The organism is Streptomyces sp. NBC_00080, from assembly GCF_045041255.1.
Lineage (GTDB): Bacteria > Actinomycetota > Actinomycetes > Streptomycetales > Streptomycetaceae > Streptomyces > Streptomyces coriariae.
Genome location: NZ_CP108235.1, coordinates 573,029 through 688,371, shown reverse-complemented (window position 1 = coordinate 688,371; position 115,343 = coordinate 573,029). Strand labels below are relative to the sequence as shown.

At 71.3% G+C, this 115,343-nt stretch carries 92 protein-coding genes, 2 tRNA genes and 2 pseudogenes (2 of these 96 running past the window's edge); 57 read left to right on the top strand and 39 right to left on the bottom strand.

Annotated features, from left to right (window positions below):
* The 3 genes in view from OHU34_RS03010 to OHU34_RS03000 are tightly spaced (at most 55 nt apart) and all read left to right on the top strand, a layout consistent with a single transcriptional unit that may run on beyond the window.
* Nucleotides 1-98, top strand: partial view of an alpha-galactosidase D gene (locus tag OHU34_RS03010; RefSeq protein WP_405764471.1) — the final stretch only. Its footprint begins 1,705 nt before the window's first position; the window shows 98 of its 1,803 coding nt (coding positions 1,706-1,803); the start codon falls outside the window, past its left edge; its stop codon occupies nt 96-98.
* 55 nt (nt 99-153) lie between these two features.
* Complete coding sequence (locus tag OHU34_RS03005) at nt 154-2,520, top strand: glycosyl hydrolase family 95 catalytic domain-containing protein (protein WP_405764468.1); 2,367 nt, start codon at nt 154-156, stop codon at nt 2,518-2,520.
* Nucleotides 2,517-3,725: an SGNH/GDSL hydrolase family protein gene (locus tag OHU34_RS03000; RefSeq protein ID WP_142270324.1), complete on the top strand. Its 1,209-nt coding sequence runs from the start codon at nt 2,517-2,519 to the stop codon at nt 3,723-3,725. Before OHU34_RS03005 ends, OHU34_RS03000 begins: the two co-directional genes overlap by 4 nt.
* 21 nt (nt 3,726-3,746) lie before the next feature.
* Here the strand turns inward: OHU34_RS03000 and OHU34_RS02995 are convergent, their stop codons facing one another.
* Nucleotides 3,747-4,220, bottom strand: coding sequence for an MSMEG_6728 family protein (locus OHU34_RS02995; protein ID WP_142270325.1), 474 nt, complete (start codon nt 4,218-4,220; stop codon nt 3,747-3,749).
* Between the two features lie 85 nt (nt 4,221-4,305).
* The gene (locus tag OHU34_RS02990) at nt 4,306-4,476 is read right to left on the bottom strand and encodes a hypothetical protein (RefSeq protein WP_160160073.1); all 171 of its coding nucleotides are present in this window, start codon (nt 4,474-4,476) and stop codon (nt 4,306-4,308) included.
* Nucleotides 4,477-4,739: 263 nt separating this feature from the next.
* Between OHU34_RS02990 and ppk2 the strand changes: the two genes are divergently transcribed.
* Nucleotides 4,740-5,705 (top strand): polyphosphate kinase 2, encoded by a 966-nt coding sequence (gene ppk2 / locus OHU34_RS02985; protein ID WP_142270326.1) that lies wholly within the window; start codon nt 4,740-4,742, stop codon nt 5,703-5,705.
* A 69-nt stretch (nt 5,706-5,774) separates the two neighbouring features.
* Here ppk2 and OHU34_RS02980 read toward each other — a convergent pair whose 3' ends face one another.
* A complete protein-coding gene (locus OHU34_RS02980) occupies nt 5,775-6,221 on the bottom strand; it encodes an excalibur calcium-binding protein (protein WP_142270327.1) in 447 nt (148 codons plus the stop codon).
* A 232-nt stretch (nt 6,222-6,453) separates the two neighbouring features.
* On the opposite strand from OHU34_RS02980, the gene mscL reads away from it, so the two are divergent.
* The 6 genes from mscL (at nt 6,454) to OHU34_RS02950 (ending at nt 9,676) form a co-directional block, all read left to right on the top strand.
* A complete protein-coding gene (gene mscL / locus OHU34_RS02975) occupies nt 6,454-6,897 on the top strand; it encodes a large conductance mechanosensitive channel protein MscL (RefSeq protein ID WP_142270584.1) in 444 nt (147 codons plus the stop codon).
* A gap of 91 nt (nt 6,898-6,988) precedes the next feature.
* Nucleotides 6,989-7,429: a phage holin family protein gene (locus OHU34_RS02970; RefSeq protein WP_230193874.1), complete on the top strand. Its 441-nt coding sequence runs from the start codon at nt 6,989-6,991 to the stop codon at nt 7,427-7,429.
* Nucleotides 7,426-7,854, top strand: coding sequence for a DUF3618 domain-containing protein (locus OHU34_RS02965; protein WP_142270328.1), 429 nt, complete (start codon nt 7,426-7,428; stop codon nt 7,852-7,854). The genes OHU34_RS02970 and OHU34_RS02965 overlap by 4 nt, the downstream gene beginning before the upstream one ends.
* Nucleotides 7,855-8,030: 176 nt before the next feature.
* Nucleotides 8,031-8,222 (top strand): hypothetical protein, encoded by a 192-nt coding sequence (locus tag OHU34_RS02960; protein WP_142270329.1) that lies wholly within the window; start codon nt 8,031-8,033, stop codon nt 8,220-8,222.
* Nucleotides 8,219-9,076, top strand: coding sequence for a DMT family transporter (locus OHU34_RS02955; protein WP_142270586.1), 858 nt, complete (start codon nt 8,219-8,221; stop codon nt 9,074-9,076). Before OHU34_RS02960 ends, OHU34_RS02955 begins: the two co-directional genes overlap by 4 nt.
* Nucleotides 9,077-9,193: 117 nt before the next feature.
* Entirely contained in the window at nt 9,194-9,676 is a 483-nt protein-coding gene (locus tag OHU34_RS02950; protein WP_142270330.1) for a hypothetical protein, read from the top strand.
* A 41-nt stretch (nt 9,677-9,717) separates the two neighbouring features.
* On the opposite strand, the gene OHU34_RS02945 is transcribed toward OHU34_RS02950, so the two are convergent.
* On the bottom strand, nt 9,718-10,947 hold the full coding sequence (locus tag OHU34_RS02945) for a PP2C family protein-serine/threonine phosphatase (RefSeq protein ID WP_142270331.1): 1,230 nt from the start codon (nt 10,945-10,947) through the stop codon (nt 9,718-9,720).
* A 502-nt stretch (nt 10,948-11,449) separates the two neighbouring features.
* Entirely contained in the window at nt 11,450-12,649 is a 1,200-nt protein-coding gene (locus OHU34_RS02940; RefSeq protein ID WP_372481673.1) for a CdaR family transcriptional regulator, read from the bottom strand.
* A 150-nt stretch (nt 12,650-12,799) separates the two neighbouring features.
* On the opposite strand from OHU34_RS02940, the gene OHU34_RS02935 reads away from it, so the two are divergent.
* The 6 genes from OHU34_RS02935 (at nt 12,800) to OHU34_RS02910 (ending at nt 18,180) form a co-directional block, all read left to right on the top strand.
* On the top strand, nt 12,800-14,299 hold the full coding sequence (locus OHU34_RS02935) for a long-chain-fatty-acid--CoA ligase (RefSeq protein WP_405764463.1): 1,500 nt from the start codon (nt 12,800-12,802) through the stop codon (nt 14,297-14,299).
* A gap of 565 nt (nt 14,300-14,864) precedes the next feature.
* Nucleotides 14,865-15,539 carry a maltokinase N-terminal cap-like domain-containing protein gene (locus OHU34_RS02930; protein ID WP_142270333.1) on the top strand — a complete coding sequence of 225 codons (675 nt, stop codon included), beginning with the start codon at nt 14,865-14,867 and terminating at the stop codon, nt 15,537-15,539.
* A gap of 32 nt (nt 15,540-15,571) precedes the next feature.
* A complete protein-coding gene (locus OHU34_RS02925; RefSeq protein ID WP_054237840.1) occupies nt 15,572-15,865 on the top strand; it encodes a hypothetical protein in 294 nt (97 codons plus the stop codon).
* Nucleotides 15,866-16,013: 148 nt separating this feature from the next.
* A tRNA-Met gene (locus tag OHU34_RS02920) sits at nt 16,014-16,087 on the top strand.
* 190 nt (nt 16,088-16,277) lie between these two features.
* A complete protein-coding gene (locus OHU34_RS02915) occupies nt 16,278-17,480 on the top strand; it encodes a lactonase family protein (RefSeq protein WP_405764459.1) in 1,203 nt (400 codons plus the stop codon).
* Between the two features lie 241 nt (nt 17,481-17,721).
* Entirely contained in the window at nt 17,722-18,180 is a 459-nt protein-coding gene (locus OHU34_RS02910; protein ID WP_142270334.1) for an SRPBCC family protein, read from the top strand.
* A 49-nt stretch (nt 18,181-18,229) separates the two neighbouring features.
* Here the strand turns inward: OHU34_RS02910 and OHU34_RS02905 are convergent, their stop codons facing one another.
* The 3 genes from OHU34_RS02905 to OHU34_RS02895 all read right to left on the bottom strand — a co-directional run bounded on the left by OHU34_RS02905 (nt 18,230) and on the right by OHU34_RS02895 (nt 19,258).
* The gene (locus tag OHU34_RS02905) at nt 18,230-18,403 is read right to left on the bottom strand and encodes a hypothetical protein (protein ID WP_200840119.1); all 174 of its coding nucleotides are present in this window, start codon (nt 18,401-18,403) and stop codon (nt 18,230-18,232) included.
* Nucleotides 18,404-18,428: 25 nt separating this feature from the next.
* Nucleotides 18,429-18,785, bottom strand: a complete 357-nt coding sequence (locus tag OHU34_RS02900) for a PRC-barrel domain-containing protein (RefSeq protein ID WP_142270335.1) — start codon at nt 18,783-18,785, stop codon at nt 18,429-18,431.
* A gap of 242 nt (nt 18,786-19,027) precedes the next feature.
* Nucleotides 19,028-19,258, bottom strand: coding sequence for a hypothetical protein (locus tag OHU34_RS02895; protein ID WP_142270336.1), 231 nt, complete (start codon nt 19,256-19,258; stop codon nt 19,028-19,030).
* A gap of 215 nt (nt 19,259-19,473) precedes the next feature.
* On the opposite strand from OHU34_RS02895, the gene OHU34_RS02890 reads away from it, so the two are divergent.
* The gene (locus OHU34_RS02890; RefSeq protein ID WP_142270337.1) at nt 19,474-20,145 is read left to right on the top strand and encodes a beta-glucanase; all 672 of its coding nucleotides are present in this window, start codon (nt 19,474-19,476) and stop codon (nt 20,143-20,145) included.
* Nucleotides 20,146-20,275: 130 nt separating this feature from the next.
* Complete coding sequence (locus OHU34_RS02885) at nt 20,276-20,704, top strand: DUF6003 family protein (RefSeq protein ID WP_142270338.1); 429 nt, start codon at nt 20,276-20,278, stop codon at nt 20,702-20,704.
* Between the two features lie 77 nt (nt 20,705-20,781).
* Here the strand turns inward: OHU34_RS02885 and OHU34_RS02880 are convergent, their stop codons facing one another.
* Nucleotides 20,782-21,747, bottom strand: a complete 966-nt coding sequence (locus tag OHU34_RS02880; RefSeq protein ID WP_142270339.1) for a YihY/virulence factor BrkB family protein — start codon at nt 21,745-21,747, stop codon at nt 20,782-20,784.
* Nucleotides 21,748-21,897: 150 nt separating this feature from the next.
* Here OHU34_RS02880 and OHU34_RS02875 point away from each other — a divergent pair, with 150 nt between their 5' ends.
* Both OHU34_RS02875 and OHU34_RS02870 read left to right on the top strand, forming a co-directional pair.
* A complete protein-coding gene (locus tag OHU34_RS02875) occupies nt 21,898-22,506 on the top strand; it encodes a TetR/AcrR family transcriptional regulator (RefSeq protein ID WP_405764452.1) in 609 nt (202 codons plus the stop codon).
* A complete protein-coding gene (locus tag OHU34_RS02870) occupies nt 22,503-23,597 on the top strand; it encodes a DMT family transporter (RefSeq protein WP_142270341.1) in 1,095 nt (364 codons plus the stop codon). Before OHU34_RS02875 ends, OHU34_RS02870 begins: the two co-directional genes overlap by 4 nt.
* 15 nt (nt 23,598-23,612) lie before the next feature.
* Here the strand turns inward: OHU34_RS02870 and OHU34_RS02865 are convergent, their stop codons facing one another.
* The gene (locus OHU34_RS02865) at nt 23,613-24,950 is read right to left on the bottom strand and encodes an L-fuconate dehydratase (protein WP_405764450.1); all 1,338 of its coding nucleotides are present in this window, start codon (nt 24,948-24,950) and stop codon (nt 23,613-23,615) included.
* 11 nt (nt 24,951-24,961) lie between these two features.
* Nucleotides 24,962-25,813 carry a fumarylacetoacetate hydrolase family protein gene (locus OHU34_RS02860; protein WP_142270343.1) on the bottom strand — a complete coding sequence of 284 codons (852 nt, stop codon included), beginning with the start codon at nt 25,811-25,813 and terminating at the stop codon, nt 24,962-24,964.
* Nucleotides 25,814-26,674: 861 nt separating this feature from the next.
* Between OHU34_RS02860 and OHU34_RS02855 the strand changes: the two genes are divergently transcribed.
* From OHU34_RS02855 to OHU34_RS02830, 6 genes are all read left to right on the top strand, one after another.
* Nucleotides 26,675-27,727 carry a sugar ABC transporter substrate-binding protein gene (locus OHU34_RS02855; protein WP_405764448.1) on the top strand — a complete coding sequence of 351 codons (1,053 nt, stop codon included), beginning with the start codon at nt 26,675-26,677 and terminating at the stop codon, nt 27,725-27,727.
* 105 nt (nt 27,728-27,832) lie between these two features.
* On the top strand, nt 27,833-29,407 hold the full coding sequence (locus tag OHU34_RS02850) for a sugar ABC transporter ATP-binding protein (RefSeq protein ID WP_405764446.1): 1,575 nt from the start codon (nt 27,833-27,835) through the stop codon (nt 29,405-29,407).
* 2 nt (nt 29,408-29,409) lie between these two features.
* Nucleotides 29,410-30,450, top strand: coding sequence for an ABC transporter permease (locus OHU34_RS02845; protein WP_020126569.1), 1,041 nt, complete (start codon nt 29,410-29,412; stop codon nt 30,448-30,450).
* Nucleotides 30,451-30,535: 85 nt separating this feature from the next.
* Nucleotides 30,536-31,237, top strand: a complete 702-nt coding sequence (locus tag OHU34_RS02840) for a FadR/GntR family transcriptional regulator (RefSeq protein ID WP_142270589.1) — start codon at nt 30,536-30,538, stop codon at nt 31,235-31,237.
* A gap of 128 nt (nt 31,238-31,365) precedes the next feature.
* The gene (locus OHU34_RS02835) at nt 31,366-34,572 is read left to right on the top strand and encodes a glycosyl hydrolase family 95 catalytic domain-containing protein (protein ID WP_405764444.1); all 3,207 of its coding nucleotides are present in this window, start codon (nt 31,366-31,368) and stop codon (nt 34,570-34,572) included.
* Nucleotides 34,573-34,779: 207 nt separating this feature from the next.
* Nucleotides 34,780-35,715 carry an amidohydrolase family protein gene (locus tag OHU34_RS02830; protein WP_405764441.1) on the top strand — a complete coding sequence of 312 codons (936 nt, stop codon included), beginning with the start codon at nt 34,780-34,782 and terminating at the stop codon, nt 35,713-35,715.
* A 197-nt stretch (nt 35,716-35,912) separates the two neighbouring features.
* Here OHU34_RS02830 and OHU34_RS02825 read toward each other — a convergent pair whose 3' ends face one another.
* The gene (locus OHU34_RS02825) at nt 35,913-36,821 is read right to left on the bottom strand and encodes an SMP-30/gluconolactonase/LRE family protein (RefSeq protein WP_405764439.1); all 909 of its coding nucleotides are present in this window, start codon (nt 36,819-36,821) and stop codon (nt 35,913-35,915) included.
* A gap of 86 nt (nt 36,822-36,907) precedes the next feature.
* On the opposite strand from OHU34_RS02825, the gene OHU34_RS02820 reads away from it, so the two are divergent.
* Both OHU34_RS02820 and OHU34_RS02815 read left to right on the top strand, forming a co-directional pair.
* Nucleotides 36,908-37,345, top strand: a complete 438-nt coding sequence (locus OHU34_RS02820) for an Lrp/AsnC family transcriptional regulator (RefSeq protein WP_142270591.1) — start codon at nt 36,908-36,910, stop codon at nt 37,343-37,345.
* Between the two features lie 170 nt (nt 37,346-37,515).
* Nucleotides 37,516-38,181, top strand: a complete 666-nt coding sequence (locus tag OHU34_RS02815; RefSeq protein WP_405764436.1) for a class I SAM-dependent methyltransferase — start codon at nt 37,516-37,518, stop codon at nt 38,179-38,181.
* Nucleotides 38,182-38,446: 265 nt separating this feature from the next.
* On the opposite strand, the gene OHU34_RS02810 is transcribed toward OHU34_RS02815, so the two are convergent.
* On the bottom strand, nt 38,447-39,196 hold the full coding sequence (locus tag OHU34_RS02810) for a triacylglycerol lipase (protein WP_230193865.1): 750 nt from the start codon (nt 39,194-39,196) through the stop codon (nt 38,447-38,449).
* A gap of 290 nt (nt 39,197-39,486) precedes the next feature.
* Entirely contained in the window at nt 39,487-39,675 is a 189-nt protein-coding gene (locus tag OHU34_RS02805) for a DUF3237 family protein (protein ID WP_230193914.1), read from the bottom strand.
* A 185-nt stretch (nt 39,676-39,860) separates the two neighbouring features.
* Here OHU34_RS02805 and OHU34_RS02800 point away from each other — a divergent pair, with 185 nt between their 5' ends.
* Nucleotides 39,861-40,532 carry a hypothetical protein gene (locus tag OHU34_RS02800; RefSeq protein ID WP_405764433.1) on the top strand — a complete coding sequence of 224 codons (672 nt, stop codon included), beginning with the start codon at nt 39,861-39,863 and terminating at the stop codon, nt 40,530-40,532.
* Nucleotides 40,533-40,593: 61 nt separating this feature from the next.
* Entirely contained in the window at nt 40,594-41,067 is a 474-nt protein-coding gene (locus tag OHU34_RS02795) for a GNAT family N-acetyltransferase (protein ID WP_142270592.1), read from the top strand.
* 1 nt (nt 41,068) lies between these two features.
* On the opposite strand, the gene OHU34_RS02790 is transcribed toward OHU34_RS02795, so the two are convergent.
* On the bottom strand, nt 41,069-41,896 hold the full coding sequence (locus tag OHU34_RS02790) for an alpha/beta fold hydrolase (protein WP_142270350.1): 828 nt from the start codon (nt 41,894-41,896) through the stop codon (nt 41,069-41,071).
* 581 nt (nt 41,897-42,477) lie between these two features.
* On the opposite strand from OHU34_RS02790, the gene OHU34_RS02785 reads away from it, so the two are divergent.
* From OHU34_RS02785 to OHU34_RS02760, 6 genes are all read left to right on the top strand, one after another.
* Nucleotides 42,478-43,512 carry a LacI family DNA-binding transcriptional regulator gene (locus OHU34_RS02785; RefSeq protein WP_142270351.1) on the top strand — a complete coding sequence of 345 codons (1,035 nt, stop codon included), beginning with the start codon at nt 42,478-42,480 and terminating at the stop codon, nt 43,510-43,512.
* A 575-nt stretch (nt 43,513-44,087) separates the two neighbouring features.
* Nucleotides 44,088-45,182, top strand: a complete 1,095-nt coding sequence (locus OHU34_RS02780) for an ABC transporter substrate-binding protein (RefSeq protein WP_405764429.1) — start codon at nt 44,088-44,090, stop codon at nt 45,180-45,182.
* A gap of 131 nt (nt 45,183-45,313) precedes the next feature.
* A complete protein-coding gene (locus tag OHU34_RS02775; RefSeq protein ID WP_230193863.1) occupies nt 45,314-46,876 on the top strand; it encodes a sugar ABC transporter ATP-binding protein in 1,563 nt (520 codons plus the stop codon).
* On the top strand, nt 46,869-47,831 hold the full coding sequence (locus OHU34_RS02770; protein ID WP_230193862.1) for an ABC transporter permease: 963 nt from the start codon (nt 46,869-46,871) through the stop codon (nt 47,829-47,831). Before OHU34_RS02775 ends, OHU34_RS02770 begins: the two co-directional genes overlap by 8 nt.
* Complete coding sequence (locus OHU34_RS02765) at nt 47,828-48,862, top strand: ABC transporter permease (protein WP_405764425.1); 1,035 nt, start codon at nt 47,828-47,830, stop codon at nt 48,860-48,862. The genes OHU34_RS02770 and OHU34_RS02765 overlap by 4 nt, the downstream gene beginning before the upstream one ends.
* Before the next feature lie 131 nt (nt 48,863-48,993).
* Nucleotides 48,994-51,357, top strand: a complete 2,364-nt coding sequence (locus tag OHU34_RS02760) for an AbfB domain-containing protein (RefSeq protein ID WP_405764423.1) — start codon at nt 48,994-48,996, stop codon at nt 51,355-51,357.
* Nucleotides 51,358-51,456: 99 nt separating this feature from the next.
* Here OHU34_RS02760 and OHU34_RS02755 read toward each other — a convergent pair whose 3' ends face one another.
* Nucleotides 51,457-51,627, bottom strand: coding sequence for a hypothetical protein (locus OHU34_RS02755; protein ID WP_160160074.1), 171 nt, complete (start codon nt 51,625-51,627; stop codon nt 51,457-51,459).
* 115 nt (nt 51,628-51,742) lie between these two features.
* Entirely contained in the window at nt 51,743-55,018 is a 3,276-nt protein-coding gene (locus tag OHU34_RS02750) for a LamG-like jellyroll fold domain-containing protein (RefSeq protein ID WP_142270356.1), read from the bottom strand.
* A 745-nt stretch (nt 55,019-55,763) separates the two neighbouring features.
* Here OHU34_RS02750 and OHU34_RS02745 point away from each other — a divergent pair.
* On the top strand, nt 55,764-58,922 hold the full coding sequence (locus OHU34_RS02745; protein WP_405764420.1) for an AfsR/SARP family transcriptional regulator: 3,159 nt from the start codon (nt 55,764-55,766) through the stop codon (nt 58,920-58,922).
* Nucleotides 58,923-59,148: 226 nt separating this feature from the next.
* The gene (locus OHU34_RS02740; protein ID WP_142270357.1) at nt 59,149-59,982 is read left to right on the top strand and encodes a class I SAM-dependent methyltransferase; all 834 of its coding nucleotides are present in this window, start codon (nt 59,149-59,151) and stop codon (nt 59,980-59,982) included.
* Nucleotides 59,983-60,136: 154 nt separating this feature from the next.
* Here OHU34_RS02740 and OHU34_RS02735 read toward each other — a convergent pair whose 3' ends face one another.
* The gene (locus tag OHU34_RS02735; protein ID WP_142270358.1) at nt 60,137-63,565 is read right to left on the bottom strand and encodes a CARDB domain-containing protein; all 3,429 of its coding nucleotides are present in this window, start codon (nt 63,563-63,565) and stop codon (nt 60,137-60,139) included.
* 539 nt (nt 63,566-64,104) lie between these two features.
* On the opposite strand from OHU34_RS02735, the gene OHU34_RS02730 reads away from it, so the two are divergent.
* From OHU34_RS02730 to OHU34_RS02700, 7 genes are all read left to right on the top strand, one after another.
* The gene (locus OHU34_RS02730; RefSeq protein WP_405764417.1) at nt 64,105-68,388 is read left to right on the top strand and encodes a discoidin domain-containing protein; all 4,284 of its coding nucleotides are present in this window, start codon (nt 64,105-64,107) and stop codon (nt 68,386-68,388) included.
* Nucleotides 68,389-68,487: 99 nt separating this feature from the next.
* Nucleotides 68,488-69,498 carry a LacI family DNA-binding transcriptional regulator gene (locus OHU34_RS02725; RefSeq protein ID WP_142270360.1) on the top strand — a complete coding sequence of 337 codons (1,011 nt, stop codon included), beginning with the start codon at nt 68,488-68,490 and terminating at the stop codon, nt 69,496-69,498.
* Between the two features lie 338 nt (nt 69,499-69,836).
* Entirely contained in the window at nt 69,837-71,252 is a 1,416-nt protein-coding gene (locus OHU34_RS02720) for an ABC transporter substrate-binding protein (RefSeq protein ID WP_405764413.1), read from the top strand.
* Nucleotides 71,253-71,399: 147 nt separating this feature from the next.
* Nucleotides 71,400-72,362, top strand: a complete 963-nt coding sequence (locus OHU34_RS02715; RefSeq protein WP_230193857.1) for a carbohydrate ABC transporter permease — start codon at nt 71,400-71,402, stop codon at nt 72,360-72,362.
* Nucleotides 72,363-72,381: 19 nt separating this feature from the next.
* Nucleotides 72,382-73,257 carry a carbohydrate ABC transporter permease gene (locus OHU34_RS02710; protein WP_142270363.1) on the top strand — a complete coding sequence of 292 codons (876 nt, stop codon included), beginning with the start codon at nt 72,382-72,384 and terminating at the stop codon, nt 73,255-73,257.
* 173 nt (nt 73,258-73,430) lie between these two features.
* Nucleotides 73,431-75,047, top strand: a complete 1,617-nt coding sequence (locus OHU34_RS02705; RefSeq protein ID WP_230193856.1) for a glycoside hydrolase family 13 protein — start codon at nt 73,431-73,433, stop codon at nt 75,045-75,047.
* A gap of 106 nt (nt 75,048-75,153) precedes the next feature.
* Nucleotides 75,154-75,654 (top strand): nucleotidyltransferase domain-containing protein, encoded by a 501-nt coding sequence (locus OHU34_RS02700; RefSeq protein WP_405764409.1) that lies wholly within the window; start codon nt 75,154-75,156, stop codon nt 75,652-75,654.
* A 397-nt stretch (nt 75,655-76,051) separates the two neighbouring features.
* Here OHU34_RS02700 and OHU34_RS02695 read toward each other — a convergent pair whose 3' ends face one another.
* Both OHU34_RS02695 and OHU34_RS02690 read right to left on the bottom strand, forming a co-directional pair.
* The gene (locus OHU34_RS02695) at nt 76,052-77,560 is read right to left on the bottom strand and encodes an MFS transporter (protein WP_142270365.1); all 1,509 of its coding nucleotides are present in this window, start codon (nt 77,558-77,560) and stop codon (nt 76,052-76,054) included.
* A 243-nt stretch (nt 77,561-77,803) separates the two neighbouring features.
* Nucleotides 77,804-78,556 carry a TetR/AcrR family transcriptional regulator gene (locus tag OHU34_RS02690; RefSeq protein WP_405764406.1) on the bottom strand — a complete coding sequence of 251 codons (753 nt, stop codon included), beginning with the start codon at nt 78,554-78,556 and terminating at the stop codon, nt 77,804-77,806.
* Between the two features lie 103 nt (nt 78,557-78,659).
* Here OHU34_RS02690 and OHU34_RS02685 point away from each other — a divergent pair.
* A tRNA-Ser gene (locus OHU34_RS02685) sits at nt 78,660-78,728 on the top strand.
* A 184-nt stretch (nt 78,729-78,912) separates the two neighbouring features.
* On the opposite strand, the gene OHU34_RS02680 is transcribed toward OHU34_RS02685, so the two are convergent.
* From OHU34_RS02680 to OHU34_RS02670, 3 genes are all read right to left on the bottom strand, one after another.
* Nucleotides 78,913-80,547, bottom strand: coding sequence for an alpha/beta hydrolase (locus OHU34_RS02680; RefSeq protein WP_142270367.1), 1,635 nt, complete (start codon nt 80,545-80,547; stop codon nt 78,913-78,915).
* 201 nt (nt 80,548-80,748) lie between these two features.
* On the bottom strand, nt 80,749-81,096 hold the full coding sequence (locus OHU34_RS02675) for a VOC family protein (RefSeq protein WP_142270368.1): 348 nt from the start codon (nt 81,094-81,096) through the stop codon (nt 80,749-80,751).
* A gap of 228 nt (nt 81,097-81,324) precedes the next feature.
* Nucleotides 81,325-82,746: a lamin tail domain-containing protein gene (locus tag OHU34_RS02670; RefSeq protein WP_142270369.1), complete on the bottom strand. Its 1,422-nt coding sequence runs from the start codon at nt 82,744-82,746 to the stop codon at nt 81,325-81,327.
* Between the two features lie 681 nt (nt 82,747-83,427).
* Here OHU34_RS02670 and OHU34_RS02665 point away from each other — a divergent pair.
* Nucleotides 83,428-85,218, top strand: a complete 1,791-nt coding sequence (locus tag OHU34_RS02665) for a DEDDh family exonuclease (RefSeq protein ID WP_142270370.1) — start codon at nt 83,428-83,430, stop codon at nt 85,216-85,218.
* Between the two features lie 471 nt (nt 85,219-85,689).
* Here the strand turns inward: OHU34_RS02665 and OHU34_RS02660 are convergent, their stop codons facing one another.
* The 6 genes from OHU34_RS02660 to OHU34_RS02635 form a co-directional block, all read right to left on the bottom strand.
* Complete coding sequence (locus OHU34_RS02660; RefSeq protein ID WP_142270371.1) at nt 85,690-86,178, bottom strand: ATP-binding protein; 489 nt, start codon at nt 86,176-86,178, stop codon at nt 85,690-85,692.
* 191 nt (nt 86,179-86,369) lie between these two features.
* Entirely contained in the window at nt 86,370-87,041 is a 672-nt protein-coding gene (locus OHU34_RS02655) for a DNA alkylation repair protein (protein ID WP_200840122.1), read from the bottom strand.
* Between the two features lie 82 nt (nt 87,042-87,123).
* The gene (locus OHU34_RS02650) at nt 87,124-88,404 is read right to left on the bottom strand and encodes a DUF3533 domain-containing protein (protein ID WP_142270373.1); all 1,281 of its coding nucleotides are present in this window, start codon (nt 88,402-88,404) and stop codon (nt 87,124-87,126) included.
* A 282-nt stretch (nt 88,405-88,686) separates the two neighbouring features.
* Nucleotides 88,687-89,472 carry an MBL fold metallo-hydrolase gene (locus OHU34_RS02645; protein ID WP_142270374.1) on the bottom strand — a complete coding sequence of 262 codons (786 nt, stop codon included), beginning with the start codon at nt 89,470-89,472 and terminating at the stop codon, nt 88,687-88,689.
* 288 nt (nt 89,473-89,760) lie between these two features.
* Nucleotides 89,761-92,073 carry a beta-L-arabinofuranosidase domain-containing protein gene (locus OHU34_RS02640; protein ID WP_405764399.1) on the bottom strand — a complete coding sequence of 771 codons (2,313 nt, stop codon included), beginning with the start codon at nt 92,071-92,073 and terminating at the stop codon, nt 89,761-89,763.
* 802 nt (nt 92,074-92,875) lie between these two features.
* A complete protein-coding gene (locus OHU34_RS02635) occupies nt 92,876-93,538 on the bottom strand; it encodes a tetratricopeptide repeat protein (RefSeq protein WP_405764396.1) in 663 nt (220 codons plus the stop codon).
* Nucleotides 93,539-93,755: 217 nt separating this feature from the next.
* Between OHU34_RS02635 and OHU34_RS02630 the strand changes: the two genes are divergently transcribed.
* Entirely contained in the window at nt 93,756-94,859 is a 1,104-nt protein-coding gene (locus OHU34_RS02630) for a pentapeptide repeat-containing protein (protein WP_405764394.1), read from the top strand.
* A gap of 48 nt (nt 94,860-94,907) precedes the next feature.
* On the opposite strand, the gene OHU34_RS02625 is transcribed toward OHU34_RS02630, so the two are convergent.
* Nucleotides 94,908-95,765: an AfsR/SARP family transcriptional regulator gene (locus OHU34_RS02625; protein ID WP_142270378.1), complete on the bottom strand. Its 858-nt coding sequence runs from the start codon at nt 95,763-95,765 to the stop codon at nt 94,908-94,910.
* A gap of 953 nt (nt 95,766-96,718) precedes the next feature.
* Here OHU34_RS02625 and OHU34_RS02620 point away from each other — a divergent pair.
* The 7 genes and pseudogenes from OHU34_RS02620 to OHU34_RS02590 all read left to right on the top strand — a co-directional run bounded on the left by OHU34_RS02620 (nt 96,719) and on the right by OHU34_RS02590 (nt 104,209).
* The gene (locus OHU34_RS02620; RefSeq protein WP_235034817.1) at nt 96,719-97,801 is read left to right on the top strand and encodes an inositol-3-phosphate synthase; all 1,083 of its coding nucleotides are present in this window, start codon (nt 96,719-96,721) and stop codon (nt 97,799-97,801) included.
* Nucleotides 97,798-98,835: an SCO3242 family prenyltransferase gene (locus tag OHU34_RS02615; RefSeq protein WP_405764390.1), complete on the top strand. Its 1,038-nt coding sequence runs from the start codon at nt 97,798-97,800 to the stop codon at nt 98,833-98,835. Before OHU34_RS02620 ends, OHU34_RS02615 begins: the two co-directional genes overlap by 4 nt.
* A pseudogene (locus OHU34_RS02610) lies at nt 98,832-99,656 on the top strand (sugar phosphate isomerase/epimerase family protein); the annotation flags it as partial. The gene OHU34_RS02615 and the pseudogene OHU34_RS02610, both read left to right, overlap by 4 nt.
* Nucleotides 99,657-100,113: 457 nt before the next feature.
* Nucleotides 100,114-100,809, top strand: coding sequence for an EboA domain-containing protein (locus OHU34_RS02605; RefSeq protein WP_405764388.1), 696 nt, complete (start codon nt 100,114-100,116; stop codon nt 100,807-100,809).
* A complete protein-coding gene (locus OHU34_RS02600; RefSeq protein WP_405764385.1) occupies nt 100,809-101,657 on the top strand; it encodes a TatD family hydrolase in 849 nt (282 codons plus the stop codon). Before OHU34_RS02605 ends, OHU34_RS02600 begins: the two co-directional genes overlap by 1 nt.
* A 3-nt stretch (nt 101,658-101,660) precedes the next feature.
* Nucleotides 101,661-102,830 (top strand): metabolite traffic protein EboE, encoded by a 1,170-nt coding sequence (gene eboE, locus OHU34_RS02595; RefSeq protein ID WP_142270384.1) that lies wholly within the window; start codon nt 101,661-101,663, stop codon nt 102,828-102,830.
* Nucleotides 102,827-104,209 carry a nucleotide pyrophosphatase/phosphodiesterase family protein gene (locus tag OHU34_RS02590; protein ID WP_142270385.1) on the top strand — a complete coding sequence of 461 codons (1,383 nt, stop codon included), beginning with the start codon at nt 102,827-102,829 and terminating at the stop codon, nt 104,207-104,209. Before eboE ends, OHU34_RS02590 begins: the two co-directional genes overlap by 4 nt.
* Nucleotides 104,210-104,261: 52 nt before the next feature.
* Here the strand turns inward: OHU34_RS02590 and OHU34_RS02585 are convergent, their stop codons facing one another.
* From OHU34_RS02585 to OHU34_RS02565, 5 genes and pseudogenes are all read right to left on the bottom strand, one after another.
* Complete coding sequence (locus OHU34_RS02585) at nt 104,262-104,486, bottom strand: hypothetical protein (RefSeq protein ID WP_405764381.1); 225 nt, start codon at nt 104,484-104,486, stop codon at nt 104,262-104,264.
* A gap of 12 nt (nt 104,487-104,498) precedes the next feature.
* Nucleotides 104,499-105,113: a hypothetical protein gene (locus OHU34_RS02580; RefSeq protein ID WP_405764378.1), complete on the bottom strand. Its 615-nt coding sequence runs from the start codon at nt 105,111-105,113 to the stop codon at nt 104,499-104,501.
* 122 nt (nt 105,114-105,235) lie between these two features.
* On the bottom strand, nt 105,236-106,753 hold the full coding sequence (glpK, locus tag OHU34_RS02575) for a glycerol kinase GlpK (RefSeq protein ID WP_142270386.1): 1,518 nt from the start codon (nt 106,751-106,753) through the stop codon (nt 105,236-105,238).
* Nucleotides 106,754-106,777: 24 nt separating this feature from the next.
* The gene (locus OHU34_RS02570; RefSeq protein WP_142270387.1) at nt 106,778-107,623 is read right to left on the bottom strand and encodes an MIP/aquaporin family protein; all 846 of its coding nucleotides are present in this window, start codon (nt 107,621-107,623) and stop codon (nt 106,778-106,780) included.
* 450 nt (nt 107,624-108,073) lie between these two features.
* Nucleotides 108,074-108,379 (bottom strand): annotated as a pseudogene (locus OHU34_RS02565) (UTRA domain-containing protein); the annotation flags it as partial.
* Nucleotides 108,380-108,605: 226 nt separating this feature from the next.
* On the opposite strand from OHU34_RS02565, the gene OHU34_RS02560 reads away from it, so the two are divergent.
* Nucleotides 108,606-108,896, top strand: coding sequence for a hypothetical protein (locus OHU34_RS02560; RefSeq protein ID WP_230195061.1), 291 nt, complete (start codon nt 108,606-108,608; stop codon nt 108,894-108,896).
* 94 nt (nt 108,897-108,990) lie between these two features.
* On the opposite strand, the gene OHU34_RS02555 is transcribed toward OHU34_RS02560, so the two are convergent.
* Nucleotides 108,991-109,740, bottom strand: coding sequence for a hypothetical protein (locus OHU34_RS02555; protein ID WP_230195062.1), 750 nt, complete (start codon nt 109,738-109,740; stop codon nt 108,991-108,993).
* A gap of 374 nt (nt 109,741-110,114) precedes the next feature.
* On the opposite strand from OHU34_RS02555, the gene OHU34_RS02550 reads away from it, so the two are divergent.
* The gene (locus tag OHU34_RS02550) at nt 110,115-110,240 is read left to right on the top strand and encodes a hypothetical protein (protein WP_268267477.1); all 126 of its coding nucleotides are present in this window, start codon (nt 110,115-110,117) and stop codon (nt 110,238-110,240) included.
* A 109-nt stretch (nt 110,241-110,349) separates the two neighbouring features.
* On the opposite strand, the gene OHU34_RS02545 is transcribed toward OHU34_RS02550, so the two are convergent.
* The 3 genes from OHU34_RS02545 to OHU34_RS02535 all read right to left on the bottom strand — a co-directional run.
* Nucleotides 110,350-113,745, bottom strand: coding sequence for a hypothetical protein (locus OHU34_RS02545; RefSeq protein WP_405764373.1), 3,396 nt, complete (start codon nt 113,743-113,745; stop codon nt 110,350-110,352).
* Nucleotides 113,746-113,828: 83 nt separating this feature from the next.
* Complete coding sequence (locus OHU34_RS02540; RefSeq protein WP_230195064.1) at nt 113,829-114,980, bottom strand: PP2C family protein-serine/threonine phosphatase; 1,152 nt, start codon at nt 114,978-114,980, stop codon at nt 113,829-113,831.
* A 174-nt stretch (nt 114,981-115,154) separates the two neighbouring features.
* A protein-coding gene (locus OHU34_RS02535; RefSeq protein ID WP_230195065.1) for a chlorophyllase/cutinase-like alpha/beta fold protein crosses the window boundary here: on the bottom strand, nt 115,155-115,343 show its end. 747 nt of this gene lie beyond the right edge of the window; only the last 189 of its 936 coding nucleotides appear in the window; the start codon falls outside the window, past its right edge — the gene reads right to left on this strand; the stop codon is at nt 115,155-115,157.

Sequence of the window (115,343 nt, the reverse complement as noted above, 5' to 3'; positions counted from 1 at the left end):
CGGTGACGCTGAAGGCGGGCGTCAACACGATCACCTTCGACAGCGGTTCGGGCTACGCGCCGGACATCGACCGGATCGACGTACCGAAGACCTCCTGACAACACCCGGGGGTCCGGTACCGCACCCGGGCCCCCGCCGACCTCCGGAGCCGCCATGACCCCCCGCCCGACGGACCCCGACAGACGCACCCTCATCGCCGCCGGTCTCACCGCCGCGGCCCTGGCCGGCCTGCCCGCCTTCACCGCTTCCGCCGCGCCCCGGCGCCCCCTCGACGCGCCGCGGCCCACCGAGGACTCCCGGCACCTGCTCTGGTGGCAGGCCCCCGCCGACGACCACTCCATGATCGAACAGGGCCTGCCGGTCGGCAACGGCCGCCTCGGGGCGCTCGCGGGCAACGACCCCGGCCGGGAACTCCTGCTGATCACCGACGCCACCCTGTGGACCGGCGGCCTCAACGACGAACTGGACGACGACGGCCAATTCCCCTACGGACGGGCCGACTTCGGCTCCTTCACCCTGCTCGCCCGGCTCACCGTGGACCTCCCCGACCACGACCTGTCCGCCGTCAACGGCTACCGCCGCAGCCTCGACCTCTCCCAGGCCCTGCTCACGACGACCTACGTCCGCGCCGGGGTGACGTACCGGCGGCATATCTTCGCCAGCCGCCCGGACGACGTGATCGTCCTGCACTTCACCCAGAGCGGCGGCGGCCGGTACACCGGGTCCGTGACCCTGGAGGGCATGCACGGCGAGACGGGCGGCGGAGCGGAGTCCTTCGGCGCGTCCTTCCCCGGCGGTCTGCGCTACGGCGCGGCCGTCACGGCGCACGGAACCGGCGGCCGGGTCCGGGTGAACGGAGCCCGGATCGACTTCTCCGGCTGCAGCGACCTCACGGTGGTCGTCAGCGGCGGCACCAACTACGCCCCCGACGCCCGCGCCAGGTACCGCGACCCGTCCCTCGACCCCGAGAAGCTGGCCCGTACGAAGGTCCGCGCGGCCGCCGCCCACCCGGCCGGCACGCTGCTGCGCACCCATGTCGCCGACTACCGTGCCCTCTACGGCCGACTCGACCTCTCGCTCGGCACGTCGACCCCCGGACAGCGCGCGCTCGACACCTGGGAACGCCTCATCGCACGCGCCCGCGACAGGACCCCGGATCCCGAACTCGAAGCCGCGTACCTCCAGTTCGGCCGCTACCTGATGATCTCCGGATCCCGAGGCAGCCTCCCCCTCAACCTCCAAGGGCTGTGGCTCGACGGCAACGACCCGGACTGGATGGGCGATTACCACACCGACATCAACCTCCAGATGAACTACTGGATGGCCGACCGCACGGGCCTGTCCCCGTGCTTCGACGCCCTCACCGACTACTGCCTCGCCCAGCTGCCCTCCTGGACCGCCCTCACCCGGTCCCTGTTCAACGACCCGCGCAACCGCTACCGCAACTCCACCGGAAAGAACGCCGGCTGGACCGTCGCGATCTCCACCAACCCGCACGGCGGGATGGGCTGGTGGTGGCATCCCGCGGGCAACGCCTGGCTCGCCAACACCCTCTGGGAGCACTACGAGTTCACCGGCTCCCGCACCCACCTGGAGAAGATCTACCCGCTGCTCAAGGGCGCCTGCGAGTTCTGGGAGGCGCGGCTGCTGCCCACGACCCTGCCCGGCAGCGAGCGGAAGGTCCTCGTCGCCGACAGCGACTGGTCCCCCGAGCACGGCCCGCTGGACGCCCGGGGCATCACCTACGCCCAGGAGCTGGTGTGGGAGCTGTTCGGCCACTACCGGACCGCGGCCGGGGAACTGGGCAAGGACGCCGCCTACGCGGACACCGTCGCCGCCCTGCGTGAACGGCTGTACCTGCCGCAGGTGAGCCCGAAGACCGGGTGGCTCGAGGAGTGGATGTCACCCGACAACCTCGGCGAGGGAACCCACCGGCACCTCTCGCCGCTCGTCGGCCTGTTCCCCGGCGACCGCATCCGCCCCGACGGCTCCACCCCCCGGGAGACCGTCGACGGAGCCACCGCCCTCCTCACCGCGCGCGGCATGGACAGCTTCGGCTGGGCGAACGCCTGGCGCGCCCTGTGCTGGGCCCGCCTCAAGCACGCGGAGAAGGCGTACGAGCTGGTCATGACCAACCTGCGCCCGTCGACCGGCGGTGGCAACGGCACCGCCTTCAACCTGTTCGACATCTACGAGGTCGAACAGGGCCGGGGCATCTTCCAGATCGACGCCAACTTCGGCACCCCGGCGGCGATGACGGAGATGCTCCTGTACTCCCGCCCCGGGCACCTCGAACTCCTGCCCGCCCTCCCCGCCGCCTGGGCCGCCTCCGGGCATGTCACCGGCCTGCCCGCGCGCGGCGGGTTCGTCGTCGATCTGCGGTGGCGCGAGGGCACGCCCACCTCGGTACGGGTGCGCAGCATCGGCGGCCGGACCACGACGGTGACGTACCGGGGGGCGTCCCGGACGGTGGACCTGCGGCCGGGGCGGTCCGTCACGCTGAAGGGCTTCACCCGATGACGGCCCGCCGCACGCCGGTCCGCGTCCTCCTCGCCGTCCTCACCTTCCTGCTCGCCGCCGCCCTGCCGCAGGCCTTCCCGGCGGTCGCCCGCGCGGCGGAGACCGGCCACGACGTCGTCACCTGGGCGGCGTCCGCGGACCGGCTGGGGGAGGGCGTCGCCGATCGTGGCTACCGGCTCGTCGTCCGCACCAGCGTCGGCGGCGCCGACCTGAGGATCCGGCTCACGAATGCCTTCGGCGACCGGCCGGTGACCTTCGACAGCGTCTACGCGGGAGTCCAGCTGGAGGGCGCGACCCTGGTCCGGGGCAGCAACCGGCGGCTGAGCTTCGGCGGCGCGCACTCCGTCACGATCCCCGCCGGCGGCACCGCGCTGAGCGACGCGCTGCCCGGCCGGCTCCCGGCCGCCACCGACCTGGTGGTCAGCCTGCACTCGCCGGACGCGGGGGGCCCGGCGAGCGGTCACGGAATGGCCCTGCAGACCTCGTACCTCACCCAGGGCGACCACACCGCGCAGGAGAGCGGCGACCGCTGGAGCGGGACGACCGGCTCCTGGTTCTACCTCGACTCCGTGTCCGTCCGCGCGAACGCGTCGACGGGTGCGGTGGTCGCGCTCGGCGACTCCATCACGGACGGCTGGCAGTCCACCGTCGACCTCGACCGCCGCTGGCCCGACTACCTCGCCCGCCGACTCCAGCGGGCGGACACCCAGGTCAAGGGCGTGGCCAACGAAGGGATCTCCGGCAACAAGGTTCTGGCGGACGGAGCCGGCCAGAGCGCGCTGAACCGACTCCAGCGCGACGTGCTGTCGCAGCCGGGAGTGCGCACCGTGTTCCTCTTCGAGGGCGTCAACGACATCAAGGCGCACACCGGGGTGACCGCCCAGGACATGATCGCCGGATACCGGGAGATCGTCCGCCGTGCGCACGCGGCCGGGAAGTGCGTCGTCGGCGCCACCGTGGCCCCCTTCGAAGGCTGGTCGGAGTGGGACCCGGCCGCCGAGTCCGTACGCCAGGAGGTCAACGCGTTCCTCCGGAGCGGCGCGGAGTTCGACGCCGTCACCGACTTCGACCGCATCCTGCGCAGCCCCTACGACTCCGAGCGGATCCTGCCCTTCTTCGACGGGGGAGACCATCTCCACCCCAACGACAAGGGGATGCAGGCGATGGCCGACGCGGTGGACCTCACGGAGCTCGACTGCACCTGACGACGGGCCGTGGCGAGGGGGTCACCCGACGCGGGGCGCGGTCCGGTCGGACGTCGGCCAGACGTACGGAAGGTCGTCGGGCACGCCGGGGAACAGCGCCGCGTAGAACTCGGGATCCTTGCGCACGAGCGCCGACCGGTGGCTGCGGTGGAACGCGGGATCGCCGAGCCACGGCGGCAGTTCCCCCGCCCCGGCGAGCCGCTCCTGGGTGCGGATGGCGGCCGGCCGTCTCCCGAAGCCGGTCACCAGCGAGGCGGCGCAGGTGTCCGCGCGTCCGGTCGCGGTCCACAGACCGCAGACCTCGAGGCCGTAGCGCACCAGCGCCTCCTCGTACCCGGTCCACATGCGCACCGCCGGATGGTGGCGCCATCCGTAGCCGGGAACCGTCAGACCCCGCAGCACCTGGAGCGCCTCGACCCGCTGCTTGCCCAGCCGGCGAGGGTCCAGGGCGGCGGCCGACGCGGTGAAGTCCGGGTACGGCAGAAAGGTCTGCACGGTCCAACCCCCGTATGCGGGAAGCGTTTCCACCATGCGGCCGGGGCGGCGCGCCGATCGACGGCTGTCGCCCCGACCGGACTGCTCAGGCCGCGGTGCGCCTGTCCCGCGCGCGGTGCCCGCCCGTCAGGGGGACGAGCTGTTCCAGGGCGGCCGTACCGATGTCACCGACCAGCACACCCGGCGCCCCGCCGTCGCCCAGGAGGCCGTCGGTGATCTTCTGGGCCGGCCGCTGGAGGGGGTCGGTCTCACTCATGGGATGACAGTCATCCGATATATACCCGAAAATGTATGAAAAACGACATTTGACGTGTCACGCTCTCATGGCCCGGAGGGCCGCGCACCCGGCGCGCACCGATGGGGTGAACCCTGAGTCGTCGGGGTCCGGTCGAACCCGTCGGAGTTCCCGGGCCGGGCCGGACCGAACGGCTTTCCGGCAGGTCAACGCGTTTGGGGTGGCCATCGGTAAGGAACCCAGCGGCAGACGTGAGCGACGCATTTCGAGGAGGCGCGGAACCGATGGATCGTGAAGAGGTAGAGGCCCGGTTGCTCGACGGGCTGACGGTGGACGACCGCAGACCGGAACAGCCGGTGCTGCTCGACGGCGCGCGTCAGCCGATCACGACGTGGCGGGAGAACCACCCCTACGACCGCAAGGTGAGCCGCCGCCAGTACGAGCGCACCAAGCGCGTCCTCCAGATCGAGATGCTCAAGCTCCAGCGCTGGGTCAATGACACCGGCGCCCGTCTGGTCGTGGTCTGCGAGGGGCGGGACGCGGCGGGCAAGGGCGGCACCATCCAGCGATTCACCGAACGCCTCAATCCCCGTGGCGCGAAGATCGTGGCACTGGGCAAGCCCACGGAACGGGAGAAGGGCCAGTGGTACTTCCAGCGGTACGTCGACCATCTTCCCGGGCCGGGTGAGGTCGTCTTCTTCGACCGCTCCTGGTACAACCGGGCGGGCGTGGAACGGGTGATGGGCTTCTGCACGCAGCAGGAGTACGCACTGTTCCTCAAGCAGTGCCCGCTCTTCGAGGAGATGCTCGTCGAGGACGGCGTCATCCTCGTGAAGTTCTGGTTCTCCGTCTCCCGGACCGAGCAGCGGACGCGGTTCGCGATCCGGCAGGTCGACCCGGTACGCCAGTGGAAGCTCTCACCCACCGACCTCGCCTCCCTCGACCGCTGGGACGAGTACACCACCGCCAAGGTCGAGATGTTCCGCGTCACCGACACCGCGCACGCCCCCTGGACGGTCGTCAAGAGCAACGACAAGCGCCGGGGCCGCCTCGAAGCGATGCGCAGTCTGCTGCACCGCATCGACTACGCGGCCAAGGACGCCGAAGCGGTCGGCAGCCCGGACCCCCTGGTCGTCGGGGCCGCGGCCACCCTCCTGGAGCCGGGCGAAGAGGACACCGTCCTGTCGCCGACTCCACTGACCAACCGGACCGAGGGCCCCGGACGGCACCCCGGCGACACGGGCTCCTGAAGCGCGGTGCGGGTCCGTCCGCACGAGGTGCCCGCACGGCGCTTGTGGCGCGGCCCTGGCCGGGGCCGGTCAGACGCGGCGTCGGCGCCGCCTCACGCCAGCGGCTCCGGCCAGCAGGCCCGCCGCCGCCAGGCCGGCGCCGATGCCGATGTCGCGGCCGGACGGTCCCGTGGTCACGGCGCCGCCGACGCCGCCGCGCACACCGAGGCTGGGCAGTGCCGCGGGGCTGATCGTCACCGGGGCGGAGCCGGTCGGGACCGGCGCGGGAATGCTCGTGGCGGGTACGAGGGTGGGCAGCGGCCGGTGAGGGAGGACCTCGCAGGCGATGCCGTCGTTCGTTCCCCGGTCCTCGTCGAGGCGGTTGGGGTCGCTGATGTCCCGGTCGAACTCGGCCTGGGCGTCCTCCTGGAAGGTGAAGTCGCGGCAGTCGAGGTCCTGGGCGTGGGCGACTCCGGACAGCGGAGCGAAAGTCATGATCGTCGCGGCTATGCCCGCGACGACGGTGCGATGGGGCATGGGTGTCTCCTCCCGGCCGGGGGCCGTCGCTTCGACGCTAGGCAACGACCGGCGCCGTCGCGCGAGACGGGCGGCCATCCGGGTGGAGCCGCCCAGAACCGCGGGCCGCCGGGCGTGGTGTGACCGGCGTCGACGCGGCAAGACGCACTCCGACCGCCGCGAACCCCGCGGCCGGACGAAGCGGCGAACGGCCGGGCGAGGCCGAGAGGAATCGGAGGGGACCGTGAGGGATCTGCTGGGAGGGTTCCGCAGTTTCATACTGCGCGGGAACGTGGTCGACCTGGCCGTGGGCATCGTGATCGGCGCGGCCTTCACCGCACTCGTCAACGGCTTCGTGAAAGCGTTCCTGACCCCGATCGTGGGCTTCGCGACCGGCGCGACGGGCGACTACAGCCGCAGGACCTTCACCCTCGGCGGGACGGTCTTCCCGTACGGCAGCTTCGTGAACGCGGGCATCGGGTTTCTGCTGATCGCCTGCGTCCTGTACTTCCTCGTCGTGCTGCCGATCAACAAGCTGCACGAACGTTTCGCCCCGCACCAGGACATCCAGGCGGACAAGCGGGACTGCCCCGAGTGCCTCAACCCCGTGCCCGCCCAGGCGCGCCGCTGCGGATTCTGCACCAGCGACCTGGTGCCCCTTCCCGACACGGTCGGCGCGGGGGAGACGCGGGCGTAGGACCGACCCGTCCCGTTCTTCCGCTGTGGGGATGTCTTTCCCGCCGGTCATCGGGTACCCGGTGCGGCACCGAGAGGAAGGGGTGAAGGCGATGGCTGAAGCGGGACGGTACGGCACGGACGGTGAACGCGGCGCGCGGGCCGCCGACGGCGGTGAGCCGGTCGGCGACCTGGTGCAACGCGCTTCGCAGCAGCTGACCGAGCTGGTGCGCGGCGAAATGCAGCTCGCACGGGCGGAGATGGTCGAGAAGGGCAAACGCTACGGCAAGGGCGGTGGTCTGTTCGGCGGGGCCGGACTCTTCGGCTTCCTCACCCTTCAGGCGCTGGTCGCCACCGCGATCGCCGCGATCGCGGTGCCGCTCCCGGTGTGGGCCGCGGCCCTGATCGTCACGGCCGTACTGGCGGTGATCACCGCAGTGCTGGCGCTGACCGGCAAGAAGCAGGTCGGCGCGGCCGCCCCACCGATGCCCGAGCGGACCGTCGACAGCGTCAAAGCCGATGTGTCGGAGATCAAGGAGAGTGCACGACGATGACCCAGCCACCCCACGACGAGCCCACCGCCGACAGCCCCGAGGAACTGCGCCGACAGGTCGAGCAGACCCGCCACGAACTCGGCGAGACCGTCGAGGCGCTGGCCGCGAAGACCGACGTCAAGGCCCGCGCCCAGGAGAAGGCGACCGCGTTGAAGGAACAGGCCGGCACCACGGCTGCACAGCTGTCCGAGCAGGCCAGGACGAAGGCGGCCGGGGCGGCCCACCTGCTGGAGGAGAAGGTCCCGGCGCCGGTCAAGGACACGGCCGCCGCGGCCGCCGTCCAGGTCAGGGCCAAGGCCGGGCAGGCCGAGCAGCTGTGGCAGGACAAGGCACCCCGACAGGTGCGCGACCACCGCGGCGCCCTCGTCGGCGCCGCCGCGGCGCTGACCCTCGCCTACCTGCTGCTGCGCCGCCGCAGGAAGTAGCCGACGACGGGACGGGCGCCGCCGGCCCCACCGGCGGGCGGCGCCCTTCGCCGACCTGCGGATCACGCCCCCGGATGTGAGACTGCGGCCAAAGCGACCGGTCCCTTCCGGTCCCTTCCGGTGCATCCGGTCAACGGGTGCGTCCGGCGGCGAGCAGCCCACCAGGTGGTGACGACGTGACGGCCGAGGTGAACGACAAGCAGGTCATGGGCTTCCTCGCCGACCCCGCCCACCGCACGCTGGAGCTGTCCACGCCGGTGGCCCGCTGCACCGAGGCACTCGGCCGCCGGCACGCCGTGGCCGGCCGTCCCCAGGACGATGCGGCGGTCCCGCTGCTCGAGTGGAATCCGCCCGCACCGGAGTCATGATGGTGCTCGCCGTCGTCTTCGCCGTCCTCGGCGCCGTCAGCAACGCGGTGGGCACGGCGTTCCAGCGCAAGGCCGCCTCCACGGTGGACCGGGGCGGCGGAGTACGGCTGCTGCTCGCCCTCGCGCGGCGGCCCGCCTGGTCGATCGGCATCGCGGGCGTCGTGGGCGCCGCCGTGTTCCAGGCGCTCGCCCTCATCAACGGCCCCATGGCGCTGGTCCAGCCCCTGTTCATCCTCGAACTCCCCTTCGCACTGCTGTTGGCGGTGCCGCTCATGCACCGCCGGCTGTCGGCCGAGGGCTGGTGGGCGGTCGGGACAGTGGTGGCCGGACTCGCCGTGCTCCTGGCGTCGGCAGCCCCTTCCGGCAGCCGGGACCAGGCCTCCATGGCGCGCTGGATCCCGGTCCTGACGCTCACTCTGGGCGCGATGGCCGCGGCGGTCCTCCTCGCGCGCTCCGCCTCCTCGCCGTTGCTGCGCGCCGCGGCGCTGGCCTCGGCCGCGGCGGTCGGCAACGCCCTGACCGCCGCCCTGCTGAAGTCGGCCACGGGACGCCTCGCCGACGCGGGACTGCCGGCGTTCCTCACCGCCTGGCAGACCTACGGATTCGCGCTCACCGGGGTCCTGGCCCTCCTGCTGCTGGAGAACGCCCTGCAAGCCGGCCCCCTGGCCGCTTCACAGCCCGCGCTGACCATCGGTGACGCGGCGGTGAGCCTCCTGCTGGGCGTGGCGCTGTTCGACGAGAGCATCCGTACCGGCTGGTGGCTGCTGCCCGAGGCGATCGGCGCACTGCTCATCCTCTGGGCCGTGGTGCGGCTCACGCGGGTGGTGCCCCACCTCGTCGACATCGTGCGCTGAGAACGGCCCGATCGGGTTCGGCGATGGTGCATCCGGACGGCACGGACGGTGCCGTCGCCCGTGCCGTGCTGTGCTGGACCGGACAGGTCGGGAGTCCCTGGCGAAGGAAGTGGCGAGATGGCTGACCTCCACGGTCCGGACCACGAGCACCGGCGTCCCCCGGGCGTCGGCGACGACACGGTGGAAGCGCTCGGCTCCCTGTCCAAGGCGCTGGAGACGGTCGAACGGGCCCGTGGGCACCTCTACTCGTTCCACCAGCTCACCGGCACCGCGGACCTGGAACTGGACCGCACGGTCGAACTGCTGCGCAGGGCGGGCCACGCGACCTGGGCCGAACGCGTGGAGACGGAGATCCTGGGGCGCAACGTCATCCCCGGACACTGGACCTTCCAGATCGTCGAGGCCTACGACGGGACGTACTACCGGGTGTTCAAGGACCTGGAGCACGAGGCGGTGCACCAGCTCGCCGAAGGACGCGACCACCTCTACGAGGCGGAGCTGAAGGAAGCCCGCCGCACCCGCGGCCACCCCGACCACACCGCCCGGCCCGACATCCCCGAGACCCACTCCGGACCCGACCCAACGGGTCCCGCCGACTGACGGCAGGGAACGGGGCCGTGGGCGCCGCCGGTCCCCGGCGGTCACAGACGCAGGACGATCAGGGCCGCGTCGTCGGTGGTGCCGGTGGTGGGGAGGAGGTCGGCGAGGAGGGCGTCGGCCAGGGGTTCGGGGGCCGAGTGTCTGTGATGGGTGAGGGAGGCGGCCAGCCGGCCCAGGCCCGTGTAGATGTCCTCGTCGCGGCGCTCGATCAGGCCGTCGGTGTACAGGACGAGGGTGGCGCCCTCGGTGAAGCCGGCGTGTGCCTGGGGGCGGGGGAGGTGTTCCGGGCGGGCGGCGAGCGGGGGATCGGTGGCCCGGTCGAGAAAGGTGACGGTCCCGTCCCCGTGCACGAGGGCGGGCGGCGGGTGGCCGGCGCAGCTGTAGGTGATGGTGTGGCTGTCCCAGTCGATGAAGGTCGTCACGACGGTGGTCGCCTCGGCACCCTCGACGAAGCGGGCGTACAGGCCGAGGGCCTCCAGGGCCTGGGCGGGGCCGTCGGCCACCCGGCAGGCGGCGCTCAGGGCGCTGCGCAGCTGCCCCATGGTGCAGGCCGCCGCGAGGCCGTGCCCGACGACGTCGCCGACGGCGACCGCGAGGTTGTCGCCGGGCAGGTCGACCAGGTCGTACCAGTCGCCGCACACGTTCAGTGCGCCGATCGCGGGCCGGTAGCGCACGGCAGCGGCGTGCGGCCCGGTCGGGCCGGGCGCGGGCAGCATCGCCGCCTGGAGGGCCAGAGCGACCTCCCGCTCATGGGCGTGCGCCTGGCGGAGCCGTTCGTTGACCTCCTGCAGCTCGCGGGCCCGGGTGTACAGCTCGGCCTCCAGCACACGGGCTCGGGCCCCGCCGTTCGGGCCCCCGCGCGCGTGGATGAGCTCGGTGACCTCCTCGACCCGGTGCACGACGAGTGCCACCTGCCCGTCGGGGCCGTGGACGGGCGCGTTCACCGGGCTCCAGTAGTGCTCGCGCCACACACCGGGCCGACGGGGATCCTCGATGTCGTAGCGCAGCAGGGCCATCGTGTCGCGCTCGCCGGTGGCGACCACCCGCAGCATCGACTCCCGGGTCTCGCGCATGCCGGCTGCCGCCGGGTCGTTCGGGTTCTCCGGGAAGACGTCGAAGATGTAGCGGCCGAGCAGCTGCTCGCGGGTGCGCCCGGCCAGCCGCAGGAAGTCGTCGTTGGCGTCGGCGTAGATCAGTTCCGGGGTGAGGAGGGCCACCATGCCGGGCAGGGCTCGGAAGACCGCCACATAGTCGATCAGTGGTTTCCGCATGTCCTGCCGCCTGTCTCGGTGCCGAGCGTCACTGTGCCGTTCCACGATAGAAGGGAGATCGCGACGGGGCCTGGAAACCGTGTCTCCCGGAGCCGACGCGTTCCCCGATCGTGGACGGCGCAATCAGCCGTGGCGGAGGGCTGCAAGCCTGGTCGGAGAGGCGGTCTCACCTCCCTCCACGGGGCTCCCCGCCGTGCCGGTGGGCCCGGCGGCCGCGCAGGTGACGTGACGGTGACCAGGCGGGGACCGGGCCACGCACGGTGCGTCACGTGTCACCGGCACAGGTCCTACGGGGGTCGTCGGTGGAGTGACGAGCAGCGCGCGGGGAGGTCGTCGCGGACGGTGGTGGGCGCTCCCGGGGCCGGTATCAGAAGGCGCGGGAGCGATGTCGTGGGTGAAGGGGCCAGCAGCGGATGGCGCGCGCAGCCGGAAGCCGTAGCGGTGCGGGTCGATCACGCCGTCGAGGACCACGTGGTGCCACGCTCGTCCGTGCGCGGCCGTGTCAGTCCGATGCGGGCGGCGGCTGCTCGCCCGCGCCGACGCCGGCGTTGCGAACGGCCAGGAGTGCCGCACCGATGTCGGCCACCGCGCGCGGATCGGAAAGGGAACGGCCCGTCAACTCCTCGACACGGCGCAGTCGGTAACGCACGGTGTTGGGGTGGACGAAGAGGCCCCGGGCCGCTTCGGTGGCCGAGCCGGCGGCGGCGAACCAGTGCTCCAGGGTCTCCAACAGACGAGCACGTTCCGCGACCGGCAGGTCGACCAGGGGCTGGAGAACCACTCCCACGAGATGAGCCGCCTCCGCCGGAGCCGCGGCCACCACCATGGCGAGCGGGTTGTCGTCGAACCGCGCGACGCCGGGACCGGTGCCCCGCAGCCCGGCCAGGGCCAGGCGAGCGAAGTGCAGCGCCTGCGGAGTGTCCCGCAGGGAGGGGAAGCACGGGCTGACCCCCACGCGGGCCCGGGCGCGACGCAGGACGCGCAGACAGGCGCTCTCCGCCGTCGGCGTGGGCAGGGCGATCACCCCGATCTGATGGTCGGGCAACAGCCGCCAGGCCGAAGCGAGTTGGGCCTGACGCAGCTCGGCTTCGATGCCCGCCAGCGGCTCCTGGCCGGGAGCGCCGGCCGCCGCCGCGACCACCGCGTAGGGGCCGTGCTCGGGCAGGCCCAGCTCACGGGCGGCCTCCCACAGCGTGGTCCGGTCGGCGATGACACCGGTGAACAGGGCCTCCACCAGTGCCGAGCGCCGGGCGTGCCGCTGCGAGGTCAACTCCGCGGAGGTCTCCCGGTAGGCCGCCGCCACCGCCTCCGCATACAGCCCGAACAACGCCCAGATCTCCGCGGACTGGGACACCAACTGGTCGTCGGAGACCTCGGGATGTGTCCGCGACTCCAGGAGGATCTCCGTCCACAGCAGTTCGAAGCCGACCCGGTACGCGTGCAGGGTGTCCGCCAGCGGCACGCCCTGTTCGGCACGCACCCGGCCGGTCTCGCGGGCCGGGCTCGGGTCCGGGGCATCCGCGTGACCGAGGTGGCTCAGGACCAGGTCCGCGTTGGCGGTGCACGAGCGGCGCAGCGAGTCGAAGGGGATCAGCGACTCCTCGTCGTAGGCGTCGACGTCCGAGCGGATACGCTGCGCGATCCGCTCACCCAGTTCCGGAAGTCTGGAATGAAGCGCCGCCGCCACGCCCGAGATATCCATTCCCGCAGCTTAACGCCATCGTTTTGTTCCCCGAACCAATCCGGGAGGGGAGGCGCTGTCCTGCCGTCCATAGTCCGCCGCCGTGCGTGGCAGCACGATGTCGCGCAGGTGAACAGCGGATTTCAACGGTGACGTTCGTGGAGGCGGGTCATGGCCAATCTGGCGCAGTTCCTGGTGGAGACGGCACAGCGGCAGCCGGGACGCCCCGCGCTGCGCCTGGGCGAGCAGGTCACCTGCTACGCGGAACTGGACGAGCGCAGTGCCCGCGCCGCCGCGCTGCTGCGGGCCGAGGGCGTGCGGCCGGGGGACCGGGTCGCGCTGATGCTGCCCAACGTTCCCGAGTTCGTCGTCCTGTACTACGGGGTGCTCCGCGCCGGGGGGATCGTCGTACCGATGAACCCGCTGCTGAAGACGCGGGAGACCGAGTACCACCTCGACGACTCCGGGGCGGTGCTGCTGTTCGAATGGCACCAGGCGCCGGGGGAGGGCGCGCAGGGCGCGGCCGCCGCCGGTGTGCGGCACCTGGCCGTCGAACCCGCGGCCTTCGGCGCGCTGCTGGCCGCGCACGAGCCGCTGACCGAGGTGGCCGAGACCGGCGTCGACGACGTGGCCGTGCTTCTGTACACCTCCGGCACCACCGGTCGCCCCAAGGGCGCCACGCTCACGCACGGCGGGCTGCGGCACAACACCGAGGTCAACACGGTCCACGTCCAGCGCATGACACCTCAGGACGTGGTGGTGGGCTGTCTGCCGCTGTTCCACATCTTCGGCCAGATCTGCACGATGAGCGTGGCCGTCCGCGCCGGCGCCTCCCTGACGCTGATCCCCCGCTTCGAACCGCAGACCGTGCTGGACGCCGTCGCCCGCGACCGGGCCACGGTCTTCGAGGGCGTTCCCACGATGTACGCGGCGCTGCTCCAGCACCCGTCCGAGGTGGACGTGTCGACGCTGCGGATGTGCATATCCGGCGGGGCCTCGCTGCCGGTGGAGGTCCTGCACGGCTTCGAGCGGCGCTTCGGCTGCGCGGTGCTGGAGGGCTTCGGCATGTCCGAGACCAGCCCGGTGGTCACTTTCAACCACCCCGACCGGCCGCGCAAGGCCGGCTCCATCGGCACGCCGATCCGTGATGTGCAGGTGCGGCTGCTCGACGACAAGGGTCAGGACGTCGCCCCGGGTGAGGTGGGCGAACTGGCCGTGCGCGGCCCGAACGTGATGAAGGGCTACTGGAACCGCCCCGAGGAGACCGCTACCGCCATGCCGGACGGCTGGCTGCGCTCCGGCGACCTCGCGCGGCAGGACGAGGACGGCTACCTGTACATCGTGGACCGCAAGAAGGACATGATCATCCGTGGCGGCTACAACGTCTATCCGCGGGAGATGGAGGAGGTCCTGCACGAGCACCCGGCCGTCGCCCTGGCCGCCGTGGTGGGCGTGCCGCACACCCACCTGGGCGAGGAGATCGCAGCCGCGGTCGTCCTGCGCCCGGGCGCCCATGCCACCCCCGACGAGCTGAGGGAGTTCGTCAAGAGCCGGGTGGCGGCATACAAGTACCCGCGTGAGGTGTGGCTCGTGGACACCCTGCCGACCGGCCCCAGCGGCAAGATCCTCAAGCGCGAGATCACCGCGCCGGTCGGACCGGTCCGGGGCTGAGACCGGCCGAGCCGGTGGACGCTTCCGGGGACCGGGCCGCCGTGCGGGACAGGATCGGCAGTCGGCGGCCCGCCGACTACCGACGGCTCGTGGAGACCTACGGCTGGGGGAGTTCTGCGGCTTCCTCCACCTCCGCACGCCGTTCGGCACGAGCAGGCACAACGGCATCCGGGGCACGACGATGGACGCCGACCGGTTGTGCCGGCTCACCGGTCGGGCTCCCGACGAGTGGCCGGTCGTGGTGTGGAGCAGCGAGGGCCGGCACGAGACGCATCACAGGGGCGCGGCCGAGTTCCTCGCCGGACGGGTCGGCGGCACGTCGACACCGACTGGCATCTCACCTGCGACGCGACCGCCCCCACCGGATCCGGCTCGCCTTTCCGCCCGAAGACGGCGAACGGGTCCGGCAGCGTTCCTTCGCCGCCGCTGCGCGCATGGGGTGCGAGGTGCTTCAGGTGACGGCCGCAGCGGGAACGCCCCTGGCGGCCTGGAACGCACCCACAGACGAGGACCGGTCCGCCTGACCTGTCCCGGCACATCCGCCCCACGAAAAAGGAACCTCGGCATGGCCGTCATCCACCGCACTGTCCTCAAGCCGACCAAATTGGAACTGCTCACCTCCTGGCTGCCCACCCGGCCGTGGTATGCGGGCGGCACGGGCGCACCAGAACTGGCCAAGGCCGGGGGCTTCCGGCTGGACGACCCCGAGGGCGAGGTCGGGATCGAGTTCCTCGTGGTCACCGATACCTCCGGCAGCCGTCCGGTCACCTATCTGGTGCCGTTGACCTATCGCGGGGCCCCGCTCGAAGGGGCGGAACACGCCCTCGTCGGCATCATGGAGCATGGGGTGCTGGGGCGGCGCTGGGCCTACGACGGCTGCCACGACCCGGTGCTGGTCGCCCAGTTGGCGGCGCTCGTCGAGGGCCGGGTCCAGGCCCAGGACCAGAACACCAGCGATGTCCCCGACCGGGAGGTCACCCGTTCCTGTACCGGTGACGGTGCCACCCCCACCGACTCCATGACCGGCGCCGCGGACGACCCACAGGGCACCGAGCTGCCCGCACCGCCGGGCACGACACTCCGCCTGCACCGGGTCCTGCGCCCTGCCCCGGACGACCAGCCGTCGCCGCCTGCGCAGACGGTCGGCCATGTCGCCGGCTCCTGGGCACTCCCGGACGGCACGCGCGCGCGGGGACTCTTCGTCGTCCTGCACAACGGGGCGTCGCCGGCAGAACACTGATGAAGAGCGCGGATCGGGGTACCTGGGCCCACATGGCACAGAAAACTGATCACGTCGAATCCGTGCGTGCCGTCCGGCAGCTGCGGCGCATCCGCCCTGTCTACGCGGGCGGTGCGGCCTTGTGGGCCGCATCGGCTGTCTGGACGGGATGGGACGATCCCGGGAGTCGGCAGATGTGGGTGTCGGTGCTCTTCCTGGTGGTCTTCGCCGGTCTCCTGTCCGTGACTTCGCTGTGGCTGTGGCGTCAGCAGACGGCCGGTGAGGGCAGGTCCGTGCACCACGCCGCCCCACGAAGGACCGCCACGCGTCGCCACGCCAACGCCTGAGGACCGACGCCTGAGGACCGACGCCTGAGGACCGACGTCCGAGGGCTGCGGGCCGAGGTCTCGGGCCTTCCGCCTGTCCCGGCGTCCGCCGTGGCAGGGCCCGATAAATCCTTGGCCCGCCACGGCCTCGGCGTCCTACAGTGAAGGTCGCCGGGTGGAGCAGGTAGGCAGCTCGCTGGGCTCATAACCCAGAGGTCGCGGGTTCAAATCCCGCCTCGGCCACGAAGACCGGGCCCGCCGCACACGCGGCGGGCCCGGTCCTGCGTTGCGGCGTGCTGCCGACGGGCCCCCGGCGGCCCGAACTGTCAGGGCGCGGTTCTTACGGGACTCTGACGTGCGCCTCGGACACCTTCAGCACTGCTGTCACTTCGGCAACTCTGGTCACGCAACCCCCGGATTCGAGGAGCCGCACGTGAGCAGGCACAACAAACGCAGGTCGAAGCTTCGGAAGAGGATGACCGTCTTCGGCGGTGGCGCGGTGGCTGTCGCTGCCGTGGTCGCGACGGTCAACGTCGCCTCCGCAGGCCAGGTTTCACCGGCCGGCACCGCGCCGAAGGCCGACCACGCCGTCTTCGTCCAGGGCAACGAGCTCGCGGGCAACACGATCCATGTCTTCCGCCGAGGCGATGACGGCAAGCTGACCGCCGCGGGGGAGTACGCGACCGGAGGATTGGGCGGGGACCAGGTCGACGCGCCCACCGACTCCCTTGCCTCGCAGGGGAGTCTTGTCTACGACCCGCGTTCCGGCCGGCTGCTGGCGGTCAACGCGGGCAGCGGCACGCTGACATCCTTCGCGGTGCACGGCCAGAAGCTGACGGATCGCCAGACCGTCTCCGCGCGAGGCCGGTTCCCCGCGGGCATCGCGGTCTCGGGCGACCTGGCGTACGTGCTGAACGCGGGTGGCGCCGGAAGTATCCAGGGCTACAGGATCACTTCCAAGGGGCTGAAGCCGCTGAGCGGATCCCACCGCGGCCTGGGGCTCGAGAACGAGAGCGTGCCGTTGTTCAGCAGCTCGCCGGGCCAGGTCGCGTTCACGCCGGACGGCCGGAACCTGGTCGTCACGACCAAGTCGGCGAACACCATAGAGGTCTTCCCCGTGGGCCGTGACGGCCGCCCGGCGGCGCAACCGGTGGTGACCGGGTCCGCGGGCATGGTGCCGTTCGCCGTCACCTTCGACAAGGCCGGACGCATGCTGGTCGCAGAGGCCGCCACATCGACCGTCACCACCTACCGCGTGCGGCGCGACGGTGCGTTGGACGTCGTGCAGGAGTCCCTGCCCAACGGGCAGGACACGTTGTGCTGGCTGGAGCGGGCGGGCGACTTCTTCTACGGGGGCAACACCGGCAACTCGACGGTCACCGGCTACCGGACGGGCCCGCACGGCCGACTCGCCCTGACCAATGAGGCCGGCATCGCCACCGCTCCGTCGGGCAAGTCCCAGGGCGTCATCGACATCGCCGTGGCCGAGGACAAGTTCGTCTACGTCCAGAACGCCACCTCGGGCACCGTGGACGGCTTCAGGGTCGGCCGCAACGGCGCACTCACCAAGGTCACGACGGTCACCGGTCTGCCCGCCTTCGCCGAATCCGGCATGGAGGGCATCGCCGCGGTGTAACGAAGCTGCCTCCGCGGCAGAACGCCCCGGGCCCGCTCACCGCGTGCTCGGGGCGTTTCTCCGGACGCCTGCCCGGCTCTCAAAAGGGTGTCTGCGCTCTCCGCCGTGCCCGCCTGGCGGAGAATTGCCGATTGCCGCGCGGGGTGTTCGATGGTCCTATGGGGTCGCGGTACCGCTGCGAAGTGACGTGCGGTACGGCATGGCCTTCGCGCGCGTGCGACTCGACCGATGGGGAGTGCTCATGTCAGGACAGTTCGAAGCGACGGTGGAGGTCGATCGGGCTGTCGAGGAGGTCTTCGCCTACCTCGCCGACGGGCGCAACGATCCGCAGTTCAGTCCCCGTGTGCTCAAGATCGAGCGGATTCCTGATGCCCCGACCACGGTGGGTACCGTCTTCCGGAGCACGGTCAAGGACGCCGGGATGAAGACCGCCAGAGAGTTCCGCATCACGGCTCTCGAAGCGCCCGTGAAGATCCGGTGGGCCGAGGCCTCGAAGAACACCGTGACGGTACGTGAAGGCGGTTACGACCTGGAGCCGCTGCCCGGCGGCGGAACCCGGGTCCGTATCTTCAACGTTCTCGAAGGCCACGGGGTGGGCAAGCTCCTCGTCGGCCTGGCGCTCGCCGCCGCGCGCAAGGACGCCCCCGGTTTCGGTTCCCGTATCAAGACGGCGGCCGAGGCGGCGATCGTGCCGCGCTGATGGACCGATGGCGTCGTCGGCGGCTTTTCCCCGTCCGGGGAAAAGCCGGTCAACGGGCAATACGGTGTTTCCTTCCGCCGCGGCGGAACCGCACCCCGGCGTACAAGAGATCGGCGAGAAGGACCAAGGCGCCGATGATCAGCAGGTAGAACAGCCCGTGGACCGCGAATCCGATGATGCCCAGGACGAGGGCCACGAGGATCAGAAACAGAAACAGGCTCATTTGCTCTCCCGGCGGCCTCGACGTGTCAGCGACGGGCGAGGCGACGCTCGCCGCCGGCGCCCGGCGCGTAGTCCAGTTCGTAGTGCGCGAAGATCTTCGGTTCCTCCGGGGCAGGCAGTTCGCCGTCGAGGTCGATCGACGGGGCCTTCTTCACCGCGTTCTTGTCGTGGGCGACCTTCAGGTAGCCCGGACCGACCGTCGCGCCGAGGAGCGGCACGAACACCAGACGGCGACGGGTGGGAAGCCCGACCGTCACCGTGGCGAAGCTGGGCAGGTCGGTCCCGGTGTCCACATAGACCGACTCCAGGATGCCGATCTTGTGGCCCTGCGGGTCCACCACGTCGTGACCGCGCCACTCACGGATATCGCTTGGCTCGAACATCAGCTACCTCCGCAGGTGCGGGTACCCGCGTTCGCGTCTCCGATGTCATGCGCACACGCCTCGGCCGCACATGCGGAAGCCGCGCGGCGAGCCATGGACACGCACCGCACCGTGGGGGATGTCCTCGGTCCCACGAGAGGCGGTCCATTGGAGGGCAAGGTCCGCCGCGTGAAGAAGGGCGGCCGCTCCTGATGGCGGGGAAGCAGCAGCAGGCCGCCGACCGTGACGAGACCGTGGACGCGTTATCGGCGGTCCGGGCCGTGCTCCCAGGTTTTCGGGCCGCCGCCTCGCCACTCGATCAGTGGGGACGCCTCGACGTAGGCCTCGTCGGCATCGGTCAACCCGGTCTCGCGGAGGAACTCGGCGACGTCCAGCAGGCCGTACGCCATCCCCAGGAAATGGTCACCGGCACGCACCCGTCGCCCGCCGTCCGCGGCGGGCGGGTAGATCACGACGGGGTGCGCAAGGCCCATGGGAACAGCGTGCGCCCCTCGCCGAACAAGCGCATGCGGGCCAACGGTGGAGTGGGCGCGCGCAATACGCACGCCGCACGGTCAGCGCCCCGCGCGTGCGCTACGCCGAACGGGTGAATCGCGGGTCGGGTGAATTCGGGCATCGCATGGCCGAGGCCGCGCTGGGGAGAAATCCGGCATGTGATGCCGTATCCGGCGACAGAGGGAGCCCTCGGGTGAGCGCAGTCGTCTTCACCGCTGATTTCTCCTCCGACCGTCAGTGGGTTGCGGGCCGTTCCTGGGCCTATCCCGACGGCGGCCCCACCAATCCCGGCGACAACAAACTGGACCACCTCACGGCCGACCCCTCGTACTCCCGCAACGGCACGTTCCGCGCCACGCGCAGAGCCGACGGCCTGTGGGACGCCGGCCTGTTGACCACCGAGGAGAGTGCGGAGGGCTTCATGGTCCGCACCGGAGACCGCCTCGACACCAGGGTGCGCCTGCCCACCGGGCAGGGTTCCTGGCCGGCGATCTGGACCTGGCGGGACGGAGGCAACGAGGTGGACGTGTTCGAGTACCACCCGGACAACCCCGACCTTCTGGAGCTGAGCAACCACGTACGCGAGGGCCACAGTTACGTGCGTGACGAAGCCGTCAGTCCCGGTGGTGTCATCGATCTGAGCGTGACCTTCGGCAGGCGCAGCGTGGTCTGGTCGCTGAACGGGGAGCGGATCTTCGCCGACGGACGGGGTGTCGGGTCCTCCTGGCACGCCTATCTCATCGTCAACCTCTCGGTGTGCGCGGGCCGTTACCACCCGCCTCCGGACGACACCGCCACCGAGTTGTCGTACGGGGTGGAGAGCCTGGTGGTGCGCCGTGCGGTGGACCGGGGCTCCGGCCCCTGACGGGTGGGGGCGACGGGACGGCGACGTCGACGAGAGTGCCGACGGTAATCCGGGTGCGGTGGGGTAGAGGGACGTCGATCGGCCCCTCACCGTGGCGGCCGGCAAGTCTCCCGTCGAAAAGGAGCCGAGCATGACCGACGAGGCCTACCTGTTTCTGCTGGACGACGCCGACGTGCCGCTCGGGGTGGCTCCGGCCGCCGTCGGTGACCTCGCCTGCATGGACACCACGGCGGTCCGCGCGTGGCTGAACGCACAGGGAAGCACGGCGACGTCCCCCCGTCTGCGACTCGTGCCGCCGGAGGAGAGGACGGCCGTTCCCGAGGGAGCGGAACGGCTGCCGGTCCCGCTGAGCGAGGAGGAACTGAGCCGTGTACGGCACCGGATGGCGCCGGCGGCGCACCCCCGGGTCGAGGAGGAACTGCTCGCCTATCGCGACTGTGCCGACGGCAGGGACGAGCTGATCGGGCGGGCACTGGCCGCCGGCGTGCCGCCGCACCGCATCGTCGAACTGACGGGTGTGGATCCCGCGACGGTGACCGCGGCGGCCGGCGGTCGGTGAGACGGCGGTCGTACGCGCGTAGTGGGGCGACGGCGGTCGGGCGACGGGCGGCCTGGCGGAGGGCGTGAAGCGGCGCGTCACACCCCCGGGCCGGGGTCCGGCCGCACGGCCGATTCGACGCCGGCCCGGGCCGCTTCGAGCTGCGCGGCGAACGCGATACCGAGGAAGAGCGCGACGGCCGTGAGGTTGGCCCAGAGCAGCAGGGCGATGAACGCGGTGAGCGGCCCGTACAGGGCGCCGAAGGCACCGCTCTTCTCGACGTACAGGGCGAGCAGCCATGTGGCCGCGATCCACAGCAGGAGATGGACGGCGGAGCCGAAGGCCAGCCAGGTGTACCCCGGCTGCATCCGACGGGGCGACCACCGGAAGATCACCGCGGAGGCCACCCAGGCCAGCGCGAGTCCCACGGGGATGTCGAGCACACCCCACCAGTGCGGCCCACCGCCCTCCCACCCCGCGGTGTCCGCGATCGCGTCGCCGACGGCCTCGCCGGCCACGAGCACGACGAACCCCAGTCCCAGGGGCAGACCGGCCGACAGCGCCAGGATCAGCGCCCGGCCGTACTTGCGCGGGAAGGGGCGGTCGCGCTCGATGCCGTAGATCCGGTTGGCGCCCCGCTCGATCTGTCCCATGGCCGAGGCGAGGTTCAGCAGGGCGAAGGCCAGCCCGAGCCAGAGGGCGAGCGTGCTCCACACGTCGCCGTGGGCGCTGCGCCGCGTCCCGTCGAAGGCGTCCTCGACGATGCCGGCGCTGGCTCCCGGCACGATCCGGCCGAGGGTGAGCTCGATGATCCGGCCCACGCCCTCCGTGTGCACCGAGGTGGCAAGCCCCACCAGCGCCACGGTGCACGGCACCAGGCCCAGCACCACCTGGAAGGCGAGCGCCCGCGCGTTGGTGAAGCCGTCCGCGTAACGGAACCGGGCGAAGGAGTCGGTCAGCAGCCGCAGCCCTCCGTAGTGGCGCAGCGCGGTGAACGCCTCGTCTCCGGAGAGTTCCTCCCCGATCATGTCCCGGGTCTGGGGGACGTGGACGGTGGTTCCCATGACGTTGACGCTCCCTTGTCGCGCGATCGCTCCCTGTCCGGTTGCCCCGTGAACCTTGATCACGCACCGCCGCCGGGATCGGTCCGGCAACAGGCGCCGCGCGAGCAGTTCTAGGTAGACTGACCTACCTAGAATCTGGGAGGGAACGGAATGAGTGACACCCCCACCGCCGCGCCGCGACCCGGCAAGGCGCCCGGCAAGGCGCGCGCACGGTTGCTCGCCGCCGCCGGGCGCCGCTTCTACGCGGACGGCGTGTCGGCGACGGGGATCGACAGGATCACCGCCGAGGCGGGTGTGGCGAAGATGAGTCTGTACAACAACTTCTCCTCGAAGGCCGACCTGGTGATGGCCTACCTCGATGCGCGGCACGAGGAGTGGCTGGGCCTGTACCGGCGGCGGCTCGAAGGGGTCCGGGACGGTCACGGCGGCGTGCTGGCCGTCTTCGACGCCTACGCCGATCACGCCGCCTTCGCCTACGAGCACGGCTTTCGGGGGTGTGGGCTGCTGAACGCGGCTGCCGAACTGCCCGCCGGGCACGAGGGACGGGACGTGGTGCGTCGGCACAAGGAGGAGGTCGAGTCCCTGCTCTGCGGGCATCTCGGGGAACTCCTGCCCGACCGGCCCGAGGAGGCCGGTGAGTTGGCGGAGCATCTGTCGTTCCTGCTGGAGGGCGCGACGGCACGGGCCGGCCTGGAGGGCGCGGGCACGCGGCTGCAGCATGCGCGGACCATGGCGGCGAACCTGCTGGACCGGCTGTGACGCGGTCCGCCGGACCCGCGGTCGGCTCGGTGGGCGCGGGCTCGCTGTGCGTGCTCGTGGCGTCGGTGCTGTGGGGCACCACGGGTACCGCCGCGACCTTCGCGCCAGCCGTGGGACCCCTCGCGATCGGGGCCGCGGCCATGGGCCTGGGCGGACTCCTCCAGGCCCTCCTCGCCGCCCCTCGTATCGCACGGGAGACGTCCGCGCTGCGCGCGCGGCGCGCAGTGGTCGTGCTCGGCGCGCTGGCGGTGGGCGCCTATCCGCCGGCGTTCTACACCTCCATGCACCTGGCCGGGGTCGCCGCCGGCACCGTGGTGTCGATCGGCTCGGCCCCTCTCGCGTCGGCCCTGATCGAACGCGTCGTGGACAAACGCCGTCTGACGCGCCGTTGGATGACGAGCGCCGCTCTGGGTCTGTCGGGAACCGTTCTGCTGTGCATGGCCGAGGCGGCCCAGGCGCACTCCGGACCCGGCGCCCGCTCGGTGCGGGCGACCGTGCTCGGCGTGGGGCTGGGCCTGGTGGCCGGCTTCACCTACGCCCTGTACTCCTGGGCGGCCCATCGCCTGATCAGCCGCGGGGTCACCTCCGGCGCGGCCATGGGTGCCGTCTTCGGGCTGGGCGGCCTGCTGCTGCTGCCCGTGCTGCTGACCACCGGCGCCCCGCTGCTCGGCTCCTGGTCCAACGCGGCCGTCGGCACCTACATGGCCCTGGTCCCCATGTTCACCGGCTACGTCCTGTTCGGCTGGGGCCTGGCACACGTCCCGGCGAGCACCGCGACCACGCTCTCGCTGCTGGAACCCGCCGTCGCGGCCGTACTCGCCGTACTGGTCGTCGGTGAACGCCTGCCCCCGCTCGGCTGGACCGGCATCGCCCTGGTCGTGGGCTGCCTCGCCGTACTCACCGCGCCGACCGGTACCGCATCCCCGACGCGTGCCGCTCCACCGACCGGTACCGCGCCACCGCGTCGTACCGCTCCACCGACCGCCACCGCGTCCCCGACTCGGGCCGCTTCGCCGCCGATGCCGGCGGCGCCTGCGCCGAACGACCTCTCGGTCCGATGCCGGACGCGCCACCGGTCACGAGAGCCCTGAGACCCGAGAGGCCGGTCATGAGGTCGTGTCCCCTTCGGCGAGGTCGGCGGCCCAGAAGGCGCCGTCGGGGTAGCGGTACTCGGCGAGGGACCCGGGGTGCATCGCGGCGGAGAAGCCGGGGGACAGCGGCGCGGTGTAGTGGCCGTCGCGGATCACCACCGGTGTGACGAAGTGTTCGTGGAGGTGGTCGACGTACTCGATGACCCGGTTCTCGGTGGTGCCGGACAGGGCCAGGTAGTCGAACATCGACAGGTGCTGCACCAGCTCGCACAACCCCACACCGCCGGCGTGCGGGCACACCGGCACCCCGAACTTCGCGGCCAGCAGCAGGATCGCCAGGTTCTCGTTGACGCCGCCGACGCGAGCGGCGTCGATCTGGAGGACATCGAGGGCGCCGGCCTGGAGCAGTTGTTTGAAGACGATGCGGTTCTGGACGTGCTCACCGGTGGCGACCTTCACGGGCGCGACGCCCTCGCGTACGGCCGCGTGGCCGAGGATGTCGTCCGGACTGGTGGGTTCCTCGATCCAGTACGGGTCGAACTCCCCGAGGGCCCGGACCCACTCGATCCCCTCGCCGACGTTCCAGCGCTGGTTGGCGTCGATGGCGATACGGATGCCGTCACCGACGGCGGCGCGGGCGGTGCGCAGCCGCCGGATGTCGTCCGCCAGGTCGGCGCCGACCTTGAGCTTGATCTGGGTGAAGCCGTCGGCGACCGCTTCCTTGGCGAGTCGGGTGAGCTTCTCGTCGGAGTATCCGAGCCAGCCCGGCGAGGTGGTGTACCCGGGATAGCCGCGCTCCAGCAGGGCCGCCTCGCGCCCGGCGAGCCCGGCCCGTCCGTCCCGCAGCAGGGCCAGGGCATCCTCGGGGGTGAGGGCGTCGGCGATGTAGCGGAAGTCGACCTGGGAGACCAGCCATTCGGGGTCGGCGTGGGCGAGCAGACGCCACAGCGGCTGCCCGGCCCGCTTGGCGGTGAGGTCCCACACCGCGTTCACCACCGCCCCGATCGCCATATGCATGACGCCCTTCTCCGGGCCGAGCCAGCGCAGTTGGCTGTCGCCGATCAGATCACGGTTGAGCGATCCCGGATCGGCGCACAGCTCCTCGACGGAACGGCCCAGGAGATGCGGGCGCAGGGCGCCGATCGCCGCGACCTGGACGTCGTTGCCGCGCCCGATCGTGAACGTGAAGCCGTGCCCTTCGAGCCCGTCGCCGGCGTCGGTGCGCAGCACCACATAGGCGGCCGAGTAGTCGGGGTCCGGGTTCATCGCGTCGGAGCCGTCCAGGTCCCGGGAGGTGGGGAAGCGGATGTCGTGCGTGTCGACCGAGATGATCCGGGCGGGAGTTCCAGACAAGGGGGTGCCTTTCACGCTTGGCCGAAGGTCTGCCGCTGGCCGCCGAGCCCGTCGATCTCGAGCTCGACGGTGTCGCCGGGACGGAGGTAGGGAGTGCCGGGCAGGCCGAGGGCCACACCCGCGGGCGTACCCGTGTTGATCACGTCACCCGGCTCCAGCACCATGTACCGGCTCAGGTACGACACGAGGTGGTGGACCGGGAAGATCATGTCGCGGGTGTGGCCGTGCTGGCGCTTGACGCCGTTGACGGTCAGCCGGAGTCCCAGGTCCTGCGGGTCGGTGACCTCGTCGGCGGTGACCAGCCACGGGCCCAGCGGGTTGAACGTTTCGCAGGACTTGCCGAGGTCCCATTGAGGCGAGTACTCGAGCTGGAACTCCCGCTCGGAGACGTCGTGGCTGACCGCGTATCCCGCGATCACCCCCGGCGCCTCCTCGGGGCCCGACAGATAGCGGGCACGCCGTCCGATGACGACCGCGAGTTCGACCTCCCAGTCGGTCTTCCGGGAGCCGCGCGGGACCAGCACCTCGTCACGGGGGCCGACGACGGTGCCCGGGTCCTTCATGAAGACCACCGGACGGGCCGGGATCGCGGCCCCGGTCTCGGCGGCGTGGTCGCGGTAGTTCAGACCGACGCAGACGATCTTTCCCGGCCGGGCGACGGGCGCGCCGACGCGCAGGCCTTCGGCGTCGAGCTCCGGCAGAGCGCCGGCCTCGACCGCCGCGCGCGCCCGGTCGACACCGCCGGAGGAGAGGAAGGCGCCGTCGATCTCGGGGGTCACCGAGCGCAGGTCCAGCAGCCGGTCGTCGTCGACGCGGACCGCGGGCCGCTCCTCTCCCGGGGGGCCGACGCGTAGCAGTTTCACTGAGCAACTCCCTTGTCATGGGTGCTTCGTCCGCGAGTGCGCTCCCGTGCCGTGAAGAGCCGCCGGGCGAGCAGGACAGGCCTCTTCGCGCAGGTCACCGGCCGGATCACGCGCACGGTCTGGACTCGACCAGCATTCATCGGAGGAATGACGACTCCGTGACTGTAAAGGCTCACCAGCGTCTGGGCAATGGAGTCCTCGGATGTATCCGGCCGGGTGCGGTGGTTCTCGCCGGAGACTCCAGAGACTTGTCCGTATTCGTCGGGGAAGCCCCGCGAACCCGGCGTGGCCCATCGGACGAATGTCCGCCGAGTGCGTCGAGCGACGGGCGACGGCCTCTTCCGATCGGCGGCGACGGTCCCCACCGCCGAGGCGCTCCGGGCGCCCGTCGTGGTGGCGTCGGCGGTGCCGGCCCTCCCGGGCGTCCTTTCCGAGAGCGGGAGCATGCCGCACCGTGAACTCCGGAGCCTGCCGCGTCCCGAGCGGACGGCGAAGGAGAAGCCCAGGTCAGGCCCGACCGGCCAGGTGCGATCAAGGTTGCCGGTCGGACTGGTGGCCGTGTGCGGGGCGCCGCCGTGGAAATCGTTGGGGAACGGACTCTTGTCAACGTCGGCAACGCCGTCGTAACGTCCACGTCGTCCCGGATACATCGGAGGAATCAGCTTCGCTGGCTCTCTCGGCTGTTCAGTACCGCTTTCTCGGCCCCCTCTTCACCCTCATCCCATCCCCGCCGGCACGGTCCGCGCATGCCTTCGGCAGCGGCCACCTTCACGGTTCGAGTTCCCGTCCCGCCCACCGGGCGCGGACGCCTCTGCCGCCGCCGCGCACCGCCCTGCCCTGGCAAAGGAGAAACACACGGCCATGAAGCTCGCTCGCACCCGTTCCGCCGCCGCAGCCGCCGGAACCGTCCTCGTGACGCTCGCCCTCGTCACCGCATGCAACCGCGAGAGCACCGGCTCGGGTGCGGCGGGCGGCGCGGACAAGCCCGCCGTCGGCATCGACCTGCCGCGCTCCGACTCGGACTTCTGGAACTCCTACGCCGACTACGTGAAGAAGGACGTCAAGGCCGACGGCGTCAACGCGTTGCCGCTGAGCAACTCGCAGAACGACGTCACCAAGCTGGTAGCCAATGTGCAGGTGTTCCAGAACACGGGCGCCAAGGCGATCGTCATGGCTCCTCAGGACACCGGTGCGATCGCCTCCACGCTCGACACGCTCGCCTCGAAGAAGATCCCCGTGGTCAGTGTCGACACCCGCCCCGACAAGGGTGACGTCTACATGGTCGTACGCGCCGACAACAAGGCGTACGGCACCAAGGCCTGCGAGTTCCTCGGCAAGCAGCTCGGCGGCACGGGCAAGGTCGCCGAACTCCAGGGCGCCCTCGACTCCATCAACGGGCGCGACCGCTCCGAGGCCTTCGCCGCCTGCATGAAGGAGAAGTTCCCGAAGATCAAGGTGTTCGAGCTGCCCACCGACTGGAAGGGCGACGTGGCCTCGGCCAAGCTCCAGAGCCTGCTCGCCCAGCACCCCGACCTGAACGGCATCTACATGCAGGCGGGCGGTGTGTTCCTGCAGCCGACCCTGGCCCTGCTGGAGCAGAAGGGCCTGCTCAAGCCGGCCGGCCAGAAGGGGCACATCTCGATCATCTCCAACGACGGCATCCCGCAGGAGTTCGACGCGATCCGCAAGGGCCAGATCGACGCGACCGTCTCCCAGCCCGCCGACCTCTACGCCAAGTACGCGCTGTACTACGCCCGGGCGGCGGCCGACGGCAAGACCTTCAAGGCGGGGAAGACCGACCACGACTCCACGATCATCGAGATCCCGAACGGTCTCGAGGACCAGCTGCCCGCGCCGCTGGTGACCAAGGACAACGTCGAGGACAAGACCCTGTGGGGCAACAACGTCGGCTAGCGACCGGCCCCGACGGCAGGCACGCGGAGGGGCCGGCGCACCCCGTCCCTCCGCCTCCGTCCCCGCTCGTACCCCCGCATCCGGACCAGAAGGACGGTATTCACCATGGCGGACTCCGCGACCGCCCCGGCGACCGGCACCGTGAGCCGCGCCCCGGTGGCCGAGGCGACCGGAATCAGCAAACGGTACGGCGCCACCGTCGCGCTGCGCGACGCCCGCATCAGCATCGCCGAGGGCGAGTCGCACGCCCTGGTCGGACGCAACGGCGCGGGCAAGTCGACGCTCGTGTCCCTCCTCACCGGACTTCAGCAGCCCGACACCGGCACCCTGCGCTTCTGCGGCGAACCGGCGCCCGCCTTCGGCGACATCGACGCCTGGCGGTCCCGGGTGGCCTGCGTCTACCAGCGGTCCACGATCATCGGGGATCTGACCGTCGCCGAGAACCTCTTCCTCAACCGGCAGAGCGACGCCGCGTTGCGCCCCATCCGCTGGAAGGAGCTGCGCGGGCGCGCAGAGCAGCTCCTCGGCGAGTACGGAGTGGACGTCGACCCCGCGGTCCGGGCCCGCCATCTCACCGTGGAGCAGCGGCAGTTCGTCGAGATCGCCCGGGCCCTGTCCTTCGGCGCCCGGTTCATCATCCTGGACGAGCCGACCGCCAAGCTGGACGCCCGCGGAATCGACCGGCTCTTCGACAAGCTCCGTGACCTCCAACGGCAGGGTGTCGCCTTCCTCTTCATCTCCCACCACCTGCAAGAGGTCTACGACCTGTGCACCACGGTCACCGTCTACCGCGACGCGGCCCACATCCGCACCGCGGCGGTGGCCGGACTCGGCAAGCACGAGCTGGTCGAGGCCATGACCGGTGAGTCCGCCACGACGACGGGTGCCGACGAGGCGAGGACGGTCTCCCCGGCCGGCGCCAAGGTACTCCTCGACGTCGACCGGCTGACCCTGACCGGCACCTGCCGAGACCTGTCGCTCTCCGTCCGCACCGGTGAGGTGGTCGGCCTCGCGGGCGCGACGGCCAGCGGCAACGTCCAGGTGGGGGAGGCCGTCGCCGGACTGCACCGCGCCGAGGGAGGCAGGATCTCGGTCGACGGCCGGACCGTCCGTACCGGCAGTGTCCCGGCGTCCCTCACCGCGGGCGTCGGCCTGGTGCCGGAGGACCGGCACGTCCAGGGTCTCGTCCACGATCGCAGCGTCGCGGAGAACGCGACCCTCACCGTCACCGACCAGCTCGGCCCGTTCGGTATCGTCCTGCCGGCCCGCACCAGGATCTTCGCCCAGCGCATGATCCGCGATCTCGACATCAAGACGCCGGGTGCGGGCACCGCGGTCTCCGCGCTCTCCGGCGGCAACCAGCAGAAGGTCGTCGTGGCCCGGGCCCTGGCCACCGACCCTCATGTCCTGGTCGCCATCCGGCCCACCAACGGAGTGGACGTCAAGTCCAAGGAGTTCCTGCTCGCCAGGATCCGTGGGGTCGCCGAAACAGGGAAGGCCGCGCTGATCGTCTCCGACGAACTGGACGACCTCAGGGCGTGCGACCGGGTCGTGGTCATGTTCCACGGACGCGTGGTCGCGGAGTTCGACCGCGGCTGGAAGGACGAACAGATGGTCGCCGCCATGGAGGGCGTCGCCGGTACCCCCGCAGCAGCCGAGACCGAAGAGCACGGAAGGTAGTCATGTCCGCCACCACCGATGTCACCGACCCCGCAGCGAGCGTGGGGCAGACGACCGCCAAGGGCACCCGGCGCGGACTCGATCTCGGCCGCTTCCGTGAACTGTCCCTGGTCCCGGCCATCCTGGTCCTCGGCCTGATCGGGTTCATCGTCTCCCCGGCCTTCCTCACCTCCGACAACCTCATCGGCGTGGCCCAGCAGTCCACCGAGCTGAGCCTGCTGGTCCTGGCCACGGCGCTGATCCTGATCGTCGGCCGGATGGACCTGTCCCTGGAGTCCACGATCGGGGTGGCGCCCGTCATCGCCGTCTGGCTGGTCCTGCCCACCAGCGGCGGCCGGTTCAACGGCCTGGGGCTCCTTCCGCAGTGGACGGCGATCCCGCTCTGTCTCCTGGTGGGTGTGGCGATCGGCGCCCTCAACGGCTTCCTCATCCTCAAGCTGCGCCTCAACGGGTTCATCGTCACGCTCGGCGGGCTGACCATGCTGCGCGGACTCCAAGTGGCCCTGTCCGAAGGCCAGTCCATCGTGGATCTGCCGCCCTCCTTCACCTACCTGGGCAAGGCTTCCTGGCTGGGCGTCCCGGCCGCCATCTGGATCTGCGCGGTGCTGTTCGCCGCCGGCGGCTGCGCGCTGGCCTGGCTGCGGCACGGGCGGGCGCTCTACGCGATCGGCGGCAACGCGGAAGCCGCCCGCACCGCCGGTATCCGGGTCGACCGGATCGTGTGGGTCGTCCTGATCATCGGCAGCCTGCTGGCCGCGTTCGCCGGCATCCTCTACAGCGGCCACTACGGTTCCATCTCGGCCACCCAGGGCAGCGGCTGGATCTTCCAGGTCTTCGCCGCGACCGTCATCGGCGGCGTCAGCCTCAACGGCGGCAAGGGCTCGGTGTTCGGCGCGCTCACCGGCGTGCTGACCCTCCAGCTGGTCGTCAACGTGATGACGCTGGCGGGCGTACCGCCGCTGTGGAACCAGTTCCTCAACGGCGCGATCATCATCGTCGCGCTGATCATCTCCCGCTTCGCCTCCGGCGAGAAGCAGGAGTAGACGCGGTATTCGGGGCATCGCGCGGGCTCGTTGCCGGGCCGCGTGGAGTCCCGCCGTGTTCCTTCGGGACAGAGAGGCGCTCCTCGTGGCACTGACGGACGAGGCGATGGAGAAGATCAAGGCGATGATCGTCGCGGGCGAGCTCGCGCCAGGCTCCCGACTGCCCAAGGAGGATGCTCTCGCCGGTCAGCTCGGTCTGTCCCGAAGCTCGCTGCGCGAGGCGGTCCGTGCGCTGACCGCCATGCGCATCCTGGTCACCCGGCAGGGCGACGGCACCTATGTCTCCAGCCTGGAGCCGCACCTTCTGCTCGAGACGATGTCCTTCGCCGCCGACGTCTCGCACGGGCGGACCGCCCTTCAACTGCTCCAGGTGCGCAGACTGCTGGAACCGCCGGCGACCGGGCTGGCCGCCACCGTGCTGACCTCCGAGGACCTCGAAGAACTCGGCGTCATCCTCGAACGGTCCCGGGCGGCCGCCACGGTGGACGAGTTCGTCGCCCACGACATCGCGTTCCACCTGCGCATCGTCGAAGCCGTCGGCAACCCCGTGCTGTCCATGCTGTTGCGTGTCCTGTCCACCCGTACCCAGCGGGTCCGCATCGTGCGGGGCAGCCGGACACAGCGCGCCGTGGAGCGCGCGCACGCGGAACACGAGGAGATCCTCCGCGCGCTCAGGGCACGTGACGCACTGTTGGCCGTCTCCGCCGCGACGGTCCATGTGGCCGCCGTCGAGCACTGGCTCGCGGCGAGCTGGGTCGAGGCGGACGGGTCGTCAGTCGACGGCTAGTCACACCTCTAGACATCCGATCTATCTTCCCGTGAAGATGGCTGACGATGAAAAAGCCCTCGGCAGATGTCGATGTGGCCGCTCCTCCCTCCGTGAAAGAGCCGATGAATGGGCCGGGAGATCTTGCTGTGATCAATGAATCCCAACCGCTGAGACGAAGCATCCTGAAGTTCGGCGGTGCTCTCGCCGTCGCGCCACTGGCCACTCAGCTGACGGGCGCCACGCCTGCCGGACAGGCCGTCGCGGCCGGGGCCCACGCGTCGGCGGCCATCCAGTGGCCGGCCCTGTCGCGCAAGGCGCTGACGTACTCCGTCCCCGCCGCGGACTGGCAGTCGCAGGCCCTGCCGATCGGCAACGGCCGGCTCGGCGCCATGCTCTTCGCCGATCCCCACGAGGAGCGCATCCAGTTCAACGAGCAGAGCCTGTGGGGCGGGGTCAACAACTACGACAACGCGCTCGCCGGCAGACCGGACAGCGATTTCGACACCGGCATGACCGGCTTCGGCTCCTACCGCGACTTCGGCGACCTCGTCGTCACCTTCGCCTCCCGTCCGAAGCCCACGGTCACGGCACCGGGAGGACCGTACACTTCCTCCCCCTCGGAGGGCGTCGACAAGACGTACGACGGCGAATCGAGCACCAAGTGGTGCATCGAGGGGCCCGGTGCGAAGGTGCGGTGGCAGGTCGAACTCCCCGAACCCGTCGTGGTCGCCTCCTACCGGCTGACGAGCGCCAACGACGTGCCGCAGCGCGACCCGCAGGAGTGGACGTTCTCCGGTTCCGCGGACGGCGCCACCTGGACCACGTTGGACAGCCGCACCCTGGAGGCGCCCTTCGAGAGCCGCTTCCAGACCAGGGAATTCACCAGTGCCCACAGCGCGGCCTACCGCTTCTACCGGTTCGACTTCGTCCCCAAGGCGGGCGTCAGTCACTTCCAGGTGAGCGAGATCGGCCTGGACGGCGTGGACCTCGGCGGGGACACCTCGCTCTACCTGTCGTCGCCGAGCGGGCACTCGCAGGGATCCGCCCGGCCCGGGGCCCGGGGCACGGACATCTCGCGTTCGGTGGACCGCGATCCGGCCACCGTCTGGCGGGTCGACGGCGCCGCACCCGCCGTCAGCTGGCAGGCCGACCTGCCCCGCCCGGCCGTCGTCACCTCGTACACGCTGACGGCGGCCCCCGACCGCCCGCGCGACGACCCCCGGCAGTGGACGCTCGAGGCGTCGCTGGACGGGACCACCTGGACGACGCTCGACACGCGGAACCCGGGGGCGCCCTTCGCCGGCCGCGGCGAGAGCCGGACCTTCTCCTTCACCAACAGCACGGCCTACCGCGTCTACCGGCTCACCCTGACTCCCGGCGCGTCCTCCACCGGCTGCCAGATCGCGGAGATCGCGCTGGCGGGCAAGGGCTTCGACACCCGCGCCCAGCGCACCGTCGTCGACTACCGGCGCACCCTCGACTTCGTCGAAGGCCTCCATGTCACCCGCTTCGGCGCGCCGGGACAGCGCGTCCTGCGCGAGGCCTTCGCCGACCGGTCCGCGGACGTCATGGTCTTCCGGTACACGTCGGACGGCGCCGACGGACTCTCCGGGGCGATCTCGCTGACGTCCGCGCAGGACCAGGCCCCGACGACCGTCGACGCCGACGCCGGGCGGATCGCCTTCAGCGGTGTCATGGGCAACGGACTCAAGCACGCCTGCACCGTCCAGGCGGTACACCCCGACGGCGACCTCAGCGCCGACGGAGCGGTGCTGAGGTTCAGCGGCTGCACGACCCTGACCCTGTTCCTCGACGCCCGCACCGACTACCGGCTCGACGCCGCCGCCGGGTGGCGCGGAGCCGCTCCGGAACCGATCATCGCCAGGGCGCTCGCCAAGGCGTCCGCCCGGCCCTACGACAAGCTGCGCGCCCGGCACATCGCCGAGACGCGGGCCCTCATGAACCGTGTCTCGGTCGCCTGGGGCACCTCCCCGGCCGCCGTCGTCGCGCTCCCCACCGACGCCCGGCTGGCGCGTTACGCGGCGGGCGGGGAGGACCCGACACTCGAACAGACGATGTTCGACTACGGCCGGTACCTGCTGATCAGCTCCTCCCGGCCGAACGGCCTGCCCGCCAACCTCCAAGGCCTGTGGAACGACCAGAACCAGCCGGCCTGGGCCTCCGACTACCACACCAACATCAATGTCCAGATGAACTACTGGGGAGCCGAGACGACGAACCTGTCGGAGTGTCACGAGGCGCTCGTCGGCTTCATCGAGCAGGTGGCGGTGCCGAGCCGGGTGGCGACCCGCAACGCCTTCGGCCAGGACACCCGCGGCTGGACCGCCCGCACCAGCCAGAGCATCTTCGGCGGCAACTCGTGGGAGTGGAACACCGTCGCGAGCGCCTGGTACGCCCAGCACCTCTACGAGCACTGGGCGTTCACCCAGGACCCGACCTATCTCCGTACCGTCGCCTACCCGATGATCAAGGAGATCTGCGAGTTCTGGGAGGACCATCTCAAGGAGCGCGAGGACGGACTCCTCGTCGCACCGAACGGCTGGTCCCCGGAGCACGGGCCGCGCGAGGACGGCGTCATGTACGACCAGCAGATCATCTGGGACCTGTTCCAGAACTACCTCGACTGCGAGGCGGCACTCAAGGCGGATCCCGCGTACCGGGCCAAGGTCGCGGACCTGCAGGCGCGCCTCGCGCCGAACAGGATCGGCCGGTGGGGCCAGCTCCAGGAGTGGCAGGAGGACATCGACAGCCCCGACGACATCCACCGCCACACCTCGCACCTCTTCGCGGTCTACCCGGGCCGCCAGATCACCCCGCAGACGCCCGACCTCGCCGCCGCCGCCCTCGTCTCCCTCAAGGCGCGGTGCGGCGAGAAGGAAGGCGTCCCGTTCACGGCCGCGACGGTCTCGGGCGACAGCCGCCGCTCATGGACCTGGCCCTGGCGGGCGGCCCTGTTCGCCCGCCTCCGCGACGGTCGGCGCGCCCAGGTCATGCTGCGCGGACTGCTGACCTACAACACGCTGCCCAACCTGTTCTGCAACCACCCGCCCTTCCAGATGGACGGCAACTTCGGCATCTCGGGCGCCGTGGCGGAGATGCTCCTGCAGAGCCACGACGGAGTGATCGACCTGCTGCCCGCCCTGCCGGACGGCTGGAAGGCCCAGGGATCCTTCACCGGGCTCCGTGCCCGGGGCGGCTACGAGGTCAGCTGTGAGTGGCGGAAGGGAAAGGTGACGTCCTACAAGATCGTGGCCGACCGGGCGCGGAACCGGAAGGACATCACCGTCCGGGTGAACGGCGTCGACAGGAGGGTGAGGCCGGACAGGCCCTGACAGCGGCACCGGCTCGCTGCGGCAGCGGCCGAGGGCCGGGCGCCGCCCGCAGCGCGGCGGACGGCCCGTCGGCCCGTCGCCGCCCCCGCACGCCGACGGCCCGGCCCGCCCCGGCCACACCGCCGCGGGGCCGGGTGACGGATCCCTCACGGATTCCCCGCGCGAAGGAGTGGACCCGCCGCCTCACCCGGGTCGATCGTGGGCGCCATGGATGATCACCGCACGGAACCCGTCGACCCCGGTGGTACCGCCGAAGCCACCCCTGTGGGACAGGAGGCCGAGGAGGTGCGCGCTTTCTGGGGCCGCCTCGGCCTTCCCGGCCTCGTCGACGTCCACACGCACTTCATGCCCGAGCGGGTCCTGCACAAGGTCTGGGACTACTTCGACGCGCTCGGACCACAGACCGGCGGGCTCGAGTGGCCGATCACCTACCGGAACGAGGAGAGCGAACGGACGTCCCTGCTGAGGGAGTTCGGCGTACGGGCCTTCACCGCGATGCTCTACCCGCACAAGCCGGGCATGGCCCGGTGGCTGAACGACTGGGCGGCCGACTTCGCCCGCCGCACGCCCGACTGTCTGCACACCGCCACCCTCTACCCCGAGCCGGGCGTCGAGACCTACGTGCGGGAGGCCGTCGAGGCGGGCGCGCGCGTCCTCAAGGCGCATGTACAGGTGGGGGCGTACGACCCGGCCGACGAACTCCTCGATCCGACATGGGGGTTGCTGGCCGAGGCCGGAATCCCCGTCGTGATCCACTGCGGCTCGGGGCCCGCACCCGGCAAGCACACGGGACCCGAGCCGATCGCCCGGGTGCTGGCGCGGCACCCCCGGCTGCGACTGGTCGTCGCGCACCTGGGGATGCCCGAGTACGAGGAGTTCCTCGGCCTCGCCGAACGGTACGGGGAAGTCCGGCTGGACACGACGATGACGTTCACCGACTTCGCCGAGGAGCTGATGCCGTTCCCCGGCAGGGCCCTGCCCCGGCTGGCCGGACTCGGCGACCGTGTCCTGCTCGGCTCCGACTTCCCCAACATCCCCTATCCGTACGTGCACCAGCTCCACGCGCTGGAGCGGCTGGGCCTCGGGGACGAGTGGCTGCGGGCGGTCTGCCACGACAACGCGGCAGAGCTGTTCCGCCTGTGAGAGCCCCGTCGTGGTTCTCGCCGCCCCGGCGCCGGTGACCCGTCCGGCCGGAGGCGCAACGTCCTACCGGAGCATGAGCCGGCGACCGGACGCGTACCGCGGTTTCAGTAGTCGGTGGATCAGGGTCGGACAGCCGCGACCGTCCGGCGCCGGGGCGCGCGCGGCGGAGTGCCCCGGCCCGCCGTCGGACACGCGGCCTAGACGCGGGGCGCTCCCGTCACCGACATCACCAGCGAGTACAGCGAGTTGGTGGCGGTGATGAACAGGCGGTTGTTCTTCGGTCCGCCGAAGGTGATGTTGGAGACCGGTTCCGGCACCCGGAGCCGTCCGATGAGGGTGCCGTCGGGGTCGTAGCAGTGCACGCCGTCCTCCAGGGCGGCGGCCCACAGGCGGCCCTGGTCGTCCAGGCGGATGTTGTCGAAGTGGACGCCCGCTCGTGCTTCGGCGAAGACCTCCCGTCCGGAGAGTGTGCCGTCGGCGTGGACGTCGAAGGCGTGGATACGGGCGCTCCGCGAGTCGGAGACGTACAGCCGCTTCTCGTCCGGTGACAGGATGACGCCGTTGGGTCCGTCGAAGCCGTCGGCGGCGAGGTGCACCGCGCCCGTCGCCGGGTCGACCCGGTAGACGTTGCAGGCGCCGATCTCGGACTCGGCGCGATGACCCTCGTAGTCGCTGGTGATGCCGAAGTCCGGGTCGGAGAACCACAGAGTGCCGTCGGAGCGCACGACGGAGTCGTTGGGACTGTTGAGCCGCTTGCCCTCGAAACGCTCGGCCAGGACCGTCACCGTGCCGTCCGGCTCGGTACGGGTGACCCGGCGGTTGCCCTGCTCGCAGCTGACCAGGCGGCCCTGCCGGTCGAGGGTGTTGCCGTTGCTGTGTCCGGCCGGGTGGCGGAAGACGCCGACCGTCCCGGTGGCCTCGTCCCAGCGCAGGATGCGGTCGTTCGGGATGTCGCTCCAGATCAACTGGCGCCAGGCGGGCAGGTACAGCGGACCCTCCGCCCAACGGCAGTCGTCGTACAGCACCTCCAGCCTGCCGTCGCCGTTCGTGCAGCGTCCGGTACGGAAGCGGTCGTCCAGGATCTCGTACAGGCCATCGGCGGGCATCGGCGTCCCTTCGCCTTCACTGATCAGGATCTGATTCAACGTAACACGTAGATCGCCGAACAGGATATGGTCAGACCATGAAGCCGATAGATGACATCGACCGTGGCTTGATCGCGCTGCTTCAGAAGGACGCGACGCGGTCCTATGCCGAGTTGGGCAAGGGGGTCGGCCTGTCGGCGGGCGCCGCCCACGAGCGAGTGCGCAGGCTGCGGGAGCACGGGGTCATCAGGGCCACCACGGTCGACGTGGACCCCGCGGCCCTCGACCGCGGGGTCCTCGCCTTCGTGCTCGTCGACTCGACGGCCTGGATGGGCGACCGCGCCGAGGACTTCGCCGGCGTACCGGAGATCCAGGAGGCCCACGTCATCGCGGGCAGCGCGTCGGTACTGGTGAAGGTGCGCACGGCGAGCACGGAACGACTCCAGGACGTCCTGCGCCGCCTGTACGCGATCGACGGGGTCAGCGGCACCCAGGCGACCGTCGTCCTGGAAACGTTCTTCGAACGACCGCTGGACGCCGGTTAGACGCGGCGCGCGCCTGCGGTGACTGTCGGCGAGGACCTGGGCGACGCCGCCAGGTTCAAGCGTCCTGCCTGAAGGTGAGCGGTAGCGGCGTGCGGTCCGCCCATCGGGCGCCGCTGCCGAGATCGTGATTCTCCCGGCCGGCCCCGCGGTCAGGAACTACTGTCGCGTGCATGGTCGAACACAGTGCCCTCAGTGTCACCCGCCAGGGATACGACGCTGTCGCCCCCACCTATGCGCGGATGTTCCGCGACTCGCTGCGTGACAGTCCCCTGGACCGCGCGATGCTGGGTGTCTTCGCCGAGGTCGTCCGTACTGGTGGGGACGGCGGTCAGGCCGCGGACCTGGGGTGCGGGCCCGGTCATGTCACCGCCCATCTGGACGAGTTGGGCCTGTCGGCGTTCGGTGTCGACACCTCTCCCGCGATGATCGAGTTGGCTCGGCAGGCCTATCCGCGTCTGCGGTTCGACGTGGGCTCGATGGCCGCGTTGGACATCGCCGACAGGGTCCTGGGCGGCGTGCTCGCACGGTGGTCCATCATCCACACTCCGCCACAGGAACTCCCCGTCATCCTGGCGGAGTTCCATCGCGTGCTGGCACCCGGCGGCCACCTTCTGGTCGGCTTCTCGGCCACCGATGGTCCGTCGCACCCGACGCAGGTCTTCGACCACACTGTCGCGCCGGCCTATCGGTGGTGGCCCGATCACCTCGCCGCGCTGCTGCGCGAGTCCGGGTTGGCCGAGGTGGCCCGGACGGTCCGCGAGCCGCAGCCCACCGACCGGCGGCAGTTCCAGGAGGTTCACCTGCTGGCCCGCAAAGCCCAGGCAGGAGCCGCCTGACGCGGCTGTTCCGGGTGGCTCGGCGGGCGACCGACCCGACGAGGTCGGCGGTCGCGTCCCACAGCCGGCCGGCCAGGGCCGGGTCGGGGCCGGCCTTGCCCTGCCTGCGCAGGGTCAGTCGAGGTCGGCCAGGTCGTCGACACGGAGGGACGCCGACCGGGTGACCGTCCCCTGCCGTGCGCCCCGTTCCCGGCGGTCGGGCTGCCGGGAACGGGGCGTGGTCGCACTGAGCGCCGGTCACCGCCGGGGCTGCTCGCGCGGTGGGTCAGGAGGCGACGAAGTCGGCGATCTGACCGAGCACGACCGTGTCCGTCAGGTAGCCGATGTGGGTCTGGCAGAGCACGTTGTTGTTCGTCGCGCCGTCCAGTCGGGTGCTGGTGTACGGGATGATGATGCCGTCGCACGCCGAGTACCAGGTGGCGTACCGGGTGGTGCCCGGCGTTTCGTCGCCCGCGGTGATCTGGGCGATGAACGACGAGCCCGGGTACATCTGTTGACAGGTCGTGTAGATGAGGCAGGCGCCGGCGTAGGTGGTTCCGTGGTTCGCGCCGGCGATCGAGGCGAGGTGGCTGACGCTGGTGTTGCCGCCCAGGACCTTCAGGTAGTACTGACTGACGAGGCCGCCCATCGAGTGGTTGACGATGGCGACCTTGCTCGCACCGGTCCGCGCCTTCACGGTGTTGACGAAGGTCGCGAGCCCCTGGGCGTTGGTGATGTTGTTGCCGTAGGAGTTGTACTCGTAGGCGAACAGGTTGGAGCTGGACCAGCCGTTGAGCCGGAAGACGCTCATGGCGGTGGTCCAGTTGGACGCGCTGCCGGTGTAGCCGTGGACGAAGACGACCGGTGTGCTCGTCGACAACGGCTGGGCGGCCGCGTCGGCCGACCGGGTGGTGGAGGCGACCGACGCGGCGGCCGTGGGGGTGGCGCCTGCCGTCGGCGCTGCGGAGAACAGGGTGAACGCGAGGGTGGCGGTCGCGAGAACACCGAGGATCCGGCGCGGGGCATGACGACGCATGGAGCCCTCCTGACGAGGATGCGGGTGGCTGGACCTGACCAGCGTCGTGGCGCCGAGCCGGGGAGCAATCGGCGAAATCACCGGCGTGCGGGGGCGGCCGGGCATCCCGGATCGTGGAGCCCTTCGTGCTGGTCGGCAGCCGGTCGGGTGGCTTCCCGCAGGGGCGGTCACCGTCGCGTCCGCGGTCGGGCTCGGCCCGAGGGCACGCCTGCCGTCCGCCCCTCGGCCTCCGCACTCGGCGGCAGGCGCCGTCCCGTCGCCCGGTTCCGCCGCCCGCGGACCGGCGTCGTTCAGTCCACCGTGCAACAGCGGATCACGAGGTGGCCGTCCTCCTCCCGGGCGAGGCCCACGAAGACCGTGCACGCGAGCCAGCGGTGCTGCGGGGCGTCCGTGCGGAAGACGGGGGCGGTGCGGACGTACGTGCCGGACTCGGCGAGGCGAAGGGTGCCGTCGTACCCGGCGGCGGGACCGGCCCGCAGGGGCCGGCCGGCCTCCGGGGACTCCGGGACGGCCGCAGAGGCGGGACGACACCCCGGCTCGCCACCGACCCGCTCGACCTGCCTCGCCTCGACCGGCGCGGCGCTCCCGGTGATCCTGCCGGGGCGGAATCTCCGTTGCCGGGAAGCCGCACCGCCCGCGATCCTGAGGCGATGAGGTACTCCGTATGCGGCTGAGGCTGCAACAGTTCAGGCCCCGGACCGGGCCGCACGAGCACCGGGTCGTCCAGCCGAGGAACCCCCTTCGCCACACGTCGCTCAGTGCCCCCGAGCCCATCGGCCTGTTGCTGGGCGACCATGACGGGCTGAACCGGCTCGCGGGTCTGTTCTCCTTCGCCGCGTACTCCCGGCACACGATCGTCCATGTGCCGCTGCGCGACAGCCTTCGGCCCGACGAGGGCTTCGGCACGCCGGTCGATCTCGTCCTGGTCCACGACAAGCTCGGTCTGCGTCCCAGCAAGTGGCCCGAGCTGCGCCGCAGGCTGGTGAACGGCACTCCGCTGACCGTCGGCACCGACGAGGAACGCACGGCCAGGGACGCCGCCGGATGGCGTGAGCGCGGGACCCGGGCCGATTTCCGGGACGAGTTGCGGCACGCCACCCACGCCCGCACGTTCTTCCTGTTCGGCAACCGCGAGGTGTTCGCCGAGACCGCTACCTCCCTTGCCCACGCGGCGGGTTGGGGTCCGCGCCAGAAGGGCGTCACCCAAGGCCACTCGGCCCTGATGACGGCCCTCCCGACGCTGGTCCAGGAACCCGGTGGCGGGCACCCCGTGGAGGTGTTGGTCTGCTTCAAGCCGTACCCGCCCTACGCCCACTTCCAGCGGCCCAGACGTTGAGCGAGCAGCCCGACTCACTGCTCCGGGCGGACCTTCGCCTGTGGCGGCCGAGACGCCTGCCATGATCGTCGCCATGGGCACACAGATCGCACCGGCCGGCGTGGCCGACTTTCACCAGGTCCTGACCGATCACGCCCGTTACTGGGGCGAACGCGACCTTCGATCGCTGCACCTTCTGGCGCTGGTGCAGGAGTTCGGTGCCACCTGCCTGGTCGCCCGGGCCGAGGACGGAATCCGTGGGTACGTCTTCGGGTTCGTGACGCCGGAAGGCACCGGGTACGTGCATCTGATCGCCACGCGGGACGACGCCCGTGGTACGGGTCTCGGGCGCCGTCTCTACGCGGCGTTCGCCGAAGCGGCGCACCGCCATGGCGCCCGGCGGCTGAAGGCGATCACGTCGGTCGCGAACACCGGCTCGATCGCGTTCCACCGCAGTCTCGGCTTCGAGGTGAAGATCGTCGACGACTACAACGGCCCGGGTCTGACCATGGCCGTCTTCGACCGTGATCTGGCCGTGCCCGTCCTGGTTCCATAGCTCAGCCGCGTGCGAATTCGAGGAGGTCCTGGTCGAACTTCTCGGCGTACTTCGGAACCATGGCCAGTCCGTGGGGCGCACCGGAATACACCTTGTACACCGCGTCCTTGACCAGCTTCGAGCTCTTGTCGCCGGAAGCGACGATGGGAACGATCTGGTCGTCGTCCCCGTGCACGATCAGTGTCGGGACGTCGATCTTCTTGAGGTCCTCGGTGAGGTCCGTCTCGGAGAACGCCTTGATGCAGTCGTACGCGCCCTTGATGCCCACCGTCATTCCCCACAGCCAGAACTCGTCTCGCGTTCCCTGGGTGACGGTCGAATCGTCGCGGTTGGCGCCGTAGAAGGGCGCGCTGAGGTCCTTGTAGAACTGGGAGCGGTCCGTTGCCACGCCCGCACGGATCTCGTCGAAGACCTCGATCGGCAGCCCCTCCGGATTCGCGTCCGTCTTCAGCATCAGAGGAGGGATGGCGCCCACCAGGACGGCCTTGGCGACACGGCTCGAACCGTGTCGCCCGATGTAGCGGGTCACTTCACCGCCGCCGGTGGAGTGACCGACGAGAATGACGTCGCGCAGGTCGAGTTCTTCGATGACCGCGGCGAGATCGTCGGCGTAGGTGTCGAGATTGTTGCCGTCCCAGCTCTGTCCTGAGCGGCCGCCGCCTCTCCGGTCGTGGGCGATGGCCCGGAATCCGTTGTCCGCCATCAGCTTCAGTTGCGGATCCCAGGCGTCGGCGGTGAGCGGCCAGCCGTGGGAGAACACGACCGGTTGTCCCGAGCCCCAGTCCTTGAAGAAGATGCTGGTGCCGTCCTTGGCGGAAGCAAAGGGCATGACTTTTCCCTCTCGTGCCGCAACGGAACTCCGCAGTGGGCGGGTTCGATGCTCGAATGGGGTTGTCGAAACCGTGCCGCGCTCAGCAGGGGAACGCGCGCGGTGGACGGGCCAGGTCAGCGGCGAAGGGCGACCGTGGGAGCACGTCTCAGGGGAAACTGTAGTCGAGGGGCCGGTGCTCGGCGCGTCGGCCGTGCGGCCGGATCACCGCAACAGTCGCGGACGTCGGCCGGATCACCGCAACAGTCGCGGACGTCGACGGGCTGACCGGCAGCCTTCGGCGGCGCCCGTTGCCGTCTCGGCCGTAGACCGGTGGCCCGTTCACGGACGACACTTCTCCCGACCCGTTCACGGACGGCACTTCTTCCGGTTGCGTCGCGGCCCCGGATTCTGCGGGCCGGCCCGCCGGACGGGCGCTCACACCCCGTGCGACGGCCGTCCGTCACCCGCCTTGTCAGTGTGGCGAGGACGCCTGTATAACGTTGTAAAAGTCCAGTATGGGGGCTCGGCGCTCGCCCACGGTGACGACCCCGTAGCCGCACCGGCCATCATCTCGTCGGGACGCTGCGAAAGGGAATGCCGTGCGGGTCAGCCTCAAGGACGTCGCCGCGCACGCGGGGGTCTCCATCAAGACCGTCTCCAACGTGGTGAACAACTACCAGCACGTCACGCCCGCCATGCGCGAGCGCGTCCAGCGGTCCATCGACGTGCTCGGCTACCGGCCCAACCTGGCCGCCCGGCACCTGCGCAAAGGGCGTACGGGCATCATCGCGCTCGCCCTGCCCGAACTCGGCAACCCCTACTTCGCCGAACTGGCGGCCGCCGTCATCGACGCCGCCGCCGCACACGACTACATCGTGCTGCTCGACCACACCGGAGGGCACCGCGAGCAGGAGATCCTGGTCAGCCAGGGTTTCCGGGCGCGGGTCATCGACGGCCTCATCCTCAGCCCGATCGAGCTGGAGACCGAGGACCTGCGCGACCGGGCGGAGAACGTACCGCTGGTGCTGCTCGGCGAACGCGACTACGACCTGCCGTACGACCACATCGCCATCGACAACGTCGCCGCCGCCCGCGCGGCCGTCCGGCATCTGAACGGGCTCGGGCGGCGGGAGGTGGCCTTCATCGGCGCCCGGCGCGGTCGCAGTGAGCCGGCGCAACTGCGGGTGCGCGGCTGGCGCGAGGAACTGACCGCGGCCGGCCTCCCGGCCGACGACGGGCTCGTCGCCGCCACCGACGGGTGGGGTCACGCGGACGGAGCGGCCGCCATGAACCGCATCCTGGAATCCGGACGGCGACCCGACGCGGTTTTCGCCTACAACGATCCGATGGCCATCGGCGCTATGCGTGTCCTGCACGAACGGGGACTGCGCGTCCCCGAGGACATCGCCGTCGTCGGCTTCGACGACGTGGTCGAGGGCCGCTTCGGCGCGGTGACCCTCACCTCCGTGTCGCCGGACAAGGAGGCCATCGGCCGCCTCGCGGTCGAGTCGGTGCTGGCACGGCTCGGCGGCAACGAGATGCCCGAGCCGCGCCGTGTCCGGGCGGACCATCGCCTCGTGGAGCGCGAGAGCACCCTGGGCCGGGCGGCGGCGAACGGCGGCGGACGCGGGTGACCCCCGGGGCGGTGCGCGTGCGCATCGCCTTCCGCCCGAACCTTCGCAGGGCTGCGTGACGCGCCGGCCGTCCCGCTGCTCCGGTCAAGTGCGCGCCGAGCCGGACGTGTTGACCTGTCCGTCACGCATCTCCTGACGTCCGCAGTCGAGTGCCGTCGTCAACCCCACTGTGCTGAAAGTGCATTGCTCTTTGCAGGTGTGGTCGTGAGTGGTGCGGTCCCGGGCGGCGCGTCCGCGCGAGCGTGCCGGTCGCCGAACGGGCCGCGGAGGCAGCTGAATTCCCCGGCCGTGACGCGCTCCCCTCCGTCGCAGATGAGAGCGCAGAGGCGGGCGGTGTCGGCCGACTCGCTCGCGGCGAGCCCCGCACAGTGCGCGCACAGGGGGTTTACAGCACCCTTCCAACGATGTAAAAACCTCTGTGCGGCGGGTCGAACGACCTTTCCCGCCAGGGGAGAAGCACTTTTCTCGGCACGGCTACTGCTCGGCTACGGCACGACCTTGCTCGACCTTGCTCGACCTCTGCTCGTTCACCACCTCCCCAGTGTTCTTTCCGCGTCGCCCGGATCGGGGTCACCATGCAGCGCACCACTCACCGCCGTCGTCTTCTCGCCCGTCCCGTGGTCGTCTCCCTGGCCGCGGCGGTGGCGTTGACCGCCACCTCCTGCGCGAAGTCGGAGGACGACACGTCGAGCGACACCAAGTCCTCGGCCGCCGCCGACGCCGCACAGAAGGTCGCCTCGCCCGCGCCGGGCGGCAAGACCTGCACCGTCGACGCGTACGGCGGTGCGAAGCTCGACCTCAAGAACGCCACCGTCGGCTTCTCCCAGTCGGAGAAGGAGGCCAACCCGTTCCGCATCGCCGAGACGCAGTCCATCAAGGACGAGGCGAAGAAGCGGGGCGTCAAGCTGCTGACGGCCAACGCCCAGTCGCAGTTCTCCAAGCAGATCAGCGACGTCCAGGACCTGTTGGCGAAGGGCGCCGACCTGCTGGTCATCGCCCCGCTCAACTCCGACGGCTGGGACCCGGTACTCCAGGCCGCCGCGGCCAAGAAGGTCCCCATCGTCACGATCGACCGCAAGATCAACGCCACGGCCTGCAAGGACTACGTCTCGTTCATCGCCTCCGACTTCGTCGAGCAGGGCCGGCGCGCCGCCGACCAGATGATCGAGGCGACCGGCGGCAAGGGCGAGCTCGCGATCCTCCTCGGCTCGGCGGGCAACAACGTCACCACCGAGCGCACCAAGGGCTTCAAGGACCGGATCGCCGAGAAGGCGCCGGACCTGAAGGTGATCTTCGAACAGACCGGCGACTTCGCCCGGGAGAAGGGCCAGCAGGTCACCGAGCAGCTCATCCAGTCGAAGCCCGGCATCAAGGGGATCTACGCCGAGAACGACGAGATGGGTCTGGGCGCGGTGGCCGCGCTCAAGGGCGCCGGCAAGAAGGCGGGCGACGTCGAGATCGTCACCGTGGACGGCACCCGCAACGCCGTCCAGGGCATCGTGGACGGCTGGATCAGCGGTGTCGTCGAGTCCAACCCGCGCTTCGGGCCGCTGGCCTTCCAGACGCTGGACACCTTCACCAAGGGTGAGAGCGTCGCGCAGGACATCGTCATCGAGGACGGCGCCTACACCCCGGACAACGCCAAGTCGGGCATCGGCAAGGCCTACTGATCACTCCTCAGGGGCACGCACCGCCCACTGCGGGCCCCTCCCGCTCCCCTTCGCTTCTTGCACCTCACCGCACCGCATCGCTCAACACCGCATCGCTCAACACCGCACCGCATCGCATCCTGGAGGCACAGGTGGCACCCCCCGCCGAAGTGCTCGCCGTCCGCGGACTGAGCAAGACCTTCCCCGGCGTCCGGGCCCTGGACGACGTGGACCTGACCCTGCACGCCGGTGAGGTCCACGCCCTGATCGGCGAGAACGGCGCCGGCAAGTCGACCCTCATCAAGCTCCTCACCGGCGTGTACCGGCCCGACGCGGGCGAGATCGTCTTCCAGGGCCGCAAGGTCTCCTTCGCCACACCGCTGGAGGCCCAGAAGGCCGGGATCTCGACCATCTACCAAGAGGTCAACCTGATCCCGCTGCTCAGCGTGGCCCGCAACCTGTTCCTCGGCCGCGAGCCGCGCAACCGGTTCGGCGTGCTGGACACGGGCCGCATGAACCGCGAGGCCGAACGGACCCTGAGCACCTACGGGGTGCGGGTGGACGTCCGCAGGCCGCTGCGCACCCTCGGGGTCGGCGCCCAGCAGATGGTCGCCCTGGCCAGGGCGGTCGCCACCGAGGCGCGCGTCGTCGTCATGGACGAACCGACGTCCTCCCTCGAACCGCGTGAGGTCGAGACCCTGTTCTCGGTGATCCGGGGCCTGCGGGACGCGGGCATCGCGGTCGTCTACGTCAGCCACCGCCTGGACGAGCTGTACGCCGTGTGCAGCACCGTCACCGTGCTGCGCGACGGCCGGCGGGTGCACCGCGGCCGGCTCGCCGACCTCGACCGCCTCTCCCTGGTGTCGACGATGCTCGGCCGGGACCTGGGGGAGGTCCGCGAGGAGGGCCTCACCAAATTCACCGGCGAGCACGGCACCGCCGACGCCGAACCGGTGCTCACCGCCTCGGACCTGACGGTGCCGCACAAGCTGCACGGCGTCTCCCTCAGCATCCGTCCCGGCGAGGTGGTCGGCCTCGGCGGACTGCTCGGCTCCGGACGCACCGAGACCGCGAAGACCATCGCCGGCGCCCTGCCCGCACGCGCGGGCGGCGTCACGGTGGCCGGCGTGCCGCTGCGCGCCGGCTCGACCCCGGCGGCCATCCGCGCCGGGATCAGCCTGCTGCCCGAGGACCGCAAGAGCGAGGGCATCGTCCCCGGCCTGTCGGTGCGGGAGAACATCGCGCTGGCCGCGCTGCCCCGGCTCTCCCGCTTCGGCCTGGTCTCCGAGGCCCGTGTCGACAGCGTCGTCGACACCTTCATCGAACGGCTGCGCATCAAGGCCTCCTCACCGCACCAGAAGGTGGGCGAACTGTCCGGCGGCAACCAGCAGAAGGTGCTGCTCGCCCGGTGGCTCGCGATGAACCCCAAGGTTCTGCTGCTCGACGAGCCCACCCGCGGGATCGACGTCGGCGCCAAGGCCGAGGTGCAGAAACTGGTCGACGAACTGGCCGCCGACGGCCTGGGCGTCCTGCTCATCTCCTCCGACCTGGAGGAACTCATCGAAGGGTCCGACCGCGTGGTCGTACTGAAGGACGGCGCCGTCGTCGGCGAGCTGACCGGCGACGACGTCACGGAGGACAAGCTCATGCGGACCATCGCCGGTAACGACGGCCCCGCGCGGGACGCGGGCAAGGAGGCGGCCGTCGATGGCTGAAGCCGCCCTGCGCACCGCCCCGTTGGACAGGACCCGCCTCGTACAGTGGCTCCAGACCTACGGCGTCTACGCCGGTGTGGCGGCGCTGCTCGTCGTCAACACCGTCATCACCCCGCACTTCCTGACCACGGAGAACTTCCGCACCCAGGCCGTCCAGGTCGCCCCCGTCATCATCGTCGCCCTCGGCATGGCCCTGGTCATCGGCACCGAGGGCGTCGACCTGTCGGTGGGCGCCGTGATGGCACTGGCGGCCTCCGTGACCGCCCTCTACCTCGGCTACGGGCTGCTGCCCGCGCTGCTGGTGGTCGCGCTGTTCGCCGCGGGGGTCGGGCTGGCCAACGGCGCGCTGGTCGCGTTCGTCGGGGTGCAGCCGATCGTCGCCACGCTGGCGCTCATGGTCGGCGGTCGCGGACTCGCCCTCGTGCTGCTGCCGCAGCTCAAGGACCTGCGCAACCCCTCGCTGGCCTCCCTGGGCTCCGGCGACGTCCTCGGCATCCCGTATCTGATCCTCATCGCCGCGGCCCTGGCGCTGCTGGTGGCCTTCGTCGTGCGCCGCACCACCTTCGGACGCCAGCTCCTCGCCATCGGCGACAGCCGGCCCGCCGCCCAGCTCGCCGGCCTGCCCGTGCGACGCGTGCTGACCATCGTGTACGTCGTCTGCGCGCTCCTCGCGGCGGTCGCGGGCGTGCTGGCCACCGCCCGCCTCCAGGCCAGCGACCCCACCTCGCTGGGCAACCTGATGGAGCTGTCCGCGATCACCGCGGTCGTCGTCGGCGGGACCCCGCTGACCGGCGGCCGGGTCAACATCGGCGGCACCGTGGCGGGAGCCGTCCTCATCCAGCTCCTCACCGCCACCCTCATCAAGCACGATCTGCCGCCCTCCTGGACCCAGATCGCCCAGGCCATCGTGATCGTCGCCGCGGTCTACGCGGCGCGCGGACGGGGGAAGCGTTGACCACCACGAACACGGACGTACCCGTGACCACTGCCGGTATCGAACCGCCGCAGGACGCCCACCCGCTGGGTTCCGCACGCTCCGAACGGCTGAGCGCCCTGGTCCAGCAGCACGGCGCACTGGCCGTCCTGCTGATCGTCTCCCTGGTGGCGTCGTTCTCCTTCGACTCCTTCGCCACCGGCGACAACATCAGCAACATGGCGACCAGTTCGGCCTTCCTGGCGATCGTCGCGCTCGGCATGACCTTCGTCATCATCACCGGCGGGATCGACCTGTCCGTCGGCTCCCTGTTCGCCCTCGGCGGCGTGCTGGCCGCCTGGGGGTCGCGCCACGGCACCCTGGTGGCCCTGCTGCTGCCGCTCGCCGTCTGCGGGCTGATCGGCGTCGTCAACGGCCTGCTGGTCGCCCGCTCCCGTCTCGCGCCCTTCATCGTCACGCTCGCGGCCATGCTCGGCGCGCGTGGACTGATGCTGGCGCTCACCGACGAGGGCGCCGACACCTACCTCGTCGGCAAGAGCTCCCTTCTCGCCGAGCTCGGCCAGGGCAGCACCCTCGGCCTCGCCAACCCGGTGTGGATCACGCTGGCCCTGTTCGTCGCCGGAGCCGTCGTCCTGCGCCGGACCCGGTTCGGGCAGCACGTCTACGCGGTCGGCGGCAACGAGGACGCCGCCGCCCTGATGGGTGCCCCGGTGGCCCGCACCAAGATCCTCGTCTACGCCCTGTCGGGACTGCTCGCCGGACTGGCGGGCGCCCTCAACGCCGCCTGGCTCGCCTCCGGCGTCACCATCCTGGGCAGCGGCATGGAACTGGAGGCCATCTCCGCCGTCGTCATCGGCGGCACCCTGCTGACCGGTGGGCTCGGCTACGTCAGCGGCTCGCTCGTCGGGGTGCTGCTGCTGAAGGTGATCCAGAACGTCATCAACCAGATCGGCTCGCTCGACTCCTCCTACCAGCAGGTCGTCAGCGGCGCCTTCCTGGCGGTGGTCGTCGTCGCCCAGACCTGGCTGGGCCGCCGCCGACAACTCATGTGACAGGCCCCGGACCGGCCCCGGACGGCGGCGGAGCCCCGCCCCGCCACCGAGTCCGGTGCCGGCCGGCCGGACCTTCCCCGGCCGCCTTCTGCACGCGCACGTCTCCCCACCCCACGAGTCAAGGAGGCACGATGCGTCGAGTACCCGCAGGCCGAAGGCTGTCGGCCTGGACGGGACGACGAGCGCGGTGGGCCACCACCGCGCTCGCCGCGCTCATCCTGGTCGGCGGCACGGCACTGACCGCCACCGCCCCCGCGGCCGCCGCCGCACAGGCGTGGACGCCCAAGCCGTCGCCCATGACCACCCCGTGGACGAACCAGGTCCCCACCGACACCCCCCTCCCCGAATATCCACGCCCGCAGCTGACCCGCCCGGACTGGGCCAACCTCAACGGCATCTGGGACTTCGCGGTCACCTCGGCGGACGCCGGCCAGCCCGCCTCGTTCACCGAACAGATCCGGGTCCCGTTCGTCGCCGAGTCCGCGCTCTCCGGCATCCAGCGCAAGATCACCCAGAACGACAAGCTCTGGTACAAGCGCGGCTTCACCGTCCCGACGAACTGGAACGGCCGACGCGTCCAGCTCAACTTCGGCGCCGCTGACTGGCGCACCACCGTCCGGGTCAACGGCCGCCAGGCCGGGGCCGTCCACAGCGGCGGCTACGACGCCTTCTCCTACGACATCACCGATCTGCTGAACGGCGGCACCAACACCCTCGTCGTCTCCGTCTGGGACCCCACCCAGACCGGCTCCCAGGCCGTCGGCAAGCAGCGCATCAACGACGTCGCCCCGCACGCCGGGGGCGGCATCTTCTACACCGCCGCGTCCGGGCTCTGGCAGACGGTGTGGCTGGAGCCGACCGCGCCCGCGTACGTAGGCCGCCTCGACCTGGTCCCGGATCCGGCGAACAGCCGCCTCAAGGTGACCGTCCGGGGCACCGGTACCAGCGGTCACCAGGCCCGCGTCACGGTCTCCGCCGGCGGCACGACCGTGGGCACGGCCACCGGCGCCGTCGGTACCGAGTTCACCGTGCCCGTCCCGAACCCGCACCTGTGGAGCCCTGACGACCCGTTCCTCTACGACGTCAGGGCCGACCTGCTCTCCGGCACCGCGACCGTCGACTCCGTCGGCAGCTACACCGGCATGCGCACCATCGGCCTGGCCGGTGTGGGCGGCATGCAACGCCCGCTCCTGAACGGGAAGTTCGTCTTCCAGACCGGCACCCTGGACCAGGGTTACTGGCCGGACGGCATCTACACCGCACCCACCGACGCGGCCCTGAGGTACGACCTGCAGAAGCACAAGGACCTGGGCTTCAACATGGTCCGCAAGCACATCAAGGTCGAACCGCAGCGCTGGTTCTACTGGGCCGACCGGCTCGGCCTGCTGGTCTGGCAGGACATGCCGGCCATGGACCTGCGCACCCCCGACACGGCTGCGCGCGCCCAGTGGGAGGCCGAGTACGACCGTGTCATCGACCAGCATCGCAGCTCCCCGTCCCTGGTGATGTGGGTCGACCAGAACGAGGGCTGGGGCCAGTACGACCAGGCCCGCATCGCCGCCAAGGTCAAGGCGTACGACCCGACGCGCCTGGTGAACAACATGAGCGGCGTCAACTGCTGCGGCTCGGTCGACGGCGGCAACGGCGACGTCGTGGACCACCACGTCTACGTCGGCCCCGGCACCACCGTGCCCAGCGCGACCCGCGCCGCCGTGCTCGGCGAGTTCGGCGGGCTCGGGTTCAAGGTCGCCGGACACGAGTGGTACCCCGGCGGCGGCTTCAGCTACGAGGACCAGCCCGACCTCGCGCACCTGAACAACCGGTTCGTCGGTCTGCTGGACGCGATCCGCGAAGTGCGCATGCCGCGCGGCCTGTCGGCGTCGGTCTACACCGAGATCACCGACGTCGAGAACGAGGCCAACGGCCTGCTCACCTACGACCGTCAGGTGGTCAAGGTCGACGAGGCCAGGGTCAGGGCCGCCAACCGCGCGCTCATCGACGCGTCCCAGGCCTCGACCACCCCGGTCACCCTGCCCGCCGGCCAGTACAGGTCGCTGCGGGTGACGACCCCCGGCCACACCGACCGGTACCTGCGCCACAGGGACGGCGCGGGCTTCACGGAGGTCGTCACCGCCGGCAGCGACGCGTTGCTGAAGAACGACGCCACCTGGAAGATCGTTTCCGGACTGGCCGACAGCGGCTGCTACAGCTTCGAGTCGCGCAACTACCCCGGCCAGTATCTGCGTCACCGCGAGTACCGCGTCTACAAGGAGTCCGGCAGCACGGACCTGTTCCGCGCCGACGCCACCTTCTGCCCCGTCCGCGGCGCGAACGGCGCCGTGCGGCTGTCCGCGTACCACTTCCCGGAGCAGTATCTGCGGCACTACAACGCCGAGTTGTGGCTGGCCACGCCGGGCGGTACGCACACCTGGGACAACCCCGCCCTGTTCGCCGAGGACACGACGTGGTCCGTGGAGGTGCCCTGGGCGCCGTGACCCCGGCACAGCCGCCGACGGCAGCGGTCCCGGTGGGCCGGGGGAGACCTTTCCCCGGCCACCGGGACCGATCTCGTGCGCCTCGGGCCCGGCTGAGCCTCAGCGTGACGGGAACGTCCACGACCGGCGGATCCAGATGCCGAGCAGCTTCTGGCCGTCGCCGTCGTCGGCCACGTCTCCCTGGGCCGACAAGGAAATGGTGAAGGAGCTTCCCCTGGTGCCCCGCATCCAGGGGCCGTTACCGGTGCGCACGTACGTGGACTGCTGCATGCGGCTGGTGTACCGGTTCCGGCCGGAGCATCGGCCGGTCGAGGTCGGGCCCGAGCAGGAGCGCGGCCTCGCCCCGTGAGGGACAAGGCCGCCACCGTCTGCCGAACACGGTGCCTCAGGGCTTCTCCTGCGCGTGGAGGGTGCTCACCTCCTCGGTGGTCAGTGCCCGGTCGACGGCGTGGACCTCGTCGACCGCGCCGTTCCAGAAGTCGACGTTGGCGCCGTCCCAGTGGGCGCGCCCCACGGTCAGCGGACCGGTGCTCGGAAGAGCGGTGCCGCCGGTGGTCGTCGCCGCGAGCCTTCCGTCGACGTACAGCCGGATCTGGTTGCTCGTGGCGTCCCGCACGCCGACCAGGTGGTACCAGCGGCCCGTCTCCGCGGCGACGGCCACCTGGGCGCGGTGCTCGCCGGGCGTGCTGAAGGCGAAGGTGCCGTGGCCGTACTGGAGGTAGAAGGAGTTGGCCGTGGCGCGGGAGTCCTGACTGACCGCGGTGGCGTAGTTGCCGGGGATCGCGTCGAGCCGGACCCAGGCGGCCACCGAGTAGCTGCCGCTGGTGTCGAGCACCGGTCCCGCGGTCTCGGCGTACTGCTTCAGACCGTCGAACTCCAGGGCGCTGCCGCTGATGCCGGGGGTCCAGGAGGCACCGCCGTGGAGGGTGAGAGGCCTGGCGTTCGGGCCCTCGTCCTTGGCGAGGGTGCCGGTGCCCTCGTCGAGGCTCCAGTGCCCGCCGCCCTTCAGCGGCCCCGCGCGGCCCGCGGCGGCACCGGCGGCGATCACCTCTCGGTTGATCTTCCGCACCTGGTCGGGATCGACCTTTGTCTCGCGGCGGTCGTATGTGTACAGGCCGTTCAGCTCGTTCTCCAGGTCGGTGATCTGCGTGTACACCGAACCCGACAGTTCGGCGCCGGCCTGCTCGACATAGAACTGCCGGGTGTTCTCGACGTACTTGCGGGTCAGCTCCTCCTTGGTGTTGACACCGCTGTAGATCACCGTCGGGGCGCCCGGCCACATGTGGCCCGGCGTGCGCAGGACGAAGCCGCCGTGCTCACCGTCCATGGCCGCCCGGCCGTCGTCGGGGAAGGCGGGGTCGGTGTTGTTGTAGTCGTGGTGGTCGATGATGTCGCCCTTGCCCGAATCCCCCTTGGAGTTGCAGCAGTTGACGCCGCTGTGGGCGTTGACGACGCGGGACGGGTCGGCCGCCTGGACGGACTCGGTGATGCGGCCGGTCTCCTCGCGGTTCCACTCGCCCCAGCCCTCGTTGAACACGATCCAGCCGATGACCGAGGGCGAGTTGTGGTGCTGGCGCACGATCTCCTTGCCCTGGTCGACGAACGCCTTCTGGCCGGTGGCGTTGGTGAGGTTCCCGGAGACGAAGTCCTGCCAGACCAGCAGGCCGAGCCGGTCCGCGTGGTAGAACCAGCGCTGCGGCTCGACCTTGATGTGCTTGCGGACGGCGTTGAAGCCGAGCTTCTTGTGTGCCTCGAGGTCGAAGGCCAGGGCTTCGTCGCTGGGCGCGGTGTAGAGGCCGTCGGGCCAGAACCCCTGGTCGAGGGTGGCGAGGGAGAAGATCGGCTTGCCGTTGAGGACGAGCTTGTCGAAGCCGCCCACCTTCTCGATGCCGACCTCGCGCATGCCGAAGTAGCTGCCGACCCTGTCGGTGGACCTGCCGTCGGTGAGCGTGACGTCGAGGTCGTAGAGGTAGGGGTCGTCCGGGCTCCACAGATGCTGCTTCGCCACCGGCAGGCGCAGTGCGCCGCCCGCCGGTCCGGTGACCTTGCCGACGACCTTCCCGCGGGTGTCGCGGGCGACGGCCTCGACCCGGGCGGCGGGGGAGGCGTCCTCGGAGTTCACCGTCACCGCGAGGGTGCCGGTGTCGATGTCGGGCGTCGTGACGATGCCGTCGATCGCGGCGGACGCGACGGGCTCCATCCAGACGGTCTGCCAGATGCCGGACGTCTGGGTGTAGAAGATGCCGCCCGGGTTCGTGGACTGCTTGCCCATGGGCTGGTCGGCGCCTCCGGTGTCGGTGACGGCGACGACGATCTCCTGCGGGCCGGTGCCCTTGAGCGCGTCGGTGATGTCGGCGCTGAAGGCGTTGTAGCCGCCGGTGTGTTCGGCGACCTTCGTGCCGTTGACATAGACGCGGGCCTGGTAGTCGACGGCGCCGAAGTTGAGCTTCAGCCGGTCGGCCCGGCCGTTCCCGCCCACCTTCCAGCTCTTGGGCACGTCGACGAGCCTGCGGTAGAACATGTGGTCCTCGTGCCGCTCGAGACCGGACAACTGCGACTCGACCGGGAACGGCACGATGATCGTCTCGTCGAGCTTCTTGCCGAAGACCGGCTCCTCTCCGGCCTCGGCCGCGCCGAACTGCCAGGGCCCGTTGAGGTTCTTCCACCGGGACCGCACCTGCTGGGGGCGCGGGTACTCCGGCAGCGGGTGCTTCTTGTCGAGGTCGTCGCCCCACTCGGTGGTGAGCCGATGGGAGGAGGCGTTGTCGGCGTAGCGGATGACCTTCGGCACGCTCTCGCCTCCGGCCGTCAGCCCGCCCTCACCGTCGTAGAAGGCCCTGACCAGTTGGCTGCGCTGGATCGGCTCCGTGAGGTCGACGTCCAGGGAGGTGGGGTCGCCGGGGACGGCCGTCACCGCTCTGATCGGCATGGCGGTCGTGTCGGCCTCGACCTTCAGATGGTCCTTGACGCCCTGGAGACCGCCCACCCGGCCTTCGAACCGGGCGCGCAGCCGCCGTCCGTTCTCGGCGACCGACATCTCGACCGGGTACACCTCGAAGTCGGCCGGTGGGGTGAACGCGGACATCGGCACGATCTGCTTGGACATCGTCGGTGTCGACCAGCGCAGGTACATGTTGGCGCCACCGGTGTCCTGGAACAGTTCCAGACGGAAGTCGTGCTGCTCGCCGGCGGTCAGCCGGACGGCGGCGCCGGTCTGCTCCCGGTCCCAGTCGCCCACCCAGTGGTCGATGACGGGCCGATCGTCGATGTAGAGCCGGAAGCCGTTGTCACCGATGGCGTAGAAGGTGTAGTCACCGGTGGCCGGCGCCTCGATACGGCCCGTCCAGCGTGCGGTGGTGTGCTCGGTCCGCCCGGTCAACTCCTCGAAGGTACCGGTCAGTCCGGAGAAGTTGATCTGCGGGTCGAGCAGGGTGCCGCCGAGCCGGTCGAAGTCCCGGGCGCCGGGCGCCGACATGCTGAAGTACTCGCCCTTCAGGCCGTGCGTCTCGACGGCGGCCTGTTCGGCGGCGGGAGCCGACGCGCTGCTCGACGGCTCCGCGGCGGCCGCGGTGGGAAGCAGCCCGCTCGGGGGCAGGATCAGGGCCGCCGCTGCGAGCAGCGCCCACACTCTGGCTCTGGGGCGGGTGGCGTGTCGTGTCATCGAACCCTTCCTCGTACAGAGGCCGTGACCACGCCCGGCGGGAGTGCGGGCTCCTGGCCGGGAGCCCGCGGAGGACAACTGCACACCGGTGTCGGGACGCTCGGTCAAGCGGCCTTTTCAACGTTGGAAATTCTGTGACAGCGGTATGACAGCACGCTCACAGGGGAGTGTCCAGACCTCGCGCAGCGCTCCGTCCGCCGCCGTCCCCACACACCACGTGGGGTGCGGCCGGCCGCGGTGGCGCCCGACAGGGGACGCTCGTCGAGTGCCGCGGGGCCGCGGACGGGCTGCTCACCCCCGTGGGAGCAGCCCGTCCGCGGTGAGCGCAAGGAGCACCGTGAGGAGTGTCCTTCGCGCCGTGGATGGGTTCACACGCACCAGTTGTTCGAGGCGACGTCGTGCCGGTGCACGGTGTTCGCCGGGGAACCGTCGTACCAGCCCCGGGAGAGCACGAGGAGATTCGTGTGGTCGCCGGGGTCGCCCGAGCCGTTGACGCCGAGGTGGCCGCACGGTCCTCCGGACGGACAGTCCGGAATCCGCTTCGTTCTCAGTGTTCCTCCATCAGCCGGTGGCCCGCCCGCGGGACTCAAGTCCGCCTGTGGTGAGGCGGGTTGGTTGCCAGGAACACGGTGCACCGGGGAGGTGGTCGACAACCTTGCGCAAACCTTGCCTCGCAGGTGGCCGGATGGTTGGGTGACGCCTGGTGGGGATGGGCGATGCGCGCAGGGTGGGGCGGGGAGACGGCGTGACGGGATTTCGGCTGCTGGGGCCTGTGGAGTTATGGGCGGCGGGCCGCCCTGTGGATCTGGGCCCCGCCAAACGGCGTACGGTCCTGGCGGCGCTGCTGGTTGACGCGGGCCGCTGGGTGGCGGCCGAGACGCTGATCGACCGGGTCTGGGGCGAGGACCCGCCCGCACAGGTGCGCGCCACGCTCTACGCCCACATCGCCCGGGTCCGCCGTGTCCTTGTGGAGACGGCCCCGCACCTCACCGGCGGCGCCGAAGTCCCGCCCACCGCACCGTCGTTGCTGCGCGGCTCGGGAGGCTACCGGCTCGACGTGCCCAGGGACCTGGTCGACGTGCACCGTTTCCGGAGCCTGGTCGAGCGGGCCCGGCGGACCGACCGCTCCGATGCGGTACGGGTGTCGACCCTGCGGGAGGCGATGGGCCTGTGGCAGGGCGAGCCACTGGCCGGACTGCCCGGCGACTGGGCGGCACGCACCCGGGAGAGCTGGCTGCATCAGCGCCTCGACGCCGTCCTGGCCTGGGCGGACGCCGAACTCCGCGTGGGCGGCCACGTCGTGGTGGTCGACACGCTGTCGGTCCTGGTCGCCGAGCACCCGCTGACCGAGCCGCTCGCCGTGGCGTTGATGCGGGGGCTGCACGCCGCCGGGCGCGCCCCGGAGGCGCTCGCCTGCTACGCCGCCCTGCAAAAGCGGCTGGCCGACGAACTGGGAACCGCTCCGGGAGCCGAGGCGCGGCGGGAACACGCGGCGATCCTGAGCGGCCGGGCGGCCGCACCGACCGCCCGTCGCACACCGCCCGACACAGGCACAGGCACAGGCACCGGCACCGGCACCGGCACCGGCACCGGCACCGGCACCGGCACGAGTACGGCCACGGGCACCGGCGTCGGGAGCGTCGGCCCCGTGCCCGCACAACTGCCCATGGAGGCGGCGGGGTTCACCGGTCGCGAGGAGGAACTGGCGCGGCTGGAGAAGGTCCTGGTCGCGGCAGCGGAACGGCCGACGGCGGTGGTGGTCTCGGCGGTGTCCGGGACGGCGGGCGTGGGCAAGACGGCCCTGGCGGTCCACTGGGCGCACCGGGCCCGGGACCGCTTCCCGGACGGCCAGTTGTACGTGAACCTGCGCGGCTACGACCCCGAGCGGCCCATGACCGCCCTCGACGCGCTGGGCCGGTTCCTGACCGCGCTCGGGGTGTCCGGACAGGACATCCCACTGGAGGCGGACGACCGCGCGGCGCGCTACCGCACCGAGGTCGCGGGGCGGCGCATGCTGATCGTTCTCGACAACGCCGCCACCGTCGAGCAGGTCCGCCCGCTGCTGCCCGGCACGGGCTCCTGCGCGGTCCTGGTCACCAGCCGCGACAGCCTCGCCGGGCTGGTCGCACGCGAGGGCGCCCACCGCCTCGACCTCGACCTGCTGCCCGCCGCCGTCGCCCGCACCCTGCTGCGGCGGCTCGTCGGGCCCCGCGCCGAGGCCGAACCCGACGCCGTGGACGCCCTCGCCGCGCAGTGCGCCCGACTGCCGCTGGCACTGCGGGTCGCCGCGGAACTCGCCGCCGCCCGCCCCGCCACCCCGCTCTCCGACCTCGTCACCGAACTCGCCGACCAGCAGCGGCGGCTGGACCTGCTCGACGCGGACGGCGACCCCCGCGCCGCCGTCGCCGTCGTGTTCTCCTGGTCGCTGCGGCACCTCCCGGCGGACGTGGCGCGCACCTTCCGGCTGCTCGGCCTGCACCCGGGCCCCGACCTCGACGCCCACGCCGCCGCCGCGCTGACCGGCAGCAGCCTGGCGGACGCCCGCCGTGCCCTCGACGCCCTCGCCCGAGCCCATCTGGTCCAGCCCATGGAAGCCGCCCGGTACGGCATGCACGACCTGCTGCGCGCCTACGCCACCCGCCTCGCCACGGCCGAGGACGCGCCGCAGGTCCGCGAGGCGGCGCTCGACCGGCTCTTCGACCACTACCTCGCGACCGCGGCCGCCGCCATGAACTGCCTCCACCCGGCAGAGGCCCACTTACGGCCCGCCGCTCCCGAACCCGCCACGCCCGTGCCCGACCTGTCCGATCCCGACGCCGCGCGCGCCTGGCTGAACACCGAGCGGACGTGTCTGACGGCGGTGTCCGCCCACACCGCCGCCCGCGGCCGGCCCACCCACGCCATCCGGCTCTCCCTCACCCTGTACCGCTACCTCATCAGCGGCCATCACACCGACGGGCTCACGATGCACGGCCACGCCCGGGACGCCGCTCGCCTGATCGCCGACCCGGTGAGCGAGGCCCGGGCGCTGCTCGGCCTCGGCACCGCCTACTGGCAACTGGCCCGACACGAACCGGCACGTCAGCACCTTCAGGAGGCGCTGACGTTGTTCCGGCACGCCAGTGACCCGACCGGCCAGGCCCGTGCCCTGGTCAACCTCGGCCTCCTCGAGGAACGGGTGGGCCGCTTCCTGCCCGCCGTCGCCTACCTGGAACAGGCACTGTCGCTGTACCGGAGCGTCGACGACCGGTGGGGCGAAGCGATCGCCCTCAAGGACCTGGCCTCCGTCGAGGGACAGTTGGGCCGCTACGGACAGGCCGCCGACCATCTCCAGCAGGCCCTGACCCTGCTCCGGCTGGCCGGCAACCCCTACCTGGAAGCCCATGCGCTCAACGACCTCGGCACGGTCGAGACGCGACTCGGCCGGCTGGGGTCGGCCGCGCGGCGCCAGGAGCAGGCCCTCGCCCTGTTCCGCGAAGTCGGTGACCGGTACGGCGAGGCCGGGGCGCTGCACAGCCTCGGTGTCGTCCACTCGCGGCGGGACCAGCACGCGCAGGCCGCCGAATGCCAGCGGCAGGCGCTCACCCTCTACTGCCAGAACGGCGACCGGGACGGCGAGGCCAGGGCGCTCAACGGGCTCGGCGAGGCCGTCTGCGCCGCCGGCCGGCCCGCCGAGGCCCTCGTCCACCACACCGACGCCCTCGCCATCGCCGAGGACATCGGCAGCCCGGGCCAGCAGGCCCGCGCCCTCGGCGGACTCGGCGCGGCCCATCACGCGCTCGGCGACACCGCCCCCGCCCAGTGCCGCTACGAGCGTGCGCTCACCCTCTACGTCGAACTAGGCATGCCCGAGGCCGACGCCATCAGGACCAGGCTGGCCACGGTGACCGGGCCCCGTCCTTAGCCTCGGCCGGGTCGGTCGGGCCTGCGCACCGCAGCGCCGCACGGCCGCCGCACGGCGATAATGCGGTGCGGCAGTCCCGTCCGCAGGCGGGGCGGGGCGGGGCGGGTCGAACCGTGAGACAGTCGTGAGAAGGCGCCGGAGTCGGCGAGGCTCGGGCGCGGCGGTCCGAGGCGGTGGCCCCCGCCCGGAACCGAAGGTGAACGGTGCCGCAGCGGAGGGATCCGTCATGTCCGAGGCGAGTGAGGCGACCCGGGCCGACCGGGCCCTGAAGGCGAAGCACCGAGCCATGTGGGCACTGGGTGACTATCCCCTCGTGGCCTCGGACGTCATCCCGGACCTGGGATCGGAGCTGGTGCGCGAGAGCGGCGTGCAGCCGGGGACCCGGATGCTCGACATCGCGGCCGGTTCGGGGAACGCCGCCATCCCCGCCGCCCTCGCCGGGGCCGACGTGGTGGCGGTGGACCTGACCCCGGAACTGCTGGAGGCCGGTCGCCGGCTCGCCGCGGAGCGGGGTGCCAAGCTGGAGTGGCGCGAGGGCGACGCCGAGGAACTGCCGTTCGCGGACGCGGACTTCGACACCGTGGTGTCCTGCGTCGGCGTCATGTTCGCTCCGCACCACCAGCGGGCCGCCGACGAACTGGTCCGCGTCTGTCGACCCGGAGGGAAGATCGGCCTCGTCAACTGGACTCCGGAAGGCTTCATCGGGCAGATGTTCGCCGCCATGCGCCCGTACGCGCCCCCGCCACCGCCCGGAGCGCAGCCGCCGCCGTTGTGGGGTGACGAGGGCCACGTGCGTTCTCTGCTCGGCGACCGTGTGACCGGCGTCGACGCCCGTCGTCAGGTGCTGCGCATCGACACGTTCTCCGGCCCGGAGGACTTCCGGGAGTTCTTCAAGCGCTGCTACGGCCCGACCCTCGCCGTCTACGCCGCCATCGCCGACGACCCCGACAAGGTGACCGCCCTCGACACGGCGCTCGTGGAGCTGGCCGCCCGGCACCTCGCGGACGGGGCCATGGACTGGGAGTACTTGCTGGTCACGGCCGACAGGGTCCCCGACTAGACGGGGTGCGACCGGACGGGGTGCGACCGGACGAGGTCGAACGGCGCTCGCGTTCGAGCGGGCGATCCGCGGAGCGGGGGCGTAGCGGTACGGCGTGGGAGCGGTACGGCGAGGGAGCGGTGGGCCCCGCTCTCGGGGGGCCCACCGGTCGTGCTCAGTAGGCGTCGCGTCGTCCCGTCGCCCCGTTCGGGGTGCCGGTGATCGTGAACTGCGAGCCCGGTTCGATGAGTACGTCCCCCTGGGCCGAGCCGGTGATCGTCACACCGGACAGGGTGGCGCTGCCGCGGGCGCCACTCATCGCGAGGATGCCGGAGCCGTTGTCGGACCTGTCGATGCGCACGTTCGTGATCTTCACGCCCGGCATCGCGCCGCCACCCGTCTTGAACTGGATGCCGTCGTACGTCGAGTCGTGGATCTCGGTGTCCCGGATGGTGACGCCCGGGATGTCCTGGCCCTGAGCGAACAGGGTGATCGCGCCGAACTCCTGGTCCTCGTTCCAGAACGCGCCGCCCGCGCGGTACAGGGCGTTGCCCGCGATCAGGGTCTCACCGGTGAAGGGCAGCGGGTCGTGGTCGGTGGCCAGCATGATGCCCGGGTAGTTCATGGTGTCGGAGACGATGTTGTTCTCGATGGTGTTGCCGTAACCGCCGTACACCGCGATGCCGTTGGCCCGCCAGGGCAGCTGGATCGTGTTGTTGCGGAAGTGGTTGTCGTGGCCGACGTCCACCGAGGTGTCCTTCACGTACTTGCTGGCCCACACGGCGAGCGCGTCGTCGCCGGTGTTGCGGAAGGAGGAGTTGTAGACGGTCGAGTTGCGGGTGCCGTTGGCGAAGTTGATGCCGTCGGCGTAGGTGTCGCGGATGCGTACCCCGGAGAACTCCAGGCCGTCGCCGGGGCCCCACAGCTCGGGGATGTTGGAGTAGTCGCGGCCTGCCCAGACACCGACGTTGGCGTGCTCGATCCACACGTTGGTGATCTTCGTGCCCTTGCCGAAGCGGCCGTTGAGACCGACGCCGCCCTCGGCGTTGCCGTCGCCGCCGCGGATGGTGCCCGAGCCGAAGATGGCGATGTCGGAGATCTGGGTGTTGGAGTCGATGTCGAAGCCGAAGTTGCCCTCGTGCGGGTGGTTGATGCCGCCCGCCTCCTGCGGCGGGGTCAGCGTGTACAGCTGGGAGTGCCACATGCCCGCGCCGCGGATGGTGACGTCCCGGATGCCCACCTGGTTGAACTGCCCCCGGTTCAGCGGGTCGTCGGTGAGGATCTTCTGCTCCTGACGCCACTGCCCGGCCGGGATCCACACGCAGGAGATCTGGCCGTTCTGGTCGGCGGTGACCGCCCGCTGGATGGCGTCGGTGTCGTCGAGGCCGTCGTTGGGTACGGCGCCGTACTCCGTGATCGAGGTGCAGGCGGCCGGCTTGGACGCGGCGGGGGCCACCTGCTCCAGGTCGACCAGGTCGATCACCTGGAAGGCGGCCGAGTCGCCCGCGTCGCGCTGGAGGCGGAACACGGTGCCCGCCGGATAGCTCTTCGACAGCAGCGCGTGTGACTCGTCGAACAGGCGCCGCGCGTCGCCGCCCGGCCGGTTGGTCAGTCCCTCGGGGTCGTCGGTGGTGCCGTACAGCCAGCTGTGCTTGGACGACAGGGACAGCTTCTGCACGAAGGCGCCGTCCGCGTACAGGCTGACGGTGGCGTCCGCGCCGCCGCCGGACGCGGAGTCCGGGACGGAGTTGCGCACCACGAGGGAGTTGGCCGCGTTCGTGGAGGTGAATTCCACGTACTGGCCGGTCGAGGTGAGCCGGACCGAGCTGCGGCCGGAGGACTCGGTGGCGAAGTTGGTGTGCCCGAAGGTCCGTTGGGCGTCGGCGGTGAGGAGGGTGCCGGTGTACCGCCCGTCCTCCGCCTCGTACTCGGTGTAGGGCACGGCGGCGCCGCGGCCGACCACCAGGGACTTGGTGAGGACGTTGTTGTTCTCGTTCGTCTCGGCGACGACCCCGGTGGCGTCGGCGGTCGCGGTGAGGGTCGCCCCGCCCGCGGTGGCTGTCCAGGTCCCGCTGATCGCCACGTTCACCGTGGCGTCGGGGGCCACCTGGCCGGTGGTGCCGTCGAGGGTGGTCGAGCCGACCCGGACCCGGGTCACCGAGCCGGCCGGAGCGGCGCTGATCCCGCGGTTGTGCAGGGCGACGGCGAAGGAGACGGCCTGGCCGACGGCCGGGTTGGCCGGGCTGGTGGTGATCGAGGCCACCTCCAGGTCGGGGCCGGGTGCCTGGGTGACGACCAGTCTGTTCGCGGACGTACGGCTGTTGTTGCTGTCGTCCAGCTCCGGAACGGTGTTCCGGGGGTCGACGACGGCCGACACGCCGTAACTGCCCGCCGCTCGGGTACCGGTGGCGACGTCCACGGTCGCCGAGGCGCCCGGGTCCAGCGCCGGGACGGCGGCGCTGCCGGCGATCGTGCCCTCCACGCTGACGTCGACGGTGGTGGCGGCGGAGCGCGCGGTGCCCGCGTTGCGCACGGCGGCCTTGACGGTGACCGGCTCCCGCTCGCTGGGCGCGGCCGGCGTCCAGTCGAGCGTGGTGACCGTCAGGTCGGGCGCGGGGGCGGCGGTGCCCACGACCTGGAACTCGGCGACCTGCCCGCCGGGCGCACCGGAGTTGGCGGTGAAGTGCAGCCGTACGTCGGACCAGCGGCCGCTGACCGGGACGGTCACCGTGTTGCCGCTCGCCGGGCTGAAGGAGTACGACTTCGCGGCTGCCAGCGAGGTGAAGCCGCTCGCGGACTGCTGCCGGCCGAGGACCTGGATGGTCTGGGTGCGGGCCGCCCATACCGGGTCCGGGTTGAGCTTGACCACCACGCCGGTCACGTCGGCGTCGGCCCCCAGCGCGACGGTGAGATCCGAGGGGTGACCGGCCGCCTCCCAGTAGGTGGAGACGGAGTCGTCGGTGGCGTTGGCGGCGACATAGGTCTGTGCGGTGGAGGTGGCCTCGACCGGCTTGTTGCGGGCCAGGTTGGTGCCGGCGGGTGGCGGGTCGCCCGGGTCCGTGCCGCCGTCCTCGCCGTACACCTCCAGCTCGGAGAGTTGCGCGGCGTTCCAGCCGGTGTTGCCGGAGACGTCGACGCGGACGTACCGCACGTCCGCGGGGGAGGCCAGGGCGACGGACACCGTGTTGGCCCGGTCCGGGTCGAACACCCGGACCGCAGAGGTCGCGAGAGTACTGAAGCCGGAGCCGTCGCTGCTGCCCTGCAGCGACAGGGTCTCGTTGCGGCTGCCCCAGCCGGTCGGGAGTTTGAGCACCACCCGGTCCACCTCCCGGGCCGCGCCGAGGTCGACCTGTGCCCATTGCGGGAAGGACCCCGCCGGGCCCTCCCAGTAGGAGGCCTGGACACCGTCGGTGAGGTTGCGGGCGGGGTACTCGGCGTGCGCTCCGCCCGCCGTGGCGGGGCGGCCGAGGGCGAGGTTGACGTCGGCCGCGGCGGGAGCCGCCTGGGCGGGGGAGGCGAAGGCCAGCGGAAGCAGGCCGGTCGACAGGAGCCCGGCGACGACCGCGCCGGTCACGGGCCGACGGCCCGGTGGTCTCCAACTCATGGGGTCCTCTGTTCGGTCGGTGAACACGGGGGAGGGCACGGCGGGTCGGCCCTGGAGGTGCGGGGAGACGCGGGAGGTGCGGGAGGTGCGGGGAGACGAGTGCGGGAGCAGCCCCGAGGGGCCGACCCGAGGTGGGAAACGCCGGCCGTGCACGCAAATTGAGTTGAACGGTCGATTCTTTGCGGAAAGTACGCCCACAGGTTTCTAGCGTGTCTCCGCTTTGTCAACGGTCCCGGCAGTAGCGGGAGTTGGCCACGCAAGCGGCTTGCGTTGCTTGCGGATCCGCTTGCGTCATCGTGAAAGCCCGCACGAAAGTCGCTGATCCCGGCCCATGGGCAGGTCGTCAGGGGATGAGCGGTCGGATCCACCGCTGTCCCGACGGTGGACGAACCCCTAGCGGTCTGCAACTCTCTGAGCGATTCACGCAAAAGCGGTGCCCTGTCCCGCACATTGAGGCGTGTCCGGTGCACCGTCGAGCCGACCCATCCAGCAACCGCGTCCCTCCGCGCCACGGCGGACGGGACGGAGATCGGGGAGAGATGAGACCGAAGCGCAGGGGATGGCGGGCCATGGCCGCCGTCCTCACGACCAGCCTGCTGATGCTGGGCGCGTCGTCACTGACCGACGCCTCGGCGGCCGACGGCCCCAACCTCGCTGCCGGACGGCCCACCGCGGCCGCCAGCGCACACACCGAGTACGCCGCCCGCAACATCACCGACGGCGACCAGAGCTCCTACTGGCAGAGCGCGGGCGGCGACCTGCCGCAATGGGTCCAGACCGACCTGGGCTCCACCGCCCGGGTCGACGAGGTCGTGCTGAAGCTGCCCGCGTCCTGGGAGACCCGCGGCCAGACGCTGTCCGTGCAGGGCAGCGCCGACGGCACCGGCTTCACCACCCTGAAGGCGTCCGCCGCCTACACCTTCAGCCCCGGCGCGGCCAACACCGTCACGGTGGCCTTCCCGGCCGGGCAGACCCGCTACGTACGGATCGAGATCACCGCCAACACCGGCTGGCAGGCCGCCCAGCTCTCGGAACTCGAGGTGCACGCGGCGGGCGAGTCCTCCACCGACCTCGCCCGCGGCCGCACCCTCACCGCGAGCAGCCACACCGAGACCTACGTGCCGTCCAACGCCGCGGACGGCAACAAGGCCAGCTACTGGGAGAGCCGCAACAACGAACTCCCGCAATGGATCCGGGCCGACCTCGGCTCCTCCCTCGGCGTCGACCGGGTGGTGCTCAAGCTGCCCGACGGCTGGGGCGCCCGCACCCAGAGCCTGAAGATCCAGAGCAGCGCCAACGGGACCGACTTCACCGACCTGACGGCGTCGAGGGCGTACCAGTTCGCCCCGGCCGACGGGAACACGGTGACGATCACCTTCGACACGGCCACCACGCGGTACGTCCAGGTCCTGGTCACCGCCAACACCGGTCAGCCGGCCGCCCAGCTGTCCGCGCTGGAGGTCTACGGCCCGGCGACCGGCGACACCCAGGCGCCCACCGCTCCGGCGAACCTGGCCTTCACCGAGCCTGCCACCGGGCAGATCCGGCTGACCTGGAACGCCTCCACCGACAACACCGCCGTCACCGGCTACGACGTCTACGCCGACAACGAACTGCTGACCTCGGTCGCCGGCAACGCCACCACGTACACCGACACCCGCCCCGCGAGCGTCACGGTCGCCTACTTCGTGCGCGCCAAGGACGCCGCCGGGAACGTCTCCGGCAACAGCAACACCGTCACCCGCCGCGGCGCGACGGGTGACACCCAGGCGCCCACCGCTCCGGCGAACCTGGCCTTCACCGAGCCTGCCGCCGGGCAGATCCGGCTGACCTGGAACGCCTCCACCGACAACACCGCCGTCACCGGTTACGAGGTGTACGGCAACAACACCCTGCTGACCACCGTCGCGGGCAACGCCACCACGTACACCGACAACCGCCCCGCCACCGTGACCGTGTCCTACGTCGTGCGGGCGAAGGACGCCGCCGGGAACGTCTCCGGCGACAGCAACTCCGTCACACGGACCGGCACTTCCGGCCCCGGCTCCAACCTCGCGGTCGGCAGGCCCATCACCGCCTCCTCGACCGTGCACTCCTTCGTGGCCGAGAACGCCAACGACAACTCCACCAGCACCTATTGGGAGGGCTCCGGCCACCCCGCCACACTGACCGTGCAGCTCGGCGCCGACGCCGACGTCACCTCACTGGTCCTGCGCCTCGACCCGGACAGCTCCTGGGGCCCGCGCACCCAGACCGTCCAGGTGCTCGGGCGTGAGCAGTCCGCGAGCGGCTTCACCTCGCTGGTCGCCGCCAAGGAGTACGCCTTCAGCCCGGCGAGCGGCAACACGGTGACCATCCCGGTCGCCGCCCGCGTCGCGGATGTCCAGTTGCGGTTCACCGCCAACTCCGGTGCCCCGGCAGGGCAGATCGCCGAGTTCCAGGTGATCGGCACCGCCGCACCCAACCCCGATCTGCAGGTCACCTCGCTGACCGCCTCACCGGCCTCGCCCGTCGAGTCGGACACCATCACCCTGTCCGCCACCGTCCGCAACAGCGGCGAGACCGCCGCGCCCGCGAGCAGCCTCGCGCTGCGGCTGAACGGCACCAAGGTCGCCACCGCCCCCGTGGGCGCCCTGGCCGCCGGCGCACAGACCACCGTCAGCGCCTCGATCGGCGCCCGCGAGACGGGGACCTACCAGCTCAGCGCCGTCGCGGACGACGGCGGCACGGTGATCGAGCAGAACGAGACCGACAACACCTACACGGCGCCCACCGCGCTCACCGTGCGCCCGGTCAGCAGCTCCGACCTGGTCCCGGTGGTCACCACGTCCCCGTCCGGCCCGGCCGCGGGCGACACGGTCACCTTCCGGGTCGCCGTGCGCAACCAGGGCACCGTCGCCTCGGCGAGCGGCGCCCATGCCCTCACCCTCGCCCTGGTCGACTCCAAGGGGGCGACCGTTCGCACCGTGACCGGCTCTCACGACGGGGCGATCGCCGCCGGTGCCACCACCGCACCGGTCACCCTCGGCACCTGGACCGCCGCCAACGGCACCTACACGGTGCGCGCCACGGTCGCGGCCGACGGCAACGAACTCCCCGTGAAGCGGGAGAACAACACCGTCGAGCAGTCCCTCTTCGTCGGACGCGGCGCCAACATGCCGTACGACATGTACGAGGCCGAGGACGGCGCCACGGGCGGCGGCGCCACCACCGTCGGGCCCAACCGCACCGTCGGCGACCTCGCGGGCGAGGCGTCAGGACGCAAGGCCGTCACCCTCGACGGCACCGGCCAGTACGTGGAGTTCACCACCCGGGCAGCCACCAACACCCTGGTGACCCGCTTCTCCATTCCCGATGCCGCGGGCGGCGGCGGCACCGACGCCACCTTGAACGTCTACGTCAACGGCACTCTGCGCAAGGCGCTGCCGCTCACCTCGCGGTACGCCTGGCTGTACGGCGCCGAGGCCTCGCCCGGCAACGCGCCGTCCGCGGGAGCCCCGCGCCACATCTACGACGAGGCGCACCTGATGCTGGGCGAGACCGTCCCGGCCGGTGCGAAGATCCGGCTCCAGAAGGACGCCGCCAACACCTCGCGCTACGCGATCGACTTCGTCAGCCTGGAGCAGGCCGCGCCCGTCGCCAACCCCGACCCGGCGGCGTACGCCGTCCCGGCCGGTTTCACCCACCAGGACGTGCAGAACGCCCTCGACCGGGTCCGTATGGACACCACCGGCAAGCTCACCGGTGTCTATCTGCCGCCGGGCGCCTACCAGACCTCGTCCAAGTTCCAGGTGTACGGCAAGGCCGTGCAGGTGGTCGGCGCCGGACCCTGGTACACCCAGTTCCACGCCCCGGCCGGCCAGGAGAACACCGACGTCGGCTTCCGGGCCGAGGCGAGCGCCAAGGGCTCCGCGTTCCGCGGCTTCGCCTACTTCGGCAACTACACCTCGCGCATCGACGGGCCGGGCAAGGTGTTCGACTTCGCCAACGTGTCGGACATCGTCATCGACAACACCTGGACCGAGCACATGGTCTGTCTGTACTGGGGCGCCAACACCGACCGGATGACGGTCAGCAACGCGCGCATCCGCGACACCTTCGCCGACGGCGTCAACATGACCAACGGGTCGACGGACAACCACGTCGTCAACAACGAGTCCCGCTCCTCCGGCGACGACAGCTTCGCGCTGTTCTCGGCGATCGACGCGGGCGGCGCCGACATGAAGGACAACCTCTACGAGAACCTGACCTCGCTGCTGACCTGGCGGGCCGCGGGCATCGCCGTGTACGGCGGCTACGACAACACCTTCCGCAACATCCACATCGCCGACACCCTGGTCTACTCCGGCATCACCATCAGCTCGCTGGACTTCGGCTATCCGATGAACGGCTTCGGCACCGATCCGACGACGGTGGAGAACGTCTCCGTGGTCCGCTCCGGCGGGCACTTCTGGGGGGCCCAGACCTTCCCCGGCATCTGGCTGTTCTCCGCGTCCAAGGTGTTCCAGGGCATCCGCGTCAACGACGTCGACATCATCGACCCGACCTACTCCGGCATCATGTTCCAGACGCAGTACGTCGGCGGCCGGCCGGTGAACCCGATCAAGGACACCGTCCTCACCGACATCTCGATCACCGGCGCCCGCAAGAGCGGTGACGCCTTCGACGCCAGATCCGGCTTCGGACTGTGGGCCAACGAGCTGCCCGAGGCCGATCAGGGTCCGGCGGTCGGCGAGGTCACCTTCAACGGGCTGCGCCTGAACGGCAACGCCGTGGACATCCGGAACACCACCTCCACCTTCAAGATCAACATCAATCCCTGAACGTCGGTCCGCAAGAGAGTCATGGATCCTGACGGGAAATGAACATGGTGGCCCTGGTTGGCGCAAGCCGTTTGCGCGGCTTGCGCTAGCCTTGCGCCCATGACGCGACGACTTGCTCAGGTTGCCAAGAAGGTAGGGGTCAGCGAAGCCACGGTCAGCCGGGTGCTCAACGGCAAGCCGGGGGTATCCGAGACCACCCGTCAGTCGGTGCTGACGGCACTGGATGTGCTCGGCTACGAGCGCCCCACCCAACTGCGCGGCGAACGCGCCCGCCTGGTGGGACTCGTCCTGCCGGAGCTGCAGAACCCGATCTTCCCGCTGTTCGCCGAGGTGATCGGCGGCGCACTGGCCCAGCAGGGGCTGACACCCGTGCTGTGCACCCAGACCAAGGGCGGCGTCTCCGAGGCGGACTACGTCGATCTCCTCCTTCAGCAGCACGTCTCCGGCGTGGTCTTCGCCGGAGGGCTGTTCGCGCAGGCCGACGCCCCGCACGACCACTACCGGCAGCTCGCCGAGCGGCAGATCCCGGTGGTCCTGATCAACGCGCCCATAGCGGAGCTGGACTTCCCCTGTGTCTCCTGCGACGACGCCGTCGCGGTGGAACAGGCCTGGCGCCACCTCTCCCTGCTGGGCCACGAGCGCATCGGGGTCGTCCTCGGGCCCCGCGACCACATCCCCTCCCGGCGCAAGCTCGCCGCCGCCCAGGCCGCGGCCGAGGCGGCCGGCTCCCCGCTCCCCGACGACCGGGTGGCGCGCTCGATGTTCTCCCTGGAAGGCGGTCAGGCGGCCACTTCGCGCCTGCTGGACCGCGGGGTCACCGGCATCATCTGCGCCAGCGACCCGCTGGCCCTCGGCGCCATCAGGGCCGCCCGGCGGCGCGGTCTCGCGGTGCCTGAGCAGGTGTCCGTCGTCGGCTTCGACGACTCCGCCTTCATGAACTGCACGGAACCCCCGCTGTCCACCGTGCGCCAGCCCATCGAGGCCATGGGGCGCGCCGCCGTGGAGCTGCTGTGCACCCAGATCCAGGGCGGCGAAGTGCCGCCCGGTGAGCTGCTGTTCGAGCCCGAGCTGGTCGTACGCGGCTCCACGGCCCAGGCGCCGCGCGACTGACGGAATCCGTCCCGTTCGGCCCCCTCCCGTACCCCGCTCCTCGCGCACACCGCCCGTCACGTCATCGGCCGGCCCACGGACCCTCGTGGGCCGGCCGCGTCATGTCCTCGCCGGTCCGACGGGGCCCGTCCGGGAAGCGGTACGCAATGTTCCGTAGTCGACACCGACTTGTGGGGAATCACCGGGTGTCAGCCGCTCCATCTGCGTTGCTCTGTCAAGCAATTACGAAATCAGCGCGAGATATTGCGCAGTCTTGTTGGCGGTGATTGAGTGTGCGGCGCCCCACCTCGTACTGATGAGGGGGCGCCTTCCACGTTCATGCCCGAAGGGGACCACCCATGAGAAGAGCTCGGTTCCGCCGCACCCGCCGCGCCGGCGCGGTCACCCTCGTCTCCGCTCTCACACTGACGGCGCTCGCCGCCTGCGGCACGAGCAGCAGCGACGACGGCGACAACGGCGACGGGAACAGCGCGAACGCCAACCCCGCCGCGCCGCTGGACCCCAAGACCAAGGTGACCATCACCATCGACTGCATGCCGCCGGCGGCCAAGAAGGCCGAGCTCAAGGAGTGGAACGAGGACGTCAAGGAGTTCAACAAGACCTACCCCGACGTCACCGTGCAGGGCCGCTCCACCCCGGGCCAGTGCCTGGAGCCGCCGCGGTTCACCGCGATGCTCAAGGCGAAGTCCCAACCGGACGTGTTCTACACCTACTTCACCGACCTCGACCAGGTCCTCGACAACGACGGCGCCCAGGACATCAGCGCCTATGTCAACGACAGGACCGTGCCGCTGCTGAAGGACATCGACCCGGACGTACTCGGCTCGCTCAAGAAGGACGGCAAGCTCTACGGCCTGCCCACCAGCAACTACCGGATGGGCCTGCTCATCAACCGCGCGCTCTTCGAGCAGGCCGGCCTCGACCCCGACACCCCGCCCGCCACCTGGGAGGACGTCCGGGCGGCGGCGAAGAAGATCGCCGGGCTCGGCGGCGGCGTGGCCGGCTTCGGCGAGTACAGCGCCGGCAACACCGGCGGGTGGCACTTCACCGCGCAGATGTACAGCCTCGGCGGTGAGGTCGTCGACGCCTCCGGCACGAAGGCCGCGTTCAACGACGCGATCGGCAAGCAGGTCGCCCAGAACCTCCACGCGATGCGCTGGGAGGACGACGCCATGGGCAAGACCCAGCTGCTGAAGTGGGGCGACCTGCAGAAGCAGATCGCCACCGACAAGCTCGGCATGTTCCTCGCCGCGCCCGACGACGTGACCTACATGGTCCAGCAACTCGGCGCCAAGTACGAGAACTTCGGCATGGGCCCGATCCCCGGCGGCAAGAACACCCTCGCCGGCGGCAACAACTACATGATCAAGAAGGGCATCTCGCCCGACAAGGTCAAGGCCGCGATCGCCTGGCTCAACTTCAAGTTCACCACCGTCGGCAAGGGGCAGTACGACTGGGAGCGCACCAAGGCCGACAGCCTCCCCGTCGGACTCCCGCAGCCCAACCTGTGGCTGAACGACAGCAAGACCAAGGACGACGCCGCCCGTCGGCAGTTCGCCACCATGCCGGTGCAGAACTTCAAGGCCTTCATGGACAACCCGGTCCCGGGCAAGGCCGAGCCGCCGAAGGCGCAGGAGATCTACAAGGTCCTCGACAACGTGATGTCCGGCATCCTCACCAACAAGGACGCCGACATCGACAAGCTCCTGTCGACCGCGGAGACCCAGGTGAACCAGGTCCTCGCCAACCAGTGACCCCCGCGGGGCCGGGCGGTCTCCCACCGCCCGGCTCGCGAGCGCGCCGCCGACCCGTCCCCACCGGCGGGCCCGGCGCCCGTCCGCCCCCGTCACGCATCCGGACCGTCCCGTCCGGCGACACCGCAGTCCGACCGAGGAGCACCCATGTCGGCCCCCACCCTCACCCAGGACCCGGCGGCCAAGGAACGCCGTCCCCGCCGGTCGCGTGCCGGCACCGTCCGGCCCCCGGCCGGAGGCCTCGGCAAGGCCCTGCGCCGCAATGTCACCGCCCACGGATTCCTCATCGGCGCGGTGCTCTGCTTCGCCTTCTTCTCCTGGTACCCGATCGTCCGTGAGTTCCTGCTGGCCTTCCAGAAGACCGAGGACGGCCGGGTCAGCTGGACCGGCTGGGACAACTTCGTCACCATCTGGAACGACCCCGCCTTCGGCCAGGCCTGGCGCAACACCCTCTGGTTCACGGCCCTGGCACTCGTCCTGGGCTTCGCCGTCCCCTTCATCACGGCCCTCGTCATCAACGAGTTCCGGCACGGCCAGGGCTATCTGCGGCTCCTGGTCTACCTGCCCGTCATGCTGCCGCCCACCGCCTCGGTTCTGCTCTTCAAGTACCTGTACGACCCCGGGTACGGCATGTTCAACGAGGTGCTGGACGTCTTCGGCGTACCCGCCCGGCAGTGGCTCCAGGACCCCGACACCGCGATGCTCTCCGTCGTCGTCGCCTCCACCTGGATGAACATGGGCGGCGCGACCCTCATCTACCTGGCCGCGCTCCAGAGCGTCCCGGGCGAACTGTACGAGGCCGCCGAACTCGACGGGGCCGGCCTGCTGCGCAAGGTGTGGCACGTGACGATCCCGCAGACCCGACTGATCCTGGCGCTGATGCTGCTCATGCAGATCATCGCCACCATGCAGGTCTTCATCGAGCCCTTCCTGCTGACCGGCGGCGCCGGACCCGAGGGGTCCACCACGACCGTCGTCTACCTGATCTACCAGTACGCCTTCAACTTCAACAACTACGGTGCCGCGGCGGCGCTCGGCCTGATCCTGCTCGTCACGCTGGCCGTCTTCTCGGCCGTGTACGCCAGGCTCAACCGCGCCACGGAAGAGTAGGACCGGGGGAGACACGGACATGTCCACACGCACGCTCATCTCGCCCGCCGCCCTCGCCCGTCCGCGCGGCAGGCTGCTGTACTGGCTGTGCTTCGCGCTCGTCGTCGTCCTGTTCACGCTGGCCTTCCTCGGCCCGCTGTACTGGATGGTGTCCGGCGGGCTCAAGACCACCCAGGAAGCCGTCCAGACACCCCCGACCTGGGTGCCCGGCTCCGTCCACCCGGAGAACTACCAGCGGGCCTGGGAGGTGATGGACCTCGCCCGCCTGCTCCTGAACACCCTGTACTACGCGTTCGGCGCGCTCGTCTTCCAGCTGGTGCTGGACGTCGCCGCCGCCTACTCCCTGTCCAAGCTGCGGCCCGTCCTGGGCAAGGCGATCCTCGGGCTGATGCTCGTCACCCTGATGATCCCGGCGACCGTCCTCGTCGTCCCGCAGTACCTCACGGTGCTGGACATGCCGATCGTCGAGCGCAACCTGCTCAACTCGCCCTGGGCGATCTGGCTGCCCTCGGTGACCAACGCCTTCAACATCTTCCTGCTGAAGCGGTTCTTCGACTCCATCCCCAAGGAACTCCTGGACGCGGCCTCCATGGACGGCGCGGGTCCGCTGCGCGTCCTGTGGTCGGTCGTCCTGCCGATCTCCCGGCCCATCCTCGGCGTGGTGTCGATCTTCGCGGTCGTCGGTGTCTGGAAGGACTTCCTCTGGCCGATGCTGGTGCTGCCCGACCCCACCGGCCAGACCCTCGCCGTCGGCATCTACTCGCTCGCCACCAGCGTGCCCGAGAACGTCCTGATCGCCGCCCTCACCATCGCGTCCCTGCCGACCCTGCTGCTGTTCCTTCTCTTCCAGCGCAACATCATGAGCGGACTGACCGCGGGCGGCCTCAAGGGCTGAATCCGACCTGATCGACCGGCACCGGCGTTCCCCCGCTCTTCCCGCCGACCGCGGGTGCCGCGCCCGCCCGGCCCGTCGGCACCCCTTCCGATCCTCCGCCGCCGCCCCGTATGCGACGCCCCGCTGTCCGGGGCGGCGGCGGAGAACCACCCCTGCCCCGAAAGGACCGTCACGTGGCAGCCCCGCACCCCGACAGGACCCCCGCCCCCTCGGACGACTGGTGGCGTGGCGCTGCCATCTACCAGGTGTATCCCCGCAGTTTCGCCGACGGCGACGGCGACGGCACCGGGGACCTGGCGGGCGTACGGGCGAGACTGCCCTATCTCGCCGAACTGGGCGTCGACGCCATCTGGTTCACCCCCTGGTACCTCTCCCCGCTCGCCGACGGCGGCTACGACGTCGCCGACTACCGCACCATCGACCCCGCCTTCGGCACCCTCGACGAGGCCGAGAAGCTGATCGGGGAGGCCCGGGGCCTCGGCATCCGCACCATCGTCGACATCGTCCCCAACCACGTCTCCGACCGGCACCCGTGGTTCCGGGCCGCGCTTGCCGCCGGACCCGGCAGCCCCGAGCGCAAGCTGTTCCACTTCCGCCCCGGACGCGGCGAGCACGGCGAACTGCCGCCCAACGACTGGCCGTCGCAGTTCGCCGGCCGGACCTGGACCCGGGTCGAGGACGGCGAGTGGTACCTGCACCTGTTCACCCCCCAGCAGCCCGACCTCAACTGGGCCCACCCGGCGGTCCGCGAGGAGCACGAGGACGTCCTGCGCTTCTGGTTCGAGCGGGGTGTGGCCGGCGTCCGCATCGACTCGGCCGCCCTGCCCGCCAAGGACCCCGACCTGCCGGACTTCGTCGAGGGCCGGGACCCCCACCCGTACATCGACCGCGACGAACTGCACGAGATCTACCGCTCCTGGCGGAGCGTCGCCGACGCCTACGACGGTGTCTTCGTCGGCGAGGTCTGGCTGCCGGACGCGGAGCGCTTCGCCCGCTACCTGCGCCCCGACGAGCTGCACACCGCGTTCAACTTCAACTTCCTGGCCTGCCCCTGGGACGCGGGCCGGCTGCGCGCGGCCATCGACGACACCCTGGCCGAGCACGCCCCGGTCGGCGCGCCCGCCACCTGGGTGCTGTGCAACCACGACGTGACCCGCACGGTCACCCGCTACGGCCGTGCGGACACCGGATTCGACTTCGCGACCAAGGAGTACGGCACTCCCACCGACCTGGCGCTCGGCACCCGCCGGGCCCGCGCCGCCGCCCTCCTCGCCCTCGCCCTGCCCGGCTCCGTCTACCTCTACCAGGGCGAGGAACTCGGCCTGCCCGAGGCGGACATCCCACGCGAGCGCATCCAGGACCCGATGCACTTCCGCTCCGCCGGTGCCGACCCGGGCCGTGACGGCTGCCGGGTCCCGCTGCCGTGGACCGCCGACGCCCCGTACGCGGGCTTCGGTTCGCGTGCCGAACCCTGGCTGCCGCAACCCGCGGGCTGGTCGGCGTACGCGGCCGACCTCCAGGCCGCCGACCCCGGCTCGATGCTGGTCCTCTACCGCACCGCGCTGCGGCTGCGCCGTACCGAGGCGGGCTTCGGCGACGGCCCGCTGGAGTGGTTGCCCGCCCCCGCCGGGGTCCTCGCGTTCCGCCGGGCGCCCGGCCTGGTCTGCGTGGTCAACCTGACGGCAGCCCCGGCCACCCTTCCCGAGCATGATCACGTCCTGCTCGCCAGCGGCCCCCTGGATGCCGCGGGCCGTCTGCCGGGCGACACCGCGATCTGGCTGCGCGCGTGAGCGACCCGCAGACCGTCGCCGGGCCGGGGCCGGGGACGGGGCCTTCCCGCCGCCGGCCCGGCGCCGCGGGGGAGCGGCGCCGTGGGGGAGCGGAGCCGCTGGAGCGATGATGACGCCCGAGGACGTGCTGTCCGTGCTGGCGCTGCTGAGGCGCGCGGGCGCCGACGCCTGGATCGGAGGCGGCTGGGGCATCGACGCCCTGATGGGGGAGCAGACCCGCGACCACCGGGACCTGGACCTGATGCACCGCCTGGAACAGGAGCGCGACGTGGTGGCCGCCCTGGCGGCGGCCGGATTCGCCGAGACCCTGGACCGGCGGCCCGTGCGGTCCGTCGTCACGGATGCCGCCGGACGGGAGATCGACCTCCACCCGCTGGTGTTCGCGGCTGACGGCTCCGCCACCCAGGCGTCCTTCGACCCCGACCGGCCGTTCCTCTACCCGGCCTCCTGTTTCGTGACCGGCGTCATCGGCGCGAGCACGGTCCCGTGCCTCTCCGCCGACCAACAGGTCTACTTCCACCAGGGCTACGAGCCGACCGGACGCGACCTGCACGACATGGGGCTCCTGCGCAGGAGGTTCGGCATCGCCACCCACTTCGACCCCTGAGGCAGGCTCGGCGAGGAAGCGGCCCCGTGAAGAGGCGGGTGCCAGGTGGTTACCCCGCTCGCGGACGCCGGCGCGGCTGTCGCCGACGATGGGCGCCCCGGCATCGCGGTGGGGCACCCCGGCTCCCTTGTCCGGACCGGGCGGGCCATCGCCGGGCCCTGCCCCGACCGTGCCCGCCGTCGCGGGCACGCCGCCCCCTTGCCGACGACAGGCCCGCCGTCCGCAGCCGACGGTGTGCCGGTTCGGCCGGTTCGGCCGGTCGGTAGGTTCCGGCCGGTTCGGCCGGTTCGGCCGGTTCCGGTCGGTCGGTCGTTCCCGTCGCCTCGCCGTCGACAGGGCGCCGTCCTGCTGCCCCTGCCCCTGCCCTTGCCCCGGGCCCGTCGGTGTGGCGCGCAGATCAGGACTGGCGGGAGTGCAGGGGATCATGGGCGACCTCGTCCGGACACTTCTCGTGCGGCCGCCGCGTCTGCCGGTCGCGCCGCCAGTCGACGGTCGCGAGGGCCAGCGACGCTCCCATCCCCGTCAGGGCGGCGACCAGCGCGACGGTGAGGGCGCCGCGGTAGTCGTCGCCCTCACCGAGCGCCAGGTAGTACAGGCCGGGCAGGGCCGCGGTGCCCACGGCGGCGCCGAGGCGTTGACCGGTCTGGAGGGCGCCGCCCGCCGCGCCCGCCATCCGCACCGGCACCTCCCGCAGGGTCATGGTGATGTTCGGCGAGACCACGAAGCCGCCGCCGATGCCGCCGAGGAAGAGCAGCGGGGCGGCTGCCCAGGGGGCGATATCGAGGGGTGCGAAGCGGAGCAGCAGCGCGGCACCGCCCAGGCCGGTGATCACGCCCGCGAGGCCGCACACGGTGAGCAGCCGGCCGAACCGGTCCACCAGTCTGCCGGCGATGACGGCCGCGCTCGCCGATCCGATGGCGAAGGGTGTCACGGCGAGGCCGGACCGCAACGGCGAGAAGCCGAGCCCGCCCTGGTAGAAGAGGGCGAAGACCAGCCAGACCCCGCTGAAGCCGATGAAGTACAGCGTGCCGACCCCGGCACCGACGGCGTAGCCGCGCACGGTGCTGAACAGACGGGGATCGAGCAGCGGCTGGGCGTCCCGGGCGACGAGACGGCGCTGCCACCGCACGAAGAGGCCGAGCAGTGCGGCGCCGAGGGGGAACAGCCACCACAGGCGCCCCAGCCCGCCGGAGTCCGCCTGGACCAGCGGATACATGAGCGCGAGGACGCCGAGTCCGAGGAGCAGGACGCCGGGCACGTCCACGTGCCCCCGGCCGGACGGCTGGGTGCGGGGCAGCAGTCGGCGGCCGAGCAGGACGGCGAGAACGCCGATGGGGACGTTGACGTAGAAGATCCAGCGCCAGCCCTCGGAGCCGGAGGCCAGCGCGAGGATGGCGCCGCCGGTGAGCGGGCCGACGGCGGAGGAGATGCCGACGGTGGCGCCGAAGAATCCGAAGGCCCGTCCGCGCTCGGCGCCGCGGAACATCTGCTGGATGAGCGCGGAGTTCTGCGGAGCCATGAAGCCGGCCGCCAGCCCCTGGGCGAGGCGGGCCACCACCAGCCAGGTGATGTCGGGGGCGGCGCCGCAGGCCGCGCTGAAGACCACGAAGCTGCTCAGGGCCAGCAGGAAGATGCGGCGTCGGTCGAGGGCGTCACCGAGGCGGCCCGCGGTGACCAGGGCGAGGGCGAACGTGAGGGCATACCCGGAGACCACCCATTGCACCTGGGCGGCGGAAGCGTGCAGTTCGCGCTGGACGGTGGGCAGGGCGACCGCCACGATCGTCACGTCCAGCAGGCTCATGAAACCGGCCACCAGGGTGACCCACAGGGCCCGCCACCGGTTCGGGTCCTGCTCGGAACCACTCTCCTGAGCGAACGGACTTCCGTTCCTCGCCGACGCCGTCACAGGGTCTCCTCTCGCCGGGCCGCGTCCGAGAACACCTGGCCACGCGGTGGAGGTGCCCCGTGGTGCCCCTGGTACCCCTGCGCCGTCGTCCGGCACCCTGTTCGCCCCGCTGTGTCCTGAGTGCATTCTGAGCCGCATCGATCCTCCGGCGCATACCGGAGCTACTGCCCCGGATCGCCCGGGGTGCACGGACGCGGCGCGCGCCACGGTCGCCGCGGCCCTGCCCGGCGAGGCAACCGGGGCCTACGGGCCGAGCACGTCACGCGCGGCGGAGAACAGGCGGGCGCAGCGCTCCGTCATGGCGTCCGCCGACTCCTCGGGATGGTTGATCGACCAGCGGATCAGGGCGGTGGCCAGCCCCCGCCAGGCATGGCTGAGAACGTCGGCGTCCAGGGCGTCGAAGGACTCGGCCGCCAGGAGTACACCGGCGGTGCCCATGGCCGCGCACTCGTCGATGGCGGCACGGTATCGCCGCGCACGGCGGGCCGCCTCGCTGTCCGCGGGGACCGAGGTGTCATAGAGGACGAACCACGCCTCCCGCCGTCCTCCGAGAGCGGTGAAGACGTCGTGCATGACCCGGAGCGGTGTGGACGGTGCTGCCGCCGGGGCCGAGCCGGTGACGGTCTCCCGCGCGGCGGCAAACTTCCCGGTGGATTCCACCCCGGCAGGGCTCTCCCTCTCCGGGGCCTCTCTCGCCGTGTCGTGCCTGGCCGTGTCCTCCCTCGCCCCGTCCTCGCTCGCCGGGTCGTGCATGGCGGTCCGGACGGCCGACAGGATCCGGTCGGCGGCCGGGACGAGGCAGGCGAGATACAGGTCGTGCTTGGCGCCGAAGTACTGGTGCAGCAGCGTCTTGGTGACACCGACGCGGGACGCGACGGCGGCGAGGGAGGTGCCCTCGTAACCGTTGCGCCCGAACTCCTGCGTCGCGGCGGCGAGGATCTGCTCCTCGCGCCGGGCCCGCGGGACGCCTTTACGGGCCGGTGGTCCCTTGGCCATGACGGCGCGCCGACGGAAGCCGGCGATCGTCCGAAGGCCCTGCTCCGAGGTGGACCGGAAACTCCGATGCTCGCGCCGCGGCGGCTCGGTAGGGTCGTTCTGTGCAGGTGCGCAGGCACCGGATACTTCGCCTGTCAAGCGGGAAACGCGGGTTCGAATCCCGCCACCGGCTTCGGCCGGTGTCGTCCAGCGGCCCAGGACACCTACGTTCCGTTGCCGACTCCGATCTCTGCACAACTCTGCGAACCCGGCAGCGCCGTATGTCGCGTGGCGGCTGTACGGCGTTCCGCCCCGGTCGCTCGACCCCGAGGCGCCGGCCGAGAAGGGCCGGCGCCTCGGGGTCGGTGTCGGAACCGTCAGCGCACGGCGCCGATGCGTTCGACGCGCTCGTCGACGCCGTTGCGGAGTTCCTTCAGCGTGGTGCCGGGCGGGGCCACCGTCGGCGTCGAAGAAGGCGGCTGGGTCTCGTCCGCGCAGGTCTTGCCCTTGGCCGGGACCTTCAGGTCGACCAGGTAGGCGATGACCGCGTCCGTCGCGCAGGCGCTCCGCCCGAACGCGGTGTGCCCCTCCGCCTCGAACGTCACAAGCGAGGCGTTGTCGAGCTGCCGCGACAGCGCCACCGCGTCCTGGTACGGGGTGTCCGGGTCGCCGGTGGTGCCGAGGACCAGGATCGGTGCAGAGCCCTTGGCCCGGTAGGAGCCGTCGTAGCGGCTGACCCGCTCGCCGGGCCACTGGACGCAGGCGGTGGCGTGCTGGTGGTCGTACGTCGGCGGACCGTACGCCATCGCGGGGCCGAGCAGCGGCGCGTCCTTCGCGTTCGCCGTGACGTTCCGCTTCAGGCGACGCAGGTCGCGCGGATAGTCCCGGTCGACGCACTCGACGGCCACGTTCGGGCCGAGGAAGTCGAAGCTCGCCGGGGACGGCGGCCGCAGCAAGAAGGAGGTGTTGTCCCGCAGTTGGGCCTTGCGCAGCGCCTCACCGAACGAGGGCCAGATGACCTTGCCCTCGTTGATGTTGAACATCAGCCGGTAGACCAGCGTGTAGCCGTTGGCCCGGCCGCCGTTCGCGGTCGGTACGGGATCGGCGTCCAGATCGGCCTTCAACTTCTCGAACGCCCCGCGCGGGTCGCCGTCGCCGAACCCGCAGGTCGCCTGATCGGCGGCGCACCAGTCGAGGAAACGGCCCATCGCGCCGTCCAGCGCCAGGTACTGCGGCCGGTCGTAGGCGTACGGGCGGTTCGCGTAGTGGACCGGGTCGTAGGCGCCGTCGAGCGTCAGTGCCCGCACCCGCTTGGGGAACATGGCCGCGTACACGGTCCCGATGTACGACCCGAACGAACGTCCGTAGTAGGTGAGTTGCTGCTCGCCCAGCGCCTGACGCAGCAGGTCGATGTCCCGGGCGACGTACTCGGTGCCGATGTACGGCAGCAGCTCGCCCGCGTTGTCCTCACAGGCCTGGTCGAACTCGGCGGCCTGACTCAGCGCCGGCCCGTAGGCGTCCGGCCCGGGCACGCCCTTCGCCTGTGTGACCGCCTGGGTGTACCGCGCGTCGTCGAAGCAGGTCAGCGCCGAACTGCGGCCGACACCACGCACGTCGTAGCCGAAGACGTCGAACGAGTCGCGGAGCGCGGCGGGCAGGTCCGCGTAGTTGTTGCGCACGAAGTCCACGCCGGAGTTGCCGGGCCCGCCCGGCTGCATGAAGAGCGTGCCCTTGCGCTTCGTGCCGTCCGCGGCCTTCTTCCGGACCACCGCGAGGGTGATGGTCCTGCCCTGCGGCTCGCGGTAGTCGAGCGGCACGTCGGCGTTCGCGCACTCGAAGCCGCCCTGGCAGTCGCTCCAGGTGAGTGACGGCACGGGCGGGGTTCCGGGTGTGTCCGGTCCGGCGGTCGCCCGAGTCGCCGTCCCCGTCCCGGCGACCACGAGTGCCGTCAACGCGGCTCCGAGGACGCCGAGTCGCCCGAAGCGTCTCGGTATGCGGTGTGGAGTTGTCATGGTGTCCTTCCCCCTGGGCTGCTGTGTCGCCGAGAGCTCACGGGTCACGGTGAGTCCGGCTAGCTGAACAGAGGGGGAAAACACGCGAGAGGTGCCACCGCGTCCGAACTTCCGCAGAAAATTTTCAGCACCTGATCGTCGGGAACGAGGCGACCGACGAGCGTGCCGGGCCCGTCGGGTGCGCGCGTGGTGCGGGAAGCCTCAGAGGTGGCGCAGCACGTTGACCACGCGGCCGTTGGGGTCGCGAACGAAGAAGCGTCGTACGCCCCACTCCTCGTCCTGCAGAGGGTGAACGATCTCCGCGCCGCTGTCCCGCATCAGCGCGTAGGCCGCGTCGACGTCGTCGACCTCGATGCTCATGTCGGGGGTGACCGGGGCGGCTTTGTCGCTGCTCATGAAGCTGACCTGCGCCGCCGGAGTGGAGGGCGAGGCAAGCGTCATGATCCAGCCCAGGTTCATGACTTCCTCGAAGCCCAGGAGGCCGTAGAACTCCCGGCTCTCCTGGACCGCCTCCGACTGGATGACGGGCATGACACGACGAACGGCCATCGACGACTCCTCATGGGATCGGACACGCATCCTGAACAGTTCAGGGGTCCTACGACCCTCCCACCTCCGCACCCCCCGGGCCGTCGACCGGCCTTTGATCGGCCGTCGAGGCCGATACCGATCGACGAGCACCAGACGTTCGTGCTCCGCCGGGCGGACCGGTTCGCACCACCGAACCGGTCCGCCCGGCCGCGCCCGTCGTCACCACAGTTCCGGGCTGCAGCAGGTTCAGCAGGTGATGTTGCCCTTGCGCAGCGCGTGTCCGCCGTCGTTGGAGTCGTCGGACCAGTAGACGGGCTTGGAGCCGGCGACGCACTCGTCGGAGCCGGCCGGCGCGAAGCCCTCGTTGTTGTAGTCGGGCATGCCGCTGGGACGGTCGTAGACCGCGCTGGTGGTGAACGTGCCGGAGGCGTCGACCTTCAGGGTGCGGTGCCGGCCGTCGCAGGTGTCGTCGCAGACGGCCCACAGACGAGCGGCCTGCGGCTCCCACTGGAGCTCCATCACCCCGGACATGCCGCTGCTGAGAGAGGCGACGCGGGTGTAGGAGCCGGAATCGGCGAGGACATAGCCGTAGATCGTGCCGGTGCCCTCGACACCGACGAAGAACACGCCGCCGCTGTGGGCGCCGTAGCGGGCCGGGTCGTAGACCGAGCCGGTGGTGGCGTCCTTGAAGCCGGCGCCGCTCAGATAGGTGTCGGGAATCCAGGTGATCCCTTCGAAGCCGAGGTTGGAGCCGGTCGAGGGCAGGTCGGAGGTGAGGTTCCATTCCCTGCTGGAGGTCAGGGTGGAGCCGCCGACGGCGACGTCGTACTTCAGCACCGACAGGCGGCTGGTGCCGGAGGCATCGCCGTTGCGCTCGCTCGCGACGAACGCCCCGCCGGCGGAACCGGAGCCGGTGAGGGTGACGCCCTCGCTGTCGGGGCTTCCCGAACCGCCGGGGAAGCGCAGGGCCTTGCCGGCGGACCAGCCACCGCTCGTGTCCGGGGTCCAGCCGCCGGAGCCGTCACGGACCAGGCGCCACAGCTTGCCGCTGTTCTGCGCGCCCCACAGCACGCTGCCCTCCTGGTACAGGCCACTGAGGTCCTCACCGAACACGTCGGAGGCGTCCGCCGTCGCCACGGTGCTGCCGCCGGGCCACGCCACCGGGGTCGTACCCCCGGCGCCGGTCCCGCAGTCGTTGGGGGCTCCGAGGGTCAGGGCCGCCTCCCCGAAGGCACCGGTCCCGTCGGGGCAGCGTGACCAGGAGGGGGCGGAGTGCTCGCTCCAGGCGAAGCTGTCGACCAGGGTGGTGCCGTCGGCGAGGTACAGGCGGGCCTCGTCGTCGGAGCCCAGACCGAACTTGCCGTGCACGTCGAACGCCCGGTACGCCCCCGGTGCCAGCGTGGTTCCGGAGGCAATCTTGTACTTGGAGCTGTTGTCGTCGTCCTTGAGGATCCAGCCCGAGACGTCGATCGTGGCGGTGCCCTTGTTGTAGAGCTCGATCGAGTCGTTGACGTCGCCGGTGGTCACGACCTCGTTGACGCGGATGTCGTCGGCGGCAGCCGCGTGGGCGGCCGGGACGCCGGTCAGGGCGCCGACGGTCAGCAGCGGCCCGGCGACGAGGAAACGGGTAAGACCACGGCGCCGACGGCGGGCGATCGATGCAGTCACGAAGTTCCATCCCGAAGTTGTCATGGGCAAGGCGGCATGATGGTCCCTGAGCAGGCCGAACACGACGCCTGCGGGGAGTCGGACGGCCGGTGAACGACGGGCGAAGCTTGCGCGCCCGCGCCCGCCCGCGCCCGCCCGGGCCGGGCACGGCCGACGACCGCCCATCGCATTCGGTCGCCGGGGCCGACCGCTGAGCAGAGCCCGCTGTCCGCACGAACTCCGCGCTCCGGCGGGTATGGGACGGGCGGAGGCGCGGGTACGGGTGGACGCCCGGCCGCAGGAGCAGATGAAGACGTCCACCTGCTCGCTGCCGCTGCTCGCCACCACCAGGTCCTGCGTGCCGTCGGACGTCAGCTCGGCGGCCGTCGCCTCGCAGGCGCCGTCCGCCGCCGGTTCGACGGTGAGATTCGGTCAGCTCATGTTCCGTCGCGGCAGACGACCAGACGCTTGGCCATGACCATCCCTCCTCGCGAGAGCGCGGAGGGGCGTATAGCACCACCTCCATGCTTCCACCACCCGTCGGGCCTTGCCATCCGTGACCGGTGCGAGGGGCTCCGGGGACCTGCCCGGTTCACGTGGCCCCTGCAGCTGCAGGACCTGAGCGGTGCGAGCCGACACGGATGAGAAGGGGCCGTGGCCGGGGATTTGAGCGACAGGGCGAGACAGGGGATGCTGACCGGCATGAATGGGGTGCCGGTTTCCGACGATGTGTTCAACGCCGTGTCCGGGGCTGCCGGGTGGGCGGTCGTGGACGTGGAGACATCGGGCCTGAAACCGTATGAGCACCGGGTGTTGTCGGTGGCGGTGCTGACGCTGGATCCCGCGGGGGAGCTGGTGGAGGAGTTCTCCACGCTGCTTGATCCGGGCTGCGATCCCGGGCCGGTGCACATCCACGGCCTCACGGCGGAGCGGCTGCGTGGCGCGCCGGTGTTCGAGGAGGTCGCCGAACGTATCGGGACACTGCTGGCCGGGCGGGTGATGGTGGCGCACAACGCCCAGTTCGACTACGAGTTCCTGGCCCGCGAGTTCGCCCTGGCCCGTTCGTGGCTGCCGGTCTCGCAGCGGATGTGCACGCTCGCGCTGAACCGGCGCGTCGCGCCGCCCACCGGCGACCTGAAGCTGGCCTCGCTGGCCGCCCACTACGGAGTGCCGCAGCAGCGGGCGCACGACGCGTTGGACGATGCCCGGGTGCTCGTCGGTATCCTGCGCGGCTCCCTGTCCGCAGCGGGGGAGTTGGGCCTATCCCTGCCGCTGGTGGCGTGCCCGCCCAAGCAGGGGTCGGGGTATCCGCCCCGGGTGCCCAAGACCCGCTGCGCGCACCGCAACCCCGGCCGCCTCGCCCCCGGCGCCCCGCTGGTGCAGGGCATGAAGGTCGCCTTCACCGGTGACACCCGTACCGCACGGGAGGAACTCATCGCGCGTTCCGTCGCGGCAGGACTGAATGTGATGAGCTCGGTCAGCCGCCATACCAGCGTGCTGGTCACCGACGAGTCCGATTCCGACAGCGCCAAGTGCCGTGCGGCACGCAGCGCAGATGTGCCCGTGATCACCGAAGAAGCCTTCCTCGGGCTGCTCACCGGCGTGCGGCCCGGTACCGGCCACGCGAACCCCGCAGCGCCGGCGTCCCCGCTGCCTGCTCAGCGACGTACCGGCCAACCGGCTTCCGCCGCACCGCTGTCCGGGCGGCGGATCCTGGTGCTGGGCGGCCCTCACGACCACGCGTCGGCGCAGCGCGCCCGCATCGCGGAGCTGGGCGGAGCCGCCGCCGTCAATCTGTCCGCCGGCGTCACGGACGTGGTCCTTCTGGCCGATGGGGCCGGGGACCGCCGTATGCCCCACATCACGGCACGCCAACTGCCCATCCACGACGCCGACTGGCTCGCCACGCTCGCGCAGCCATCGGGTACCGCCGCAGAGGTGACGGCCGAGCCGGCCGGCGCCCTGGTCCTTCCCCGCGGTGGCGTCCTCGACCTTCCGCCTGCACACGACGGCGCCGGAGCGTGGACGGTGACTGCGTCCTGGGGCCATCAGAGCGGCTGCGAGATCGACGTGGTCGCCTTCGCTCTCGACGAGGACGAACAAGTCTCCTGCGACGAGGACTTCGTCTTCTACGGAGCACCCCAAACACCCGACGCGACCGTGCGCCTGACCACCGAAGGCCCCAGCGAACAAGCCGTCACCGTGGACCTGACCACCCTTCCCGACGCGGTCCGTAAAATCGTCATCGCCTCCGCCATCGACGGATCCGCGACGTTCGCCCAGGCCGGAGCCATCGAGATCACCGTCGCCCAGGACAACGGCGCGCGCGTCGTGGCCCAAGCCACCCTGGACGCCGCGACCACCGAACGAACGCTGCTGCTCGCCGAGATCTACCGGCGTGGCCCCCGATGGCGCGTCCGCGCGACCGGCCAGGGATACGACCACCAACTGGCCGACCTGGCACGCGGCTTCGGCGTCGACGTCAGCGGCTGACCTCTCCCACCCTCCGGGGCCACACCGGTCCGTGACGTCTGTGCCCGTGACGGCATGGCGGGGGAGCGCCCGCATCGACACTCCACCTGCTGCCGTGCGTCACGAGGGACGTGGAAGCAGGGTCGGCCGGTGAGGACTTGGTTCACGCCGGGCGTCGTGGCCCTCTAGGGCCGGGCCAGGATCGAGCCTCCGTCGCGTGAACAGTCCCTTGTAGATGTGTCCGGCTTGGCCCGGCCCTTCTCCTGCCAGGTGGGTCAGAGTGCCAGGGATTGCTGGGCTCGGCTTGTGGCGGCGGACTGCTGTGCGGTGAGGAAGCCTTTGATGACGGGCCCGGCCCAGCAGTGTCACGGTGCGCCGTCTCGTGGCGAAGTGAGATCCCCGGACCCGGGGCCGGAACCGGTGCTGCCCCGGCGCACGATCTGCTGCAGCCGCTGCCCCTCCTGATCGGTCGGTCTTGTCAGTCTCTGGACGTTACAGATCGCCCGGCTTCTCGGTGGTGGGCGGGTCGAACAGGGTGATGCGGGCAGTGATGCGTTTGCCGACAGGCTGCTGCTCGATGAGCAGGGTCTGGCTGACGGCCTGGACGATCTCCAGGCCGTGCTGGCCGATCCGGTCGGGATCGGTGGTCCGGGCCGCGGGCATGAAGGGGTCGCTGTCCCACACGACGACGTCCACCGTGTGGATGTTGATGCCCAGTTCCACCATGACCGGTCCGGGGGCGTACTTGCAGGCGTTGGTGACCAGCTCGCTGACGACCAGCTGGGTCAGGTTCCGTGCGCGGGCGGGCACCGACAGGGGGTAGGCGGCTTCGGCCTGGCCGAGGAAGGCGAGGGCCTGCCGGCGGGCGTTGGCGATGCAGCCGTCGTCTCCGCCGAGGGTGTAGCCGGCGCGGATCAGGTGCTCGCCCGGTCCGGTACAGCCGTCACCGCCGCCATGGGAGCCCTCTGGTGCCGCCCTCATGCTCCATTCACGCGTCCCCAGTACCCCCCGTCTCGTCATACATGCCTCGAGCATGTTGTTCGGCTCAGCTGCCCGACCTATGACGACTTGCTGCGCCCCGGACAAGCCGGGGGCGGTGCAGACGGTGAGGGGGGCACGTGCCGCACGGTGTCTCCACGGGCCGGAGTCCACGCGCGCGTCACCGGAGCGTCCTATCCCTTGTGCTGCCGGCGCACCATCTCGTTGATCCAGACGGGCGCGAACGGGGAGGTGCAGCCCGGAGGCGTCGGGTAGTCCTTGAGCACCTCCAGGCGCTCACCGATGTCGACGGCACGGCCGCGGAGCTCGGCGTGTTCGATGCCGATCTGAGCCAGGCAGTGGTTCATCGCCCACTGAAGCCGGTCCGGGGCGTCCTTCATCTGCGCCTCGATGACGTCGAGCAGTCCTGCGAGGTCGAGGCCGTCGGGCTTCTTCGCCACGCGTTCGGTGGTCAGCGCCCAGCCGGCGCTCGCGACCACCGGATCCGGATCGGCGGACCAGACCACGCGCAGGTCCTCGGAGTACGGGCTCTTCTTCACCACGTAGTTCACGAGCCAGTCGTGCACCTTGGGCGTGCGCGCCTCGCGCAGCATGGCGTCCGACTCGTCACGCCCGAACGCCTTGGGGCGGCAGATCAGGATCGCCAGCAGCCTCGCCGCGGTGTCGTCCGTCTGCCACAGCAGGACCGCGAGTTCCTGATGTGTCTTCAGCCGCTTCGCGAGCGCGCGCAGCTTGCCGAGGTTCACTCCGTGATCGTCCCCGTGCTTCTCGTTCACCGCGCGGGTCTTCGCGTCCTCGAGCCCGGCCAGCTCGGCCATCACCTCGGCCAACGCCGTCTCGGTCATATCGGTCTCCTGTCCACCATGTGCGGGATTCGGCATGAGTTCCAGCCGCCCGGCGCGGCTCCTGAGCACCTGAGTCGATCGCTCAAGCGGGCTGCGGGGTGAGGCGCTTGTGGCCCTTGCGGTCGTAGTACGTGGTCATCGCGAAGCCGAAGAGGAGACCGATGGCCGCACCGACCCCGATCATGGTCCAGGCGCGGGCGAGTCCGGCGTCGCCGCGCGCGTCGAAGTAGAGGATGGCGCGGACCCCGTCGCTGAGCTGGCGCATGGGCTCGAAGTGGGACAGGAAGCGGTAGAACTCGGGGACGGCCTGGAGCGGAACCGTGGCGCCGGACGAGGGCAGGCCGAGCACGATGAAAACGAACATGGACACCAGCTGGCCGATCCCGCCGAAGGCCGCGTTGATGGCCTGGACGCCGAGGCCGACCGCGAGGGCCGCGCAGTAGGAGTAGATCCACAGCAGGGGGATGTGGGTGGCGTCCATGCCGAGGACGCTGACGCAGGCGAGCAGGACGAGGGAGACGCTGAGGACCGTGATGCCGGCCGTCATGGCCATCTTCAGCAGCAGCGTCTGGGTGCGGTTGATCGGCACCGTGGGCAGCCGGGTGTGCCAGGGGCCGATCTCGTTGTCCGCGTATCCGAGGGCGGTGTCCACACCGTTGCTGATGACGTTGCCGCCCATGAAGCCGGCCAGTACGAGCAGCAGGGTGTAGTAGAAGGCGCTCAGGCCGAGGCCGCTGTTGTCGCCCAGGGGGTGGCCGACCTGGGTGACGAGGTTCACCGGGTCGGCGAGCAGCAGTTCGGTGGTGGAGTCCGCTCCCGAGGCGGCGGCGGTCAGCTGTTTGCCGATGGTCCGGGAGGCCTGCTGGGCCGCCGTGGTCGTGATCTTGCTGGCGAGGGAGGAGCCGAGACTGCCCTTGGCGGGGTTGGTCAGCACGGTCATCGTGGGTCGCGCGGTCGCGTTCGTCCCGGCGAGCGCGGTGACGGAGTCGGTGAAGTCCGCGGGGATGACCAGCGCGCCGTAGACCTTGCCCGAGTCCAGCTCGTCCTGAGCCTGGGCCCGGGTCAGCCGCCGCCAGTCGGCCGTGTCGTTCGAGGTGTCCGAGACGATGGCCGCTGCCACCTGGGTGCCGAGGTTCTGCCTCTGCCCCTGCGGCGGCCGGCCGGTGTCGCTGTTGACGAGTGCGATCGGCAGGTCGTGCAGATCGCGCTGCGGGCTGACGATGCCGCCCATGTACAGCAGCGACAGCAGCAGGGCGAGCAGTCCCGTGAGGATCGTGGGCACCAGCCACAGCTTGGGGCGGCGCAGGAGCGTGGCGGCGTGTACGTGCGGGCCGGTGTCGGGGGTCGTGTCGTCGGCGGTCATGGTTCTCCGTCGTGTCTGGGACTGGCGGGTGGGTCCGCTGCGGGCCGGCCGCGGTGGCTGCCGGCCGGGGTGAGGAGGTACGGCGAGTCGCCCCAAGTCTCGCCGCACCGCGGTCCGGGGGAGCGCAGACAGTCTGTCGAGGGGCGGGGCACCAGCCGGATGGGGTCACCCTTCCTCCGCGGCCGTTCGACGGCGTCGGCCGCGCGGTGGAGGGGCAGGACGTGCGGTGGAGGGACAGGACGTCCGCGACGGAGCACGCGAGGTCCCGCCGCCCTCTCCTCGCTACGCGCCTGCTCGCGCCTTCTCGTACAGGACGGGGTCGTGGGCGTTGACGATCGTGAGGTCGGGGGCGCCCTGCCCGTACAGCTCGGCCAGCCGGGCATGGTTGTCGCGGACCTGCTTCCCGTCGTACGCAATGACGGCCTCCATCCCGCGCAGGGACGCCGGAATCGGGGACCGGCCGTCCAGGGTGCCGTGGTGGTAGAAGGCGTCACCGGCGTGCAGGAGCCAGCGCGGACCGGCGTCGACCGCCACGGCGGCGTGGCCGCGGGTGTGGCCCGGCAGGGCGATCAGGACGATGCCGGGAGCGATCATGTCGAGTTCCCGGGCCGCGGCGAATCCGCGCCACCTGTCGCCGTCGGGGCGGTGCTCCACGAGGTTCGGGCCGTGCGCCCACTGCAACCGCTGATAGCGGATCCGCTCACGCCAGGAGGGGGCGTGGACGGCGCCGCGCGCCTCGTCCGCCGTCAGGTGGACCCGGGCGTCGGGGAAGTCGGAGAGGCCGCCGATGTGGTCGGCGTCGCAGTGGGTGACCACGACATGGCGGACGTCGTCCCGGCGGAACCCGAGTCTCTCCACCTGCCGGACGGCCGTCTCGGCGGGGTCGAACAGCGGCCGCACGAGGTGCCGCGGCGGCCCGACGCGCCGCTTGGGGTCGGCGATGTCACCGAGGCCGTAGCCGGAGTCGACGAGCACCAGGCCGTTCGCGGTCTCGATCAGCAGGACGTGGCAGACGAGCTGACCGCCGGGTGGACGCATGGTGCCGCAGTTGAGGTGGTGGACCTTCACAGAGGGCGTCCTTGGGGGGTGAGAGACGGCACGGGTGGGACGGTCTTCCGCTCGGGCCCACGTCGCACCTGCGACCTGCGGCACGGGCCGGCTCGTCGGCCCACCAGGGGCAGGGTCAGGGCGACTCCCGTGTGTTCGGCCTTGCGGGTCGGTACCAGAACCATGAGGCCAACAGGGCAACAGGGCAAGGGCGTCGGGATCAGGGGAGGGGTCGGTGCTCACCGTGGCCGTTGGTCTGTGGCTGTCCGGGCCGGTGCCGGACAGCCACGCGGAACCCGCGTCCGTCGGTCAGGCGCTCACGATGCGCCACCGGTTGTCGGCGCTGCCGTCGTCGGGGGCCTGGACCGCGAAGGCTCCGACGGCGGTGGAGTTGCCCGCGATGGCGAGCAGTTTGCCGCTGTGCACATTGCGGATCTTGTAGGTGCCGTCGCCCTGGCCGAGCAGCGTCCACTGATGGTCAGCGGTGCCGTTGTCCGTCCACTGGAGCACGCTCGCGTTGTCCGCGGTGGACATGTTCAGCACACCGAGGACCTTGCCGCTGTTGACGTTGCGGAAGCGGACGGCCGTCCCGTCGGCGATCATCTCCCAGTCGTGGTCGGCGGTGCCGCTGTCGGTCCACTGGAGGGCGAGGCCGCCGTCGGCGGTGGACATGTTCTGGACGCCCAGCACCAGGTTGCTGCCCGCGTTGACGAGGTGTACCGAGGCGGTGCCGGCGGTGTTCCAGTAGACGGTGTAGTTGAAGCCGTGCGCGTCGTGGAACGGGCCCAGGTCGACGGCGGAGCCGCCCGCGGTCGCGGTGAAGGCGAGCGATGTGCTGCTGGTGCGCGTGATGCTGGCGGTGTTGAGCAGCGGGAGTGTGCTGAGCGCGCTGTCCCCGTAGTTGCCGGCCAGCACGACCGGCCCGTAGGTGACCGCGGCGGTGTTCGCGTTGTCGGGGGCGGGCCGCAGGACGACCCGCATGGGCAGGCGGACGGTGACGGTGTCGCCGGACGTCCAGGCGCGGGTCAGGGTGGCGTAGGTGCCGGGGGTGGTGGCGACGTTCTGCGCCACGCCGTTGACGCTGACCGTGGCTCCGGTGGTCCAGCCGGGAATGCGGATGCGCATCGACCACGTTCCGGCGGCGCTGCCGGTGACGGTCAGCGTGGTCGTGTCGCCGGTGGGGTACGAGGTGGTCTGGGTGACGGTGATGCCGCGCTGGGACCAGGTGAGCACCGACGGCACGAACAGGTTCACGGTGAGCGTGGTGTCGTTGCGGAAGTAGATGGAGTCCATCAGGCGGGTGTGCATTTCCAGGCCGGTGCCCTGGCAGCACCAGAAGGTGCCGTAGTCGGTGCTCCAGGTGCCGCCGCCCCAGGCCGGGCCCACCCCGCGCCGGCCGCCCGGGTTGAGCGGGGTGAAATAGGTGACGTGGCCGTGGGCGTCCGCCGGGTTCTGCTGGCCGATCATGTGGTTCAGCCAGGCCTGCTCGTAGAAGTCGAACAGCGCGGCCCGGTCCGGGGTCACTGCGTACAGGTCGCGGGTGAGCTTGAGCATGTTGTACGTGTTGCAGCTCTCGCAGGTGTCCTGTTTCAGGTAGGTGGCGATCGCGTTCGGTGCCCGGAAGTGCTCCGCCTGGCTGTTGCCGCCGATGGCGTAGGTGTGGGTGCCGACGGCGATGTTCCACGCGTTGGTGGCGATGTCCCGGTACCGGGTGGTGCCGGTGGCCTTGTACTCGCGCAGGGCGCCGATCCACTTGGGGACCTGGGTGTTGGCGTGCAGCCCGTTCAGCCGGTCCAGGTTGGCGGCCAGCGGGTCGAACACGGCGGCGTGGTCGAAGCGTTGGGCGGCGGTGAGCCACCGGGCGTCGCCCGTCTGCTGGTAGAGGTCGCACAGTACGTCGTTCATGCCGCCGAACTCCACGCCCAGCATCGCCTGCATCTGCGTCCCGGTGAGCCGGGCGGTGCGCGTGTCGACCCAGCCCGCCAGAGCCAGCAGGACGTCCCGGGCCTGCGTGCTGCCGATCAGGCGCCACACGTCCAGCAGCCCGGCGAGCGTCTTGTGGATCGTGTAGTACGGCACGTTTCCGTTGCTCAGGGTGCCCTGTTCGAGGGCGGTGAAGTCGGACTCGGGATAGCCGGAGAGGTAGCCGGTGGTGAATCCGGCGGCGCTGTTGTTGGCCTGGCACTTGGCCAGCTCCGCCACCATGGAGACCGCCTTGCTGCGGGCGACCGAGTCCCCGGTGACGGCGTACAACTGCGCCCAGGCGGTGAGGAAGTGTCCCTGGACGTGGCTGCGGAAGGGGAAGTCGGGCGCGTCCCAGCCGCCGTTGGCGGCGGCGCTGGCGGTGGAGAGCTTGTGGTTGGCGCGGAAGGTGTAGAGCAGCCGGTCCACGTCCACGAACCGCAGGTAGGCGGCTGTGCGGTTCTGGTTGTCCAGCCACCGGCTCGCGGTCAGCCGCACCTGGCCGAAGTCGAAGGAGTACGCGGAGACCCCGATGTCGGCACGGGCGGGAGGGACGGCCGCCCGGGCGGGAGAGGCGCCGACGAGAGGGCCGGCCGCGGAGGCGGCGAGCGTGACTCCGGCCGCCTGCAGGAGGCGCCGTCTGCTGAGTGAGGAGGACATCGTTCCACCTGTTCCTTGATCGGAGGAGCGGGGATGGGGGGAAGGTCGGTGCTGCGTGCCGCCGGGTGGTGAGGTGGGGTCGGGGCGGCTCGGGTGCCCCGCGGCAACCGAGGCCGCTGAGCGCGGGGCAGCGGTGCGCGACGCGGCGTGAGAACCCCCGGGGCGGGGTGCGCGCGGACCGGCGCCTTGTCGGAGTGCGGCTCCCTATCGACGCGTGGGGCGGAGGTTCTCGAACCCGGGCGCGGGGGTGGCCATATGGTCGCCGGGCAGGTCCTAGCCGGTTCGCGCCCGAGCGCCCGGACTCTCCCGGGTCCCCGGACTCTCCCGGGTCCCCGGACTCTCCCGGGTCCGGTGAGTCCGGGTCGTGATCAGGGTGTCGCCGGTTCGAACCGCCCGATGCTCACCGCTGCGTAGGTGATGGAGCCAGGACATGCCGGATCAGCGCTCCCTGCTGGGCTTGACGTAGCGGCTCGGTCGGTGTCGGTGAAGGTGTCGGGGTAGGGACGCACCGCTGTGCGGCGCGCCCCGGCGCAGACGCGGACTCCGGTTCCGGTGCGGACGGCTCACCCGCACAGATGGTCAGGTGTTCGTTATGTCGAACATTGGTCGACTCTTCGGCAAGCAGGGATGATAGACGCCCGAACGAGTCGGCCAACACCCTTCGTGCCGTGATTTCAGCGGATGACTGTCAACTCGATTGTCGATCGGGCGACTTGCCGCGTTCGGTCTGGACGCCCCTGGTGCGCGTACGCCGCTCCGACGGGGTCGAGCGGGTCACGCGACACCGCTCTGCGTCGCACCGTCAGCGGGCAGCTCGCGGCAAGCCGAGTTCCTCGCGAGCTCCCGCCACCCAGCGCAGTACGCCGTGGGAGTCGGTGCCCTCGGCCAACTCCGTCGCTTCGTCGAGCAGCGCCCCCGCGTCCTCGCGCCGGTTCTGCTGGGCGGCCAGATGGGCCAGTCCGATCAGGTTCGCCGCCACCCCCGGCAGGAAGCCCAGCTCCCGGCGCAGGCGGGTGGACTCCTCGAAGTGCGCACGAGCCTCGTCCAGGCGGCCGGCCATGTGGTCGGCGAAGCCGAGGTGCCGCAACGCGTAGGACATCGTCAGCCGGTCGCCGGCCCGGGTGGCGAGGTCGAGGGCTCGTTCGAAGGCGGGCACGGCGGTCTCGGTGTCGTCGCGGACCACCTGGTGGAAGGTGCCCACCCAGAACAGCGCCTCGCCCTCGCCCCGCACGTCACCGAGCCGCCCGTACAGCTCCGCCGCCCGCTCGAAGAGTTCGAGCTCCCGCGCGGCCTCCACCCGCTCTTCCAGGAAGCGGGCGTGGATCACCCGGCCGCGGGCCAGCGCGAGGTCCGCCTCGACCTCGTCGAGACTCCGGTCCGCGGACGCCAGCGCACTGCTGTCGCCGCCGAACACGGCACGTTCGTAGAGGAGTTCGGCTTGCTCGAAGCGCGCGTCGGTAGTCATCCCGTGATCGTATCGACCGCGCGCCGGAGAGTCCGATGCCCTGCACACCTACGGAACGGATCCGCCGTTCACCCCGCGGGGCGGGCACCGGATCCGATGCACCCGCTCGGCGCCTCTTGATCGTTTTCCGGGCCGCGCCTACGCTTCCATGCCCATGGAGACGGGGGAGCCGGACCGTGGGCGCAGGACGTGGCCCGCCAGGCCGGCCAGGCATCGTGTGACCGGGGCTGTGCTGGCCGGGGCGGTGGGGCTGGCGGTACTGGGCGCGGTGCTCGTCCTCCTGCCGGGTGTGGTGGTCGACCACGACCTCGCCGGGGCGAGGGTCCCCGCGCAGGACCGGCTGACAGCGGTGAACGACGTCCGCACGACCCTGCTCCAGGCCGTCGGCGGTCTGGTCGTGCTGTTCGGCGCGTACGCCACCTGGCGGCAACTGCGCGTCAGCCAGGACGGCTTGCGCGCCACCCAGGAGGGCTATGTCACCGACCGGTTCAGCACGGCCGTCGATCAACTCGGCAGTGACAAGCTGGAGACGCGTATCGGCGGACTCCACGCGCTGTGGCGGATCGCGGAGCACTCCGCCCGCGACCGCGAGGCCGTCATCTCCATCCAGGCCGCCTACCTGCGTACACACCTGCCCTGGCCGCCCGTCGGGCCGGAGGCTCCGGCGACGGACGTCCCCATCAACGACGTCGTGCCGCTGGAGGTCCGGGCCCCCGACGCCCAGGTGGCGCTGACCGGGCTCGGAGTGCTGCTGCTGCAACCCCGGGAGCAGTCCTGGATCAACCTGAGTGTCACGGACCTGCGCCGGGCGGACTGCGACGGGCTGTGGCTGCACGAGGTCAACCTCGACCGATCCTGCATGGAGGCGGCGGGTCTCTACCACGCCAACCTCACCCAGGCGTCCCTCGTCGCAGTCAACCTGAGGCACGCCGACCTCAAGACGGCGATCCTGCGCCGGGCCCGCTGTGCGCTGGCCGACCTGAAGGGCGCACGGCTCGTCCAGACGGACCTGCGTGACGCGGACTTCACCGAGGCCGACCTGCGCGAGGCGAACGTGCGCAAGGCCGATGCGGGGGGCGCTGTCTTCCGCCGCGCCGACCTGCGCCTGGCCGACCTGCGTGGCTCCGACCTGAGCACGGCCGACCTGCACCAGGCCCGACTCACCGGCGCGTTGGCCAGCGAGCGCACACGCTGGCCGGCCGGATTCGACCCCTCGGCCGCGGGCGTCGTCGTCGCCGAGGATCCCGGCCCCGAACCTCCGCCGCTGCTCCAGCCTTCCGGGATCACGACGCAGCACCCGCAGCTGCGTTCCATGCCGTGACCGGGACCCGGATGCGGGTGTGTCCGGTGGGGTCTCGCCGGCCTGGTGTCAGGTGGTGTAGAGGTCGTAGGTGGGGGTGTGGTGGGGGTCGGCGATGACGTCGAGGCGGGGGTCGACGGTGAGGATGGCCTGGTGCATGCGCTGGAGCTGGGGTGAGGGTTCGACGCCGAGTTCGTCGATGAGGCGCTGGCGCAGGCGGCGGTAGGTGTCGAGGGCGGCGGCCTGTCTGCCGGAGCGGTAGAGGGCGAGCATGGCCTGCGAGTGGAGGCCCTCGTGCTGGGGGTGGCGGGCGGTGAGGTGGGTGAGTTCGGCGGTGAGTTCGCTGTGGTGGCCGAGGCGGAGTTCGGCATCGATGCGGCGTTCCTGGGTGACGAGGCGGCTCTGGTGCAGGCGCATGGTCTCGATGCGCAGGACGGGGCCGTGCGGCACGTCGACGAGTGCTTGTTCCTGCCAGAGGCCGAGAGCTTGGTCGAGCAGGCGTGCGGCGTCGCTGTCCTGACCGTTCTCGAAGGCTCTGTGGCCCTGGGCGGCGAGTTGTTCGTAGCGGTGGGCGTCGACGGTGTCGGGGGGGATCTGCAGGAGGTAGCCGCCGTAGCGGGTGGCGAGGATGTCCTTGGCGGTCGGGGTGGGCGTGTCGGCCTCCGTGGTGCCCGGGGAGTTGGTGCCGGTGCTGAGGAGGGCTCGGCCGAGCATGCGGCGCAGCTGGAGGATGTAGGTCTGGAGGGTGGTGAGGGAGCTGTCGGGGAGGTCGGTGTCCCAGAGTTCCTCCATGAGGGTGGGGACGGGGACGACCTGGCCGGGCCGGAGGGCGAGGAGGGCGAGGATCTGGCGGGGTTTGCCTGCGGTGGGGACGATGTCTTTTCCGTTGATTTCGGCGTCGAGTGCACCCAGAACTTTTATGTCCATTGTTCCTCCGTACCGTTTGCGTGTTGCGTGGCGGTCGGTTCGAAGCGGTGGTGTGGCTTTCGATAGTGTCTTCGGTGGGGGTTGTCGCGGAGTGTTCGAGGGTCGGCCGCGAGGGGGCCTGAAGGTTTCGTGGAGGGGAGCGCGAGGCGGCGCCGAGTGGTTCTCCAGCGGTATTCCAGTGCGGGCGGTGAAAGGGAACCCGTCGGACGCCCGGCGCGGCCTGTGCGAGCTGGCGATGTGTGCGGACGTGGGTCGGCCGGCGGGCTGACGCTGTCGCCCGTTTCCGGCCGTGGCGGCGGAATGGGAGTCCGGCCGTCCGTCGTGGTGCGGACCCTCCTCCTCACGGGGCTGCCGCGGCCCGGCTACGGGCAGGGTCGGCTTCCCGTCCGGTCTGTCCGAGGCGGGAAAACACTCGCCCTCCGGGCCGCTGCCGTCGCGTCCGGCCGCCACGGGTTCAGGCGTCACCCGTCCGTCGGCAGCCTGCCGGGCGGACTTGAATTCTCCTGGAGAATTGGTCCACGAAGGACCGGGGTGAGCGGGCCGGGCCCTGCATTCCGTAAGGCACGCGGACTAGCATGCCGGGAAATGCCACGTATTCCGGCACGGAGGGCGGCGTGGAGTCCGTCAGTGATGTCGCCGCCGGAAATGATTGCGTTTCCGAATGGCTGTCAGGAGGTGCAGGTCGTCTCTGGTCGGACAGGTGCCCGGGTTACTTGATCGCCTGGCGTCACAGTCCTGCCGACCGTCTCACCTGCTCGTGAACTCATTCTGCGGCTCCCGGTCGTCCCTTTTGCGCGGCGGCGTGCCGAGAGTGCTGCGTGGTCTGTGTCCCGGGTGGTTTTCGTTTGTCATCGCTGACGTAGTTTCGGGAGGTTGTCGTGTCTGAGTTCGCCGAGTCGCCCGCTGCTGGTGCCACTGCTGTCGGCGGTGGGGTTACGGGTACGGGTGTCTGGTTGGTCGGGGCGCGCGGGTCGGTCGCCACGACGGTGGTCGCGGGGTGTGCCGGGCTGGTGGCGGGGTTGTATCCGGCGACAGGTCTGGTCACCGAGACCGAGGAGCTCGCCGCCGCGGGGCTGCCCGCGTTGTCGTCGCTGGTGTTCGGCGGGCATGACACGGTGGACTGGCCGTTGGTCAAGCGTGCCGAGGTGCTGGGGGAGCAGGGCGTGCTGCCGTACGGGCTGGTGCGGGCGGTGCGTGGTGAACTCGCCGCGGCCGACGAGGAGATCCGTCCGGGAGGACCGGCGGCGGGTGACGGCCGCAGTGACGAGGAGCTGACAGCGGCGTTCGCCGCGGACATCGAGAGTTTCACCCGACGCCGGGGCCTGGCGCGCACGGTGGTGGTCAACGTCGCTTCCACCGAGCCGGTCCCGGTGGCGGACGGGCGGTTGCCGGCGAGTTCGCTGTACGCCGCGGCGGCGCTGCGGGCGGGTTGCGCGTACGTGAATTTCACCCCCTCGACGGGAGTGGGCCATCCGGCGCTGGAGGAGTTGCGCCAGCGGGCGGGCGTGCCGTGGGCGGGCCGCGACGGCAAGACCGGGCAGACCCTGCTGCGGGCGGTGCTGGCGCCGATGTTCCGCCAGCGCGCCCTGGGCGTGCGGGCCTGGTCGGGGACCAATCTGCTGGGCGGCGGAGACGGGGCGGCGCTGGCCGATCCGGCGGCGGCCGCGGCGAAGAACGCCGGCAAGAACCGCGTCCTCGAGGACAACCTGGGCGCGCTGCCCGAGGGGGAGGTGCACATCGACGAGGTGCCCGCCCTGGGCGAGTGGAAGACGGCCTGGGACCATGTGGCCTTCGAGGGGTTCCTCGGCTCGCGGATGGTGCTCCAGACGATCTGGCAGGGCTGCGACTCGGCGCTGGCCGCACCGCTCGTGCTCGACCTGGCCCGGCTGACCGCCCGCGCGCAGGAGGTGGGGATCACCGGCGGTCTCGCGGAGCTGGGTTTCTACTTCAAGGATCCCGACGGCGGCTCCGCGGCGCTGGCCGAGCAGTACGACGCCCTGGTCGCCTTCGCCGAGCGGCTGGCGGGCGGCCGGTGAGCGAGCTCCGTGACTGGGCCGAACTGCTGCGCGTCTCGGCGCTGTTCACCGTTCCCGGGGACGTGCTGGCGGGGGCCGCGGCGAGCGGCCGGCGCCCGGGTGCCGCCACCGCTCTGGCCGTCGGAGCCTCGCTGTGCCTGTACGAGGCGGGGATGGCGCTCAACGACTGGGCCGACCGGGACGAGGACGCCGCCGAGCGCCCTCACCGGCCTGTTCCCTCGGGCCGGATCGCCCCCGGGCAGGCGCTGGCGGCGGCCGCCGTGCTGACGGGCGCGGGCCTGGGTCTGGGTTTCGCCGCGGGCCGGCCCGCCGCATGGTGCGCGACGGCTCTCGCGGGCACCGTGTGGGCCTACGACCTGGGGCTGAAGCACACCGCCGCGGGCCCGGCGGCGATGGCCGCGGCCCGCGGCCTGGACCTGCTCATGGGCGCCGTGGCCACCGCCGGCCCGTCAGCCGGGCACCCCCCGGCCGGCCCCTCCGCGGGCGCCACGGTGGCTGCCCCGGCGGGGGCCGGGGCGGGCCCGTCGGCTGGTGGTACCGCCGGGGCGGTGCGCCGAGCGCTGCTGCCCGCTGCCGCGCTCGGCGCGCACACCTACGCGCTCACCACCGTCTCGCGGGCCGAGACGCGGGGCGGCGCGTGGGGCGGCCCGCTCGCCGCACTCGGTGTGACGGCCGTCCTCGGCGCCCTGGTCGGCACCGATGGGCGGTCCGGCCCGGCCGCCCGGTGGCGCCGGAGCGGGCCCGCCGGCGCCCTCGGCGTGCCCGGTGCACCAGGTACACCGGGCGGGCCGGGCGGGCTCGGCCGGGCCGTGCTGGCCGGTGGCTATGTGGTCACGGCTGGACGGCCCTTGGTGCACGCCGTGCTCAATCCGTCGCCGGCGTTGACCCAACGGGCCGTGGGCGGCGGTATCCGTGCGCTGATCCCGCTCCAGGCGGCTCTCGCGGCCCGCTCCGGCGCGCCCGTCTCCGCCGCGCTGCTTGCCGGGCTCGTGCCTGTGGCACGTCGGCTGGCCGGGAAGGTGAGCCCCACATGAGTGTCCGTCTGGGCTACGGCACGAACGGCCTGAGCGATCTGCGGCTCGATGACGCACTGGATGTACTGGCCGAACTCGGCTACGACGGCGTCGGGCTGACGTTGGATCACATGCACCTCGACCCGGTGGGCCCCGGCCTGGCCGGGCGCGTCGCGCGGGTCGCCGACCGGCTCGACACGCTCGGTCTGTCCGTCACGGTGGAGACCGGCGCCCGCTACGTCCTCGACCCACGCCGCAAGCACGGTCCCACCCTGCTGGACGCGGAGCCCGAGGGGCGGGCGGCGCGGAGTGCGCTACTGGTCACCGCCGTGCGGGTCGCCGCGGACCTCGGCGCTCACGCGGTGCACTGTTTCAGCGGTGTCCGTCCCGCGGGCACGGGCGAGGATGCGGCATGGGAACTGCTCGGGGCTTCCCTGACCCCGGTCCTGGACGCCGCGGCGCAGGTGGGGGTTCCGCTGGCGATCGAACCGGAGCCCGGTCACCTGCTGGAGACACTCGCCGGCTTCCACCGGCTGCGCGGGCAGCTCGACGACCATCCGCTGCTCGGTCTCACGCTCGACATCGGCCACTGCCAGTGCCTGGAGCCGCTGCCGCCGGCGGACTGTGTCACCGCGGCGGGACCCTGGCTGCGGCACGTGCAGATCGAGGACATGCGCCGTGGCGTCCACGAACACCTCCCCTTCGGCGACGGCGAGATCGACTTCCCGCCCGTCCTGGCCGCGCTGGACGCCACCGGATACCAGGGGCTGACGGTGGTCGAACTGCCCCGCCACTCCCACGCCGGCCCCGAACTCGCGCGCTCCTCCATGGCGTTCCTCCGCACCCAACTCACCACCCTCAAGCACCAACCCCCCGCCGCCGGCCCGACGTCCACAGGCCTGGCCGCCGCCGGCCCGGCCCCCATCGGCCCGACGCCCGCTGGCCCGGCCCCCACCAGCCCGACGCCCGCCGCGCCCCCCGCCGGCAGAGCCACCCCGGCACTCGCTGACGTCGCTCCAACTCCGCCCGACCGAGCTGTTGTTGGCCGAACGTCCGCCGCAGCTCCCAGCGTCTCCGCCGCACCGCCCGGCACGTCTGCCGCGACCCTCGGCGCCTCCGCCGCGCCGCCCGGCGTGTCTGCCGTAGTGCCCGGCATGTCCGCCGTAGTGCCCGGCACGCCCGCCGCGCCGCCGTCCGCCGCGCGTCTCGCCGCGGCCGCGGGCGCTGGCGCTGTGCCCGGTCCCGCTTCCGCCGCGCTCCCCACCGTCTCCCCGCCGTCGTCCGCGTAAGGAAACCCGCATGTCGGTCATCCGAGAGGAACTGTCCGCCCGCCTCGGCTCCGAGGCCGCCGCCTGGCTCGATGCCGCGCTCGCCGACGCACGCGCCGCCGCGCCCCCCGACCAGGACCCTGCCGAGCCTCCCGCGAGGGATACCGCGTCTCCCGACAGCCCGGCCCCCGAGCCTCCCGCGCGGGATGCCACGTCGCGTCGGAGCGTACCCGCGTGGGAGCTGCGGTTCGCCGCGGCCGGCCGGGTGTGTGCCGGCCCGGAGGCGGCGGAGGCGGCCCGGGTGCTGCTGCTGCGCACCGCCCGCCCGAGCGCGGCCGCCGTGGCCCGCCTCTACGACCACGGCAGCGGCGCCGAACGCCGCGCCGTCCTGCTCGCCCTGCCGCACCTGCCCCTCACACCCGCTCAGGGTGTGGCGCTGGTCGAGGACGCGCTGCGCGCCAACGACACCCGGCTCGTGGCGGCGGCCGTCGGCCCCTATGCCGCCGCCCACCTGCCCGCCCACGCCTGGCGGCACGCCGTACTGAAGTGCCTGTTCACCCAGGTACCGCTGGCCGCCGTGGCCGGGCTCACCGACCGCGCCCGCGGTGACGGCGAACTCGCCCGCATGCTCGCCGACTTCGCCGCGGAGCGCACCGCCGCCGCCCGGCCCGTCCCCGACGACCTGCACCACGTCCTCGCTTTCGCCCTCGCCGCCAAGGAAGCCTGATGCGCATCTTCGACCCGCACATCCACATGACCTCGCGCACCACGGACGACTACCGGGCGATGCACGAAGCCGGGGTGCGTGCCGTGGTCGAACCCTCCTTCTGGCTCGGCCAGCCGCGGACCTCGCCGGAGAGCTTCCTCGACTACTTCGACGCGCTGCTGGGCTTCGAGCCCTTTCGCGCCGCCCAGTACGGCATCGCGCACCACTGCACCATCGCCCTCAACCCCAAGGAGGCCAACGACCCGCGCTGCCTGCCCGTCCTGGAGGAGCTGCCGCGCTACCTCGTCAAGGACGGCGTCGTGGCGGTCGGGGAGATCGGCTACGACTCGATGACCCCCGCCGAGGACACCGCCCTCGCCGCCCAGCTCGAACTCGCCGCCGAGCACGGCCTGCCCGCTCTGGTGCACACCCCGCACCGCGACAAGCTCGCCGGACTGCGCCGCACCCTGGACGCCGTGGCCGAGTCCCGGCTGCCTGCCGAGCGGGTCCTGCTCGACCACCTCAACGAGACGACCGTGAAGGAGGCCAAGGACTCCGGCGCCTGGCTGGGCTTCTCCGTCTACCCGGACACCAAGATGGACGAGCACCGTATGGTCGCCGTCCTCGACGAGTACGGACTCGACCGGGTGCTGGTCAACTCCGCCGCGGACTGGGGCAACAGCGACACGCTGAAGACCCGTATGGTCGCCGACGCGATGCTCGCCGCGGGCTTCGGCGAGGACGACGTGGACCAGGTGCTGTGGCGCAACCCCGTCGCCTTCTACGGGCTCAGCGGCCGCCTCGTCCTCGAGCCCGCCGCACCCGCGGCCCTGCACGAGGGCAACTCCCTGCTCCGCGGCGGAGAGTGAACCGTGCGCTTCAGCCACCCCGACGGCTCGACCGTCCATCTCGCCTACTGCACCAACGTCCACCCCGCCGAAACCCTCGACGGTGTCATCGCCCAGCTCGGCGCCCACTGCGAACCGGTCCGCCGCCGGCTGGGCGTCGAACGGCTGGGCGTAGGACTGTGGTTGGCCCGCGACGCGGTCCACGCCCTCACCGCGGACCCGGCCGCACCGGGCAGGCTGCGCACCGAACTCGACCGGCGCGGCCTGGAAGTGGTCACCCTCAACGGTTTCCCCTACGAGGGCTTCGGCGCCGAAGAGGTCAAGTACCGCGTCTACCGGCCCGACTGGAGCGACCCGGAGCGGCTCGCGTACACCACCGACCTGGCCCGGCTGCTGGCCGCCCTGCTGCCCGACGACATCACCGAGGGCACCATCTCCACCCTCCCGCTGGCCTGGCGCACCGCCTACGACGAAAGCGCCGCGCACCGCGCCCACAGCGCGCTGAACGAACTCGCCGGCCGCCTGGACGACCTGTACGAAGCCACCGGACGCCAGATCCGTATCGCCCTGGAACCGGAACCGGGCTGCGTGGTGGAGTCGACCGCCGACGCGCTCGCCCCGCTCGCTGCGCTGCCCGCCCACCGCATCGGCCTGTGCCTGGACACCTGCCACCTCGCCACCGGCTTCGAGGAGCCCGTCGGCGCGCTGGCCGCCCTGGACCGGGCCGGCATCACGGTGTTCAAGACCCAGCTGTCCGCGGCCCTGCACGCCGACGACCCCAGCGACCCGGCCGTACGCGCGGCGCTCGCGGCCTTCGACGAACCGCGCTTCCTGCACCAGACCCGGGCCCGCGTCTTCGGGACCCTGCACGGCACCGACGATCTGGGCCAGGCGCTGACCGAGGGCGCGCTGCCGGACACCGTGCCCTGGCGCGCCCACTTCCACGTCCCGCTGCACGCACCCCCCGCCCCACCGCTGACCTCCACCCTGGACGTGCTGCGCGACACCCTGAGCGTCCTGCTCGGCGGCCCGCACCCGCGCACCCGCCACCTGGAGGTCGAGACCTACACCTGGCAGGCCCTGCCCGCCCGCTCCCGCCCCACCACCGACGCCGCCCTCGCCGACGGCATCGCCGCCGAACTCCGCCTCGCGGCCGACCTGCTGGCCGACCTCGGACTCAAGGAGCAGCAGTGACCACCAGCCCCACCCCCCTGCTCGTCCTGGATGTGGTGGGCCTGACCCCCGCGCTCCTGGACCACATGCCCCATCTCAAGGCGCTGGCCGGCCGCGGTTCGCAGGCCGAGCTGGGCACGGTGCTGCCGGCTGTCACCTGTGCCGCGCAGTCCACCTTCCTCACCGGGACGCTTCCCGCGGAGCACGGCATCGTCGGCAACGGCTGGTACTTCCGTGAGCTCGGCGATGTCCTGCTGTGGCGTCAGCACAACGGTCTGGTGGCCGGTGACAAGCTGTGGGACGCCGCCCGGCGGGCGTACCCCGGTTACACGGTCGCCAACATCTGCTGGTGGTACGCGATGGGCGCCGACACCGACTACACCGTCACCCCCCGTCCGATCTACTACGCCGACGGCCGCAAGGAACCCGACTGCTACACCCGGCCCCCGGCCCTGCACGACGAACTCACCGAGAAACTCGGCACCTTCCCCCTCTTCCACTTCTGGGGACCCGGCGCAGGCCTGCCGTCCAGCGCCTGGATCATCGGCGCGGCCCGGCACCTCAACCGCACCCGGCGTCCCGACCTGACCCTGTGCTACGTGCCTCACCTGGACTACGACCTGCAGCGCTTCGGCCCCCGCGACCCGCGCTCGCTGAAGGCCGCCACCGACCTCGACACCGAACTGGCACCGCTGCTGGAGGAGGCGGCGGCGGCGGGCCGTACGGTCGTCGTGCTGTCCGAGTACGGGATCAGCGAGGTGAGCAGGCCCGTCGACATCAACCGTGCCCTGCGCCGCGCGGGTCTGCTCGAGGTGCACACCCAGGACGGCATGGAGTACCTCGACCCGATGACGTCGCGTGCCTTCGCGGTCGCCGATCACCAGCTCGCGCATGTCTATGTGCGCCGTCCCGAGGACCTGCCCCGTGTGCGGGAGGTGCTGGAGGAACTGCCGGGGGTCGGTGAACTCCTCGGCGACGAGGGCAAGAAGAAGCACGGTCTCGACCATCCGCGCTCCGGTGAACTCGTCGCCGTGGCGGAGCCGGACGCCTGGTTCACGTACTACTACTGGCTCGACGACGCCCGCGCGCCCGACTTCGCGCAGCTGGTGGAGATCCACCGCAAACCCGGCTACGACCCGGCCGAGCTGTTCATGGATCCCCTGGACCCGTACGTGAAGGTCAAGGCGGCGGGTGCGCTGGCCCGCAAGAAGCTCGGCATGCGGTACCGGCTGGCGGTGGTCCCGCTGGATCCCTCCCCGGTGCGCGGCAGCCACGGCCGGCTGCCGCAGCGTGCCGAGGAGGGGCCCGTCCTGCTGTGTTCACGCCCCGGTGAGGTGGCCGGCTCTCTCGCCGCCACGGAGGTCAAGCCGTTGCTGCTGCGGCTGGCGGGCATCGGCTGAGCCGAAGTCCGGTGCCGCTCACGTCGGCCGCCCTCACGCCCCGCAGCCGCCCTCACGCGCCGGCGGGGCCGTCCGGCCGCGGGTACCGGACCGTGACGAGACGGGTGAGGCCGGACACCGACAGGACCCGTTCGAGCAGCGGGCCGGCGATGAGTTCGATGCGGTCGGCGTGGGCGAACAGGACGTTGAGACCCGCGCTGGATCCGGATGCATCGCCGATTCCGATCAAGGCCCGTTCGCGCTGCGGCAGGTGCGGCAGGTGCGGCAGGTGCGGCATGGTCGGGGCGACCTATGTCGCGAGGGTCCGCCGCCGTGCGTGTGCCGCGGACAGCTCCGCGGCGGCTCGGCGGGCACTCCCGGCGAGATGGGGTGAGCCCCACGCGAGGGCCGTGCGTTCGGCCAGTACGTAGTTCGCGGCCGCGGATCCTTGCTCGTCGAGAAGCCGGTACAGGTCGGCGAGGGCGTGGGCGAGGGGACGGGTCGCGTAGACCGCGCCGGCCGCCCCGGCCAGCTGGTGCCGGAGGGGCAACAGGTGCTCGACCAGCGCGGCCGCGGTCTCCTGGTCGTGCTGGAGGACGGCGAGCTGGGAGCGGAAGTCGAGTTCCATGCCGTAGAGGTGGTCGGTGACGGGTTCCGCGGGGAAGCTCACGGCCTGCGCCTCGTCGAGCCTGTCGAGGCGGGCCAGGACGAGCGCGAGTGCCACCCCGACCGGGGCACCGACGGATTCGTACACGGCGCGCATCACCGGTTCGATCTCGGCCGTACGGTCCTGGGCGAGCCGGATGGTGGTCAGTCCCAGCGTGCGCAGGCCCTGGGCATGGTGTGCCCCCACGCGCTGCAACAGGACGTCCGCCTCGGCGTACCAGGACTCCGCCTCCTCAGAGAGGAAACCTGCCTTGCGCACGCCCTGCCTTCGTCTGACGACCTTCCTCGGGACAGCCGCCGCCTGCGCCGAGGCCTGACCAGGCAGCAGGCGGTGAGAGGGGCGGACCCTCGGGCCCGCCCCTTCCACCGTCTTCACCGGGGCTACTCGACCTTGGCCCAGTCGAGCGTGCGTTCCACCGCCTTCTTCCAGCCCGCGTACCCTTCCGCGCGCTGGTCTTCGGACCACTGGGGCTCCCAGCGCTTGGACTCCTGCCAGTGCGTGCGCAGCTCGTCGGTGTCGCGCCAGAAGCCGGTGGCCAGACCCGCCGCATAGGCGGCGCCGAGCGCGGTGGTCTCGGCGACGACCGGACGGCTGACCGGTACGCCGAGGACGTCGGCCTGGATCTGCATGCACAGGTCGTTGGCCGTGACGCCGCCGTCGACCTTGAGCACGTCGAGGTGGACTCCGGAGTCCTGCTCCATGGCCTCGACCACGTCGCGGCTCTGGTAGCAGATGGACTCCAGGGTCGCCCGGGCCAGGTGGCCGTTGTCGTTGTAGCGGGCCAGACCGACGATCGCGCCGCGGGCGTCGGAGCGCCAGTACGGAGCGAACAGGCCCGAGAAGGCGGGAACGAAGTACATCCCGCCGTTGTCCTCGACGGTTCGCGCCAGCGTCTCGCTCTCCGCCGCATTGTTGATGATCTTCATCTGGTCGCGCAGCCACTGCACCGCCGACCCGGTGACGGCGATGGAGCCCTCCAGGGCGTAGATCGCCGGGCTGTCGCCGAACTGGTACGCCACGGTGGTCAGCAGACCGTGCTGCGAACGGACCAGCTCCGTACCGGTGTTGAGGACCAGGAAGTTGCCCGTGCCGTAGGTGTTCTTGGCCTCGCCCGGCGCGTAGCAGACCTGTCCCACCGTGGCCGCCTGCTGGTCGCCGAGCACCCCGGTGATGGGGATGGCGGCGCGCAGCGGCCGGGAGGAGCGGGTCACGCCGAACGCCTCGCGGTGGGAGGACGGGTTGATGGTGGGCAGCATCTGCCGGGGGATGCCGAAGAAGCCCAGCAGCTCGTCGTCCCAGTCGAGGGTCTCCAGGTCCATCAGCATGGTGCGGCTGGCGTTGGTCACGTCGGTAGCGTGGACCCCGCCGTCGGGGCCGCCGGTCAGGTTCCACAGCACCCAGGCGTCCGTGTTGCCGAAGAGGGCGTGACCCTGTTCCGCCGCTTGGCGGACGCCGTCGACGTTCTCCAGAATCCACTGGATCTTGCCGCCGGAGAAGTAGGTCGCCGGCGGCAGCCCCGCCTTGCGGCGGATGACGTCGCCCTGGCCCGAGCGTTCCAGGGCCGCCGCGATGGAGTCGGTGCGGGTGTCCTGCCAGACGATGGCGTTGTAGTAGGGACGTCCGTTGCGCGGGTCCCACACCACGGTGGTCTCCCGCTGGTTGGTGATGCCGATCGCGGCGAGATCCTCGGGGGAGAGGTTGCCGTGTCGCAGCGCGTTCTGCATCACCGAGTTGGTGCGCTCCCAGATCTCCACCGGGTCGTGCTCGACCCACCCCGAGCGCGGAAGGATCTGGGCGTGCTCCAGCTGGTGCTTCGCCACCTCGTTGCCGGAGTGGTCGAAGATCATGAATCGGGTGCTGGTGGTGCCTTGGTCCACCGCGCCGACGAAGTCAGCCATGGGTTGCCGCCTCTGCTGTGGGTGTCATTCCTCGGGGGACGGAACTCGGCCGGGAGGCTCGGGCTCCGCCGTCGGCAGGAACCGGCCGACGAAGACCTTGTAGATGCCGGCGCCGAGCAGGCCGCCGATCAGGGGACCGACGATCGGCACCCAGAAGTAGAGATTCCCGTACTGATCTCGCCATGCTGTGCCGTAGCCCGTGATGAAGCTCGCCAATCGGGGCCCGAAGTCACGTGCCGGGTTGATCGCGTAACCCGCGTTGGTGCCCCACGCCATACCGATGGCCACGACGATCAGACCGACGATGAAGGGGGCCAGATTGGCACCCGGCGGCGTGTTCAGCAGGTCCGTGACCGCCAGGATCAGCAGGAGCAGGATGGCGGTGCCGATGACCTGGTCACGGAACGCGCCCCACTCGTGGACCGGCAGGTTCGGATTGCCGTTGGCGGGGAGCGTGGAGAACACACCCTGTGTCTTGATGGTGTGCCCGGGGTCGGCCTTCGCCAGTGCCTCGGTGTAGTTCCACCGCACGATGAGGGCCGCCACGAAGGCGCCGGCGGTCTGGGCCAGCGCGTAGGGCGCCACCTTGCTCCACGGGAAGCCCTTGAACGTGGCCAGGGCGACCGTCACCGCCGGATTGAGATGGGCGCCGCTCAGTCGCGCCGCGACGTAGACGCCCAGGGTGACGCCGAGGCCCCAGGCCCAGGCGATGCTGTCGTGGTTTCCGAGTCCTCCCGGCGGCGTCGTGAGCGCTCCACCGGCGACCACCTGGGCCACCACGCCACAGCCGAAGAGAATGAGAATCATCGTGCCCACGAACTCGGCCGACATTTCGCCGACCAACCCCAACCTTTTGAATCGCTCAGCCATGGAAGCCCGCTTCCCGCCGGCGCTGAGCCGGCACGTCGACTGCTCGAGCTCTCCCGGACAACAGCATAGGGCGATCATGGACTAAGCGCACAAATGGGGCATTTTTCGTTTTCTCGGCCTTCCCATCACCGTGGGTGCGGGAACCCCGGTGACGCGCCGTCCACCATCCGTGCGCGGTCCGTGGTCGAAGGTGTCGACAGTCGCAGGACGCCCCGCCCCCGCCGTACGTGGAAAGGGAACGTGAACCGAGAGGCAGCGACGGCTCCTGTCTGTCGGCGTCGGAGGAACTCGCCTCCCGGACGGCCGGGCTGCCGCACACGTACCTCCGCGAGCGCATCGCGGACAGCCGGTCCGGCCGACGGTGGTGGTCGCGGCGCCGTCGCTGGGTGGGTCGCTCGGGCCGGACCGCTTGAGGCCGGGTGGCCGTTCGCCGGATCGAGGGGGTGAGCGTCAGCGGGCGGGTTGGATGTCGCCCTGGGTGGTCAGGGCGACGGAGTCCTGGTGGGCGAATGCACCCGGCGGGATGCCCGGGAGGTGTCCCGCCGCCGCGGTGGACTCACGGGTGGCCGCGGGACCCAGGGTGAGGCGGGAGACGATGCGGTAGCGATCTCCCCGGTAGACGGAGTGGACGTACTCGACGGGCCGGCCGCCGGTGTCTCTGGTGAGGCGCTCGAACAGGAGCGCGGGAGACAGATGGGGTACCCCGAGGAGCTTGGCCTCCGCCTGGCTGACGACGGTGGGCTCGATGGTCTGGACCACGCCCCTTAGACCTCCCCTTCGGCAAGCCCCGGCTGGACGGGTAGGACCAGCCGGGGTGGTCACCAGTCCGCCTCGGACCGGGTCGGCGGTGCACGCGGGTTGGTGATCGGTGCGACCCTTAGCTGACTGCCCGTCAACCTCCGCTGCCAGTGCCGTAGTCGACCGGACGCGAGCAGAGTCGCCGATTTCGTGGGCACGCGCGCGACTGTTTATGATCTTGGTCATGTCTGTGCAGAGCTTTGACAAGAACCTCTCCCGCAAGCAGAGACTTCAGGAGAAGCAGCGCCGTCAGCTGGCGGTGGTGGACACCGTGGACAAGGCCGAGACCAAGGTCCGCAAGGCAGAGGTCGAACTGGCCTTGGCCGTCACCGAGGCAGTGCAGGTGTTCGGCGACGAGCAGTCCGCGTCCGAGGGGCTCGACATGCCGGTCGAAGCGATCCGGCGCTTCCTCGGCATGGCCCAGGACGAAGCGTCCGGCGCCGACAACGTCGTCGAGGTCGCCGACAAGACCTGAGGCCTTCGGCGGCCCCGGACGGTCACCGGGCGCACCGGCCGCGCGGCCATGTGGACGAGCGAGACAGGCCCCTGGAGGCATCGGTGCGAGGGCATCAGTCGAAGGGGTCGAAGTCGTTGATCTGATCGCTCGTCGTGGGGCTGGTGGCCTGCCATTGCCCGGGACTCAGCAGACGCGTCCGCGCGGCCAGGCGGTGCAGGGCGGCGACGGCACCTTCGTCGAGTTGCGCCCCGCTGTAGCCGACGTACGCCACAACACCGGGCACCGGCTCCCAGGCCAGCGCGCCATTGCCACCCAACGCGGAGGTGATGACGGCGGGCTTGCCGTGCACGGTCCCTGCCGTCCGGACACGGCCGCCGTACAACTGGTCCTCGAGGCCGCCGCACCGGGCGGCGCCGGTGAAGGTCAGGCCTCCTGACAGCTCGTCGGCCTCCCCGGTCTCGGCTGAGCCGTACCGGGCCTCGTGCACATAGAGCGGGCGTGAGCTGCCGGTGGCCGTCACCGACAGTGCGGGCGGCGGTTCGACGACCGGGCGGCCCGAGACGACGCGAGTGGCCGCAGCGACAGCGACCAGTTCGGACTGCGGCAGATCTCCTCGGATCCGTGCGTAGGCGTCCCCGACCGGCCAGGTGATCCCGTGTTCGAGACTCCTTCCCGAGACGTTGCCGACCTGGACCGGGCGCCCCTTCGCCGGCGCCGGTACAGGGAACGTGACCACCGCGCCGTGCCGCCCCAGGGACCCGTCCGAGCGTCGTAGCACCACCGTCGACGGTCCTGCGTTCGCCGTGCGGTCACGCTTGATCAGCGTGGCACCCTGAGGCAGTGGCAGCCCTGTGATCACCATGCCAGGGGTCTGCCCCGCCCTGACGGTCGTGTCCGGGCCGTCAGGAAAGGCACTTCCGGAAGCCGATGCCGACGACGAGTCCAAGGGCGTTGCGGGGGCCTGCTCGTCCGACCCGCCCATGGTCACGATGCCCACCACGAGGGCAGCGGACAGGGCCGTCGCCGAGGCTGCCGCGATCAGCCGACGCGGCGGTCTCCAGGGCGGTCGGTCCGGGCCACCGCTGAGCACATCCCCCATGCCGGCAGTCTGCCCCACGGGTTCCGGGCCGTACAGCGAGCTGCGCCGTCGGCCTCTATCCGGGCACTCTTGGTGCACTCGACCTCGTCGGTACGCGCTGCTTGGGTATGGCCCCCGAACCTGACGCTTCTCCGTCGATGACCACTCACGTGAGTGCGGTGACCGACGGAGTCACCGGGGTCTTCAGGTGGGAGGAAGGCGCACATGTCGAGGTCCGCGACCTGGGCGGAGAGGTCGTCATCGAGGCGACGCCTCCGGGTTGAGGACGCCGGCAGGCCACCTCCTCACGCTCGCCCAGGCCGACACACCGGATGGCGCTCACCTGAGGACTCGACGGACGAGCGGGAGTTCCAGGCGCCGGGCAGCACGGGGTCATTCATTCTCTGTCATGGTTCTGTACGCCTCGTGGCGTACGTCGGCGTTCTGGTGTCCGCGCAGCAGGCGCAGCAGCGATCGCCACTCCTCGGGCCAGTCGAGCGGGCCGCCCGTGCCCTTCGCGAGGCCGACCGCCAGCAGGCCCGTCGCGGTGCCGCCGTCGCGGGCGAACCGGTCGGCCGCGGCCAGCAGGGCCTCGGCACGCTGCGGAACAGCGCGATACGCCGAGGACGGCCGCAGCCGGTCGGACGTGTGGGTCGCGACGGTCGTACCGGCGCCCTCAAGAGCGTCCGCGAGGTATTGCAGTCGTTCGAGCAGCGCGGACGGCTCCACGGTGCGATCGACCAACTGGCCCAGCAGGTGCGCGCGTTCGGCGACCAGTAGAGGTTCCGACGCCAGCTGTTCCGCGACCGCTTCGAGCAACTCGGCTCGCACTCCGTCGACGTAGCCGAACGACGTCAGGTTCCGGAGCCGCTGCAGCGCCGGCAGGTCCCGGCCCTCCAGCGCGTCACAGCCGCCCTCGTCGGTGTGCATCGCGGCCAGCAACTCGGCCACCGCGCCGTGGAACATGCTGCCCGGCGCGGCCCCGCCCACGGGGTGCGGCAGCTCGGACACGGCCAGATCGCGCATCACCCACCCCGCGAACTGCCAGTGCGTACGCTCGCCGAGGTCGCAGACGGTACGAGTGATACGGACGGCCAGGTCGGTCGAGTAGCGGCACCACACCCCCATGGCGCGCAGCACGGCATAGCCGCCCCCGAAACCCTCCGTGAGCGCGAGCGACGTGTCGTACGCCGCGACGACCACCGCGGCGTAGGCGCGGCGGTGCGTCTCGGCCAACTCCCAGGGGGTGACGGCCAGAAGTGCTTCGTGCACGGGTCGGGCGTCGTCGCGCGCGACGTCGTCGAGCAGGTGCCAGGCTGCCGGCTCGCCGAGCAGCGGCGGCAGTGCGCGGACGACGGCGGCCCGCACGTCGGGGTGGCGGTCGGGAGCCTGGAAGGTGCCCGCCAGCAGGGAAACTGCCCGCCGGGGCGGTAGGAAGCACGCGGCGAGCCGTACGGCCTCCTTGCGGGAGGTCACCTTCGCGGGCCGCTCCCCGGTGAGCAACGCGCCCAGGGCGAGGGCGAGTTCGGAGGGAGCGGTGAAGCGGGCGGCGCGGGACGCCGCGTACACGGCCACCCGGGCCCGGTCGCTGCCCGCCTGCTCCAGGAGCGCGGGCAGGGTGTCGTGGGGCCGATCGGTCCAGGGCAGGGCGCCGAGCGCGGCCTCGGCGACGACGACCTCCGGGTCGTCCTTGTGCGCGAGTGCCAGCGCCCGCCCGAACTCGGGCACCGGGGCCGCGGCCCGGATGAGGGCGGCCCGCTCGTCGAGCGGAAGAGAATCGTCCGCGATCGCCTCTCCGGCCAGCAGCACCGCCGCCCGCTGCTGGCGGGGCAGCCAGCGGTCGCTGTCGCCGAGGTCCGGCAGCGGGCGCCGGGCCCCGTCCACCAGGAAGCGCCCGTAGGGCGCGGACGCGTCGAGCAGGGAGTCCAGCAGATCCGTGCGCCGTCGGCTCAGTACCCGCCGTACGGGCGGGAGGACGACCGACGACGGTTCGAGCGCGACGATCCTGGCGACCCGTTCGCCGCGGGTCGCCGGCGCGGCCAGCCACAGTTCGGCCGCCACCCGAAAGGTCTCGTCGTCGCCGCGTTCCAGGGCCGTGACCAGCCTCTCCTGGAGCTCGGGCAGCCGCCGGGCGCGTGGCCCCAGTGCGGCGGCCAGGCCCAGCAGCAGCCGGAAGTCGGCGCGTCCGGCCCCGGCGTCGAGCCAGGGGCGCAGGGCCTCGAACACCTGGTGCTCCTGGCCCCGCCGCAGGACGCGGTGCAGGGGGCCGAAGTCGGGTACGCCGACCCGGCTCGTGATGCGCTCCAGGGTGCGCAGCGCCCAGTGCCGCAGCTCCGACGCCTCGTCCGTGGCGTGCTCGACGAGCAGACGTACGGCGAGGGTGCGCAGTGCCGTCAAGGTCCCGGCGGAACTGTCCCGGGCCTCGAGTACGCCGGCGGCGATCACGTCCAGCAGGGGGACGTCGTCGGCGCCGAAGAGCCGCGGGTGCGTCCCGGCGAGCGCGCCGAGCGCCGCGGCGCGTACCGGGTCCCGCTCGTTGCGCAGACGGCGGCCCGCCGTGGTCAGCAGCTCGGTGATCGCCTCCCGGCTGCCGTCCCGGGCGGCGCAGGCCACGAACAGCGGCCAGGCGGCGGCCCGGTCGTCGGCGTCGGACCGTCCGATCGCCGCGAGCAGCGCGGGACGTGCCTCGTCGATCGGGCCGTGGGCGAGGGTGTCCAGGTCGTCCCACCAGTAGCCGGTGCCGTCGAACTCGGCCGCCGCACGCCGGACTTCCGCCCAGCGGCGCTCGCGCGGCAGCAGGCCGAGGACACTGAGCGCCGCGTTCCGCTGCGTCCCCGCGTCGGCGACCGCGTCCACGAACGCGGGGCGTCGGCCGGGCGCGATGGCCTTCACCAGGGCCCTGAAGTGGTCGCCGCGGTTCAGCCAGTGACGGCCCAGCGCGGTCAGCGCCGCGGGTTCGGCCCGCACGAGCCTGTGCAGCACTCCGGGCGGCGGTATCGGCTCATGGCGCTGTTCCCGGCGGTCGGGGGAGGTGATCCAGCGGATCACGCGTTGGGCGTCGGCGGTCACGAGGGGGCCGAGTCCGCTGTTCAGCGCGGGCGGCAGACTGCCGGGACCGTGCCGTTCCAGCAGGCCCATCACCCGCTCGGGGCGCAGCGGCGCGAGTGCCGCGACCGTGGTGGCGTGCAGACGCCACCAGTCGTCCCGCTGCGGGCCGCCCGCCCGGTCGGCCAGGGTCTGCTCGGCGTGGTCCAGCACGGGGTCGGGGTGCCGGCCCGCGAGCCGCGTCCAGCCGTCGACGGCGTGTGCCAGCCCCGGCAACTCCCGCGCCACGAAAGAGGGAGTGCAGGCCGGCAGCAGCCGCGCGGCCTCGACGTCGCCCCATTCCACGCGCAGCCGCGCCACCAGCCGTTCGGCGAGCGCGGTACGGCCTCCCGCGGCGAGCAGCCGGGCCAGCCGCTGCCGCAGCACGGCCGGCGCGTCGTCGTACGCCGCCTCCACCGCCCGGTCCGGTACGGGCAGGTCACGTGCGGCGCGCCGCGCATAGCCGGCGACGACCGGGTCCGGGTCGGCCAGCCGCTCCGCGAGGAACCCCGCGTCCCGTCCGACGAGCGCCGCCAACGCCGCGAGCCGGCGCTCGTACGGCCCGCGCCCGTCCAACTCGGTCAGGAGCGGGGCGAGCGTCCCGTGGTCCGCGAGGCTGCGTGCGGTCCGCGCCGTCAGAGTCAGGCGCGCGGGGAACGGCAGCGGTGCGAGGGCGGAGAGCAGTTGCTCCGCGTTGATCGGCATCCGCTGATTGTGCCCGGCGATATTCGTTCATGCGATCGGATAAGTGGACCGCCACTTCGTACGAGGCAGCGGTCGATCTCGCGTCATTCCCGCTCCGGGGAAGATCCGTGGGAAGAGGGACCCGAGTGCTCCTGAGCCGAGATGTGCCGGCAGCGCACGGCGAGGGCCGCGATGTCGTCGTCGAGCCTTCCGCCGGCGTAGCGGAGCAAGTCCCTGTGGAGCTCGGTCAGCAGCTCACGGGGCGGGGCCGCGCGGTGCCGGCTCATCCAGTCCGGCAGCGGGAAGAACGTGCCGCTGCGGTCGCGGGTTTCCGTCACGCCGTCGGTGTAGAGCAGCATCTGATCGCCCGGGACGAAGGCGACGGTGTCCACGTGGTAGTGGTCTCCGAGGAGCGCCGCGAGATTGAGGGGTGTGGAGGGGCGGGTGGGCTCGAGTACGTGGATTTCGCCGTTCTGCACGAACACCGGTGGAGGGTGCCCGCAGTTGAGGACCTTGACGTGCCCGCTGCCGTAGGGGATCTCGGTGATCAGGGCGGTGGCGAAGTGCTCCTGCTGATCGTCGGCGGGGATCGCGGCGCTGTAGCGGGTCATGGTGATCTGCAGGCGGCGGACCAGTCCCTTCAGGTCGGGCTGGTCGTACGCGTTCTCCCGGAAACAGTTGATCACTGCCGCGGCCGCCCCCACCGCCGACAGGCCCTTGCCGCGTACGTCGCCGATGAGCAGGCGGACTCCGTACGGTGTGTCGGCCACCTCGTAGAAGTCGCCACCGATCCGGGCCTGCTCCTGGGCCGCCCGGTACAGGGATTCGATCTCGATGCCCTGGATGAGGTGCGGCAGGGGGCGGAGCAGCACCTTCTGGGCCGCGTCGGCGACGAGCCGGACCTGGAAGAGCGTCTCCTCGCGCTGGAGTCGGAGGTGGCTCGCATAGGCGGCCGCCAAGGTGACCGCAGCGATCGCGGCAACCGTGTACGGAGTCCCCAGATCGGAGTAGACGAAGCTGATGCCGATCATGAGCAGTAGGCAGAACGTCCCCAGCAGGACGGTCGGGAGCACGGGCCACAGCGCGGCTGCGAGGGCGGGTGCCGCGGGCAGGAGGCGGCTGAAGGCGATCTCTCTCGGAGTGGAGAAGGCCAGAGCGGCGATGACGACGGTGACGAGCACCGGTGACAGCAGTACGGCCTGCCGCTGGCCGCCGTAGGGACGGTGGCGGCGCCTGAGCTGCACTGGCCTGATCACAATTCCGATCTTATCGGGACGATATGGGTGGCAACTGGATCCGCCACTCTGTGATCACCCTTGGTTGGGCCCGGTCGCACCGCTATCACGTTGCCGGGGCGGGATACCGGCACGTGGTTCGTCGCCGTGCGGGCAGCCACGACGCCTTCCGTGGCCGCCCGCACGACGACGTGCTCAGGGCTTGGCGGTGTACACGACACCGGCCAGGCTCTGGGCCGCGGCGCCCCACACCTGGTCGTACAGGGAGGAGTCGAGGCCGAGTGTGTAGAGGAGCCAGGCGGTCGTGACGCCGTAGGTCAGTTTGAGCTGAGCGGTCCGGGTGATGGTTCCGCTGTCGCAGCCGAAGCCCGAGCTGTCCTCGAA

What these genes read in the sequence shown, in the direction of transcription:
- OHU34_RS03005 (WP_405764468.1), top strand. Translation starts at nt 154, where the DNA reads ATGACCCCCCGCCCGACGGACCCCGACAGACGCACCCTCATCGCCGCC.
- OHU34_RS03000 (WP_142270324.1), top strand. Translation starts at nt 2,517, where the DNA reads ATGACGGCCCGCCGCACGCCGGTCCGCGTCCTCCTCGCCGTCCTCACC.
- OHU34_RS02990 (WP_160160073.1), bottom strand. Translation starts at nt 4,476, where the DNA reads ATGAGTGAGACCGACCCCCTCCAGCGGCCGGCCCAGAAGATCACCGAC.
- ppk2 (WP_142270326.1), top strand. Translation starts at nt 4,740, where the DNA reads ATGGATCGTGAAGAGGTAGAGGCCCGGTTGCTCGACGGGCTGACGGTG.
- OHU34_RS02980 (WP_142270327.1), bottom strand. Translation starts at nt 6,221, where the DNA reads ATGCCCCATCGCACCGTCGTCGCGGGCATAGCCGCGACGATCATGACT.
- OHU34_RS02970 (WP_230193874.1), top strand. Translation starts at nt 6,989, where the DNA reads ATGGCTGAAGCGGGACGGTACGGCACGGACGGTGAACGCGGCGCGCGG.
- OHU34_RS02965 (WP_142270328.1), top strand. Translation starts at nt 7,426, where the DNA reads ATGACCCAGCCACCCCACGACGAGCCCACCGCCGACAGCCCCGAGGAA.
- OHU34_RS02955 (WP_142270586.1), top strand. Translation starts at nt 8,219, where the DNA reads ATGATGGTGCTCGCCGTCGTCTTCGCCGTCCTCGGCGCCGTCAGCAAC.
- OHU34_RS02950 (WP_142270330.1), top strand. Translation starts at nt 9,194, where the DNA reads ATGGCTGACCTCCACGGTCCGGACCACGAGCACCGGCGTCCCCCGGGC.
- OHU34_RS02945 (WP_142270331.1), bottom strand. Translation starts at nt 10,947, where the DNA reads ATGCGGAAACCACTGATCGACTATGTGGCGGTCTTCCGAGCCCTGCCC.
- OHU34_RS02940 (WP_372481673.1), bottom strand. Translation starts at nt 12,649, where the DNA reads ATGGATATCTCGGGCGTGGCGGCGGCGCTTCATTCCAGACTTCCGGAA.
- OHU34_RS02935 (WP_405764463.1), top strand. Translation starts at nt 12,800, where the DNA reads ATGGCCAATCTGGCGCAGTTCCTGGTGGAGACGGCACAGCGGCAGCCG.
- OHU34_RS02930 (WP_142270333.1), top strand. Translation starts at nt 14,865, where the DNA reads ATGGCCGTCATCCACCGCACTGTCCTCAAGCCGACCAAATTGGAACTG.
- OHU34_RS02925 (WP_054237840.1), top strand. Translation starts at nt 15,572, where the DNA reads ATGGCACAGAAAACTGATCACGTCGAATCCGTGCGTGCCGTCCGGCAG.
- OHU34_RS02910 (WP_142270334.1), top strand. Translation starts at nt 17,722, where the DNA reads ATGTCAGGACAGTTCGAAGCGACGGTGGAGGTCGATCGGGCTGTCGAG.
- OHU34_RS02905 (WP_200840119.1), bottom strand. Translation starts at nt 18,403, where the DNA reads ATGAGCCTGTTTCTGTTTCTGATCCTCGTGGCCCTCGTCCTGGGCATC.
- OHU34_RS02900 (WP_142270335.1), bottom strand. Translation starts at nt 18,785, where the DNA reads ATGTTCGAGCCAAGCGATATCCGTGAGTGGCGCGGTCACGACGTGGTG.
- OHU34_RS02895 (WP_142270336.1), bottom strand. Translation starts at nt 19,258, where the DNA reads ATGGGCCTTGCGCACCCCGTCGTGATCTACCCGCCCGCCGCGGACGGC.
- OHU34_RS02885 (WP_142270338.1), top strand. Translation starts at nt 20,276, where the DNA reads ATGACCGACGAGGCCTACCTGTTTCTGCTGGACGACGCCGACGTGCCG.
- OHU34_RS02880 (WP_142270339.1), bottom strand. Translation starts at nt 21,747, where the DNA reads ATGGGAACCACCGTCCACGTCCCCCAGACCCGGGACATGATCGGGGAG.
- OHU34_RS02875 (WP_405764452.1), top strand. Translation starts at nt 21,898, where the DNA reads ATGAGTGACACCCCCACCGCCGCGCCGCGACCCGGCAAGGCGCCCGGC.
- OHU34_RS02855 (WP_405764448.1), top strand. Translation starts at nt 26,675, where the DNA reads ATGAAGCTCGCTCGCACCCGTTCCGCCGCCGCAGCCGCCGGAACCGTC.
- OHU34_RS02850 (WP_405764446.1), top strand. Translation starts at nt 27,833, where the DNA reads ATGGCGGACTCCGCGACCGCCCCGGCGACCGGCACCGTGAGCCGCGCC.
- OHU34_RS02845 (WP_020126569.1), top strand. Translation starts at nt 29,410, where the DNA reads ATGTCCGCCACCACCGATGTCACCGACCCCGCAGCGAGCGTGGGGCAG.
- OHU34_RS02830 (WP_405764441.1), top strand. Translation starts at nt 34,780, where the DNA reads ATGGATGATCACCGCACGGAACCCGTCGACCCCGGTGGTACCGCCGAA.
- OHU34_RS02825 (WP_405764439.1), bottom strand. Translation starts at nt 36,821, where the DNA reads ATGCCCGCCGATGGCCTGTACGAGATCCTGGACGACCGCTTCCGTACC.
- OHU34_RS02815 (WP_405764436.1), top strand. Translation starts at nt 37,516, where the DNA reads ATGGTCGAACACAGTGCCCTCAGTGTCACCCGCCAGGGATACGACGCT.
- OHU34_RS02810 (WP_230193865.1), bottom strand. Translation starts at nt 39,196, where the DNA reads ATGCGTCGTCATGCCCCGCGCCGGATCCTCGGTGTTCTCGCGACCGCC.
- OHU34_RS02800 (WP_405764433.1), top strand. Translation starts at nt 39,861, where the DNA reads ATGCGGCTGAGGCTGCAACAGTTCAGGCCCCGGACCGGGCCGCACGAG.
- OHU34_RS02795 (WP_142270592.1), top strand. Translation starts at nt 40,594, where the DNA reads ATGATCGTCGCCATGGGCACACAGATCGCACCGGCCGGCGTGGCCGAC.
- OHU34_RS02790 (WP_142270350.1), bottom strand. Translation starts at nt 41,896, where the DNA reads ATGCCCTTTGCTTCCGCCAAGGACGGCACCAGCATCTTCTTCAAGGAC.
- OHU34_RS02780 (WP_405764429.1), top strand. Translation starts at nt 44,088, where the DNA reads ATGCAGCGCACCACTCACCGCCGTCGTCTTCTCGCCCGTCCCGTGGTC.
- OHU34_RS02770 (WP_230193862.1), top strand. Translation starts at nt 46,869, where the DNA reads ATGGCTGAAGCCGCCCTGCGCACCGCCCCGTTGGACAGGACCCGCCTC.
- OHU34_RS02760 (WP_405764423.1), top strand. Translation starts at nt 48,994, where the DNA reads ATGCGTCGAGTACCCGCAGGCCGAAGGCTGTCGGCCTGGACGGGACGA.
- OHU34_RS02755 (WP_160160074.1), bottom strand. Translation starts at nt 51,627, where the DNA reads ATGCAGCAGTCCACGTACGTGCGCACCGGTAACGGCCCCTGGATGCGG.
- OHU34_RS02750 (WP_142270356.1), bottom strand. Translation starts at nt 55,018, where the DNA reads ATGACACGACACGCCACCCGCCCCAGAGCCAGAGTGTGGGCGCTGCTC.
- OHU34_RS02740 (WP_142270357.1), top strand. Translation starts at nt 59,149, where the DNA reads ATGTCCGAGGCGAGTGAGGCGACCCGGGCCGACCGGGCCCTGAAGGCG.
- OHU34_RS02735 (WP_142270358.1), bottom strand. Translation starts at nt 63,565, where the DNA reads ATGAGTTGGAGACCACCGGGCCGTCGGCCCGTGACCGGCGCGGTCGTC.
- OHU34_RS02730 (WP_405764417.1), top strand. Translation starts at nt 64,105, where the DNA reads ATGAGACCGAAGCGCAGGGGATGGCGGGCCATGGCCGCCGTCCTCACG.
- OHU34_RS02725 (WP_142270360.1), top strand. Translation starts at nt 68,488, where the DNA reads ATGACGCGACGACTTGCTCAGGTTGCCAAGAAGGTAGGGGTCAGCGAA.
- OHU34_RS02720 (WP_405764413.1), top strand. Translation starts at nt 69,837, where the DNA reads ATGAGAAGAGCTCGGTTCCGCCGCACCCGCCGCGCCGGCGCGGTCACC.
- OHU34_RS02715 (WP_230193857.1), top strand. Translation starts at nt 71,400, where the DNA reads ATGTCGGCCCCCACCCTCACCCAGGACCCGGCGGCCAAGGAACGCCGT.
- OHU34_RS02710 (WP_142270363.1), top strand. Translation starts at nt 72,382, where the DNA reads ATGTCCACACGCACGCTCATCTCGCCCGCCGCCCTCGCCCGTCCGCGC.
- OHU34_RS02700 (WP_405764409.1), top strand. Translation starts at nt 75,154, where the DNA reads ATGATGACGCCCGAGGACGTGCTGTCCGTGCTGGCGCTGCTGAGGCGC.
- OHU34_RS02690 (WP_405764406.1), bottom strand. Translation starts at nt 78,556, where the DNA reads ATGGCCAAGGGACCACCGGCCCGTAAAGGCGTCCCGCGGGCCCGGCGC.
- OHU34_RS02680 (WP_142270367.1), bottom strand. Translation starts at nt 80,547, where the DNA reads ATGACAACTCCACACCGCATACCGAGACGCTTCGGGCGACTCGGCGTC.
- OHU34_RS02675 (WP_142270368.1), bottom strand. Translation starts at nt 81,096, where the DNA reads ATGGCCGTTCGTCGTGTCATGCCCGTCATCCAGTCGGAGGCGGTCCAG.
- OHU34_RS02665 (WP_142270370.1), top strand. Translation starts at nt 83,428, where the DNA reads ATGAATGGGGTGCCGGTTTCCGACGATGTGTTCAACGCCGTGTCCGGG.
- OHU34_RS02660 (WP_142270371.1), bottom strand. Translation starts at nt 86,178, where the DNA reads ATGAGGGCGGCACCAGAGGGCTCCCATGGCGGCGGTGACGGCTGTACC.
- OHU34_RS02655 (WP_200840122.1), bottom strand. Translation starts at nt 87,041, where the DNA reads ATGACCGAGACGGCGTTGGCCGAGGTGATGGCCGAGCTGGCCGGGCTC.
- OHU34_RS02650 (WP_142270373.1), bottom strand. Translation starts at nt 88,404, where the DNA reads ATGACCGCCGACGACACGACCCCCGACACCGGCCCGCACGTACACGCC.
- OHU34_RS02640 (WP_405764399.1), bottom strand. Translation starts at nt 92,073, where the DNA reads ATGTCCTCCTCACTCAGCAGACGGCGCCTCCTGCAGGCGGCCGGAGTC.
- OHU34_RS02635 (WP_405764396.1), bottom strand. Translation starts at nt 93,538, where the DNA reads ATGACTACCGACGCGCGCTTCGAGCAAGCCGAACTCCTCTACGAACGT.
- OHU34_RS02625 (WP_142270378.1), bottom strand. Translation starts at nt 95,765, where the DNA reads ATGGACATAAAAGTTCTGGGTGCACTCGACGCCGAAATCAACGGAAAA.
- OHU34_RS02605 (WP_405764388.1), top strand. Translation starts at nt 100,114, where the DNA reads ATGTCGGTCATCCGAGAGGAACTGTCCGCCCGCCTCGGCTCCGAGGCC.
- OHU34_RS02600 (WP_405764385.1), top strand. Translation starts at nt 100,809, where the DNA reads ATGCGCATCTTCGACCCGCACATCCACATGACCTCGCGCACCACGGAC.
- OHU34_RS02585 (WP_405764381.1), bottom strand. Translation starts at nt 104,486, where the DNA reads ATGCCGCACCTGCCGCACCTGCCGCACCTGCCGCAGCGCGAACGGGCC.
- glpK (WP_142270386.1), bottom strand. Translation starts at nt 106,753, where the DNA reads ATGGCTGACTTCGTCGGCGCGGTGGACCAAGGCACCACCAGCACCCGA.
- OHU34_RS02570 (WP_142270387.1), bottom strand. Translation starts at nt 107,623, where the DNA reads ATGGCTGAGCGATTCAAAAGGTTGGGGTTGGTCGGCGAAATGTCGGCC.
- OHU34_RS02560 (WP_230195061.1), top strand. Translation starts at nt 108,606, where the DNA reads ATGTCTGTGCAGAGCTTTGACAAGAACCTCTCCCGCAAGCAGAGACTT.
- OHU34_RS02555 (WP_230195062.1), bottom strand. Translation starts at nt 109,740, where the DNA reads ATGGTGATCACAGGGCTGCCACTGCCTCAGGGTGCCACGCTGATCAAG.
- OHU34_RS02550 (WP_268267477.1), top strand. Translation starts at nt 110,115, where the DNA reads ATGACCACTCACGTGAGTGCGGTGACCGACGGAGTCACCGGGGTCTTC.
- OHU34_RS02545 (WP_405764373.1), bottom strand. Translation starts at nt 113,745, where the DNA reads ATGCCGATCAACGCGGAGCAACTGCTCTCCGCCCTCGCACCGCTGCCG.